The organism is Allotabrizicola aquatica (SeqCode), from assembly GCF_965194375.1.
GTDB lineage: Bacteria > Pseudomonadota > Alphaproteobacteria > Rhodobacterales > Rhodobacteraceae > Tabrizicola_A > Tabrizicola_A aquatica.
Genome location: NZ_CBDAEL010000002.1, coordinates 111,961 through 224,812, shown reverse-complemented (window position 1 = coordinate 224,812; position 112,852 = coordinate 111,961). Strand labels below are relative to the sequence as shown.

The window sequence follows — 112,852 nt, the reverse complement described above, 5'->3', positions numbered from 1 at the left end:
GCTCGCCTTCCTGTCGCCAACGTTGCTCGGTGCTGAGACCGCCAGTCTGCGCAACGGGACCGACCTATTCCTTTCCGGCACTTCGGGCCTGCCTGAGCTGAACACCACTGGCGATGTGTTCGCAGCGGGCCAGTCCGTCGTGTTGAAGGGCAAGGCTGGCGGTGACACGCATGCCGCAGGATTCGACGTGTCGGTCGAGGCACCAATTGCCGGGAACCTTTACGCTGCAGGGGCAAACGTCGCAGTTCTCGCCCCGGTCGCTCAGGACCTGACTGCCATGGGGATGAACCTGCGCACCTCGGCACAAGCAACCGTCGCGGGAAATGCCCGTCTCGCGGGCAGCAATGTGGTCATCGACGGGCCGATCATGGGTGCCCTGACGGTGACGGCGGGCGAGATTACACTGAATGCTGCTGTCACAGGCGATGTCCTGATGCTGATGGAGACGGCACGTTTCGGGCCGAACGCTCGCATTTCGGGGCGGCTCACCTACTCCGCCGCAGAACCAATTACAGTGCCCGCGAGCTTGATCCCGGCAAACCGGGTTACCTATCATAGACTGGTCCTGCCCGAGACAGTCACCAGAATCCGCCAAGGCTGGCGCGAAGGGCATCCCATGATGCCCTCGGCTCGTGCGGTGATGGGCGGAGCCGTTCTGATCCTTGCGGGTCTTGTTGCGGTCGGCGCGATCACTCTGGCGATGGCACCCGTCTGGTCCGACCGGGTGCGGCAGACCATTGATGCCAAGCCCGGGGCCTGCCTTCTCGCCGGTGTCTTGGGTCTGGCAGCCCTGCTCGGCTTGGTGCCGGTCGCGGTGATGACGATCATCGGTATCCCGCTGCTACCCCTTGTTTTTGCCACGATCCTTCTGGGATGGATGATGAGCTACCTGTTGGGCGTCTACGCCTTAAGCATGCGCGTGGCGCGCGCGTTCGGGATTAGTGAACCCGCCGGCCTTTCCGCGCAAATCCTTGTTCTGGCACTGGGGCTTTTGGGTTCGGCGCTCTTGAACTTCGTGCCGATCCTTGGCTGGCTTCTCAACTTTGTGCCGCTTCTGCTGGGGGCCGGGGCCATCGTCCTTTTGGGGTTGCGCAGTCCGGTCGCGGCCCCGGCGGCAAGCGCGTGACGACCAACCGCAGGCTCGCGGCGCGCGTGTTAGATCTTGCTCGCCTTGTGGAATAGAAAGAAAATGACGCCCTAGTCGCGTGGATCAATCGCACAACCTCACCGCCATATCGTGGCCCGGAGTTGGGCTGGATCAGCATGACCCAAACCGGTGGCGACCTGACTGGACGCGGCGTTATTCTTGGACAAGTGGTCGCGTGCCTTAACCTTTGCCCGCCCCCGATGTGTCCAAAGAGCCCGCCGAACCCGCGATTATCAGTCGTCAATGAAGCGCCGAGCAGGATGCAGTACCTACGCGAAGACGGTGATAGGAGCTCAGGCTTAGAGAGAAGTGACGAGATAATGGAGCCAGTCTTAATGCAAGGCATCGCCAGTTTCGTCGTTCTTAGCGAGGTCGGGGCATGAAGCCGGCACGAAAGTCATCTGGAAACAGGCCGCAGGTAAACGCGGCGCGCAAAGCGAAAGGAATGGCCATGCCCGAAGAGACTGCACGACCCGAGGCCGACAAACCCGTGCCCGGGGTTGACCTTGACGATCTTCGCGCAGCGGTGGCCGATCTTGCGCATAAGGTCAGGGCTTACGGCCTTGATCGCTTCGAAGCCCTGCGCGACGAAGTCGAAGAGGACGCCGACAGCCTTGTCCACGCAGGCCGCCGCCGGGCGCAGGACCTGCAAGCGCGCGTCGCAAAGGCCGAGGCCAAGGTGGAACGCCATGTTCGCGAACATCCCCTGACTTGGATCGGTGGCGTTCTGGGGGTGATCGGGTTTGGCTTGGCCTTGGGGATGGTCCTGCGCAGAAAGGACTAATTTGATGCGCCGATCTCGCAAAGCGGGGCAGGTCTTTGCGCTGGCCATGGTCATGCTGCTCTTGATCTCGACCGCCTGGGTTTGCCTAATGGGGGCGGCGGTGGTCCTTCTGGGCCAGTGGCTGGGCACGGGCCTTGCGCTGCTGGTGGTCGGCGGGGCCTTGAGTTTCATGGTCGGGTTCATCCTGCTCGTGGTCAGCGCCCTGCGCCGCAGGGATCCTCCGCCGCCCAGCCTTGCGCAGCGCGTCCTACCCAGCGCCATCGCGCAAAGCGCCGCAAGCGTCGTGGCGCATCCGCTCATCCTTCGCGCCGCCCTTTTGGTGATCGGGGTCCTCTTCGCTTTGGCAGCCGCCCTGCTGCCAAGCCCTAAACCGCCCGACCGCGACCCTCGAAGCTAAGGCGGCTCAAGGGCCAGCAACAGCCCCTAGGCCGGCCAGCCGATGGGCTGGACAAACGTCGGATGGTCCTGCGCGGTCAGGCTCAGGCCACCACGGATCGCCTCCCGGTCAAGCCCCCCGACAAGGCAGGTGCCAAGGCCACGCGCCGCCGCAAAGACATAGACGTTCTGCGCTGCGATGGCGGCATTGACCGTCGCCCAAAGACGCTTTTCATCCTCGCTCGGGGCTGCGGAAAGCTTGGTAAGGTCCGAGATGAAGATCAGGCAGGCCGGGGCCGTTGCCACGAAGGGTTGGGGCGACAAGGTCTTGCGAATATCCCCCGACAGCATCGGGCCAAGGCTGCTTGACACAGGGTCATAGGACTGCACCCCGTCGGTGGTGGCCACATAAAGGCCAACATCAGCGGCCCCATACCAAGAGGGCGCGGTGCGCAGGCCGGTTTCCGGTCGGTTAACGCCCACGGCAGCCCAAAGAATCTCGGCAATCAGCGGCGCATCAAGGCCGCGTTCGGAGAAGGCCCGGGTCGAACGACGGCTGCGCAAGGCCTCCGTCACGGAAAGCTCCGCCGACCCATTGGCTTGCACGGCACCTGCGGGCGCAAGAAAGGCTGTGGCCGAACTTGCCCCGATCAGCAATTTGCGCCGCGACACCTGCGGCATGGGAAAAGATGATGAAACGGGCATCGCGATCCTCCGGTCTGCAAGCGCCACAAGCCTGCCGCAGGCCTGATCGCGCGTCATTGACCGCCATCATCGGGGCTCGCCAACAGCTCTGCGAGCCCTTGGTCAAGCCAGCCAAGCACCCCGGTGCGGTTCAGATGATCGGCATCAAAATAGTAGTGTGGCGCGGGCAAGCTGGCCGAAAAGTCATGGACCGCAACGTTCAGCTGGGCCGCATGGTCCCGCAACCGGGCCTCAAAGCCGGGACTGTCCGGCAGGGCCGCGCGAAATGCCTCGGGCAGCGGCGGACGGACAATCACAACGCTGGCGCCGTGGGACTGGGCCTCGCGGATCAAGGCCTCAAGATCTGCCAAGCCCTGATCCAGCGCCTGCGCGTCAGGCGGGCCGGGGTAAAGAAACCCGACGCGCGCCTTCGTGGCCGCGGCATTGGGGCGCGTGGCGCTGTCGAACCGTGCCTCGGCCTCCCAGCTGTCGGGCGAAAATCGGGTGCGGTCATTGATCCGGGCAAAGCCAGAGGCATAGGCAAGCCACGTTTGCCACGAAAGCCCCCGGGGCACGGCACGCGCAAGGATCTTGACCGTCGCCCAATCCGCCGGGATCTTCGGCAGCACATCGCTGTCAGCAAGCCGCAGCGCGTTCCAGCGGGGGTCGGCAAAGCCAAAGCTGTCCAGCACGATCAAGACGCCCTTGGCACGATGATCGGTGAACCAACGCGCACCGATCACCCGCATCAGGAACGGCCCACCGCCGGTCACGGCAAGGGTCAGGGTGCGCTGCCCGGTCCTTTCGTGCAAGATCGCGGGCATGTCCGCAAAGCCCAACGGCATCGCATGCGAGGCCCCAAGGATGATCCAATCGGTTTCAGTTGGGAAATTGGCGATGCGCAAAAAGGGGTTCTGGTCGCCATGACGGCGCAAGATGACATCAGACCACCAAAACAGCCCCACATAGATCGCAAGTCCAAGGGCCAGAAAAGCCGCAATGCGACCGGGGTGCCACAGATCCTCAGAATCCGGCATAGATGAACCCCGCACCCTGCCAGCGCCCGAACACCGCCAAAAGCACCAGCGCACCATAAAGCCCCGCCCAGCGCAGCGCCAAGGGTGCGGTGACCAAGCGTTCGGCTGCGGGGCGCGAACCACAGGCAATCTCGGTCAGCAAAAGGCTTGCGACAAAGGCAAGGCCAAGCCCATGGTCGGCGGTGAACGGGTAGCGCATGATCAAGCTGGGCAAGGCCGACAGGCTTTCCCCGATGCGCGACAGGATCGTCAGCGCATCGCTCACAGAGGCTGCACGAAAAAAGACCCATGTGATCAGCACCAGATGAAAGGTCAAAACGCCCCTGAACGCCCGCGAAACCGGGCGTTTGGGCGCAGGCAAGACCGTCTCGGCCGCCACAAACGCACCGTTCAGCCCCCCCCAGACCACAAACCCCCAGCCAACCCCATAACCAAGCCCGGCGTGCCAAAGCCCAGACAGCAGGAACACGACCATGAGGTTCACGATCTGTCGCGACCTGCCCCGGCGGCTGCCACCCAGCGGGACATAGACGAAATCCCGAAACCACTGGCCCAGCGTGATGTGCCATCGAGAGGCCCAGAACTCGCTGACCGTAGGCGAAAGATAAGGCCGGTCAAAATTGCGCGACAGGCGCAGACCAACCAGGGCCGAAAGACCAATCGCCATGTCGGCATAGCCCGAGAAATCGCCATAGATCTGGAAGGCAAAGAAATAGACAGACAAAAGCAGGTCCACCGGGGCCGCATGGGCGGGGATCGCAAAGGTCGCATCCACCATCGGTGCAAGGCTGTCGGCGATGACGAATTTCTTGATGAGGCCCGAAAGCAGAAAGGCGCAGCCCAAAGCGGCAAGCCTGGGCTGCACGGAAAGCCCGGGGAACTGGGGCACCAGCGCTTGGGCACGTTCGATGGGGCCCGCAAGAAGTTTGGGAAACCACACAAGGTGAAGCACAAGCTCGCTCAGGCTCAGGCGTTCCGGTCGGCGCAGGCCTTGCGCAAGAAGTGCAATGGCCGTGAAGCTGTAGAAGGACAATCCCGGCGGCGGATGCGGGTCAGGCAGGCCCCAGGAATCGGGAAAAATGGCATCGGGAAACTTGGCCCAGACAAGGGCCAGGATCAGCGCCGCGATGACCGGCTTGCGCAGGAACGGCGCGGACAGCGCGGCAGCGCAAGCCCCGACCACCCCGCCCAACCAAAGCAGCCGCAGGGCATCGGGTGCCGCGTAAAACCACAGGCTGGCGGCAATCAACCAAAGGGGCCGCGCCTTTGACGGCAAGACCACAATTCCCAGAAGGACAAGGCCAAGAAAAAGCCAGAAGCTGACATCGGCATAAGCCATGGCCCACCCTAGTAAGAGGCGCCTCCGGCCCGAAGCTCGGGCGGGATGGCGTCGATGGGGATGCCCGCATTCACGGTCAGATAATCGGCCAGCTGATCGCGTTCCGCCTCGGTCAGCGGCACACCGACATGGCTTGGCTTGCCAAGCGTGCCAAGCCAGGCCTCCTTGGCGCGGGCTTGGGTCACGACGACGGTGATGATGTGGCAAGACTGGCAACGGTCCAACGTCATGTCACGCCCGTCCGGCAGCAGCGCGGCCGGGTCCACGGGCGCGGCATAGGCCAGGTAATCCGCCAAGGTCCGGGCCTGCCACTCGTCCAGATCCTTTGCGCCGCGCAAATCGCCCCGGCTTATGGCCCCAAGCCACTCTGCGGCGGGGCGCGTCTCGGTCAGCTCAGCGGCAAGCTCGGGATCGTCGGCAAGCAGGGTCTGCAAAAGACTGCGCCCGCCCTCGGGAATGAAGGCAAAGTAATCCATCTGAGACGAGGCCACCCCCGCCATGCCGATCATCAGCCCTGCCAACCACCGCGCTTTCATGGCCGCCCCCCGTCAGAACCGCATCTCGGGCGGCACATCCTCCACCCGCATCGGCATGTTGATTGCCGAATAATCGGCGAAAATCTCGCGTTCCGTCTGTGTCAGCGGAATGTCCTTGTGGAACGGCGAGGCAAAGATCATCAGCCATCCCGTGCGGTCACGGCGCTGCATCAGATACCCCGAGAACAGCGAATGGCAGGACTGGCACTGCGCCAGTGCAAGGTCGCGACCATCGGGCGGCAAGCTGGCCAGCCGCAACTCCTCCACCCGCAAGTCCTCCCCTGGCAAAGCGTCCCCTGGCAAAGCGTTCATTGGGCGCGGGGCAACGCGCGCAAGATAGCTGGCCAAGGTCGCGATTTCGCGCGTGCTCAGCTCTGAATTGGCCAGCACAGCCTGCCACGCTTGTAGGTTCCGGCTTTGGGACAGGGCGTCACGCTGGGCACCTGCGTCGGGGAAGGCCCGCAGAAAAGCCCCTCGGCCACCATCGGGCATGAACGCGAACGGATCGTCTCCCGCCCAGACCTGAGCCGCCACCACAAGGGCCAGACTGACCAATGTGACACGCCATTTCATCCCGATCTGCCAAAATCGAGAATCGGGACAACGATCCGGTCAAGTGTGGCCAGCCCCGCAAAGCGCTGACCGCGCAACTGATCCAGCTGAACCACCGTCAAGTCGTCGACATATTGCTCCCCACAGTCGGGGCACAGCATGGCCGGGATATTGCGCACCACGACAAGGCCTTCGGCCTGCCAAAAGGCCGTGCTGATGGCACCCAAACCCAGAACCCCGGTCTGACACCGGTCGCAGATCGCCCGGCCTTCACTTGGCAAAGCCTCAACCGGGCTCGCATTGGTGTTCACAGCGCTTTTGGTCATGGGTCACACCATCTTTTGCGCGGCGGCCACGATGCGCTCGGCGGTGACCTTCATCCAGCCGAACATCTCGGGCGAGGCGGGCGGCGGCGCATCGGGAAAGGCAAGACGGCGAAAGCGTGCCCCCTCCACATTCTCGGCGCAGCGGGCGACAACCTCGGCGGCAGGGCCAAGCGTGTAATAGGTCTGATCCACCGCCAGCAGGCGCTTGGTCTTGGCGACAGATGTCACCAGCGTTTCGGTGTCCATCTGTTTCAGCACCCGCAGATCGATCACCTCAACTGACATGCCCGCCGCCCCCAGCTGCTTGGCAGCCTCAAGCACATCGGGCATGCCCGCCCCCGACCCCACGATGGTCAGATCCGTGCCCTCCTGCCGCACCGCCGCCTTGTCGAGCGGCACCTCATAGGCCTCGTCCGGCACCTCCTCGGACAGCATTCGCAGGCCCGCCGGGTAAAGATAGACGACCGGATCGGGGCTGCGCAGCGCCGCGTGCATCATGCCCTTGGCATCATAAGGGGTTGAGGGCACCACCGTGCGCACACCGGGAATGTGCATATAGGTGGAATCGATTTCATAATCGGAATGCTGGCCCGCAAAACCGGGGGTTTGCCCGGTCATCTCCATCACGAAAACCACCGGCATCGCAGCTTTTCCACCCGTCATGTGGCGCAATTTGCCGGCATGGTTCTGGATAAGCTGGAACGGCATCCCGGCCCCCTGATAGGGGATATAGGTCGCCGCGCGTGACCCCGCGAGACCGGCCCCCAGAACCGCCGACGCCATCCAGTTCTCGTCAATGCCGGTGTTGACCACCCGCTTGCGGCCAAACTCGGTTTCCAAGTTGATCACCGGCATCCCCGCGTTCGAGGCGACCGGCGGCGTCAGCTCGAAAATCCAGACCATTGCGGGATCGGCCCGCATCTCGGCCGCGACAGCCTCAAGCACAGCATACATCCAAGTCTTGATGGTCATGGCGGGTCCTCCTCAGGCGATCTGGCGAGGAAGAACCTCACCTTCCGCGAACACATGTTTCAGCCCGTCCTCGGGCCGGCAAAGCGGCTGTTCGGCGGCCCATTCAAAGGCCGCGTTGACTTCGGCCCTAGCCTCCTCCTCCAAAGCGTCGGCAGCGGCGGCATCCAGCACACCCCAGTCGATCAGCGTCTTGCGGGCAATGTCGACCGGATCGCGCTGCATCCAGGCGCGAACCTCGCGTTCAGGGCGGAAGGAATTGATGGCCAGCGGGTCATAGCCAAAGGCACCAAGCTTGCCGACCTCGGCCCCCGGAGCGCCCCAATGGTTGTAGTAGCGGTAGGTCTTGGCCTCGATGAAGGTGGGACCACCGCCCGACCGAGCCCGATCCACCGCCTCACGCGCCGCATTGTAGACTTGGAACACATCCTGCCCGTCGACCACCCGCGCCGGAATACCATATGCGCGCGCCGCATCGGCAATGTCGGTATGCGGGCTGGAATAGGAATAATGCGCGTATTGATGGTACAGGTTGTTCTCCAGCACATAGATGAAAGGCAGGTCCAGCAATCGGGCATTGTTCAGCGCCGAATGGAAATGGGGCGTCGCATAGGTGCCGTCGCCGCCAAAGACCACGGCCACCTGATCCGACCCCCGCGCCCGGAACGCAAAGGCGGACCCGGTGGCGATCACATGTCCGGGGCCGATCATGCCATCCGCCCCCATGAAGCCCACAGAGGGGTCCGCGATATGCATCTCGGCCGCATAGCCGCCGTTCAGGCCCGTGGCGCGAAAATCCATCTCGGCCTGCATCAGCTTCATGTCCACGCCCTTGGCCAGCGCATGGCCCGAGGGGCGGTGGGTGGAATAGACAAGGTCCAGCTGGTCAAAAGACCCCTCGTTGCGCAGGGCGGCGCAGACACCGGTCGCCACGGCCTCTTGGCCTGCGTAAAAGTGGTTATAGGCCCGGTATTTCGGGTCGCTCAGCATCTTGTCGGCCATTGTGCGTTCATGCCAACGGATCCGCAGGATCATGCGCAGCATCGCCGTCAGCTTGTCATCGGACAGGTCCATGGCGTAATAGCCGATCTGGCCATCCGCCCGCGCCGCCGTGGCAGAAAACCCGGCCACCGCACCCGCGATCCCGGCCACTTGCATAAAGCCGCGCCGGGTCAGGCCGCCATCGGCTTGGTTGGAATTCTCGGCACACATTCCCGCCCCTCCTCATGGACACACGTCGAGGATCAGTATGGCGGGCCACGCTTGCGCGGCATTGACGGCTGTCAAAAGAACTGGAGGTGGAGCGAACTGACCATCTGTCGGTGTTGTAGTCGGTGACCTATGTCGCGATCAGATCGTGGACATGGTTGAGGCTGGGGAACAGCGTCTCATTTAGGAACTCCTCCCGCATCCAACCGTTGAAGCGTTCCAAGAAGCCTTTCTGCATGGGCTTGTCCAACGCGATGCAATGCCCTTTGATCTTGGTGTCGGCGCACCACTTCAGGATCACGTTCGAAGTCAGTTCGGTGACTTCGCCCAATAAGATCATCCGGGGCTTACCGCGGCGCTCGATCAGCGCAGGCAATTCACGTGCCACGCGGCAGGCAGAGATTGATGTGTCAGGCATCGCGGTAAGGCATTCGCGCGTGACAGCATCGACCACGTTCAGCCCCCACAAGCGCAATCCGCCAGTGAAATGGCCATGGGCGAACCAAAGTTCTGCGAAACCAAATTGAGCGAGCAGCGCGCATCCGCCCGAACTCCATTAGGGTCGGCGCCCTTGTGCCAATAGCCTTGCGGTGCATTTTGCGTCTAAGGACGGTTTACCCTTCCTCGCGGTGGAGCCGGTGGATGCGATTGATCCCCGACGCCTCGACTTCACGCGGCAAGGCCATGAAAAGCAGCCGGTAGCCAAAGCTGCGCCACTTACTGGTCAGATCCCGGGACCGACCGCTCAGCACGATGTCTGCCGCACGCTGCAACTGGTCGCGCTCCATCTTCTGATCTGCGCCCGCATGCCCGGCATTCCGACAGCCAGAGTGGAAAGCGGAACGATTGGTCATCAGAGGAATGTAGAGACGACTGGCTCACCGGGCAACGGAAGTTCATCTGACACTGCCCATGTGCAGCATGTAAACCGCAGATCCACTTCAGGGTCGATGAAGTCAGTGCAGTCAGTAATGCCCCAAACACTGCGAAACCCGCCCCTGCCTGTCCTTTGTCGCGATAGAAAACCCCACGCCTTCCCTGTTGTACCTTTTGGCAGCATGGGCATCAAAGTGGTCTCTAACAGCGACTGGATCGGCACAAACAAAGCCATCAGCAATCTGGGCGAGCGCAATGCCTGCTGATTGGGCGTCAGCCAGGACTGCATCTAGGAACACCTGTGCTTCTGCAACATCGGGCGGGTAATAGCATCGTTGGAAGGTCCCTGAGGGTCGATAGCCATCCCTGAAGGCGGAAACTGTCGAGATAAAGTCGACGGGTGAAACAAAGAACGCTGGTGTAAACTCTAGAGAAACCACGTCCTCCCAGTAGAGAAAACGCGTGGACATACGGTTTCGATACCAAAGCCCTGATCTGCTCACAGGGTGTGAATGGAGTGAACCATCCTCAACCGTCGAAAACGTCAATCCGAAGCGCGCCCTGAACTGCGGATTGACCGTGTACCCAGCTTTTCCCCCAGCCCATCCTAAGACCCCAGCGTCTAGCAGCGCGCCGAGCAGGTTGGGGTGGCCTGCGGATTTGTTGCTCAGAAAAAGGATGTCCTGCCGGCGGTGCGCGAGGATGAATGCTGCAATCGAGGCCTTTTGCTCTTCGCTGATGTCGAGCGAGCCATCTATCTTTCCTGCAACCAAAGCCACAGAGTCGACGGCTGCGTTGTTCGTTGGAATGACTTGATAAACCATGCCAGCAATCCTCCTCAGAAAATCCTTACGTCGAAGCAACCAAGCTTAGAGAGAGCAGTGCCAGTCAAGGACGCCCATTTTATGACCTAATTCGCACATATCACGGCCATATGTGTTAAAATAATGACACAGATCAAACTGCGTCGAACGGATATCGCGTCCGTTGAGCCACACAGTGTGCCTCACACTGTGTGTGGCCAAAATTGGCCCGATGAGGGCAGCAGGTGCTGTCAGACAAATGCGAACCAGTCTCCGTTTGCCCAACCCAACTCAGGTATCAGGCGGCAAGAAGGCCGCGCCACTCGGCGAGAGCGGCGGCGCGTGACTGTTTGAAGTGATCGCGGTTCTGGAGGTGGCGCTCCGGCGGAAAGTGGTTGTGGACCGAGGCATGGACTGAGGCGAACTTCTGTAAAGTTCGCATGCGCCGGAACCGAAGCATTGCTCGTTCGCGTCGTCGAAATGGTAAGTGCGAGTTCTCCGCTCGATTGTTCATCCATCGCCCCATCTCGCGGTCATCGCCACGGCCCAGGCCCTTCAGCGCGGCGCCGTATGAGCGCAGGCGGTCCGTCACAATGCTCTCTGGTAGGCCATGACGTTTCATCGATTGCTTCAATAACTTCGGTGCTGCTTTACGGTCCCTCGCCTTGGTGACAACGCTTTCCAGCACCTCCCCCTCTTGATCGACGGCCCGCCACAGGTAGTGCGTCACCCCGTTGATCTTCACAAACACCTCATCGAGGTGCCAGCGCAAGTGATTGCGTCCACGCATTCGGTCTAGCCGCTTGCGCCTGAGTTCCGAAGCGAAGATGGGACCAAACCGGTTCCACCAATAGCGCACCGTTTCGTGGCTGATCTCGATCCCACGCTCGTGCAGGAGGTCATCCACGTTGCGAAGCGACAGCGGAAAACGAATGTAGAGCATCACTGCCAACCGGATGATGTCTGGGCTGGTCTTGAAGTGGCGGAAAGGTGAGCGCTGGGTCATCCCGAAAGGCTACGCAGACGCCCTCACCGCTTCAAGCCAGTTTCTTCTGACAGAGCCCGTCGATCTGGAACTTGGTGGTCGTGAACGCATCGAGAGCTTTGTAATTCACGGTGGGGCGGCGGATGGTCATGGCGGTGTCTCTGGGGTGAGCTGCATCGTTATTGCGCAATCAACTTCGCTCCTCTCCGGAGATTAATCAACTGAATACAAAGCAATATAATGGCGTTTTTTGGCATAGGGCAGTCAAGCCACCGATGGCTGGATGCGAGGACGTGAGGGGATCCGAGACCGTCGATACGCCGGTCTGATCTGCATCAAGGTCACGAATGCCCGGCAGTGCTATGCTTGGTCATTCGTGCATGCAAGTTTCCGGGGCTGCCGGTCATGCCTGAAATAGCGGGATTGGGGTACCAGATGGGAAATCACGCAACGCCGCCAGAACCATCGGGACCATCGGATTTTTCCCGGATCCTGTGGCCGCTGGTCTTCATCCTGTTTGGGTTCTTCTTTCTGTTCACGCAGATGCCATCAGGAACATCGACACCCTCTGATGTCTCCTATAGCGAGATTAAAGCCCTCATCCGCAGCGGGCAGGTACGCGAAGCAACGCTGCAGGCGACGGCCATAATCGCCGATCTGCACAGCCCGACTGCCGGGGGTGCCAGCCAGGTGCGCGCGATCACCCCGCAGCAACCTGACGCCGGGTTGCTGCCGCTGCTTGAGGAAATGGGTGTTACCGTAACAGCCGAAGAGCTGCGTGCGCCGTCGGTTCTGGTCTCGTTGCTGCCGTGGATCCTGATCCTTGCGTTCTATTTCTGGCTCAGCCGCAGGATGATGGGCGGTGGAATGGGCGGCGGGCTTCCGGGTGGCATCGGCGATTTTCTGGGTGGGCGGGCGGCCAAGCCTGTCAAGCCCACCCGCAAGGTGACCTTTGCCGATGTCGCAGGTCAGGACGAAGCGAAGCGCGAGGTGTCGGAGCTGGTGGAATTCCTGCGCGATCCGGACCGGTTTTCCAAGGTCGGCGCAACCGTGCCACATGGTGTGCTGCTGATGGGTCCGCCCGGCATCGGCAAGACGCTGCTTGCCCGCGCGCTGGCAGGCGAGGCGGATGTGCCGTTCTTTTCCACCTCGGGGTCCGAGTTCATCGAGGTGTTCGTCGGCGTCGGCGCAGGCCGGGTGCGCAAGATGTTCGAAGAGGCGGGCAAGCAGTCGCCCTCGATCATCTTCATCGACGAGCTGGACAGCATCGGCCGCACGCGGGGCACCGGCCTTGGTGGTGGCCATGACGAGCGCGAACAGACGCTGAACCAGGTTCTTGCTGAACTCGACGGCTTCAGCCCGCGCGAGGCGGTGGTCGTGCTGGCCGCCACCAACCGCCCCGATGTGCTAGACCCTGCCCTGTTACGGCCTGGCCGGTTCGACCGGCATGTGACGCTGGAACTGCCCGACAAGGGCGCACGGCGGGCCATTCTGGATGTGCATGTCAAAGATCTGCCGCTGCGCCATGATGTCGATCTGGGTCAGGTCGCCGCCGGCACGCCGGGATTTTCCGGCGCCGATCTGAAGAACCTGCTGAACGAGGCGGCGATCACGGCGGCCCGTCGGTCAGCGGCGGATATCACCCCCGACGATCTGGATCAGGCCCGTGACAAGGTGATGATGGGAACGGTGCGCACGCTGGCGATCCAGCCGGACGAGCGGCACCGCCTTGCCGTGCACGAGGCCGGGCATACGGCCGTGGCCTTCTACAACCCCGGTGCCGATCCGATCTACAAGGTCACCATCATTCCGCGCGGGCGCAGTCTTGGCAGCACCCATATGCTGCCCGAACATGACCGCCACACATTGCCCGAGGCCTATCTGCGGGTGCAACTGACCACGCTTCTGGCTGGGCGTGCGGCGGAAAAGGTGCTGCTCGGGTCGGTCAGTTCGGGGGCCGATGACGATATCCGCCGCGCGACGGTTCTGGCGCGGTCGATGGTGGCGCGCTGGGGCATGGACCCCGACATCGGCCCGGTCGATCTGCGCTACAGCGAGGATCACCCGTTCCTTGGCCAGCAGATCGCCCAGCCGCGCAGTTTCTCGGACCAGACGGCCGGGCGGGTGGATCAGGCGGTAATCACCCTGTTGCACGCAGCCGAAGCGCAGGCATTGCAGATCATCGATTCGCACCGCGACCAGGTCGAACAGCTTGTCGCGCGGCTGGAAGCCGAAGAAACCCTTGATCTGCCGGCGATACGGGAATGTCTTGGCCCGAATGACACAGTCACCCCCTTCGTCAAACGCCGGGCTGGACGCAGACCGCCAACCGACAAGACCCGATAGGACTTTTGCGAACGGGAACAGCACAGAATGACGGCCGTGTCCGAGACCATCTTTCACACCAAGGACCTGACCAAGGTTTATCGCAGCGGCGCGCAGGAAGTGCATGCCCTGCGCGGGGTGGATTTTCAGGCGGCACGGGGCGAATTCATCGTCATCCTCGGCCCGTCGGGATCGGGCAAATCGACCTTCCTCAACATTGTCGGCGGGCTTGATACGGCAACGGCGGGGGAAGCGTGGTTTGAAGAGCATCAGTTGACCGCGCTGGATGAACGCGGCCTGACGCAGTACCGGCGCGATCACGTCGGCTTCGTTTTCCAGTTCTACAATCTGGTGCCCAGCCTGACCGCGCGTGAAAACGTGGCGCTGGTGACCGAAATCGCCCGTCGCCCTATGTCGCCGGATGATGCCTTGGCGCTGGTGAGCCTGACAGAGCGCCGCGACCATTTCCCCGCGCAACTGTCGGGTGGCGAGCAGCAACGGGTGGCGATTGCGCGGGCCATCGCCAAGAACCCCGAGGTGTTGCTCTGCGACGAGCCGACCGGCGCGCTGGACTCGGCCACGGGTATCAAGGTGCTGGAGGCGTTGACGCAGGTGAACCGCACAATAGGCGCGACCACGCTGGTCATCACCCACAACGCCGCGATCCGTGAAATTGCCGACCGGGTTCTGCGTTTTGCCGATGGCCGGATCGTCGAGGAAACCGTCAACACCATCAAGAAAAGCCCGGCGGAGGTGTCATGGTGATCTCGCCCCTGCGCCGCAAGGTGCTGCGCGATCTGCGCCGCCTTTGGGCGCAGGTGCTGGCGATTTCGCTGGTGCTGGCGGCCGGGGTGGCAACGCTGATCCTTGGTAACGGGGCCTATTCGTCGCTCTATGAAACGCGGGCGCGCTATTATGACGACTACCGTTTCGCCGACGTCTTCGCCGATGTGACCCGCGCCCCAAGCGCCTTGCAGGGTGATATCCGCGAGATCGACAACGTGCTTGCCGCCGAGGCCCGGATCGTGAAGTTGGCACTGCTGGACATGCCGACCATGGCGGAGCCCGGCACGATGTTCCTGGTCTCGCTGCCCGAAGACGAAGACCGTGGGCTGAACCGGTTGCACCTGCGGCAAGGTCGGGTGCCAGATTCGCAATCAGCCCGCGAAGTTGTGGTGTCGGAAGGCTTTGCCGCTGCTCACCGGCTACGGCCCGGTGCGCCGCTAACGGTGCTGATGAACGGCCAGCGGCGCGACCTGCTGGTGACCGGCATCGCCCTGTCACCCGAGTTCATCTATGCGCTAGGGCCCGGCGAGATGATGCCCGACCCGCGCCGCTTCGGCATCGCCTGGCTGCCACGCCCGGCGCTGGAAGCGGCCTTTGATCTTCATGGCGCGTTCTCGAATGTCGTGCTCAAGCTGGCTCCCGGCGCGTCGGTGGATCGCACGATCGAGGCGCTTGACCGGCTGACCGCGCCTTATGGCGGGGCCGGGGCGGTGGCGCGCAAGGATCAGATTTCGCACGCCTTTCTGGATGCCGAGCTGAAGCAACTGAGCGCCATGGTCAAGGTCCTGCCGCCGATCTTCCTTCTGGTCGCGGCGATGCTGGTCAACATCACGCTGTCGCGCCTGATCACGCTGGAGCGTGAGCAGATCGGGCTGTTGAAGGCCATCGGCTATTCTTCGCGGGCCATCGCGCAGCACTATGTCGAATTCGTGCTGGCAATCGCAGCACTTGGCATCGTCATTGGCATTTCGGCTGGGGTTTGGCTTGGGGTTGGTCTGGCGCAGCTTTATGCCCGCTTCTTTTCGTTCCCGTTTCTGATCTTTACCCGCGATCCGCAGATCTACGGGCTAGCTGCCGCTGTGACTGTGGCCGCTGCCGTGGCCGGGGCGCTTTTGGCCGTGCGTGTTGCCGTGGCCCTGCCACCCGCCGTGGCGATGTCGCCGCCTGCTCCAGCCGACTACCGGGCCCGGATATGGGCCTTCCGTCGGCTGTTCGCTCTGCGCCAGACCGGCGTGATGGTGACGCGGTATTTGTTCCGCTGGCCGCTAAGGACCGCCTCTGGCACGTTTGGCGTTGCCATGGCGGTGGCGATCCTTGTCGCCTCGCTGTGGTCCTTCGGGTCGATCAACCACATGATCGACGTCACCTTTACCCGCGCCGAACGGCATGACGCACTGGTGGCCTTCGGGGCACCCGAACCGGCGCGCGCCCTGTTTGCCGCCCGCCAGATGCCAGGCGTTCTAGCGGCAGAGCCGTTTCGCGCCGTTGCCGCCCGGATCAGCCACCGCGCCCAGTCGCGCAAGCTGTCGATCATGGGCAAGCCGGAAACGCCTCTATTGTCGCGCGTTCTGTCCCCCGATCTGCGACCGATGGCAATGCCCGAAGCGGGACTGATCCTGTCCGAAGCGCTGGCCGAAGCCTTGGCAGTTCGCCCCGGCGACCGCGTTACCGTCGAGTTTCTGGAAGGCACGCGCCGCACGGTCACCCTGCCGGTCAGCGGCTTGTCGCTGGGCTATGTCGGCCTTGGCGCGGCGATGGAGATCACCGCGCTGAACCGGGCGATGGGCGAAGGGGCATTGATCTCGGGGGTAGCCTTGCAGATCGACAAGACGGGACAGGAGGCGTTCTATGCTGCCGCAAAAACCACACCCAAGACCGGCTTCGTGGCGGTTACCGCACTGACGGTTGCGCGCTTCAAGGAAACTCTGGCGGAAAACATCACCGTCATGATCACCGTCTATGTCGGGCTTGCTGCCATCATTGCGGTTGGGGTGGTCTACAACTTTTCCCGCATTGCGCTTTCGGAACAGGGGCGGGAGCTGGCCAGCCTGCGGGTTCTCGGCTTCACCCGGGGCGAGGTCTCCGGCATCCTTTTTGGCGAACTGGCCACGGTGGTGCTGTTGGCGCAGCCCTTTGGCTGGCTGGTCGGCTATGTCATCGCGTTTGGCATGGTGGAGGCCTTTTCGTCCGATCTATACCGCGTGCCCTTCGTGATCGGGCCCGAGGTCTATGTGACGGCCAGTCTGGTCGTTTGTGCTGCCGCTCTGGCCTCGGCCTGGGCGATCCGGGGACGTATCAACCGCCTCGACATGGTCGAGGTTCTGAAAACGAGGGAGTAAGCCATGCGCCGTTTGATCTCGGTAATCGCTGTTCTGGCCCTTCTTGCCGGGATCGTCTGGGCCTTTCTGCCCCGACCGGTTGAAGTTGAGGTGGCAGAAGTGGTGCCGCGCACTATCGAGGTCGCGGTAGCCGAGGAGGGCGAGGCGCGTATCCGCGAGGTGTTTACCATCTCGGCCACGATCGGCGGCAAGCTGCGGCGGATTGGTCTGCACGCGGGCGACCCAGTTTTTGCCCAAAAGACCGTGGTGGCGGTGATCGGCCCGGCGGCTCCGGCATTGCTGGATTCGCGCGCCCGCAGTGTGGCCGAGGCGACCAGATCGGCCGCGCAATCTGCGGTCGATCTTGCGGCAGCGCAGGTGGCGCAAGCCGAAGCCGCGCTGGAGTTCAAGACCGCAGAGGCCGACCGGTCCCGCGCGCTTTTTGAAAGGTCGGCCATCTCGCAGCGGGTGCTGGACGCCGCCATTCTGGAACAGAAAACTGCTCAGGCCGCTTTGGACAGCGCCAAAGCCAACCTTGCGGTGCGTCAGCGCGAGTTGGAAAGTGCCGAAGCGGTGCTTGGAACCGGCGATCCCTACGGGGCCGAAGCCTGTTGCGTCGACATCATCGCTCCAGTCTCGGGACGAGTGCTGCGGGTGCTGATCGAAAACGAACAGGTGGTGCAACCCGGCACGCCGATCATGGAGATCGGCAATCCCGGCAACCTTGAGATCACGGTGGACCTGCTGTCGCGCGATGCTGCGCGCGCGCGCGTGGGATCCGAGGCGAAAATCACCGGATGGGGCGGCGCGCCCATATTGGCACGCGTCGAACGCATCGAGCCTTCGGCCAGAACCAGAGTCTCGGCGCTTGGCATTGATGAGCAACGGGTCAGGGTGATCCTGAACCTGCGGGGTGATCCGGCGGACTGGCAGCTACTGGGCCACGGGTTTCGCATCATCGCCCACATCAACCTGTGGAAGGGCGACGATGTGCTGTCGGTCCCGGTGGGCGCCCTGTTCCGCGACGGGTCCGACTGGGCCACCTATGTGGTACAGGAGGGGTGCGCGCGGTTGCAGATCGTCACTCTGGGTGAACGCAACGATAGCTTTGCGCAGGTCCTGTCCGGGGTGAAGGCGGGCGATCAGGTGGTCCTGCATCCGAGTGACCTTGTTGCAGACGGTACGGCTGTCAGCCATCGTTCCGAACCCTAAGTCGACAAGAGCAGAAGATGTATCTTATCTTCAACCCGATGGAAGTTGCGCTGACAGAAATGGCTGCGTCCCGTCTGTAAGCATTCGTAACGTGGCTGAAGCTTTCCAATGCGCGCGCTATTCAGGAATGGCGGCAGTGTCATTGACCAAAAGGGAAAACTCCAAAGCACGATCCGCACCATTATGATGTCGCACATGAAGCTAGAACCTGCCGTGACCGAAGCAAGCCCCGGAAAAGCAAGGTGGCGTCGTGGGACTCTCCCACATCCAGGATGGCTTACTTGGGGTCGTCGGCAACCACCAAAGCTGTGACCTCCTGACCCGCCACTGCAAGGCTTCCGATGACCTGAGACGGCACGATCCGATCAGGTTGACAGGCCTGTTTCAGCAACGACGCGAGGTTAGCTCATTCGTCTTTTCCTCAACCCTTGGGCTCGAGACAGTCTGGTGCTGTCAGACAAATGCGAACCAGTCTCCGTTTGCCCAACCCAACTCAGGTATCAGGCGGCAAGAAGGCCGCGCCACTCGGCGAGAGCGGCGGCGCGTGACTGTTTGAAGTGATCGCGGTTCTGGAGGTGGCGCTCCGGCGGAAAGTGGTTGTGGACCGAGGCATGGACTGAGGCGAACTTCTGTAAAGTTCGCATGCGCCGGAACCGAAGCATTGCTCGTTCGCGTCGTCGAAATGGTAAGTGCGAGTTCTCCGCTCGATTGTTCATCCATCGCCCCATCTCGCGGTCATCGCCACGCCCCAGGTCCTTCAGGGCCGCGCCGTAGGCGTGCATGCGGTCCGTCACGATGTTCTCAAGCCTGCCATGCCGTTTCATCGATTTCTTGAGCAATTTCAGTGCAGCTTTGCGGTCCCTCGTCTTGGTGACAACGCTTTCCAGCACCTCTCCCTCATGATCGACGGCGCGCCAAGGGTAATGCGGCACTCCAATAGTCTTTACAAAGACCTCATCGAGTCGCAAGCGCCACTGATTGCGACCGCGCTTATATCCGACCTCCTGCGCCAGCGTTCCACAGCAAACATCGGACCCAACCGGTTTCACCAGTGCGCGCAGCGTTTCGTGGCTGATCTCGATACCATGTTCATGATGCAGGCCGTCAACGTAGTGCAGCGACAGCGTGAAACCAATCTAAGACATCACTGCAAAGGGGATAATCTTTGGTCTGGTCCTGCAGTTGCGGAAAAGGGAGCGCTTGGTAACTTGAGGAGAGCAAAGGTGCCGAGATCGCTTGGCAATCGAAGTTCAATGTCACCGCCTTTCACCAAACTCGGCACAAACATCACTGAAGCGGTGGGGCATGTCTGTCAGTGGAAAAAGAAGAGCAACTTATCACCCGATTTGTACAATAAAGCCGACTTGGAAAAGCAAATGATATCGTAATGGCTCCGATCCAAGTCGATCCACAGCACCATCTTCTTTTGTCGCAGTGGAACTTCAGAAATCCGACACCGCCGCGCGCGCGAAACGACCACAAGCCTAGACGGCATACGGATCGGCACACAACACCGCCTTCACACAAAAATTCACCATATAATTCAATAATATATATGGATAATGTGGCGGAGTGGAAGGGATTCGAACCCTCGAGACGTTGCCGTCTGCACCCTTAGCAGGGGTGTGCCTTCGACCACTCGGCCACCACTCCGCCGACCCGTTTAAGGGCTGGGGCGGGCGGGGGCAAGGGGGAAGGTGAGGATCTGGAGAACTAGATTGGAAATGCCGGGCAGCTCGGATCGGCCGGGAGTTGGGCGACCTGAGCTAACTGGGCTTCAAGACCTTCTTGCCTCGGTCTGCGCAAGAACGACACACAGGTTCGATCTGCCAGAAAACGCAGACGAACCAGAACAGACCAGCACGGCCGGGCTCACACAAAACAGTCCTCAGACACACGCGCGCTATGGGTTCTTGGTGGAGCAAAGGGGGATCGAACCCCTGACCTCGTCATTGCGAACGACGCGCTCTCCCAACTGAGCTACTGCCCCAAGGAACCGGCGAAAAAAGTGTCGCATCAGTGCGGAAATGTCAAGTAAACTTGGGATATGAAGGGGCAGGCCAATTGGCCTGCCCCTCCATCTGCGATCGGCAAATCATGTCAGCGGCAGGCGGACTCCATCCGCCCCCGCCTCAACAGATCTAGCGGCACTCGGGATGTTCCAGAACATCACCAGCGTAATCGCAGCCCGAGCCGCCCTTGACGCGCTTTTTCTTGCGCTTGTCGAAATCGCCCTGCAGGGCCTCTTCGAAGGCAACGATGGTGCTGCCCTTGGTCGCGGCACTGACCGGGGCGGTCAGGGTGAAGGCGAGTGAGGCAAGGGTGGCCGTAAGGATCAGGGTTTTCATGATAGTCTCCAATCGGATCAAGGTTTCAATGCACCGATCCTGACGGATACAGCCCAAGCGCGGAACGGACCTAGGGCTTGCGAAATGCATGCCTTCGATGGGACCTTGGTCGGGGGCCTCATCGGCCTTTGGTCAATCCTTCAAATGCGCGCGCGCCAGCATCGCCGCCTCAACCCGGTTGCGGACATGGAGCTTTTGCAGGATGGCGGTCATGTAGTGTTTGACGGTCTTTTCCTGCAGGTCCAGCGACTGCCCCACCTCGCGGTTCGACAGGCCCTGCGCCACCAGCCGCAGGATGTCTTCCTCGCGCTTGGTGAGGTCGGCCAGCGGATTGGCCGCAACCGAGCCACGGCTTCGCAGCCCCACCAAAAGCCGCCCCGCAAGGCCGGGCGACACATAGGATTGTCCATCCGCCAGCCCGCGCACCACCTCAACCAGCTCACCCGCGCCCACCCCTTTCAGCACGTAGCCCAAGGCGCCAAGCTTTAGCGCCTGGATCAGATCATCATCCTCCTCCGAGGCCGTCAGCATGGCGACCTTTGGGGGCATATCAAGCTGGACGATCCGCGCCAGCGCGGGCAAACCCCCACCCCGCGGCATCGAAATGTCCAAAAGCACCAAGTCTGGCTGGGTATCGCGCACCACGGTGACAGCGCTCTCGCCATCAGCCGCCTGGCCCACCACATGGATACCCCCCGCATCCGCAAGCGTGCGCGCCACGCCCTCGCGATAGATCGGATGGTCATCCACCAGCACCACGCGAATTTCCTGCACCATCACAAACCCCTTAAATCCAATGTCATCACCAATTCCGCGCCCCCTCCGGCGCGGTTGCGCGCCGTCAGCTGCCCGCCCAGACTTTCCACCCGGTCGCCAAGCCCGGCGAGACCCAAGGTGGTGCCGTCGGCCCCCGCACCGGGTGGCGGGGCCGCAAACCCCGGCCCACGATCGGCCACCGTCAGGCGCAGATCATCACCGTCAATCACCAGATCCACCGATTGCTCTTTGCCCTCGGCATGGTGCCACCCGTTGTTCAAGCCCTCTTGGACAAAGCGGTAGATGCAGATCTTGGCCGCCTCGGGCAACTCGATCCCCGGCGGGATGCTGCAACTGACCGCCACATCGACGCCCGTCCGCGCCTTGTGCGCCTCGGCCAGTCGCTGCACCAGATCCGGCAGGGATCGGCGGTCAATGTCGGGCAAGGATAGGCCGCGCGAGATCGTGCGGATCTCGGAAATCGCATCCTTCACGGCGCGCGCCACCTCGTCCACCGACGCGCTGCCCTTCGGCCCGACCGCTTGACGCAGCGCATCAAGGCGCAAGGCCGCAAAGCCCATCTGCTGGGCGGGGCCGTCGTGCAAGTCAGCCCCGATGCGCCGCAAGGTCTGATCGTTCATCGCCGCAAAGCGCGCTGCCGCGCCCTGCACACGCAGCCGCAAGGCGACATTTCGGGCCGAAAGCTCGGTCAGGGCCGCCAGTTGACGGTCAATAGTGCGCGATCCACGCAGCACGATCGCAAAGAGGCTCGCGCCGATGACCAGCATCACCAGCGCCACAGTGGTCCAGCTGGCCAGACGCGCACGGGCGAGGTCCGCCTTCAACTGCGTGGCCACCTCATAGAACTCGGCCACGGCGATCACCCGGCCCGTTTCAACATCGCGGATGGGCGAGTAGATCTCCAGCAGGGGCACACCCAGCGCGTTCTCGTCCTTATCTTCGGGGTCGTCCGTATCCTCGAAATCGGCCCGCACCTCGCCAGCCCAGGCCAGCTTTAGATTCTCCGTCGGCGGAAAGGTGCGGCCCACCAAAGCGGTGTTCGACGCATCGGCCAAAAAGCCGCCCTGACGCCAGATCTTGAAACTGACAACGCGGCGACCCAGCGCGGTGTTTTCCAAAAGCGCACCGATCCGGGCGCGGCTCTCGTCCGACAGGTTGTCGGCATGACCAAGGTCTTGGGTTAAGGGCGCGACAAAGCTTTCCATGTAAAGCGCTGTGGCATTGGCGGTGTTACGCACCACGACCTCTTCAATCCGGCCCGCCACGAACCAGCCCACCAGCCCGGTGGCCACCAGCATCACAACCCCACCCGCCAGCGCAAACTGCCGCGCGAGCGACAGGCCGCTCCAGCCTTTGCGCCGCCAAAGATCGTCCATTGCACCCCTCACACTGGGGGCAGAGTATCAAAGGATCGTCGACGACCCTAAAGTGATTTCTGTGCGAATCTGTTCAAGCGCCAAGGCGCCCTTGCACAAAAGCCACGATCTCGGACGCGGGACGCGCGCCCGAAAGACGCGCGATCTCGCGCCCTTTGGCGTAAAGCACCAGCGCCGGAATACCTTGGATCCGGGCCCGGCTGGCAATTTCAGGGTGGTCTTCGGTGTTCAGCTTGGCCAACCGCGCTCGCCCCTTAAGGCTCATGGCCGCCTTGGCAAATTCCGGGGCCATCATGCGACAAGGCCCGCACCAAGGGGCCCAATAATCGACCAGAAGCGGCATCTCATCCGCCCGCGTGGTTTTGTCATGGGCGCGCGCATCGAGCTCAATCACCTTCCCATCGGCCAAGGGATCGCCGCAGGCACCACATTTCGGCCCCTCGGCCAGCTTGACCAAGGGAACCCGGTTCATCTGGCCACAGGTGGCACAGGCAAGCTTGACGGCATCGCTCATGGCGCATCTTCCGATCGAATTCAGTATTGGGCATATATTGTGATGCAGGCAGCTCGGATCAAGGGGGGCCGAGCGACAGCCTAGAGGAAATCCTGTTCCTCACCTGACACGTCAATCCCCAAAGCCTCAAGCCCAGCTTCAAGGTTTTCCGCCAGATGCGGCATGCCCATCAGATAGTCTGCGGTCGGCGTGGTCGCCTCAGTATACGCCGTACGAACAGCCTCTTGGTATTCCTCCGGCTCGAAGGCCCCGCGCCCGACCCAAGCAATGGCCGTCAAATGCGCCTTCTCATCCACGTTCAGCCCGGCAATGAACCCACGCAACTCCTCGGCCACCACATCGCCCTCGCGCGCTTGAACGATGAGTTGAAGCACCTTGGCGGCCGTGATTTCGGGGGTCACTCCGGGGGTATCATCTTGCATCTGAGCCTCCTGCTTACCCAAGCACTCTAGCGCGCCTGCCACAGAGGCGTGTTGACCTATGTCATCCAAACACCCAGCCCATAGCCAGCCGACCCCGCCATCGTCGCCCCGACAACAGACCGACTGACGGCATAAGTAACCAAGACCGACACGGTGCCCAGGATCAAAGGAACCGGTACGCTGCCTTGCAGATAGGGCAAGACCGATGCGGTAAAGAGTGTGGCAATCGCGGCCGGGCCGGTGGCGCTGAGAAACCGCGACAGCGGCCCCCCTTGCGGCATGGCAGACAGATCCGCGCGGGTCGGGAAATAGCGAAAGGCCCAAGTGAAGGCGCCAACAATCAGCGCGAGGGTCAAAATCTCAGCCCGCATCTCGCCCTCCTAGGCCCAGAACACCGGCCACCGCCCCCGCCACCATGCCTGCCAAGATGCCCGCCGTGCCGGACCATGCAAGGCTGACAACCACAGTGGCCACGGCTGCGACCACGATGACCGGGATCTGCGCCCGTGACAGGATTGATAGCAAGAGCGCAAGGAACAAGGCCGGCAGCATGAACCCCAACGCCGCCTCAAGGACCGGCCAGCCCGCCAAAGCCCCAGCTCCGGCATAGGCCCCCAGCGCCGTCCCCGCCAGCCAGCTGGCATAGGCGGCAAGACCCAAGCCGAACATGAAGGGCTCGGAAAACCGCCGCCCGCGCGCCAATTGGCCGAGTGCCGCGCCGAAGACTTCATCCGTCAGCCCGAAAGCCCAAGCCCAAGCGTGCCGCCGGCTCGCCGCAGGCCCGGCGCGCTTCATTAAGGCCGGCCCATAAAGCACGTGGCGCAGGTTCATGGCGACAAGCGTGAAGGCCGCCACCAGCAAAGGCGCACCGCTGGTGATCAGCGCCAAAGCCAAGAACTGCGCCGCCCCGGCATAGATGATCAGCGACAGGCCAAACGCCTCAAGCGGCGAAAGCCCCTGTCCGGTGGCGGCAACACCAAAGGCAAAGGCAATGGGGAAATAGCCCAGCACGATGGGCAATCCGGCGATCAGGCCTTGGGGGAAGCTCGTGTTTGTGTCCTGCATGGTCGCGCGAAGCTGTCCGATCCGTGCCGCCGTGACAAGCCCCCCGCGCAGGAAAAGGGGGGCGTCGCCCCCCTCGGGCCTGCGGCCCTCACCCCCCAGGATATTTGCGCCGCATTGAAGGCCTTCAACGTGGTCCAAATATCCAAATGCGACGCATAACAGAGGCGCCCTGCAGGGTCGCAAGGTGCCGCCGACGAGAAGCGCAAAGCGCGTCCGAGGAGGTCTGCGTTACTCGGCCGCCTCCATATAGCTTTCGACGGGCGGGCAGATACAGGTCAGGTTGCGGTCGCCCCAGACATTGTCGACGCGGCCCACGGGTGGCCAGTATTTATCGACACGGAAAGCCCCGGGTGGGAAGCAGCCCTGCTCGCGGCTGTAGTTCCGGTCCCATTCGGCGACAAGGTCATTCACCGTATGGGGCGCATGGCGCAAGGGGCTGTCTTCGGCAGAGGTCTCGCCGCGCTCCACCGCCCGGATTTCCTCGCGGATCGCCAGAAGGGCGGTGATAAAGCGGTCAATCTCGGCCTTGGTCTCGCTTTCCGTCGGTTCCACCATCAGGGTGCCCGCAACCGGCCATGACATCGTTGGCGCATGAAACCCATTGTCAATCAACCGCTTGGCAATATCATCCACCGTGACGCCAAATTCGGCAAAGGGGCGGGTGTCCAGAATGCATTCATGCGCCACCCTGCCCTTGTTGCCCATGAAGAGGATCGGATACTGCCCCTTCAAGCGGCTGGCGATGTAATTGGCGTTCAGGATTGCGACCCGCGTTGCCTGCGTCAGCCCTTCGCCCCCCATCATCAGGCAATAGGCCCAGGAGATCAGCAAGATGGAAGCCGAGCCATAAGGCGCGGCGCTTACCGGCCCTTCCTCGCCGCCTGTCTCGGGATGCCCTGGAAGGTAAGGCGCCAAATGCGCCCCCACCCCGATCGGCCCCATCCCCGGCCCGCCACCGCCATGCGGGATGGCAAAGGTCTTGTGCAGGTTAAGGTGGCTGACATCGCCGCCAATTTCACCCGGCTTTACCAGACCGACCAGCGCGTTCATGTTCGCCCCGTCGATATAGACTTGGCCGCCATGGTCATGGGTAATCTTGCAAACCTCTTTCACCGTCTCCTCAAACACACCATGGGTGGAAGGATAGGTGATCATGCAAGCCGCGAGACGGTGGCCCGCCGCCGCCGCCTTTTCGCGGAAGTCCTCAAGGTCAACGTCCCCATTTGGCATGGATTTCACAACCACCACCTCCATCCCGGCCATCTGGGCACTGGCCGGGTTGGTTCCATGCGCCGAAACCGGAATAAGGCACACCTTGCGGTCATGCTCCCCCCGCGACCGGTGATAGGCGAGGATGGTCAGAAGCCCCGCATATTCCCCCTGCGCGCCAGAATTGGGCTGCATCGAAAACGCGTCATAGCCGGTGATCTCGCACAGCTTTGCCGTCAGATCCTCAATCGCTTCACGATAGCCCAGCGCCTGATCGGCGGGCACAAACGGGTGCAGCGCCCCAAACTCGGGCCAGGTAATCGGCATCATCTCGGCTGCGGCATTCAGCTTCATGGTGCATGACCCCAAGGGGATCATCGCCCGGTCCAGCGCCAAATCGCGGTCAGATAGCCGGCGCATGTAGCGCATCATCTCGGATTCCGCGCGGTTCATGTGGAATACCGGATGGGTCAGGTAATCCGATGTGCGCAGCATCTCTTCAGGGAAGCCCAGTTCCGCACTCGCAGGTGGCGCATCCGAAATGCCAAAGGCGCGCAAGACACGGCGCAGCACATCCTCGTCGCTGGTCTCGTCCAGCGAAATCCCGATGTGATGGGGGCCAACCTTCCGGAAGTTCAACCCTTCCAGCCGCCCAGCCGCGAGGATCCCGGCTTGGCCCACCCCAACCTCCACCGTGATCGTGTCGAAAAACGCCTTTGGCGGCAGGGTCGCACCAGCATCGCGCAAGGCTTTGGCCAGACGGACGGTCAGGCTGTGAACCCGCTCCGCAATCGCGCGCAAGCCGAGGGGGCCGTGGAAAACGGCGTAGAAACTGGCCATGACGGCCAGCAAAGCCTGCGCCGTGCAGACGTTCGACGTGGCCTTTTCGCGCCGGATATGCTGCTCGCGGGTTTGCAACGCCAAACGGTAGGCCTTGTTGCCACGGACATCGATGGAGACGCCCACGATCCGCCCCGGCATATTGCGCTTGTGCTCGTCCTTGCAGGCGAAGAACGCGGCGTGCGGGCCGCCATAGCCCATCGGCACGCCGAACCGCTGCGAGGAGCCGATGGCGATGTCAGCCCCCATCGCGCCGGGCTCCTTGAGCATGGTCAGCGCCAGAAGATCGGTTGCCACCACCGCCACAGCCTTGGCCGCGTGCAGGGCGGCGATCTCGCCGGTCAGGTCACGCACATGGCCCCAAGTGCCGGGATACTGAAAAATCGCACCAAAGACAGTCTCGGGCTTCAGATCCTCGGGCGCACCTACGATCACCTCAATCCCCAAAGGCAAAGCGCGGGTCTGGATCACGCCAATGGTCTGCGGATGGCAGTTTTCATCCACGAAAAACGCGCGCGCCTTCGATTTTGCCACCCGCTCAGCCATGGTCATGGCTTCGGCCGCTGCCGTCGCCTCGTCCAAAAGACTGGCATTGGCAATCTCAAGGCCCGTGAGGTCGGCCACCATGGTCTGATAGTTCAGCAAAGCCTCTAGGCGACCTTGGGCAATCTCGGGCTGATAGGGGGTATAGGCCGTGTACCAAGCCGGATTTTCCAAGATATTCCGCTGGATCGCAGGCGGCGTCACCGTGCCATAATAGCCCTGCCCGATCAACGAGGTCAGCACCTTGTTGCGCCCCGCAACCCGGCGCATCCGGGCCAGCAGTTCATGTTCCGACAAGGGGGCCCAACCAAGCGGGATCGATTGGCGGATCGAGGCTGGGACGGTTTCGTCGATAAGTGCATCGAGCGAAGGCACCCCCACCACCTTCAGCATCTCGACCATTTCCGAGGGCGAGGGGCCGATGTGACGGCGGTTCGCGAAATCATAAGGATCATAAGCGGTTGGCGTGAAGGTCATGGCCTTGCCTCTTGCAATGGGACACTGCCGGGCGCCCACCGCCCAGCAAAATTCTGCGAAGAATTTTGGCCGGAGTTTGTGCCAAACTCCGGCGGTACCGGTTAGGCGATCAGATCGTTGTACTCGTCTTCGTCCATGAACTGATCCAGCACCGAGAGGTCATCCAGACGCATCTTGAAGAACCAGCCCGCGCCCAAGGGATCCTCGTTCACTAGGGCTGGGCTGTCGGTCAGCTTTTCGTTGACCGCGACAATCTCGCCATCCACCGGGGCCAGAATATCGGACGCGGCCTTGACGCTTTCGATGACGGAAACCTCGTCGCCCTCGGCGACCACAGTTTCAGGCTCTGGCAGTTCGACAAAAACCACATCGCCCAGCGCGGTGGCGGCATGTTCCGTGATGCCAACCACCACAAGATCGCCCTCAACGCGCAGCCATTCATGTTCCTTGGTGTATTTCATCGCTTGGGTCCTCAACGTTTGTAAGTTGTGGGTTGAAAAGGCAGGGCGGCCACTGTCACCGGCAGCCGCTTGCCGCGCACCTCGCCGTCCAGTTTGGTGCCGATGTCCGCGTTTGCGCGGGGCACATAGCCCATGGCGATCGGGGCCTCGACGCTGGGGCCAAAGCCGCCCGAGGTGACCGCGCCCAAAAGCCGCTCACCATCATAAAGCGCGGTCTCCTCGCGCATCGGTGCGCGCCCTTCGGGCCGCAGACCCACCCGCAGCCGCGACGGTCCTTCGGCGAGTTCGCGCAGAATGCGCGTGGCCCCCGGAAAACCACCTGCGCGCGCGCCGCCCGTCCGGCGGGCCTTTTGAATGGTCCAACTCAGCCCTGCCTCGACCGGGCTGGTTGTGCTGTCGATGTCATGACCATAGAGGCAAAGCCCCGCCTCCAGCCGCAAGCTGTCGCGTGCGCCAAGGCCGATGGGCATGACCTCGGGCATATCCAGCAAGCTGACGGCAAAGGCTTCTGCCTGCGCCATCGGTAGGGACATCTCGAACCCATCCTCGCCGGTATAGCCCGACCGGCTGACCCACAGGTCACCGAACACGCCCACATCCATGAAACGCATCGCCACCACCTCCGGCACCAGCCGCGCCAAGGCGGCCTCGGCCTGCGGCCCTTGCAGCGCCAAAAGCGCGCGGTCGGTGATCGGGATCACCTCGCAAACGCCCGTCAGATGCGTCTGCATATGGGCGATGTCGGCCGCTTTGCAGGCAGCATTGACCACCACGAACATATGGTCGCCCCGGTTGGCGAACATCAGATCATCAAGGATCCCACCTTCCGCGTTGGTGAACAGCCCATAGCGTTGCCGCCCCGGCTTTACCCCCAAAACATCCACCGGCATCAACGCCTCGAACGCGCGCGCGGTGTCCTCATAAGCGCCCTTCGGGCGTAAGATCACCTGCCCCATGTGGCTCACATCAAACAGCCCCGCCGCCGCACGGGTGTGCAGATGCTCTTTCATCACCCCCATTGGGTATTGCACGGGCATGGAATAGCCCGCGAAAGGCACCATCTTGCCACCCAGCGCGACATGCAGGTCATTCAGACCCAATAACCGCAAATCCTCGGCCAAAGCCGCCCCACTTTCCGCCGGAAAAACGCAAACCGGCACCGTTCCGGCAGTTCCCCTGCCCTCGGTGCCCCCTCTGTCCTTGCGGTTTCCCGCGCCTGAGATCGTTATCCCTTCGGCGGGCGCACATCGCGCCACTCTCCAGAGTCCAATTGCCAGAACGGTCCTTGCGCCTGAGAGTTTACCGGGGCGGTTGCTCCTTCGGCACCGGGCTTTCCCCGGATTCTCCCGAACTGACACCCTAAGCTAGCCACAGGTGGCAAAGCCTGTCCAGTGAAAAGAATGCGACGGTATGCCATCGTTTTGCGACAGGCGGAAAACCCATGACTTGAAGCCAGCACGTGCTGAGAATAGGGTCCACTCCCATAGTCTTAAGGAATTTGGCGCAATGAGCACAGCGGTCGATAACGCGATCAAGGCGGCCAAGGCCGCGCTGAAGGCGGGCGATCCTGTGGCGGCCTCGCGCGCGATCCTGCCCGAGTTGAAACGGTTTCCCGGCAACGCCCGCCTGCTCACCCAACTGGCCGAGGTGCAATCTGCCCGCACTGGCCTGTCCGCACGCCCCTTTGGCCCCGCCCATTTGCAGCGCCTGTTGCGGCTGCGCGCCCAGACCGGCCCAGGCCCCACCGCCGAAGAGGCGCAGGTGGCGATTTTGCTCAATCCGTTCAGCCCTTTGGCCAACGGGTTTCTGGGCAGCCTCATGTTGGAACTGGGCCTGCCAGAGGCCGCCCTAGCGCCCTTGCGCATCGCGCTCAAGCGTGACCCGAAAAGCCCCGAGGCGGGCACCAACCTCTCCATCGCCCTACGCCTGTCGGGCCAATCGGCCGAGGCTGTCACCCTTGCCCGCGCCACGCTGGCCCATCATCCGGCCCTGACCCCGGCTAAAGCCGCCCTCGCGCTGGCGCTGGTCGAAGATGGGCTTCCCTTGCAGGCGGTCACGCTGTTGGAAGCGATGGCCAGCGAGCAACCCAAGGCCGCCGACATCCGCTTCGAACTTGGTCGCGCCCTATTCGCCGCCCAACGCTTTGACGAAGCGCGCGCGGCCTTTGCCGCCGCCGTCACCTTGGACCCACGCCATGAACGCGCCTTGAACGAGCTTGGCAGCGCCGAGCTGACCGCCGGCGCGTTCGACCAAGCCCGCGCCATCGATGTTGCCCCCGGCGATCCGCTGATTGCGAAGATGCAGGCGCACTACGCCCGCGTACAAAGACCCGCGGACCGGATCCTGCTCACCTTTGGTCTGGTCGGGGCGCGTGAGGATGCGCGCGCGGGAATTTATCAGGGCTCAACCGGCAAATGGCGCGGCTTTGAACCCTATCTCAAACCCCTGATCGATCACTTCAGCGCGGGCTGAAGCGCCGCGCGGTCAATGCTGCGCAGCCCCACCCAGATCCCCAACAGGCCAAACACCACCCCACCGGCGGCCTGACCAATCAGCACCCCCTCGGCCCCCCAAATCCCACCAAGCCAAAGCGCAAAGGGCACCGTGCCAAGGGTATGGCGACCCCAGTTGATGGCGGTCGAGGCCAAAGGCGCGCCCAGATTGTTGCAGGCCGATGTGGCCACAAAAATAGCGCCGTTGAAAAAGAACAAAAGGCACAGCGGGCCACAGAACAGATACAGTAGGTCCCGTGTCAGCCCCTCGGCATGAAAGAGATCCGCAATCGGCGCGCGCAAAACAAAAAGGATCGCCGCCGAGATGGCGACAACAAGGGCGGCAAAAATCAGCGCATCCCAAAAGGCGCGCCGCACCCGGTCCATCCGGCCCGCCCCATAGTTCTGCCCGATGATCGGCCCGACAGCCCCCGACATGGCAAAGATCACCCCCAGCGCGACCGGCGTCAGCCGCCCCGAAATGGCCATACCCGCCACGGCGGCCTCGCCGTAACCAGCCACCATCCGGGTGACAATCGCCTGCCCAGTCGGCGTGGCAAGCTGGGTCAGGATCGCGGGTCCTGCGATGCCAAAGACCGCGCCCGCATCGGCCTGAAGGCCACTCACCGTCGGCCGATCAAAGCCGCCGTAATGCCGGATGATCGGCAACAGCGCCATAGCGGCAATCACCACCCGGCTGATGACCGAGGCAATCGCCGCCCCCGTCAACCCCAGATCCAGCGAGAAGATCAGGACCGGGTCGATCACCGCATTGACCAAGGCCCCGACAATCGTGGCCATCATCGCCCGGCGCGCATCACCATGGCTGCGCAGGATCGCCCCACCGATCATCCCCACCATCAAAAAGGGCTGCGCCGGGGTGACAATCGCCAGAAAATGCACCGCCCACTCCGCCGTGCGCCCGGTGGCCCCCAAGAGCGCCACGATCTGCGGCAAAAACACCCAGACCACCGCCGAAAACACTACCCCGATTATGATGCCAAGGATCAGCCCATTGGTCGCCTTTTGCCGCGCCAAGGCCAGATCGCGCATCCCCACCGCCCGCGCCACAAGGGCCGAGACGGCAATCGAAAGACCGATGCCAAAGGCCGTGGTGAAAAACAAAATCGCCCCGGCATAGCCCACGGCGGCGGTGATCTCTTCATCCTGCAGCCAAGAGATGAACACCATGTTCATCAGATCGACCGCGAAAATCGCCATCAATCCGACCGAGGCGGTCAGCGACATCACCGTGATATGCCGGAACAGATTTCCCTCGACGAACTTCGCCTGAGGTCTCGATTGTATGCCTGCGCCCGCCATGATTCACCCCGCAACACGCCTTGGTCTTGCGCCTTTTGAAATACTCTGCAGGGGGCCCGGGGGACGCAAAGTCCCCCGGACGGCTCAGCGCGTCACAGGCTGGGTCGCCGTGCCAAAAGCGGCATCACATCGGCCATCTCGGGGCCATTCTCGCGGCCCGTCAACGCTTTGCGCAGGGGCATGAACAGCCCCTTGCCCTTGCGGCCCGTCGCCTCTTTCACCGCTGTGGTCCAGTCGCCCCAAGTGGCTTGGCTCCAGGGCTGGGCCGGCAACATGGCCAAAGCCGCGGCGACAAACTCGCGGTCCTCATCGGCGACAAGCGGTGTCGCCCCATCGCGGAACAAGGCCCACCATTCGGCCAGATCGGCCAGCACGGTGATATTGCCCTTAGCCACCGACCAGAACAGGTCCGCCTTTTCGCCCGGCACGCCAAGTGCCGCGATCCGCGCCTTAACGGCCTCGAAGGGCAGGCTTTGCACATGCTGGCGGGTCAAGGGGAACAAATCTTCGGCATCAAACTTGGTCGGCGCGGCACCAAAGCTGCCGACATCAAACCCATCGACAAGATCCTGCATCGATGCGGCCAGTTCCACCGGCTTCGAAGACCCAAGCCGCGCCATCAGGCTGAGAAGCGCCATCGGCTCCACCCCGCGCGCGCGCAGATCGCGCAGTGACAGCGTGCCCAGCCGTTTGGACAATTCCTCGCCCCCCGGCCCGGTCAACAGGCTGTGATGTGCAAAGGTGGGCGGCGTGCCACCCAAGGCCTTCATGATCTGGATTTGTGTCGCGGTGTTGGTCACATGGTCCGCCCCGCGCACGATATGCGTGACCCCCATGTCCACATCATCGACCGACGAGGCAAAGGTATACAAAACCTGCCCATCCGCCTTGATCAAGACCGGATCGCTGACCGACCCCGCATCGATCGAGATGTCACCGATGATCCCGTCTTTCCATTCGATGCGTTCGATATCCAGACGGAACCGCCAATAGCCCTGCCGCCCCTCGGCGCGGTAAGCGGCCTTCTGATCTTCGGTCAGATGCAAGCTTGCCCGGTCATAAACCGGCGGCTTGCCCATGTTCAGCAGTTTCTTGCGCTTAAGGTCCAGTTCCACCGGCGTCTCAAAGCACTCGTAAAACCGCCCCGCAGCCTTCAGCTGCTCGGCCGCTTCGGCATAGCGCGCCATGCGCTTCGACTGCTGTTCAATCCGGTCATACTTTATGCCAAGCCAAGCCAGATCCTCGATCAACCCGTCGATGTATTCCTGCTTTGACCGCTCTTGATCGGTGTCATCCAGCCGCAAAATGAAAGTGCCGCCGGTCTGTCGGGCAATCAGATAGTTCATCAGCGCGGTGCGCAGATTGCCAACGTGGATGTATCCAGTGGGCGAGGGGGCGAAACGGGTGACGGTCATGGATGCGGCTCCTAGTGCCGCCCTTCCCTGTCACAAGGCAAAGCCATTGTCCAGTTTGGCCCAGCGCCGTTGGCCCTTCCCCTGCCCTTGCGCCGTCGCTATCTATCCCCCATGACCCTGCCCGCCCCCAATAGCATCGCCCCTCCGCTTGAGCTGATCGAGGCCCTCGCCCGTGACGCGGTTCTGGCCTTGCCGGAACCCCATCGGGCGGCCGCCTTGCAAGTGGCGCTGCAGGTGGTGGATTTCGCCCCCGACGACATGCTTGAGGCGATGGGCATCGACAGCCCCTATGACCTGACCGGCCTCTATGAAGGCATCCCCCTGACCGAAAAGTCAGTGTCGGATCAACCGCAACAGCCCGATACGGTCTGGCTTTTTCGTCGTGCCATTTTGGAAGAATGGGTGGAACGCGGCGATATCGGTCTGGCGGATCTGGTTACCCATGTGGTGGTGCATGAATTTGCCCATCACTTCGGCTGGTCCGATGAGGACATCGCCACCATTGACCCGTGGTGGGAGTAAGCCCACCACCGAGTGGATCCCCTCCACCGGCGCCCACATGGCTTGCCCCGGTTCGCGACATGCACAGCGAAAGGCCACTGGTTCCGTTCTGCCCCACTCCGCAAGCCATTCGCGCTCTTCTCAGTTGGGCAAAATGCGAAAAATGGCAACCAAGACTGCTATCTTGCGCGAAAAAGCGCAAGGGAATCTTCCCACTTGGCCGCAGCACCCCGCTGCCGCTATCATGGCCCCGCCTGACCCGGCATGTGACCAAGGACCTACTCATGACGTCTGCCCGCGCGCTGTTCACGATTGCTCTTGTCGCCCTTGCCCCACTCCCTGCCACGGCGGGGCCCCTGACCGACAAGGCGGCTGAGGTTGAGGCCCTGCTCAGCGCAGGCGACGACAAGGGCGCGATTGCTGCCGCGCGCGATCTTTTCGGCGCGGCTTGGGATGCCAGCACAGGCCTTGCGATTGGTGAGACGGTGCTTTTGGCCGAACCCGCCTCGGGATACGGCATCTACAACCCGCGTGCGACCGAGAGCTACAAGCTGGGCGAGCCAGTCTTGATCTATGCCGAACCCATGGGCTTTGGCTATGGCAGCCCCGGCCAAGGCCTGTATTCCATCGGCTTTTTCGTCGATCTCAAGGTGATGACCGAAATGGGCGAGATCTTGGCCGACCTGCAGAACCTGACCGAGTTGGACCTGGTCTCACGCTATCCGAACCGCGAGTTTCAGGCCAATCTGACCTATAACCTCGAAGGCATCGCGCCGGGGCGGTATATCTTGCAAACCACGCTGCGCGATAAGAATTCCGCCAAGATCGGCACGTTTGAAAACACCGTCGAATTCGTCGAGTGAAGGGCGCAAGCAGCCGATCCTGACGCTCAACCGCGCCTGGGATGAAGCCACCCATGTCGCGTGGTTTGCGGCGGGCGAAAAGCTGCGCTGAGCCGGGCAGCAGACGTTGACCGCCTTTTGCCGCAGGTCACCCTGTCGCCCATCTGACCTTAGGTTTCATCCCGCCAGCGCATCGCCATCGGATAGCGCCGATCCAGCCACAGCGCCTTTTTGGTCAGCCGTGTGCCGGGCGCGGATTGGAAGCGCTTGTATTCGCTGATGTAAAGCAAGTGCTCCACCTTCTTGACGATCTCCCGGTCATGGCCCTTGGCCACGATCTCAGCCACCGACAGCTCGCGTTCAATCAGCCCATCCAAGATGTCATCCAAGACCTCATAGGGCGGCAGGCTGTCTTGGTCTTTCTGGTTGTCGCGCAGTTCCGCTGAAGGTGGCTTGTCAATCACACGGGGCGGAATGACCACGCCCGAAGGCCCCTGCATCCAAGGACGGTGGTTCTCATTCCGCCAGCGGCAGGTTTCGAACACACGGGTTTTATATAGATCTTTCAGCGGGTTATAGCCGCCGTTCATGTCGCCATAGATCGTGCAATAGCCCACGGCCATTTCCGACTTGTTGCCGGTGGTCAACAGCATCTCTCCGAACTTGTTCGACAAGGCCATCAACAAGACACCGCGCAACCGGCTTTGGATGTTCTCTTCGGTGATCCCCGGCGTGGTGCCCGTGAACAACTCGGCCAAGGCGCCGCCCACCGCCTCTTGCGGGCCCGAAATCGGCACCGTGTCCAACCGCGTGCCCAAGGCCCGGGCTACTCCGGCCGCATCTTCCAAGGACCCAAGTGAGGTAAACCGCGACGGCAACATCACGCAGCGCACGTTCTCAGCGCCAATCGCATCGGCAGCAATCGCCGCCACCAGCGCGGAATCAACGCCCCCCGACAGGCCCAAAAGCACCTTCTTGAAGCCGCATTTCGCCAGATAATCCCGCGTGCCCATGACCATCGCGTGATAATCGGCCTCTACAATGCGGGGCAGCGTCTCCATCAATCCGGGCTTCGCGCGCCAGCCATCCGCCGTTTCCTCAAAATCGACATGGGTGATCGACGGCAGAAATTGCGGCATCTGCACCGCCAAAGCCCCACCGGGGTTCAGCACAAACGACGCGCCGTCAAACACCTGGTCGTCTTGGCCCCCGATCATGTTCAGGTAGACCAAGGGCAAGCCGGTCTCAATCACCCGTGCCACCATCAGGTTCGTCCGCACGCTGGGCTTGCCCCGGTGATAAGGGGAGCCATTGGGCACCAACAAGATCTCCGCCCCGCTTTCGGCCAGCGTCTCGGACACATCTGCGTGCCAAGCGTCCTCGCAAATGGGCGAGCCGATGCGCAGCGGCCCCACGCGATAGGGGCCCTGCAAGGGCGCGCTGGCGAACAGGCGCTTTTCGTCAAAGACCCCGTCATTGGGCAATTCGTGCTTCAGCACGGTTGCCGCAATCTTGCCGCCCTCAAGGATGTAATAGGCGTTGTAAAGCTGCCCATCGCGGGTCAGCGGGCCGCCAATACCCAGCGCAGGACCATCGACAATCTGCCGGGCAAGGTCCGCCACCGCCCGTTCGGCATGGGCGGCAAAGGCGGGCTTAAGGATCAGATCCTGCGTCTGATAGCCCGTGACGAACATCTCGGTCAGCGCCACCATCTGCGCGCCCGCCGCCCGGCCCTGCCCCCAAGCCTCGAGCGCCAGCGCGATGTTGGCCTCAATCGCCCCGACCGTGGGGTTCAACTGGGCAAGGGTCAGGCGAAAGGTCTGGGACATGGGGACAATCCGTTCGGGCACATCAAAGGGTTTAGCAGGTTCGCGGCCAGAGGAAAGGTCCGCCCCCCTCAGACCTTGCCCTGAAAATGCGCGGCCACCCGATCCACCTTGGCACGGCTACCAAAGACAAAGGGCACGCGCTGATGCAAGGAGGTCGGCGTCAGACCCAAGATCTCGCGCTGCCCATCGGTGGCCCCGCCGCCCGCCTGCACCGCCAGAAAGGCGATCGGCGCACATTCATACAAAAGCCTGAGCCGCCCCGCCTCATACCCCTTGCGCTGATCCGCCGGATAGAGAAACACCCCACCCCGAACAAAGATCCGATGCGCTTCGGCCACCAATGAGGCGATCCAGCGCATGTTGAAATTTTTGCCCCGCGGCCCCTCGGTGCCCGCCAGACATTCATCGACATAGGCGCGCACAGGCTCCGGCCAATGCCGATAGTTCGAGGCATTGATGGCAAACTCCGCCGCTTCAACCGGCAAGGTCGCGGCAGGGTCGGCCAATACGAACGCCCCGGCCACCGGGTCCAGCACATAGCGCTGCACCCCTGCCCCAAAGGAACAGACCAGCGCCACCTGCGGGCCGTAAATCACATAACCCGCGCCGATTTGCTCGGCCACCGGGCGCCGGAAACTGGCCTCCGGGCTGGGCGCGGCGGGATAGACCGAAAAGATCGTCCCCACCGACACATTGGTGTCAATGTTGGACGACCCATCCAAGGGATCAATCGCCAAAGCCCAGCCACCTGCGCCAAGGTCAACCACCTCCTCCTGCTCTTCCGAGGCGTAGTGGCGCACGCCCCCTGCCTGGGCGGCCTGCAAGAACAACTGGTCCGCGATCACATCCAGCGCCTTTTGCGAATCGCCATCGCTATTGGTGCCCGCCGCCGCCCCCAGATGTTCCTCCACCCCGTTGCGGGCAATCCGCGCCGCAAGGGCAATCGCCGCCTCAGCAAGAGCCTGCATCAAAGGTTGCAGCGCGAGGGGCACATGGGCCAAGGGAAAGACGGGCATCGACGGGGATCCTTTCGCAACGCCCCTAGATGCCGCGATCCTTCGGCGCTTGCCAGAGCCTTGCCGCACACCTACTGTCCGCCGGGCAGTTTTTTCGTGAAAAGGCGCAGTTATGCGGCAGCTTGGCCAGTTTATCCCCGCAGCGATGCTTGCCCTCACCCTCGCAGGCCTCCCGACCCTGATGCTCGCCCAAGCCGATGGCGAGGTGATCACCAAGCAGTATAACGATGGCTCGGTCTATGAGGGCACCTTCAAGGACGGCCTGCAGGACGGGATCGGCACCTATCGGCTGCCTTCAGGCTTTGAGTACGAAGGCGAATGGGTCAAGGGCCAGATCGAAGGCAATGGCCGCGCGCGCTATCCCAACGGCTCGGTCTATGAAGGGCGCTTTGTGGCGGGAAAGCCTGACGGGCAGGGCAAGATCACCTATGCCGATGGCGGCAGCTATGAAGGTCAGTGGACCGCGGGCGAAATCACCGGCACGGGCCGCGCCGCCTATGCCGATGGGTCGAGCTACGAGGGCGAGTTTCTCTCGGGCAAGCACCACGGCACTGGCACCTACCGCGATGGTCGCGGCCTTGTCTACGAAGGCACCTGGCTCAACGGGCTGAAAGACGGCAAAGGGCGCCTCAGCTACGCTGACGGCGCGGTCTTTACCGGCGACTTCAAGGCTGACCAGCGCGAAGGTAGCGGCACGCTGACCCTGCCCGACGGGCTGACCTATGTGGGCCAGTGGCAGGCCGGCCAGATCAACGGCACCGGCAAGCTGACCCAACCCTCGGGCGATGTCTATGAGGGCAGCTTCACCGACGGCATCCGCAACGGCGAAGGCCGGGTCACCTATGCCGACGGCTCAGTCTATGAGGGCAGCTTTACCGCCGACCAGCGGCAAGGACAGGGCAAGTTTACCGGCGCCGATGGCAGCCGCTATCAAGGGGCTTGGGTCAAGGGCCAGATGGAGGGCATCGGCCAGATGACCTATCCCAGTGGCGCGGTCTATCAAGGCAGCTTCAAGGCCGACCTGCCCGAAGGCACAGGCAAGATCACCTATCCCGATGGCGCCAGCTATGAGGGCCAGTGGAGCGCGGGGCAAATAACCGGACGCGGCGTCCTCACCCATGCCAATGGCACCAGCTACACCGGGGCCTTGCTGAAGGGCCAGCCTCAGGGTCAGGGTGTCATGACCTATGCCGATGGCTACAGCTATGACGGCGGCTGGAAAGCGGGCCAGCGTGAAGGACGCGGCAAGGCAACCTGGGCCGATGGAACCACTTATGAGGGCAGCTTCAAATCCGACCAACGCCACGGCAAGGGCATATTGACCCAGCCCGACGGCTTTATCTACGACGGCGACTGGCTTGAGGGCGAGATGCACGGCATCGGCAAAGCCACCTACCCGACCGGCGACATCTATGAAGGCGGCTTTGCCAAGGGCAAACGGCAAGGCCCGGGCAAGCTGACCTACAAAACAGGCGAAATCTCCGAAGGTATCTGGGAGAACGGCGTGCTCACCGCCCCGCTTGCCGCGCCCCCTCCCGCCGAACCCGCAGCCACAACGACACCCTAAGCGGCTTTCATCTTGGCCCCAAATACTCCCGCCGGAGGCGCCCGCCCCTGGCCAAGCGAGCTGCGCTCAAAGGCTCATCCCACCCAAACCGCCCCGATCAGCCCACGCAAGGCATTGCCCACCCACAGCCGCACATGGGGCAGGTCCTGCGCCAAAAGCACCTCTTCCGGGCACCCAAGTTCGGCGCGCAGCACCCCGGGCAACAGCCCAGAGGACAGGGGCGGTGTCCGCATCCCCTGCCCGCGGTCAAAGAACAGCGTGGTGATCGACCCGTCACACAGCTCGCCGCGCTCGTTGACGAAGACCACCTCGTCAATCCCCTCGGGTAGGGCAGCGCGGGCACTGTCATAGGCGGCGCGGTTGGTGGATTTGACGGTCAGCCACGGATCGGTGGACAAAAGCGGTGCCCCGGCCCGCGCCAAGCGCCATTCAGACCGGCTCTCCGGCAAGGCGGCTTGCGTGATATCAAACTGGCCCGCCGCATCCAGCGTCAGCCGCAGCCGCAAACCGGCGGCCGGATCGACGTCAACCGCAGCGTCAAACCCCGCCGCGTCAAACCCCCAGCCCAAGGCCGCCGCCCCGCGCGCCATGCGCGCCCGGTGCAGGACCAGCCGCGCAGGCGTCGAATCCGCCCGCAGCGTCTCGATCAGCCTTAGTCCCGGCGCACCAGCCCCTGCACGTAACGCGCTTTCCACAAGGCCTCCTCCCATTCGCCGCTTGCCGTGCTGTCTTGCACGACGCCACCGCCGACATTCAGCACAATCTCCTGCCCCGTCACCGACAAGGTGCGGATGGCCACATTGAAACTGGCCGCGCCATCCGGCGCCATCCAGCCGATCGCCCCGCAATAGGCACCGCGCGCGAAAGGCTCCACCTCGCGGATGATCTCCATCGCGCGGATCTTCGGCGCCCCGGTGATCGACCCACAGGGAAAGAGCGCCGTCATCACCCCCGCCATCGACGGGGCCTCGACGAGATCACCGACCACGGTCGAGACCATCTGATGCAAGGTGGCATAGGTCTCCACGGCAAAAAGCTTGGGCACCTTGACGCTGCCCACCTTGGCCACGCGCGAAATGTCGTTGCGCAGCAGATCCACGATCATCAGGTTTTCTGCCTGCCCCTTTTCGCTCGCGCGCAGCTCTTCAGCCAACTCGCCATCACGCACCGGATCGGCATCACGCGGCGCGGTGCCCTTCATCGGGCGCGCCTCAATCCGGCCTGCGGCCGTCACATTGATGAAAAGCTCGGGGCTGCGCGACACCAGCACCGGCCCCGCGCCCAAGTCAACAAAAGCGCCCCGCCCCACCGCTTGGCGCGCGCGCAAGGCCCCATAAAGGCCCAAAGCGCTGCCCTGCAAAAGCCGGGTCTGCATCGGAAAGGTCAGGTTGATCTGATAGCAATCGCCCGACCCGATATAGCCCATCACCCGCGCCATCGCCGCGTCATAGGCAGAGCGGCTGATCATCGGCTCGACCGGCGCAATCTGAACGCCGCGCGCCTCGGCCGCAGCCGTGTCTAGAAGGGCTGTCGCATCCTCGGGCCCGGCAAACACCCCGAACACCGCGCGCGGCCCACCGCCCTCAGGCTCTTGCGCGGCAAGCTTCGGCTCCAAGGCATAGCCTGCCTCATAAGACAGATAGCCTGCGACATAGAAGCCCTTTGACCTCGCGTCGTCCAGTGCGGCCAAGAGTGCCGGAACCTCGGCCCCCGTCTGCGCCACCAGAACGGCCTGCGCAGCCCGGAACAAGGCCGGACGGCCCCCGGGGCCGTCTTCAACCAATATCTGTTCCTGACCCTGAGGCGATCGCGTTTGCATGCCCCTTAGCTAAGCCGAAGCCCGCCCGCTGACCAGAGCCCCGCCGCCACCTTTGCCACATTTTGCGACGTGTTGGCTTGACCAAGGGCCATTCAAAGCGCCAAGCTTGATGCCATGAGCTATCTCATCCTCAAGGCCGCCATCTCGGGCATTCTGATCGCGCTGGCCTCTGAAACGGCCCGTCGCTTTCCCGGTCTTGGGGCGTTGATCGTCTCGCTGCCACTGGTGTCCGTGCTGTCGATGATCTGGCTGTGGCACGACACCCGAGATGTCGAACGTCTGGCCAGCCATTCCATCGGCACGATCTGGTTTCTGGCGCCGTCGATCCCGATGTTCTTCACCATACCTGCGATGCTGCGGGCTGGATGGGGCTTTTGGCCCTCGCTTTTGGCAGGGTGCGCGTTAACCATCGCCCTTTACCTAGCGATGGTGTGGATTGGCCCTCGTTTTGGCCTGAAACTCTAGGCGCGTCCGCCCCCAGCCTTGCGCCAAGATTTGACGATCTGTCCTGCGATCTGGATCGGCCCCGAATCCCCTTGCACACCGGCGCGCGCTGTCTATAACCCCCGACAATTTGCCAAAACCCAAGGGGGCCGCCATGCCAAAAAGAACCGACATCCAGTCGATTATGATCATTGGCGCCGGCCCCATCGTCATCGGTCAGGCCTGCGAGTTTGACTACTCGGGCGCCCAAGCCTGCAAGGCGCTGCGCGAAGAGGGGTACCGGGTTATTCTGGTGAACTCGAACCCTGCAACCATCATGACCGATCCGGGCTTGGCCGATGCCACCTACATCGAACCGATCACCCCCGAAGTCGTCGCCAAGATCATCGAAAAAGAACGCCCCGACGCTTTGCTGCCCACCATGGGCGGGCAAACCGGGTTGAACACGGCGCTGGCGCTGGCTGACATGGGTGTGCTGGAAAAGTTCAACGTCGAGCTGATCGGCGCCAAGCGCGAGGCCATTGAAATGGCCGAAGACCGCAAACTCTTCCGCGAGGCGATGGACCGCATCGGGCTTGAAAACCCCAAGGCCACCATCATCGCCGCCCCCAAACTGCCCTCAGGCAAATTCGACATTGCCGCCGGCATCCGCGAGGCGATTGCCACGCTCGACTATGTCGGCCTGCCCGCCATCATCCGCCCCGCCTTTACCATGGGCGGCACCGGCGGCGGCGTGGCCTATAACCGCGACGACTATGAGGCGATCATCAAATCAGGCCTTGAAGCCAGCCCCGTGGCGCAGGTTCTGGTCGATGAATCCCTCCTCGGCTGGAAAGAGTTCGAGATGGAGGTTGTCCGCGACAAGGCCGACAATGCCATCATCGTCTGTTCCATCGAAAACATCGACCCGATGGGCGTGCACACTGGCGACTCGATTACCGTCGCCCCGGCGCTGACCCTGACCGACAAGGAATACCAGATCATGCGCAACGGCTCGATTGCCGTGCTGCGCGAGATCGGGGTGGAAACCGGCGGCTCCAACGTGCAATGGGCGATCAACCCTGCCGATGGCCGCATGGTCGTGATCGAGATGAACCCGCGCGTCAGCCGCTCTTCGGCGCTCGCGTCGAAGGCCACGGGTTTCCCGATCGCCAAGGTCGCCGCCAAACTCGCCGTCGGCTATACGCTGGATGAGTTGGACAACGACATCACCAAGGTCACCCCGGCCAGCTTTGAGCCGTCGATTGACTACGTCGTGACCAAAATCCCGCGCTTTGCCTTTGAAAAATTCCCCGGCTCCATTCCCAATCTGACCACCGCCATGAAATCGGTGGGCGAGGCGATGGCGATTGGCCGCACCATCCACGAATCCCTGCAAAAGGCGCTGGCATCGTTGGAAACCGGCCTGACCGGCTTTGACGAAATCGCCATTCCCGGCGCGCCCGACAAGGCGTCGATCATGAAGGCGCTGGGCGATGCCACGCCCGACCGGCTGCGCGTCATCGCCCAAGCCATGCGCTTTGGCCTGACCAATGACGAAATCATCGCCGCCACCGCCTTTGACCCGTGGTTCCTGAACCGCATTCGCGAGATCATCGACACCGAGGCAGACGTGCGCAAAGCGGGCCTGCCCGTCACCGCCGCCGGTCTGCGCAAATTGAAGATGATGGGCTTTACCGATGCCCGTCTGGCCAAGCTGACCGGCCGGGAGGAGGCCCAAGTCCGCCGCGCACGGCGCAATCTGGGCGTCACGGCTGTCTTCAAACGCATCGACACTTGCGCGGCCGAGTTCGAGGCCCAGACCCCCTATATGTATTCCACCTATGAAGCCACCGCGATGGGCGATGTGGAATGTGAAGCCCGCCCGTCGAATGCCAAAAAGGTTGTCATTCTGGGCGGCGGCCCGAACCGGATTGGTCAGGGGATCGAGTTTGACTATTGCTGCTGCCATGCCTGCTATGCGCTGACCGCGGCGGGCTATGAAACGATCATGGTCAACTGCAACCCCGAGACGGTTTCGACCGACTATGACACCTCGGACCGTTTGTACTTCGAACCGCTGACGCTGGAACACGTTCTGGAAATCCTGCGGGTCGAGCAGGAGAACGGCACCCTTCACGGCGTGATCGTGCAGTTCGGCGGGCAGACGCCCCTGAAACTGGCCAATGCGCTTCATGCCGAAGGTATCCCGATCCTTGGCACCACCCCAGACGCCATTGACCTGGCCGAAGACCGCGAGCGGTTCCAGGGCCTGTTGCAATCGTTGAACCTGCGCCAGCCCCACAACGGCACCGCCCGGTCGCGGGATGAGGCTTTTGCGGTGGCCAAGGACGTGGGCTACCCCTTGGTCATCCGCCCGTCGTTCGTGCTGGGTGGCCGGGCGATGGAAATCGTGCGTGATGATGCGCAGCTGGAACGCTATATCACCACCGCCGTGCAGGTCTCGGGCGACAGCCCGGTGCTTCTGGACAGCTACCTTTCGGGCGCGGTCGAGGTGGACGTTGACGCCCTGTCGGACGGGAAAAACGTCCATGTCGCAGGCATTATGGAACATATCGAAGAGGCCGGTGTCCATTCGGGCGACAGTGCCTGCTGCCTGCCGCCGCACCAGCTCTCGGCCAAGATCGTGGAAGAGCTGAAACGCCAGACCATCGTCATGGCCCGTGCCTTGAACGTCGTTGGCCTGATGAACGTGCAATTCGCGATCAAGGACGGTGTGATCTACGTGCTGGAAGTGAACCCGCGTGCATCACGCACCGTGCCCTTCGTCGCCAAGGCCACCGACAGCGCCATTGCCTCCATCGCCGCCCGGCTGATGGCGGGTGAGCCGTTGACGAACTTCCCCAATCGCGCGCCCTACCCCGCAGGCGTTGGCCCCGACAGCGCCTTGCCGCTGGCCGATCCCCACACGCTCGCCGATCCGATCACGCCTTGGTTCAGCGTCAAAGAGGCTGTGCTGCCCTTTGCCCGTTTCCCCGGCGTTGACCCGGTGCTTGGCCCGGAAATGCGCTCCACCGGTGAGGTGATGGGCTGGGACCGCACCTTCCCCCTCGCTTTCCTCAAGGCGCAGATGGGGGCAGGCGTGGTGCTGCCGGAAACCGGCCGCGTCTTTGTGTCGATCAAGGACATGGACAAGACCCCGACCTTCGCCGCCGCCTTGCGTGATCTAATCGCGCTTGGGTTTGAACTGGTCGCCACCAAAGGCACCGCCACATGGCTGACCGCAGAAGGCATCGCCGCGACGCAGGTCAACAAGGTCTGGGAAGGCCGCCCGAACATCGTTGACCGGCTGAAGAATAACGACATCGCGCTGGTGATGAACACCACCGAAGGCACGCAAGCGGTGTCCGACAGCCGCGACATCCGCCGGGTCGCGCTGATGGACAAGATCCCCTACTTCACCACCGCCGCCGCCAGCATCGCGGTTGTCGCTGCGCTGAAGGCCCGGGGTGAGGGCTATGGGGTGAGAACGCTTCAGGGGTGAGGGACGGCCCCGGCTTGCCGGGGAGAAAACGCTCCAGTGGAGCGTTTTCAGTCCCGAACGCCCGCGAACGCTTTCGCGGGCGGGGGAAGAACTGATTGGGTATAAAGCATGTTCACAAGACTAGCTTGGATCATTGCCTGGGCATCATTTTTGTTCGGAGCCATCGGCACTGTATTGGCTTTCGGCATCGCACTCATTGATGATCCGCAAACGCGAGCCGAGTTATCCTCGCGGTATCTTGTGGGTGCGACAACCGGGCAATACATCGACAAATCTATAGCTCTGCTTGTTTTTGGAATAGTCTTGGGGGCCGCCTTAGAGGCCTTTGACAAGCTTTCTAGGGGCAATAACTAAGGTCGTCATGCTCCCCCACAGGGCCGCGCCCGACCTCGGGACGGCGCGCCAACGCTGGTTCTAAGCGCTTTATGGTGCCAGTTCTTCCCCAGAATTTCTGCTGGCAACCGTCGCAAACGCGCCCTCCCGGGGGGAGGTCGGGCGCGGCCCGGCGGCGCATTCGCGCCTTGATTCCGGGCTTTCAGGGCGCAACCGCCTAAAGTTTACGATCCAGTCCCTATTGCCCGTATCCTTTCGATGCCGCCCCTTTCTCCATCGATAATTTCAACACAGCCCAAGGCACGGCTAGGCTTGGACCAGAGGTGTCCATGTCCCGTTATAAACCCCTGATCCAGCCCGCAATCTTGCGATTTCTCATGGCGCTCGGCTGCGCCTTTTCGCTGTCAGCGTCCCCCGTCACCGCGCAAGGTCAGGTGATCTCGGGCGTTGTGATGCGGGTGACCGATGGTGACACCTTTCGCTTGTCAGGGCTGGATGTCGCCGTGCGGGTCTGGGGCTTGGACGCCCCCGAACGCAAGCAACGCGGCGGGACGGCCGCGACCAATGCGATGCGCGATCTGATTGATGGCAAGACCCTAACCTGCGTTGAGCGCGACATCGACCGCTATCGGCGCGTGGTGGGCCAGTGTTTCTTGGAAAACGGTCAGGACATTGCCGCGGCGATGATCGCGGCAGGCGTGGCGCGGGAATACTGCCGCTATTCGCGCGGCTTTTACGGCACCTGCTAAGCCCCGCAGGACGCCCTAGTAAAGCCCTGCCACACGCCCCCGCAGCGTCACCAGCGCCAGCACGGTGTCAATCGTCGGCGTCGGGGTTTCGGTGATGCGGCCCAGCTCCTGTACCGAAGCGACAAGGGCATCAATCTCCATCGGCCGCCCGGCATCCAGATCCTGCAGCATGGAGGTGCGATGCGCCCCCACCGCCGCCCCGCCTTCGATGCGGCGATCGACGTCGATCGGGAAGCTCACGCCCAGCTTTTCGGCCACCGCCTGCGCCTCAATCATCATGCGCCGCGCCACATCGCGCGTACCGGGATCGGTGCACAAGACATCCAAGGTCGCATGGGTCAGCGCCGAGATCGGGTTGAACGACAGGTTGCCCCAGAGCTTGACCCACAACTCGTCGCGCAGACGCGGGCGCACCGGGGCTTTCAGGCCCGCCGATTGCAAGACCTGTGACAGAGCGTTGGCACGGTCGGACTTCGACCCGTCCGGCTCGCCCAAGGAAAAGCGGTTGCCCTCGATGTGGCGGATCACACCCGGCTCGCTCACCTCGGCGGCGGGATAGACCACGCAGCCCAAAACCCGGTCGGGGCCAAAGCCATTCCATTGCACATCGCCGGGGTCAACGCTGCGCAGGCGCGTGCCCTCTAGTGGCCCGCCGATCTTGTGGAAATACCACCACGGCACGCCGTTCACACCGCTGACGATGGTGGTGTCCGGCCCGATCAACGGCTGCATCGCGCCCACCACGGGCGGGACCGAATGGGCTTTCAGCGTGACGATCACATAATCCTGCACGCCCAGATCGGCGGCATTGGCGCTGGCGCGGACTGGCACCGTGACCGGATCGGCGCCTTCCTCAATCAGCGTCAGCCCGCGCGACTGGATCGCGGCCAGATGCGGCCCGCGCGCGACAATGCTGACATCGACACCCGCCTGCACCAGCTTGACAGCCATATAGCCGCCAATCGCACCCGCGCCGAAAATGCAGATTTTCATATGCTGCCCCTTGTTGCCGACTTAGGCCGGTTGGCCCAGACCCAGCTTTTCAGCCAATCCGATGCGCTGCAACTTGCCAGTCGCCCCTTTGGGGATTTCCTCGAGAATGATCACCCGGCGCGGCACTTTGAAATCGGCCATCCGGCTGGCGGCAAAATCGCGGATCTCGCGTTCGGTCGCCGTCTGGCCTTCGCGCAAGACCACGGCAGCGGCCACTTCTTCGCCCAGCTTCGGATGCGGCATGGCAAAGGCCACCACCTGCTGCACCGCCGGATGATCCAAGAGCACGCCATCCACCTCCAGAGGGCTGATCTTTTCGCCGCCCCGGTTGATGATCTCTTTCAGCCGCCCGGTCAGCGACAGATAGCCCTCATCATCCAGCGCCCCCTGATCGCCGGTGCGGAACCAACGCCGACCGTCGACCTCAAAGAAGTTCTTGGCATTGGCGTCGGGGTTGCTTTCATAGCCCGGCGTGACGTTGGGCCCCGAAATCACCACCTCGCCCGTGCCTTCGATCAGGCGGTTTTCCACCTCATGCGCGATGCGCAGCAAGGGGCCTGCGGCCACGCCGACCGATCCGGGCTTTTGCGCACGCGGCGGCAGGGGGTTGCAGGCCATCTGATGGGTGGCCTCGGTCATGCCATAAGCCTCGATCACCGGGGCTTTGAAGGTGGCTTGCAACTCCAGCATCACTTGCGCCGGCAAGGACGCCGAGGACGAGCGCAGGAACCGCAACGGCTGGGCGGCAATCACATCGGCATTGCGCCCGGCGCGCGACAAGATCGCCTGATGCATGGTCGGCACCGCGGTGTACCAGGTGGGCTTTGCCTCACCCATCCAGCCAAAGAACTTCAGCGCATCAAACCCCGGCGCGCACCAGACCGAGGCGCCCGCGGCCAATGACGCGGTGACGGCGGCAATCAGCCCGTGAATGTGGAACAAGGGCATCACGTTCAGGCAGCGATCCGCAGACGTCAGCGCCAGCGAGGTGCCAATGTTGTGGGCGGATGCCACAAGGTTCGACTGCAGCAAGGGCACGATCTTGGGCCGCGATGTGGTGCCCGAGGTGTGCAGGATCAGCGCCGTCGCGTCCGGATCGGGCAGGCCAGCCGGAGCGGGCTGTTTGGCTGGGGTGCCGGTCAGGCGGAACTGCCCCGCGGGGCCACCGGCTACCGGATGCAGGCGCAAGATCGACAGGCCCAAAGGCTCTGCCGCCGCCAAGGCGGGGCCTTCATAACCTTCCAACACCACCAGCGCCTTGGCGTTGAGGTCGTCGAGATAAAAGCTGTATTCCTCGCGCTGATAGGCGGGGTTCAGGGGTGCTGTCACCGCCCCTTGGGCCATGGTCACAAAAGCCGCCGCCATCTCGGGCCCATTGGGCAGGACAATGGCCACCCGGTCCGCCGCCCCGATGCCAAAGCCGCGCAAGGAGGCCGTAACTTCAGCAGCCAGCGCGCGCAAATCGCCAAAGGTCATCCATTCACGGCCCGGAGCGCCCAGCGCTTTTGATGCCCCATCCTTATCGGCCAACAAGGCCGCAAGCGTTGCTACCATCATCAATCTCTTTTCTGTCAGTCCTGCGGCGATGTCTATACAGCGACGTTAGCGCGCCGCTGCATAGTAGGATACTTTGCGTTCGAGATAGGCCAGGAACTCCGACAAGGCAAAGGCCAGCCCGAAGAGCACGATCAAAATCGCCCAGAATTCCGCCATCAGGAACTTGCTGGCGTAAAGCTCGAACAAGGCACCAAAGCCGACGATGGAAATCAGCAGCTGACCGATGATCACCCCTTTGACCGCACGAATAACGCCAATCCGCACCCCGCCCAGAATTTCCGGCAAGGCGGCCCAGAAGTAGACCTTCACAAAGGCATCCATAGGGCTGGCGCCGAAACTGCGCGCCATCTCGATCAGTGAGCGGTTGATCTGCCGCACCCCCGCCCGCGCGTTCAAGATGATGATCCAGATCGCGAAAAGGGTGGTGGTGATGATCACCGTGCGCGCACCAAAGCCGAACAGCACCATCAGCACCGGCACCAGCGCCGTCAGCGGGGCCGAGATAAAAATATTCACCCAAGGCAGCAGCAATTCGTCCAGAACCCGGTTCTTGCCCATCAGGATCCCAACCGGAATACCGATCACGATGGCGAAAAACACGCCGGCCACAAAGGTATACGCTGTCACCCCCAACGCATTCAGGAACGCGGGCGTCGGCAAAAGAGCAAACAGCGTCACGAAGACCTCTGAGATCGGCGGGACGAAGAAGGTCAGCTCAAGCTGCCCAATCACCTCCCACAACAGCGCCCACAGGATCAGTGAGGACAGGGCAGGAAGCTTGTAACCAAGGACATGCATCGCTCAGTTACTCCACATAGCTGCGCAACGAGGCCCAGATCCGGTCCACGATGTCGAGGTATTCAGGATCCCGGCGAATGTTGTCCACGCTTTTGTCGCGGAAACTTGACGGACGAATGATCTCAGACACCCGGCTTGGCCGCGGCAAGAGAATGGCGATTTGGTCCGAGACATAGACCGCCTCTTCGATGGAATGGGTCACGAAGATGAAGGTTTTCTTCTCGTTCTTGACCAGTTCCAACAGGTCCTCTTGGAACTTGCGGCGGGTTTGTTCGTCCACCGCCGAGAAGGGCTCGTCCAGCAGCAAGACTTCGGCATTCACCGACAGCGCCCGCGCAAGGCCGACACGCTGGCGCATGCCGCCCGAAAGCTGATGCGGGAACTTCTGTTCAAACCCGGAGAGACCCACCTCGCGGATGTATTTCTCGGCAATCGCCTCACGCTCAGATTTGGCGACACCGCGCAGCTCCAGCCCGAAGGCCACGTTGCGGATCACACTGGCCCAAGGCAACAGCGCAAAGTCCTGAAACACGAAGGACCGATCCGGGCCGGGGCCTGTGACAGTCGCCCCGTTCACCTCAATCTCGCCCGACGTGGCAGGCAACAGCCCCGCGATAATTTTCAGAAGCGTTGTCTTGCCACAGCCCGACGGCCCCAAAAGCGAGGTCAATTCGCCACGCGGGAACTCAAGCGACAGGTCTTTCAGCGCTTGCACGTCGCCATAGACCTTCGACACATTCCGCACAGAGACGGCGCTGTCAGTGGTGGAGCGGGTATCAGGCTTAATCTGAGGCGTAGCCACGGTTGTTCCCTTCGAAGAGTATGTTTTCCAGCTTTTCCAGCAGGTTCAGAAAAAAGACCGCCAGCAGGATGATCGAGAAAATCGCCGCATACATGCTGGGATAATCTGCAATCGACCGGCTGTAGGTGATGATGTCGCCCACACCTGTCGGGGTGATTTTCAGCTCCGACAGAATGGCGCCGATAAAGCCCGCCGACACCCCAAGGCGCAGGCCCGAAAAGATCATCGGTGAGGCGGCGGGCAGGATGATTTTCAACAGCACATCCCGGTCACGCGCCAAGAAGGAGGTCGCCATTTCCTTCAAAGATCCGGGCGTGTTGCGCACGGCCGAGGCGGTGTTGAGAACGATCACGGGCATGGCCATGATGCACACCACAAAGACCTTGGAGGTCAGGCCAATGCCGTAGACCATCACAAGAATGGGGATCAGCGCTGCCAAGGGCGCGGCTTGAGCCACGATGAAGATGGGCGAGAACAGCCATTCAAAGCCCCGGCTCAGGCCGATCCACAGGCCCATGCCAATGCCGAACACAGCCGAAATCGTCACCCCAACCACCAAAGGCCGCAGGGTTTCGCCATAGGCGACGAACAAGGTTCCATCCAAAGCCATGGCGAGCAAGGCGCTCATGGATTCCAGAAAGGTCGGGAAGGAATAGCTGATCGGCACCCGGCCAGCGATTTCCCACGCGCCAAAGACCAGCGCGGCGGACAAGAGTTTCAGAAGAAGGGGACGGTGCTTCATCAGGTTTCGGTTCCGTCTGAATGCTGCGGCCCGAACAAGGGGGCCTGAATGCGGGGGAAAATGCTGCCGGCGCAGACTGCGCCGGCAGCGGTATCAGGTCAGGATTACTGCATCGCCGCGTCAAGCGGAGCGAAGTACCAGAAATCATCGGCGTTCAGCGTCGACGGGTCGCCATCCAGCTGGCCCGCTTCCGAATACCATTCCATGTCGGCAGCTGCGGCTTCACGACCGCCGCCGTTCGGGTCATAAAGGCCGCCCGCAACCGCTTCGGTGTAGAACCCGTCCAGCTCGGCCAGAACTTCGGCCGGAAGCTGGCCAATCGGGCCATTCGGGTCGGTCTGCTTGGAGATGATGGTCGGGTCTTTCGCCATGTCCGCCCAGGTGCTGTGCAGCGCCGCGACCAGCGTGTTCACAGCCGCTTCGTTTTCTTTGATCCAGTCGAGGTTGGCAAACAGAGCCTCGTCGCTGGCCAGCACTTCGAACATCGGCAGCGAGTTGAACTTGTCGCCTGCTTCGGCGATGATCTTGTTGCGGTTCGACAGGTCAAGGATCGTCGCGTTCGCCTGACCGGCCAGCATGGCCGCCACGCGGTTGCCCGAGCCCGGCACATAGGAGCGCTCACCAAAGGTGATGCCTTCGCGGTCTTCAATCACGTTGGCGATCGCATCGGTGCCGCCGCCACGCGAGTGCAGCATGATCGGCTGACCATCAAGGTCCTTCAAAGTGCTGAACTCTTTCGTGGTCACCGGGAAGAACACCAGACGCGACAGCTGGAAGATGATCCGAACCGGAGCCTTGGACCGCTGCATGGCGGCATAGGGCGTACCAAAGGCGATATCCATATCGCCGCTCAGAACAGCCTGAATGGCCAGTTCTTCTTCGGCGAAGGCGGTCCATTCATAGTCCACCCCGTTCGCCTTGGCGCGATCTAGCGCCACGAAGAAAGCGGCCATTTCATCCGACGGCGGCTCAGCCAACGCGATGCGGATGGTTTCGGCCTGCGCGGCCGACACAAGCACAGAGGTCGCAAGGGCGACACTGGCGAGCTTAGCAAAGAAGGTCTTCATGATTCTCCTCCCTGAGAAATCTTGTTACTTCTAGTTTTACCGGGGCAGGCTTCGTGGTGTCCGGTCCCCGGCGGTTTCGTCTGTCTCGTCGTCAAACCTCGCCAAAAAGCCGCTTGGCGACCGACCCCAGATGCCGACGCATCGCCTCATAGGCGGCGCCAGCGTCGCGGTTGGCGATTGCAGCGGCAATCTCGTCATGCTCGGCAAAGCTGGAATGGTTGGCCGAGGGCTGCACCGTTTCGCGCGTCACGCTGCCCCAAGCGACAGCCCGGCGCACGTCGTTCAGCTGGTCGAACAGCGTCAGCAGCAGCAGATTGTCGCTGGCTTCCGCCACGGCCCGGTGGAAAAGATCGTCTTGGGTTTCGTATTCATTCCACGTGGTGGCCGCCTTGGCGCGGTCAATCGCGCGCTGCATACGCTGCAATGCTTCACCCGAGGCATTGACCGCCGCCTCACGCGCAATCGCAGGCTCAATCGCCAAACGGGCACGCATCATCCGAAACGGTGTGAGTTGACGGCCAAGCTCCGACATCGCAGTGCTGGGGGCATTGGGCGCAGCGTCATCCGAGATGAAGGTGCCCTTGCCGACATGGCGCCAGATCAGACCATCGCGCTCCAGCGAATCGAGCGCCTTGCGCAGGGTGGTGCGAGTCATGCCAAGTTCTTCGGTCAAATGCCGTTCGGGCGGCAAACGGCCGCCGCGCGGATGACCTCCCTCCACGATGAACGACCGCAGCCGCGCCACCGGATCAAGATCTTGAGATGCCTGGTGTGACATCAACCATTCCTTACATTGGTCAACCAATTTTCACAGATTTACATGGATACACCCTATGATTGCCCCAATCAATCAGAAATTGGTCTGAAAAATGCGCGAAAATGCGACAGGATCAGGATTGATTTGGACCAATCGCTGCGATAGGGTCCGCTCCACCCCGTCCTGCAAGAGGTAAGACATGCCTGACTTCGTGATTCCCGCTCCGACAACGCCCTCGATTCCGGTCAGTGGCGGCGGTGCATTTCCTGTGCGCCGCGTCTATTGCATCGGTCGCAACTATGCGGCCCACGCAATCGAGATGGGGCATGACCCGGACCGTGAGGCGCCGTTCTTCTTCCAAAAGAACCCCAACAACCTCGATTCGACCGGTGAGTTCCCCTATCCGCCCCACAGCTCTGATGTGCATCACGAGGTGGAACTGGTCGTTGCGCTGAAATCCGGCGGCTCCAACATTCCGCTGGATCAGGCACTGAACCATGTCTGGGGCTATGCTGTCTCGCTCGACATGACCCGCCGCGACCTGCAGGGCGAAGCCAAAAAGCAAGGCCGTCCGTGGGAAATTGGCAAGGCATTTGAACGTTCCGGCCCGGTGGGCCCGCTGCATTCGGTCGAAAAGGTTGGCCATCAGGATCACGGCCGGATCGAGCTGAAGGTCAATGGCGCGCTCAAGCAAGAGGGCGACATGAACCAGATGATCTGGAAAGTGCCGGAAATGATCTCCTATCTGTCCGAGTACTTTGAACTTCAGGCCGGGGACGTCATCATGTCCGGCACGCCGTCGGGCGTGGGGGCCGTGGTGCGCGGCGACGTGATGGAAGCCTCGATTGAGGGCTTGGGCAACCTTGTGGTCAAGGTCGTTTAAGCGCCGTTCAGTTCTCAGACATTGCGGCGCAGCCCCTTCGCGCCGCAATGTCGCACGCGAAAGTCATACTGTCGCTTTCGGTCGGCGGCCAATCGCTTTAGGGTAGCGCTGTTCTTTCACGCCGCAATGCGGCAAAAGGCGGCGAATCCGCCCTGACAATCGCTCTTTGGACAAAGGCCTGACCATGACCAACCCGACCCAACCTGATATCATCGTCACCAAGGTTGACGAAGCTCCGCAGCTGGCTTCGGCTTCGCTTTTGCCAATCATCCGCACCTTTGCTGCGGCAGCCGGGGTTTCCATCGGGACGCGCGACATCTCACTCGCGGGACGGATCATCGCCGCTTTTTCCGACCGCCTGCCGGAAAACCTGCGCCAGTCGGACGATCTGGCCGAACTGGGCGCGCTGGTGACCACCCCGCATGCCAACGTCATCAAACTGCCCAATATCTCGGCCTCGGCCCCGCAGCTGATTGCTGCCGTCAAGGAATTGCAGTCGCAGGGCTATAACCTGCCCGACTACCCCGAAAACCCGGCGACCGACGCCGAAAAGGAAAACCGCCGCCGCTATGATGCCGTCAAGGGCTCGGCAGTGAACCCGGTTCTGCGCGAAGGCAACTCGGACCGCCGCGCCGCTGTGGCGGTGAAGAACTATGCGATGGCCAACCCCCATTCGATGGGCACGTGGTCGGCTGACAGCAAAACCCATGTCTCCACCATGTCAGCGGGTGATTTCCGCTCGAATGAAACCTCGCTCACGCTCTCCGATGCACAGGCCGGTGCGGCGCGCATCGAACATGTGGCCAAGGATGGCACGGTCACCGTGCTGAAAGACGGGATCAAATACCCCGCGGGCACCGTGGTGGATTGCACCTTCATGTCGGCCAAGGCGCTGCAGGCGTTTCTGACCGAGCAGGTCGCCGCCTCCAAGGCCAAGGGCGTTTTGTTCTCGATCCACCTGAAGGCCACGATGATGAAGGTCTCGGACCCGATCATCTTCGGCCATGCGGTCAAGGTGTTCTTGGCCCCCGTGTTTGAAAAGCACGGTGCCGCACTGGCGGCAGCCGGCGTTGATGCGAACTCGGGCCTTGGTGCCATGATGGAACGCGTGGCCGCCATGCCGAACCACGCTGCGGTTGAGGCGGACATCGCCGCCACCATCGCCGACCGCGCGCCATTGTATATGGTCAATTCCGAGAAGGGCATCAGCAACCTGCACGTGCCCTCGGATGTGATCGTCGACGCTTCGATTCCCGCGCTCATTCGGGCTGGCGGTAAGGGCTGGGGCCCGGATGGCAAGGCCGCTGACACCAATTGCGTCATCCCCGACAGCTCTTACGCAGCCGTCTATGACGAGACGATCGCGTACTTCAAAAAGACAGGCGCGCTGAATCCTGCCACTGCCGGAACGGTGCAGAACATCGGCCTGATGGCGCAAAAGGCCGAAGAGTACGGCTCGCACCCCACCACCTTTGAAATCGCCGCCGACGGCGTTGTGCGGATGATCGCGGCGAATGGCGATGTGTTGCATCAGCACAATGTGGAGAAGGGCGACATCTGGCGCGCCGCCTCCACCCGCAAGGCACCGATCGAAGATTGGGTTCGTCTGGCGATTGACCGTCAAAAGGCCGAGGGCTGTCAGGCAATCTTCTGGCTGGACGCTTCCCGCGCCCATGACGCCGAGCTTATCAAGTATGTCACCCCGATCCTTGCCGCTGCCGGGGTTGCGCACAAGTTCCAGATCCTCGCCCCGCGCGAGGCGACGCGTCTGTCGCTGGAAACCATCCGCAAGGGTGAAACTTCCATCGCCGTTACCGGCAACGTGCTGCGCGACTATCTGACCGACCTTTTCCCGATCTTGGAGCTTGGCACCTCGGCCAAGATGCTGTCGATCGTGAAGCTGATGAACGGCGGGGGCCTCTTTGAAACCGGTGCGGGCGGCTCGGCACCCAAGCACGTGCAGCAGCTGGTCGAAGAAAACCACCTGCGCTGGGATTCCTTGGGCGAGTTCTGCGCCTTGGGCGAAAGCCTGAAATTCCTGGCCGATGTCAAAGGCAACGCAAAGGCCCGCGTCTTGGGCAAGGCCGTGGATGCCGCGACCCAAGGTGTCTTGGATCACGACAAATCGCCGCAAGGCCGCGTGGGCCAGACCGACAACCGCGACAGCCATTTCTACTTTGCGCTTTACTGGGCGCAGGCTTTGGCAGCGCAAACCGAAAGCGCCGAACTGGCCGCGCATTTCGCCCCCATCGCCAAGGCGCTGGTCGCGAATGAAGCCAAGATCTTGGCCGAACTGGCCGCAGGTCAGGGCAAGCCAGTGGATCTGGGCGGCTATTACCACACCGATGAGGCCAAGACCGTCGCCGTGATGCGGCCGTCGAAAACCCTCGTCGAGATTCTGGCCTGATCACAGCCTCCGGCCCTGATGCCCCGCGCGTCAGGGCCGGAACCTGTCGGCACGGCCCGCAACGATAGGAGACGACACATGGCTTGGGGCCGCATTCAAACCGCAGATGGGCGCACTCTGTCCGGCATGTTGACCGACACCGGCCTGCAGCCGATGGCGGGCTTTGGCAGCACCACCCCAGCTGGGCCGCTGGAGGCGTTGGACGGCGCCACCCTTTTGGCCCCCTGTCAGCCCGGCAAGTTTATTGGGCTGTGGAACAACTACCATGCCGCCGCCGAAAAGAACGGTCTGGCCATCCCCGCAGCACCCCTGTGGTTCCTGAAACCCGACAGCTCGGTCGTCGGCCATGGTGCCACCGTGACCCTTCCCCCCCAAGCGGGCCGCGTGATCTTTGAGGGCGAGTTGGGCGTGGTGATCGGCACCCCCTGCCGCAACGTAAGCTTGGCCGAGGCCGAAGCCGCGATCTATGGCTACACCTGCATCAATGATCTGACATCCTTGGACATTCTGAACGCCGACCCCGCCTTTGCCCAGTGGAGCCGCGCCAAGGGCTTTGACGGCTTTGGCGTCATCGGCCCCAGCATCGCGACCGGCCTTGACTGGCGCGACCTGACGATCCGCACGCTGGTCAATGGGCGCGAGCGGCAGTCTTACCCCGCTTCGGACATGATCTTTTCCCCGGCAGAGATCGTGCAGCACCTGTCACAAGACATGACGCTGATGCCCGGCGATGTCATCGCGGTCGGCACTTCGCTCGGGGTCCGTCCGGTGAAAGCAGGGGATGTGGTCGCCGTTGAGATCGACGGTATCGGCAGCGCCGAGGTGACGCTGGCCTGACCAGCATCAAGAGAGCACCTAGGCCGTGCGGGATGGAAGCCTGCGTTCAAACCATGTGAACAAGGCCACGATCATCCCGGTGATCGCCAGATACACCAAGGCCAGCATCAGCAAGGGCTCATAGACAATCAGTGTTTCCGCCCGCACCCGGCTGGACACCGCATAGATGTCGGTGACCGTGATCATCGCGACAAGCGGTGTGGCCTTCAGCTGCAACACCGTCTCACCGCCCAAGGTGGGCAAGACCCGGTGCAGGGCTTGCGGCAACCAGATCCGGCGGAACAGCGTCAATCGCGGCATGCCCATCGCTTTTGCCGCTTCCAACTGGCCATGCGGCACGCCCTTGAAGGCGCCGCGCATCACCTCGCCCTCATAACCCGCCACCGAAAGCGACAGGCCCAGAACCGCAAAGTACCACGCATCGCGCAGGATCGGCCAAAAGATGCTTTCCCGGATGCCGGGAATACTGGGGAACAGGCTTCCCACGCCGTAATACAGCAAGAAAAGTTGCAACAAGAGCGGGGTGCCGCGCACCAATCCGCAAAAGGCTTGCGCCGGGCGGGCAAGGTACCAAGGGCCAACGGCCTGCGCCAACCCCAAAGGAATGGCCAGCGCCATGCCCAAAACCATGGTGATCACCAACAGGGACAGCGTGTTCCAAAAGCCCGTCAGCATCAGCTTTTGATATTTCGGCACCAAAAGCCAATCCCAGCGGCCGTAGACAAAGCACAGGCCCAAAAGGATCGCGGCAATCGCCATCATCGCAATGCGTCGGGGGATCAGAAGCTCTTCCAGCATCTCAGCCCTCCGTCCGCCGTTGCCCGCGCCGCGCCCATTTCTCGATGCGGGCAAACATCATGGTCGAGGCGATCGACAGGATCAGATACAGGACCCCCGCCGCCGCATAGAAGGTGAAAAAGGCCTTCGTGGTGCTTGCAGCTTGACGGGTGGCTTGGGTCAGCTCGGCAAAGCCCACCACAGCCAAAAGCGCGGTGTCCTTGGTGGCGACCAGCCACAGATTGGCAAGGCCGGGAATGGCGAAAGACAGCATAAGGGGCAAGGTGATGCGGCGCGCCAAAAGGCCCGCAGGCATGCCCATTGCCTTGGCCGCCTCAATCTGGCCGGTCGGCACCGCCAGAATGGCACCGCGCAAAACCTCGGTTGCATAGGCACCTTGCACCACGCCCAAAACGGCAATGCCCGCAACAACGCCTGAAATCTCAATGCGGTTCCCGCCAAAGGCCAGAATGATCTGGTTCACCGCATCGGTGACGGCGAAATACAAGATCAAGATCAGCACCAACTCGGGCACAGCGCGCACGACGGTTGTGTAAACCGACAGCAAATCCTTGACAAAGGGGCTGCCGTAAAGCTTGCCATAGGCCCCAGCCGTGCCGATCAAAAGGCCCAAAGCATAGGCCCCCGTGGCAATCAGAACCGAGTTCCACAGCCCGCGCAAAAGTGTCGCCCCCCAACCGGGGGGCGAATAGGCCAGAAGATCCAGCGTGGAGGCGTCAAGCACCCCGAGCACCCATCAGCCGCCGTAGATCGACGAGGCGAAATAGCCCTTGGTGATGGTGTCATAGGTGCCATCTTCCAAGATCTTGGCGATCCCTGCGTTGATCTTGGCCTTCAGATCATCCTCACCCTTGCGGATGCCAGCGCCCACGCCAGCGCCCAGGATTGCCGGATCATCGGCAACCGCACCGACCACGGCGCAGCAGGCCTTGCCCGCGTCCGAAGCAAGGAAGGCGTCCATGGCAATGCTGTCAGCCTGGGTCGCATCAATGCGGCCCGCTGCCAGATCCTGATTGGCCTCGTCTTGGGTCTGGTAGACCTTCACCTCAGCGGCAGTCTCGGCAAAATAGGCGTTCACATAGGCCTCGTGGATCGTAGCCGCCTGCACACCGATGATCTTGCCAGCCAGGCCAGCCGCGTCAGGCGTCGCAACAGCGCCGGTTGCGCCCACGATCACGGTCGGGGTGTTGTAATACATGTCCGAGAAGTCGATGGTCTGCATCCGCTCTTCGGTGATCGACATCGACGCCATGATCACATCGATCTGGCCCGAGGTCAGCGACGGAATGATGCCGTCCCACGCCACCGGCGTGATGGCGCATTCGATTTCGGCCGCCTTGCAGACAGCGCCAATGATTTCGACTTCCCAGCCAACCCAATTGCCAGCAGCATCGGGCGAAGCGAAGGGCGGATAGGCTTCGGCGGCAATCCCGATCTTGACGGGTTCGGCCATTGCGGCACCGGCGAGGGCAAAGGTGGCAAGAGCGCCTGCGATGAACTTGTTCATGGGTATCCTCATTGTTGGGTCACGTTTCGTTATGGTTTCAGCTGACAGTTTTCAAAAACTGCTTCAGCCGCTCTGACTTTGGCGCGCCAAACAATTCGTCTGGCGGGCCTTCTTCTTCGATCACCCCGTTGTGCAGGTAGATCACATGACTTGCCACTTCACGGGCAAACTTCATCTCATGGGTGACGAGGACCATAGTGCGGCCCTCGTCTGCCAAGGCGCGGATCACCTGCAGCACCTCGCCCACAAGTTCGGGGTCAAGCGCAGAGGTGGGTTCATCAAACAGCATGGCGCGCGGCTCCATGCACAAGGCGCGTGCAATCGCCGCGCGTTGCTGCTGGCCGCCGGACATAAAGGCCGGAAACGCGCCTTCCTTTTCGGACAGCCCAACGCGCGCCAAAAGCTTGCGCGCGCGCGCTTCGGCCTCGGCACGGGGGGTTTTCATCACATGGACCGGGACTTCGATCAGGTTTTCCAGAACGGTCTTGTGGGTCCAAAGATTGAAGGCCTGGAACACCATGCCAAGCGATTGCCGTAGACGTTCCAATTGCCGCCGATCCGAAGGCAGGCCGTCGGCGTGCATCTTCACCGCCTCGCCGCCGATTTCGATGGTCCCGGCCGTCGGCGTTTCGAGGAAATTGATGCAGCGCAACATGGTCGACTTGCCCGAGCCCGAACCACCGATGATTGCGACAACATCGCCTTCGTGCGCGGTCAAAGACACGCCCTTCAGCACCTCATGGGTGCCAAAGCTTTTTCGCAGATCACGCACCGCAATCGCTACCGGCGCCGAAGCACCGTCTTCCCCCAGTTTCGGCATGTTTCCCCTTGCCGTGGCTCACAACCCATAGGGAACGGAGTCGGCCGAGTTGTCAACAGAATGGACACGCCAAACTGCCGCAGCGCAGTTGGGTTAACCGGCCGTCGACACCCTCCCCGAAGGGCTTAGCCGCACTTCGAATGGCCGCAGTCGTTGCAGGTCATGCAGCCCTCTTTCATCTGCATGGCATAGCTGCCGCAAGACGGGCAAGCTGCCCCGCGCGGGCTGCCGCCCACCACCATCACCTCGGCCTTGGGATCGGATTTCAGACCCAGCCCCTCGCCCTCAATGAAGCCAATGGCGATCAGGTGGCGTTCGATCACCCCACCGATGGCGGCCAGGATCGACGGGATATAGCGCCCTTCCATCCAGGCCCCACCGCGCGGGTCGAACACGGCTTTCAGCTCTTCCACGACAAAGGAGATATCCCCCCCGCGCCGGAACACGGCTGAGATCATCCGCGTCAGGGCCACCGTCCAGGCGAAATGCTCCATGTTCTTGGAGTTGATGAACACCTCAAACGGGCGGCGGTGGCCGGAAATCACCACATCATTGACGGTGATATAAAGCGCATGTTCCGACCCCGGCCATTTCACCTTGTAGGTATGGCCTTCCAGCGCCGCCGGGCGTTCCAAGGGTTCAGAGAGATAAATCACCTCACCACCATGCGCTTGTGCCGGGGCTTCGGACGGGGTCTTGTCGCTGGACTCAGACACCGACAGAACCGAGCCTGTCACGTCATTCGGGCGATAGGTCGTGCAGCCTTTGCAGCCTTGGTCCCAAGCGGCCATATAGACCTCTTTGAAGGCGTCAAAGGAGATGTCTTCGGGGCAGTTGATGGTCTTGGAAATCGAGGAATCGACCCATTTCTGCGCCGCCGCCTGCATCCGCACATGGTCCAAGGGCGGCAGGGTTTGAGCGTTGACGAAGTAATCGGGCAAGGGCGCGTCGCCCTTCAACTCACGCCACAGCCGCACGGCGTAATCGACCACCTCTTCTTCTGTGCGGCTGCCATCTTTTTGCAGCACCTTGCGGGTGTAGGCATAGGCAAAGACCGGCTCGATCCCGGAACTGACATTGCCCGCATACAGCGAAATCGTCCCGGTCGGCGCGATCGAGGTCAACAGCGCGTTGCGGATGCCGTGGGTTGCGATGGCGTCGCGCACATCAGCGTCCATCTGCATCATGTTGCCCGAGGCCAGATAGCCCTTGGCGTCAAACAGCGGGAAGGCGCCCTTTTCTTTAGCCAGATCAACCGAGGCCATGTACGAGGCCCGCGCAATCGCATGCATCCACTTTTCGGTCTGCGCGGCGGCCTCGGGGCTGCCATAGCGCAGACCCAGCATCAACAGCGCATCGGCCAGACCCGTGACGCCAAGGCCAATGCGGCGCTTGGCGCGCGCCTCGGCCTCTTGCTGGGGCAAGGGGAAGCGGCTGGCGTCCACCACATTGTCCATCATCCGCACGGCAAGGCGCACCAGATCGGCCAGCGCCTTGGGGTCCATCTCCGCCTCAGCGGTAAACGGCGCGGTGACCAGCGTGGCCATGTTGATCGACCCGAGCAGGCAGGCACCATAGGGCGGCAGGGGCTGCTCGCCACAGGGGTTGGTCGCGGCGATGGTTTCGGCGTAGCCAAGGTTGTTGGCCTTGTTGATCCGGTCGATAAAGATCACGCCCGGCTCGGCAAAATCATAGGTGTTGCGCATGATCTTGTTCCACAGATCGCGCGCCTGAACGGTGCGATAGACGCGGCCATCGAACACCAACTCCCAAGGGCCATCGGCCTTGACCGCATCCATGAAGGGATCAGTGACCAGCACCGACAGGTTGAACATCCGCAGGCGCGCGGGGTCTTTCTTGGCCTCGATGAACGCCTCAACATCGGGGTGGTCGCAGCGCATGGTGGCCATCATAGCCCCGCGGCGCGAGCCCGCAGACATGATGGTGCGGCACATCGCGTCCCAGACATCCATGAACGACAAGGGGCCCGAAGCATCCGCCGCCACACCCTTCACCTCGGCCCCGCGCGGGCGGATGGTGGAAAAGTCATAGCCGATGCCGCCACCCTGCTGCATGGTCAGCGCGGCCTCTTTCAGCCCGTCGAAAATGCCGCCCATGCTGTCCGGGACGGTGCCCATGACAAAGCAGTTGAACAGCGTCACATTCCGCCCCGTGCCAGCGCCCGCCGTGATGCGACCTGCGGGCAGGAATTTGAACCCCGAAAGCGCGCCATAAAACCGCTCTTCCCAGACCTTCGGCTCTGCCTCGACCTCGGCCAAAGCGCGGGCGATGCGGCGCCAGCTGTCCTCCACCGTGCGGTCAATCGGGGTGCCATCCGCCTCTTTGAAGCGGTACTTCATGTCCCAGATGGCTTCGGCAATGGGGGCGGAAAACGGCGACATCTGGCAGTCCTTTGAGGATTCTATTGTGGGTGGAGACAGGCGAACCCCCAAGATACGCCCATCAGCCGGGCCGGGCAAGACTTGAGAGTCTTGCGCTGCGCCCTAATTCTGGCCGTAATGCCGACCTTGGGGGAATCGTGGATCATCTGAATATCATCAAGCTCTGCGTGGGTGCGGACTCGGTCGAAGATTTGATCGACTGGCAGGTTCGCAACGCCCCGCACTGGGCCCCCGGCACCGCCGAACATGTCACCCGTATGTGGCCCAAACGCGCCGATGAAATCCTCGCGGGCGGGTCGCTTTACTGGGTGATCAAGGGGGTCATCACGGCCCGCCAGCGGATTGTGGCGCTGGACGAACGGCGCGGGTCTGATGGCATTGCCCGATGCGCGCTGGTCTTGGATGCCGAGGTGATCCGCACCGAGGGTGCTGCGCGCCGCCCCTTTCAGGGCTGGCGCTATCTTGACCCCGCCGACAGCCCGCGCGATCTGCCCAAGGGCCGGGCGCTGGACGACAAACTGCCGCCCAGCCTTGCCCAAGCCTTGGCCGAAATCGGCCTGCGCTAAGCGGGGTTTGGCGATCAGAAGTTGTTCGCGTTCCCGGCCACGATGGTGCCGGTGCCGCCTTCAGCGCCGTCTTTGATCCAAGTCACCTGATCGGCCGCGATCTTGACGCCCCAGCAATCCTGCTCGGCGCCTTCATAGGTCCAGCACATGGTATCGCCGACGATCGCCCAGACGGCGGTGTAGCCGTCGCCCTTGACGGTGCCGTCTTCGGCATAGAACTCGGCGTAGGGGCCAGAGCTGGTCATGCTGCCCTGAATGGTGTTGCCCGAAACAGCCGCCTTGATGGCGTCGCCGGTGGCAAGGTCTTGGGCAAAGGCAGGGGCGGCAAGCAGAACGGCAGCAAGAATGGTCAGAGTGCGCATGGGTGTGTGATCCTTTGTATGGCCGTCGAGAGCTAGATCAGAACGAACCTGCGTCAAGATGGCTTGCCATTGCGGGGGCGGCGCGCCAAACAGCCGACATGACCCAGCGCCCTCTTTGGCTCATCGCCGCCCCTGTCGTCTTTCTGATCCTGTGGTCGGCGGGCTTTGCCGTGGCCAAGATCGCCGTTTCCCATGCCGCACCGCTGACGGTTCTGGCCCTGCGCTATTGCCTTGTTTTGCTATTGCTGATCCCGGTGGCATTGGTGCTGCGCCCGCCCATGCCCTCGCGGCGCGGGGTGCTGGATGTGGCGGTGGTCGGCTTTCTTATTCAGGTGGTCTATTTCGGCCTGTGCTACGTTGCCTTCAAATCCGGTGTGTCGGCAGGCGCGGTGGCGATCATCGTTTGCCTGCAACCCATTCTGGTGGCGCTGGTGGCGCCGCGTTTGGTGGGCGAACACATTGGACGCTGGGGCTGGGTGGGCCTCGCGCTTGGGCTGGCCGGGGCGGCTTTGGCGATCTTTGGACGCTCGGCTGTGGCGGTGGAAAACACCTTTGGCGTGGTGATGACCTTTCTCGCGCTGTTGGGCATCACGGCCGGCACGCTTTATGAAAAGCGCTTTGGCGTGACGCATCACCCGGTCTCGGCCAATCTCATCCAATATGCCGTGGGCGCAGGGTTCTGCCTGCCCGCCGCATGGATCAGCGAAAGCATGGCGATTGCGTGGGACGCCGAATTCATCTGGGCCATGGCCTATCTTGTGCTGGCCAATTCGCTTTTGGCGATGTCGCTTCTGCTGGCCATGATCCGCGCCGGAGAGGTCGCCCGCGTCTCGTCGCTGTTCTACCTTGTGCCCGCACTGGCGGCGCTCTGCGCATGGCCGCTGTTGGGCGAGGTGATGCCCCCCGCCGCTTGGGCTGGGATGGCGCTGGCTGGGCTCGGGGTGGCGCTGGTCAGCCGCAAGCCGGGCTAAAGCCCCTCGGGAACCGCCAGACCCAGCCGCTTGGCCAAACTGTGCAAAACGGCGCTGGCCTCAGTCCAATCCGCTGCGCGGGCGGCGTAAAGCGTCGCCTGGCTTTGGTGGATCAGCCCGTCGGACAGGATTTTCAGATGGTTCGCCCGCAGGGTCTCACCGGTTGAGGTGATATCCGCCACGGCCTCGGCGGTCAGGTTCTTGACCGTGCCTTCGGTGGCCCCTTGGCTGTCGACCAGTTGATAGTCGGCCACGCCATGGGCTGTCAGAAACTCGCGCACAAGGCGGTGATATTTGGTGGCAATCCGCAAGCGATGCCCGTACCCGGCGCGAAACGCCCCGGCGGCGGCGTCCAGATCATCCAGCGTGTCGACATCAATCCATGCATCCGGCACCGCGACGATCAGATCGGCATGGCCAAAGCCCAAAGCGGCCAGTTCCGCCACCTGCATGTTCCAATCGGCCAGCTTGTCGCGCACAAGGTCCGACCCGGTGACGCCAAGGTGAATGCGTCCCGCCGACAATTCGCGCGGAATTTCTCCGGCGGAAAGCAGGACCAGTTCCACCCCCTCAACCCCTTGAACCGCGCCGGAATACTCCCGCTCATTGCCGGTGCGCTGCATGGCAACCCCACGCGCGCCGAACCAGTCAAAGGTTTTCTCCATCAGCCGGCCCTTGGACGGCACGCCGATTTTCAACATCTTGTGGCCCCCTTTAGCGCAGCCACAAGATTTGGCCGGATGATCCCCCCCACCGCCGGGATAGACCGCCCCTGCCCCAAGACCGCCGTCAGCGCATCATAGCGCCCACCGCTGGCCAGAGGGGGCAGATCGGCGGGGCCGACGAAGGCGAAGGTGAACCCATCGTAATATTCCATCGTGGTGCGGCCAAGGCTTGCCTCAAAGGGCAGCGCGCCCGTGTCGATGCCGCGCGCCTTCAGCGCTGCCAACCGGGTGGCAAAGCGGTCCACCGCGCCCGCAATGGCGGGCAACAGAGGCGTGATGCCGCGAAGGTGGTCAAGCGCGGCCTCGGCCGGGGCTTGCAGGCCCAGAAGGTCATAGAGCAGCGCCGCTTCGGTCGCCGCAATCGGCTTGGCGCTGGCGTCTTCGATCAGCGCGGCGGCGCGGGCGGCGATCTCCTCCTCGCCGCGCAGGCCAATCAGGGGGGCCGCTGCCGCGATCAGATCGGCCGGGCTGCCCTTGGCGAGCTTCTCCAAAAGCTGAGCGCGGGCGGGCGGTGTGGGTGCACGCCCTGCAAACCGGTCCAAGAGCGCGCGAAAGCGTTTGGGCCGCCAGATGTGGCGCAAAAGCGCGGTCTTGCGGCGCGGCGTGGTGTCAAGACCCCGGACAGCGGCCATCAGAATGCCGATGTCGCCCGTGACGGCACGCAGGCCAAGGCCCTGAAGACACTGGGAAAAAAGCGCGAACACCTCGGCATCGGCGGCCTCGGGGGCGGCGCGGTCGAACACCTCAAACCCGACTTGCAAATACTCGCTGGCGCGGGTGCCCAAATGGTCCTGCTTGCGAAACACCTCGCCCATATAGGCATAGCGCGCGGGGTCGGCGCCATGCGCCATATGGGCCTGCACCACGGGTACGGTGAAGTCAGGTCGCAGCATCATCTCGCCGCGCAGGGGGTCATGGGTGACATAGGCGCGCGCGCGGATATCCTCGCCGTAAAGGTCCAGAAGCGTCTCGGCGGGCTGCAGGATGTCAGTGTCCACCGGGACGGCCCCTGCGGCCAGAAAGGCGGCGTAAAGCCGCTCCGCTTCGGCACGAATGGCGGGCTTGGTCGTCATTCGGTGTCTCCGGCAGGCGCGTTGACCCCCACCCCCAGCCCCTCCCCACAAAGGGGGAGGGGAGGCGCGACCCTTGAAGGGCAGGCGCTTCCCTCCCCCCTTGCGGGGGAGGGAGAGGGAGGGGGGGTGAACCGCAGCATCATTGCCCCAGCATTTTCCGCACTTCGGCCACCAGATCGGCGCGGGCGATTTCCACCTGCGCCGGGCGGTCTTTCCATTCTTCGAGCGTGGCATTCTGGGCAATCTGCGCGCCAAGGATCAGGTCTTTCAGAATGACCGTGCCCTTGTCGGCCTCGTTCCCGCCTTGGATCACCGCGACCGGGCTTTGCCGTTTGTCAGCGTATTTCAACTGGTTGCCGAAGTTCTTGGGGTTGCCCAAGTACACCTCGGCCCGGATGCCTGCATTGCGCAGATCGGCCACCATGGCCATGTAATCGGCCATCCGGTCGCGGTCCATCACGGTGACCACGACAGGGCCGACTGATGCGCCCGAGGTGCGACCCTTGGCACGCAGCGCGGCAAGGAGGCGATCCACACCAATGGAGACGCCTGTTGCCGGCACCGACTGCCCGGTAAAGCGCTTGACCAGATCGTCATAGCGCCCGCCCCCGGCGACCGAGCCGAACTGCCGCTTGCGGCCTTTTTCGTCAAGGATTTCAAAGGTGAGTTCGGCCTCATAGACCGGGCCGGTGTAGTAGCCGAGGCCCCGCACCACGCCCGGATCCAGCACGATCCGGTCCGCGCCATAGCCCTGACGGTCCAAGAGATCCGCGATCTGCTCCAACTCGTCCACGCCTTCGGCCCCGATGACCGAGGCGCCGACCAACTCGCGCAAACGCGCCACTGTCGCGGCCCCAGTGTCGCGCTTGGCTGAGACAAAGCCCATGACAACCTCGGCCTGCTCGGCTGACAGCCCGGCACCCTTAGTGAAATCGCCGGACTCGTCCTTGCGGCCTGCGCCCAGAAGGGCACGCACGCCCTCATCCCCCAGCCGATCAATCTTGTCGATGGCGCGCAGGACGATGCCGCGCTCGTGGGTGAAACGCTCGGGGTCGGAGGGGTCGAGCACCCCGGCCACCTCCATCACCCCGTTCAGAACCTTGCGGTTGTTGACCTTGACGACATAGTCGCCGCGCGGGATGCCGACGACCTCCAAAGCATCGGACAGCATGGCGCAAATCTCGGCGTCGGCGGCGACGGACCCTGATCCGACCGTATCGGCATCGCATTGATAAAACTGACGAAACCGCCCCGGACCGGGCTTTTCATTGCGCCAGACCGGGCCCATCGCATAGCGCCGATAGGGCGAGGGCAGATCATTGCGGAACTGGGCTGCCACCCGCGCCAAGGGGGCGGTCAGGTCATAGCGGAGTGCGAGCCAGTCGGCATCTTCATCCTGCCAGCCAAAGACGCCTTCATTCGGGCGATCCACGTCGGGCAGGAACTTGCCCAGCGCTTCGACCGTCTCAACCGCCGATGTCTCCAAGGGATCAAAGCCATAGCGATGATAGACGCCGGTGATCGCATCCAGCATCGCTTTGCGTTCGGTCACTTCTGCCCCAAAGTAATCGCGGAAGCCTTTCGGGGTTTCGGCCTTTGGACGGCGGAGTTTGCCATCCGTGTTTTTTCCATCGGACATGGTATTGCACCTTGCATCGCTTGGCACTTCCTCTAACGAAGGGGGCAAGATACGGCAAGCGGCGGATGAGAGATGGAACGACTGGTCAGCTTGGAAGAACGCGTCGCGCATCTGATCCGAACGGTCGAGGATTTGTCAGATGTGGTGGCCGCGCAAGCACGCGAGATCGACACCCTGACGCGGCGGGTGCAGATGCTGATGGAGCGCGAGGCAGAGCGTGAGTCGATGGGCATGGGGTCGGCCGAGGCCAATGTGCCGCCGCCGCATTGGTAGGTGATACGGATGATGAAAGTTGATCTGAGGGCACTAGCGCTCACTTTGGTAATTGGGACTGTGGGCGGTATCGCCGCCCAAACCGCAGGCCTGCCCTTGGGTTATCTTTTGGGCTCGATGGTGTTGGTCGGAGTGCTGGCTGCGCTTGACATTAAGCCCTTTGGCCGCCCGCTGACCCTGCCCGCCCGGCTGCGGTTTTCGTTCGTTCCGGTGATTGGCGTCGCCATCGGCGGGGCCTTTACACCAGAGGTGGCACGCGCGGCGTTAGGCTGGGGGCCGTCCCTCGCCGCCTTGTTGGTCTTCGTACCTCTGGCGCATCTGTTGGGTTTTTTCGTTTATCGCTGGGGTGGTTTGCAACGCATTGACGCGTTTTATTCCTCTATTCCCGGTGGGTTGATTGAAAGCGTGCAGATGGGCGAAGAGGCGGGAGCGGATGCTCGCGTGCTGATCACCTTGCAAACGCTGCGGTTGATTTTGACCATTATCGCTGTACCGATCATCTTCTGGGCTCTGACCGGAAATGCCGTTGGATCGGCGGCAGGAACCGCCATGGTTGGCGCATCAGCCCCCATCACATGGCAGGATGCAGCAGGCATGCTGGCGGCGGCTATCGTCGGAACGTACGTGGGCAAAGCCCTGCGCTTGCCAGGCTACATCATTACTGGTCCTTTGCTGTTTTCAGCCCTCTTGCATGTCACCGGTTTGGTGCAGGCAATTCCGCCAGCCTGGCTGATTTCGATCACACAAGTTATACTTGGCGTCGGACTGGGCGTGCGTTTTGTCGGCATGAGCCGCGCGCTCTTGGTGCGGTGTGGCGGGCTGGCACTGCTTAATGGGGCTTTGGCGCTGGTTCTCGCTTTTGGCTTTGCCGAACTTGTGCATTGGCTGGCAGGTGAACCGCTGTCCGCGGCATTTCTTGCTTTTGCGCCCGGTGGCTTGGCCGAGATGAGCTTGGTGGCGCTGAGTTTGAACGTGTCGGTGATCTATGTGACGGTCCATCATGTCTTGCGCATTGTGCTGGCGATCAGTTTTGCCAAGTTGGGTCAGCGGCTGCTGTAAGCTATTGAGAACGCATCATTCATGCCTGAGCATGGCGGCGCGCCCACGTCTTGCAAGCGTCTGGCAAGTGTATGGCACGCGTCTGGCATCTGTCCCGACACGGGGCGAGCGCGGCTTGGGTTAACCATGGCGGCGAATCGGCCGCCCTATCGGCCACCTCGTCGATGACTGCGTCACTCCTCGGTCCGGCCAGTGCCTTCGCGGTTCTTGGGGTAATGTTGGGCCAGCGGAAATTCGGGCAGCCAGCCCTCGCGGCGGACCGTCCAGAGCTCATAGGTTGGGCGGAAGGTGTCGGGGGCGTCGAAGGCACCAAGGTTGATGCCGATCTCATCGTCGAAATGGGCATAGACCGGAGAGCCGCAGGTGGGGCAGAAAAAGCGGCGCTGATAGTCGCGGGCCTCGCCCGTCACGGTGACGGCGGTTTCGGGGAAGATGGCAGATCCGTGAAACAGCGTGCCGTGGTTCTTGCGGCAGTCGAGGCAATGGCAGAGGCCGACGCGGTAAGGTTCACCCCGCGCCGTGAAGCGCAGACCGCCGCAGAGGCAGCCGCCCGTTGTCACCTTTTCGGCGGTAACGCGGGTCATGTCAGATATCCTCGACCAACACGACGCCCTGCATCGCCTTGATCGCGCCCCGGACTTGCGGTGTGACCGGATAGGCGGCGGGCAGCGTCACATCAATCTCGCGGCCCTGATCGTCAGGCAGGCAGAGCGTCACCTCGGCGCGGGTGCGGCCTTCGAGCTTGGCCAGAAGGGCGGCAAGTGAGGCCACGGCCTCGCTGCGGTTGAGATGGATGCGGATGGCCTGCGCCCCGGCGCTTTCGGCCACGACGTCGATTGGCTGCACGCCATTGGCCAGAAGCTTTACCCCATCGCCATCGGGATCGACCTTGACAGTCAAGACCACATTGCGGCCGGGTTCGAGATAATCGCGCGCCTGCTCCAGCACGTCAGAGAAGACGGTGACCTCGTATAGCCCGGTCGGATCAGACAGCTGCACAAAGGCAAAGCGGTTGCCCTTGGCGCTTTTTCGTTCCTGTTTGGAGGCGACCGACCCGGCCAGCTTGCCCACGAAGGGCCCGTTGGCGGCGCGGGCGGTGATCTCGGCCAGAGTTTTCACGTCCTTGCGTTTGAGCGCGGACATATAGTCATCCAAGGGGTGGCCGGAGAGGTAGAAGCCCACCGCCTGATGTTCATGGCCCAGCCGTTCGACCGGCAGCCAGTCATCGCGGAAGGGCAGGCGCGGTTCGGGGATGTCGGAGCCACTGTCACCAAAGAGACTGACTTGGTTCGAGGCCTTCGCCTCATGGATCGCGGCGGAATAGGCGACGAGGCCGTCGAGCGCCTCGAACACGCGGGCGCGGTTGGGTTCCAACTGGTCAAAAGCGCCTGCGCGGGCCAGCATTTCCAAGGGGCGCTTGCCCACGCGTTTGAGGTCCACCCGGCGGGCAAAGTCGAAGAGCGTGGCGAAGGGCTTGTCCGCGCCGGTTTCGGTTTTTCGGGCGGCGACGATGAGACCCATCGCATCAACGCCCACGTTTTTCAGCGCGCCCAGCGCGTAGACCAGTGCCTGATCTGTTACGGTAAAGGTCGCGGCAGAGGCGTTGACGCAAGGCGCCACCACCTTGATGCCCATCTTGTCGAGTTCGCGCTTATACACCGCCAGCTTGTCGGTCAGATGAATATCGCAATTCATCACGCCGGACATGAATTCCACCGGGTGATTGGCCTTGAGCCAGCCGGTTTGATAGCTGACCACGGCGTAAGCTGCGGCGTGGGATTTGTTGAAGCCGTAGTTGGCGAATTTTTCGAGAAGGTCGAACACCTCGCCCGATTTCTTGGCGTCGATGTTGTGGGTGACCTTGCAGCCTTCGATGAATTTGGGCCGTTCCTTGGCCATTTCCTCGGCGATCTTTTTCCCCATCGCGCGGCGCAGAAGGTCAGCCCCGCCAAGGGAATAGCCGCCCATGACCTGCGCGATCTGCATCACCTGTTCTTGGTAGACGATGATGCCTTGGGTTTCTGAGAGGATATGGTCAATCGTCGGATGGATCGACTCCAGCGGTTTCAGCCCGTGCTTGACCTCGCAATAGGTCGGGATGTTTTCCATCGGGCCGGGACGATAAAGGGCGACAAGCGCCACGATATCTTCGATGCAGGTGGGTTTCATGCGCCGAAGCGCGTCCATCATGCCTGAGCTTTCCACCTGAAACACGGCCACGGTTTTGGCGGCGGCGTAAAGGTCATAGGTCGCCTTGTCGTCCAAGGGGATATGGCCGATGTCATTTTCCGCACCTGTCGGCGGATCATAAAGGCGGCGGCCATCGGGAGCCTCATGCAAGGCGCGGCCCGAGGCGCGGATCTGCTGGATGGCGTTTTGAATGACGGTCAGGGTTTTCAGACCGAGAAAGTCGAATTTGACCAGCCCCGCCGCTTCGACCCATTTCATGTTGAACTGGGTGGCGGGCATGTCCGAGCGGGGGTCTTGGTAAAGGGGGACCAATTCGTCCAAGGGCCGGTCGCCGATCACCACACCTGCGGCATGGGTGGAGGCGTTGCGGTAGAGCCCTTCGATTTCCTGCGCATAGGTCAGAAGGCGGCCCACCACCTCTTCCTTGGCGGCCTCGCGCAGGCGGGGTTCATCGGCCAGCGCCTTGGTGATGGAAACCGGTTTCACCCCTTCGACCGGGATCATTTTCGACAGCCGGTCCACCTGCCCATAGGACATTTGTAAGACCCGGCCCACATCGCGCACGGCGGCCTTGGACAAAAGCGCGCCAAAGGTGATGATCTGGGCCACCTTGTCGCGGCCGTATTTCTCTTGCACGTATTGGATCACCTCTTCCCGGCGATCCATGCAAAAGTCGATGTCGAAGTCGGGCATCGAGACGCGTTCGGGGTTAAGGAAGCGTTCGAACAGCAGGGCATAGCGCAGGGGATCAAGGTCGGTGATGGTCAGCGCATAGGCGACAAGCGACCCTGCCCCCGAACCGCGGCCTGGCCCCACCGGAATGTCATGCTGCTTGGCCCATTTGATGAAATCGGCCACGATCAGGAAATAGCCGGGGAAGCCCATCTTTTCGATGATATCGACTTCAAAGGTCAGCCGGGCGATGTATTCTTCACGCGGGGCGGCCAGCGGGATGACGGCGAGCCGCTTTTCCAAGCCTTCAAACGCCTGACGGCGCAGTTCTTCGACCTCATCATCCGCGAATTTCGGCAAGATCGGCGCGCGTTTGTAGGCCATGAAGGCACAGCGCTGCGCGATCTCCACCGTGTTTTCTAACGCCTCGGGCAGATCGGCGAAGAGGGTCGCCATCTCGGCTTCGGTCTTGAAGTAATGCTGTGGGGTCAGGCGACGGCGCGGTTCTTGCTGGTCAACATAGGCACCCTCGGCAATGCAGATCAGCGCGTCATGCGCCTCATACATGTCAGATTTCGGGAAGTAGACGTCATTGGTCGCCACCAAGGGCAGACCCATCTCATAGGCAAATTCGATATGCCCACGTTCGGACCGCGCCTCAGCCTCGGGCAGGCGGCCGCCCTCACCGGGGTGCCGCTGCAATTCGACATACAGCCGCTGCGGATAGATCGCCGCCAACCGCTCCAAAACCGCGCGGGCCTTGGCGCCCTGCCCCGCCGCCAGCAAACGACCCAAGGGACCATCCGGCCCGCCGGTCAGGCAGATCAGCCCCTCGGCATGGTCGGCCAATTCGTCCAAAGTCACCTGCGGCAACTGCCCGCCCTTGCCGAGATATAGGCAAGAGTTCAGCTTCATCAGGTTCATGTAGCCCGCCTCGTTCTGCGCCAGAAGAACGAGCGGCGCAGGCGCACGGGGCTTTTCGCCGGGCATGGCAGGATCATGGGCAACCGAGATCTGACAGCCCACAATCGGCTGCAAGCCCGCATCCTTGGCCAGCACCGAAAACTCCAGCGCGGCAAACATGTTGTTGGTGTCGGTCACCGCCACCGCGGGCATTTCAGCGGCGGCACAGGCCTTGACCAGCTTTTTCACCGGCATCGCGCCTTCCAACAGCGAATGCTCGGTATGGACGCGCAGGTGAATGAATCGCGGGGCTGTCATGCTGGCCAGCCTAGCGAAGCGGTGGCGGCGGCGAAAGGCCCGGCAGAGGGCCCGCGCCGAATGAGATGGCATTTGATGGCCAAACCAGAAGCTGCTTTCGCCAATTCAGGAAAGTTAGCGCTTGCCAGAATCTGCCGTCCCGGGCTTCATGGCGGTTCAGAAAAAGGCAAAATGCCACATCAGGCGCGTGATCCGCTTTACGCCGCATCGGGCGGACGCGCAAAATGCCTGAACCGGGGAGAAGGCGGCGGGTTAGACCATGTCAGAGATCGCGTTTCTGTTGAACGGAACGCCGGTCCGCGTTGTGCCGCAGGCGCCGACGCAGACACTTTTGGACTATTTGCGCGAGACAAAAGGCCTGTGCGGCACCAAAGAGGGCTGCAATGAGGGCGATTGCGGCGCTTGCACCGTGATGGTGACCGATGAAAGCGGCGGCTGCGCCCTGAACGCCTGCATCCTGTTTTTGCCGCAACTCGATGGCAAAGCCGTCCGCACGGTTGAGGGGCTCTGCGGCCCCAAAGGCGAACACCACCCGGTGCAAACCGCCATGGTCGCCCATCACGGCAGCCAATGCGGGTTCTGCACGCCGGGGTTTTGCGTCTCGATGGCGGTGGGCCACCTGACGGGTCGCCAAGACCATGACACCGTGCTTGCGGGCAACCTCTGCCGCTGCACCGGCTATGCCCCAATCATCCGCGCCGCCCAAGCCGCAGAGACCGCCCCGGTGCCGGACTGGATGCAAACCGATGCCTTCAACGTGGCGCAAATATCCTCGGGGGCCCGGGGGCAGACGGCCCCCGGACATCTCAGCCCACGCGACCTTGATGCGTTTGCCGATTGGTACGCCGCCAACCCCGACGCCACCCTGATCGCCGGGGCCACGGATGTCGGGCTTTGGGTCACCAAACAGCTGCGCGATTTGCCGAAGCCCACCTTCCTTGGCCAGCTTGCTGATCTCAACCGCATCGACCGGCAGGGCGACACCTTGCGGATCGGCGCAGGGGTGACGATTGAGGCCTTGTTGCAGGCGATGATCCCCCTGCATCCGTCCTTTGCCGAGATCCTGCGCCGCTATGCCAGCCTGCAGGTCCGCAATGCGGCCACGATCGGCGGCAATATCGCCAATGGCTCGCCCATCGGCGACGGCCCGCCGCCCTTGATTGCGATGGGGGCGACCTTGCATCTTCGCCGCGGGGCGCAGCGCCGGGATCTGCCTTTGGAAGACTTCTTCCTCGAGTACCGCCGCCAAGACCGCCAGCCGGGCGAGTTCGTCGAGGCGGTTTCCATCCCTGTCAGCGCCCCGGCGCTGCGGGTCTACAAACTGTCGAAAAGGTTCGATCAAGACATCTCGGCGGTCTGTGGGGCCTTTCATGTGACCATTGAGTCCGGAAAAGTGACAAAAGCCCGCATCGCCTTTGGCGGTATGGCGGGCACACCGAAGCGCGCGCGCGCGGCTGAGGCGGCGCTGATCGGCCAGCCGTGGAGCGAGGCCACGATTGCCGCCGCGCGCGCGGCGATGGCGGCCGATTACCAGCCCATGACCGACATGCGCGCCTCGGCCGCCTATCGCCTGATCACCGCGCAGAACATGCTGACGCGCTATGCCCATGACCTTGCCGGAACCCCGGTCTCGGTGCTGGAGGTGCAGCCATGAGCATGGGAAAATCGCTGCCGCATGATAGCGCGCCTTTGCATGTGACGGGGGCCGCCCGCTATGCCGATGATGTGCCTTTGCCTGCGGGGGCGCTGCATCTGGCCTTTGGTCTGTCGAATTGCGCCCATGGCGTGATCACCGAAATGGACCTTGCCGCGGTGCGTGCCGCCCCCGGCGTGGTGGCGGTGTTTTCGGCTGCGGATTGGCCGGAGATGCCCGATTGCTCACCTTCGGTGCATGATGAGCCTTTGTTGGCCACGGGCAGGGTGCATTACATTGGTCAGCCGATTTTCCTCGTCGTGGCCGAGAGCCACTTGGCCGCGAGGAAGGCAGCACGGCTGGGCCGCGTGGCCTATGATGAACTGCCTGCGCTTTTGACGGTGGATCAGGCGTTGGCCGCCAATTCGCGCTTTGAGCAAGGCCCGGTGGTCTGGACCAAAGGCGATGCCACCAGCGCCATCGCCCGCGCGCCCCTTGTGACCGAAGGCAGTTTTGAGGTGGGCGGGCAGGAGCATTTCTATCTCGAAGGTCAGGTCGCCTTTGCCCTGCCCGGTGATGATGGGGGGGTGTCGATTGTCTCCTCCACCCAGCATCCGACCGAGATTCAGCATAAGGTGGCCCATGCGCTGCATCTGCCGATGTCGGCGGTGCGGGTCGAGACGCGTCGGATGGGCGGCGGCTTTGGCGGCAAGGAATCTCAAGGCAACGCTTTGGCCATCGCCTGCGCCATGGCGGCGCATGCCACGGGGCGCGCCTGCAAGATGCGCTATGACCGCGACGATGACATGATGATCACCGGCAAGCGGCATGATCTGCGGATCAAGTATCGCGTCGGCCATGATGGTGAAGGGCGGATCTTGGGGGTGGAGTTTACGCACCTCTTCCGCTGCGGCTGGTCTCAGGATCTGTCTTTGCCGGTGGCGGACCGCGCCATGCTGCATGCCGACAATTGCTATCACCTGAGCGATGTCCGGATCGAAAGCCACCGGCTGCGCACCAACACCCAAAGCGCCACCGCCTACCGCGGCTTTGGCGGACCGCAAGGGATGGTGGGGATGGAGCGCGTCTTGGATCACGTGGCCCAAGCCGTGGGCCGTGAGCCTTTGGATGTGCGTCTTTTGAACTTTTACCACTCCAACGGGGCAGGTGGGCCGGGGACGGGCCAGCGCTATGGCGGGCCAAATTCACCTGTCAATTCGCAACCCCAAACGACGCCCTTCCATATGGAGGTGGAGGATTTCATCGGCCATGAGCTGGTGGCGGAGTTGGAGAAAACCAGCAATTACCGCGCTCGAAAGGCCGAAATTGCGGCTTGGAATAGCAATAATCCGATCTTCAAGCGCGGCATTGCGCTGACGCCGGTGAAGTTCGGGATTTCCTTTACGCTGACATGGCTGAACCAAGCCGGAGCCTTGGTGCATGTCTATCAGGACGGGTCGATCATCCTGAACCATGGCGGCACCGAGATGGGGCAGGGTCTGAACCAGAAGGTGGCGCAGGTGGCGGCCGATGTGTTCGGGGTGGAGACTGGCGCGGTGAAGATCACCGCCACCGATACGTCGAAGGTGCCCAATACCTCGGCCACGGCGGCCTCGTCTGGGTCGGACCTGAACGGGATGGCGACACGCGCGGCCTGCGAGACGATCAAGGCGCGGATGGCGGCGTTTATCGCAGACAAGCACGGGGTGGCGGTGGGGTCGGTCAAGTTCGCGGACGGTCAGGTGCGGGTGGCAGGCGAAGAGTACGGCTTTGCCCAGGTCGCCGCCTGGGCCTATCAGGCGCGCATTTCGCTGTCGTCCACGGGCTATTACGCCACGCCGAAAATCACTTGGGACCGGGTCAAGGGCAAGGGCCGCCCGTTCCTTTACTTCGCCTATGGCGCGGCGGTGACTGAGGTGGTGATCGACACGCTGACCGGGGAAAACCGGATTTTGCGGGCGGATTTGTTGCATGACACTGGCACCAGCCTGAACCCCGATCTGGATATCGGGCAGGTTGAGGGGGCCTATGTGCAAGGCGCGGGGTGGCTCACGACCGAGGAATTGGTGTGGAACGGCAAGGGGATGCTGACGACGCACGCGCCCAGCACCTACAAGATCCCCGCCTGTTCGGACCGCCCTGATGTGTTCAACGTGGCGCTTTGGGGCAAGCCCAACCGCGAGGACACCATCGGCAAATCGAAGGCGGTGGGCGAGCCGCCGTTCATGCTGGGCATCTCGGCGCTTTTTGCGCTGTCCGATGCGATTGCGGCCTGTGGCGATGGATCGACTTATGTCGCGCTGGATGCACCGGCCACGGCGGAGCGGGTGCTGATGGCCGTCAGAAGGCAGCAGGGCCATGTTTGATCTGGACGCGCTGAGCACAGCCGTCGTCCAGCACGGGACCGTGGCTCGTGTGGTGATTGCCGATGTCAAAGGATCCTCCCCGCGTGAGGTGGGGGCGGCGATGCTGGTTTGGGCGGGGGGCCAATCGAGCACCATCGGCGGCGGCGCGCTTGAGTTTCAGGCTGCGACCCGGGCGCGGGCGATGCTGGGCGCGGGCGGCGCACGGCTGGACCATGAGGCGCTTGGCCCCTCGCTCGGCCAGTGCTGCGGTGGGGCGGTGACGCTGTTGACAGAAGTGTATGACGCGCAAAACTTGCCTGACGCGGGCGATGTGATTGCGCGGGCGGTGGACGGCAGCGCCATGCCTTTGGCGGTGAAGCGCCTGATCGACCGAGCGCGGGGCCAAGGGATGATGCCCAGCCCGCAGCTTTTGCAAGGCTGGATGTTGGAGCCCGTGGCCCGCCCGACGCGCCAACTTTGGGTCTGGGGTGCGGGCCATGTGGGCCGGGCGCTGGTGGAGGTGCTGGCCCCCCTGCCCGGTTTGGCGATCACTTGGGTCGATACCGCGCCTGACCGCTTTCCCGAAACCCTGCCCGACACGGCCCGCGCCTTGCCGGTGCCGGACACCGGCCTTGCCGTGGCCTTGGCCCCGAAAGACGCCGAGCATCTGATCCTGACCTACAGCCACGCGCTGGACCTTGATCTGTGCCACCGGCTCTTGACCCATGGCTTTTCCGCCTGCGGCTTGATCGGATCGGCCACCAAATGGGCGCGGTTTCGGGCGCGGTTGGGCGCATTGGGCCATTCGACCCAATCTATCGCGCGAATAGATTGCCCGATCGGCAATCCTTCCTTAGGGAAGCATCCTCAGGCCATTGCCATTGGCGTGGCCAGCGCCTTTCTGTCCCGCCGCCCAGACGCCCTGCTGATGGAGACCACTGGAACATGACACGTCCCATCCTTTTGCAGGTGGAGGGCATCACCAAAGCCTATCCCGGCGTGGTGGCCAATTCCGATGTCAGCTTTGCCATTCGCGAAGGTGAGGTGCATTGCCTTTTGGGCGAAAACGGCGCGGGCAAATCGACCATGGTCAAGATGATCTATGGTCTGGTGAAGCCCGATAGTGGGCAAATGACGTGGAAGGGGGCCGCCTATGCCCCCGCCGCGCCGCGCGTGGCGCGGGCCACGGGCGTGGCGATGGTGTTTCAGCATTTCAGCCTCTTTGAGGCGCTGAGTGTCGCCGAGAATGTCGCCCTTGGGATGGAAAACCCGCCGCCGATGAAGGCGCTGGCGGCGCGGATCAAATCGGTGTCGGAGGATTACGGCCTGCCTTTGGACCCTGCCCGTATGGTGGGCGATCTGTCAGCCGGGGAGCGTCAGCGGGTGGAGATCATTCGCTGCCTGTTGCAGGACCCTAAGCTGTTGATCATGGACGAGCCGACGAGCGTGCTGACGCCGCAAGAGGTGGAGATTCTGTTCAAGACCCTGCGCCAGTTGGCGGCGGAGGGGACGGCGATCTTGTATATCTCGCACAAGCTCGAGGAAATCCGGGCGCTGTGTGATGCCGCCACAATTTTGCGACGCGGCAAGGTGGTGGGGACGGCGGACCCCAAGGCCTCCACCGCGCGGGAATTGGCCGAGATGATGGTGGGCGCGACGCTGACTCCGCCGGAGCGCCCTGCGCCCAAGGATTGGGGTGGCGATCATGCGGCGCTGGAGGTGAAGGGTTTGTCGGCCCCCTCGCCCATTCCCTTTGGCACGAGCCTGAAGGATGTGACCTTTACCGTGAAGCGCGGCGAGATTTTGGGCATTGCCGGAGTGGCGGGCAATGGGCAGGACGAGCTTTTGCTGGCGCTGTCGGGCGAGATCAAATCCGGCGCGGGCCAGATCAGCGCGACGGGCGTGGCGGTGGGGAATATGGGCCCGGCCGCGCGGCGCGGGATTGGGTTTGTGATGGCGCCTGAGGACCGTTTGGGCCATGCGGCGGCACCGGATATGTCTTTGGTCGAAAACGCCTTTCTGACCGGCGGTGTCCGCAAGGGGCTGGTCAAGAACGGCTTTGTCGATTGGGATGCGTCCCGTGCCTTTGCCGATGAGATCATCAAGACTTATGACGTGCGCACCCCCGGCAGCCATGTGGCCGCACGGGCGTTGTCGGGTGGCAATTTGCAGAAATTCGTCATCGGGCGAGAGTTGATGCAAAACCCCGATGTGATTGTCATCAATCAGCCGACATGGGGCGTCGATGCCGCCGCCGCGGCGGCGATCCGGCAGGCCATTTTGGACCGTGCCGCCGAAGGGGCCGCTGTGGTGGTTATCAGCCAAGACCTTGATGAGCTTTTGGAAATTGCCGACAGCTTTGCGGTGTTGAATGAGGGGCGGCTGACCAGCCCGCGCCCGGTGAAGGGGCTGACGGTGGATCAGATTGGCCTGATGATGGGCGGCGCGCATGGCATGGAGGTGGTCCATGTCTGACGCTCGCCGCCAATTTTCTTCGAAGAAAGTTGCAAATTCCTTCGAAGGAATTTGGCTCTTCAAGGTCTTGAAAGGTGCATCATGCTGAGGCTTGAAAAACGCCCAAACCCGTCGAAGTTCTGGCTCTATGGTACGCCTGTGGTGGCGGTGATCTTGACCATGGTGTTTGGCGGTTTGTTGTTTGCCGCCATGGGCACGAACCCGATTGAGGTGATCCGCACGATCTTTTGGGACCCGATCTTTGGCGAGTTTGCGTTTTACCTGCGCGGCCAGCTTTTGGTGAAGGCCGGGCCTTTGATCCTGATCGCCATTGGACTGGCCTTGGGGTTCAAGGCGGGGATTTGGAACATCGGGGCGGAAGGCCAGTATATCATGGGCGCCATTTGTGGCGCCGCGGTGGGCCTTGCGGTCTATCCGACCGAGAGCCGCTGGATCTTTCCGGCCATGGTGCTGGCGGGGGCCTTTGGTGGCTGGGCTTGGGCGATGATCCCGGCCATTTTGAAGACCCGCTTCAACACCAATGAAATCCTTGTGTCCTTGATGCTGGTCTATGTGGCGCAAACGATCTTGGCCAAAGCCTCGACCGGGTTCTTGAAGAACCCTGAAGGCATGGGCTTTCCGGGAAGCCGCAATTTCTCGAGCTATCCGGCGGCGGCGAACCCTGAGTTCTGGCCGGGATCGGGCATTCATTGGGGCGTTGTGGTGGCGCTGGGGGTGGCGCTGGTGGCTTGGGTGCTGCTGGCGCGCCACATCATCGGCTTTCAGATCAAGCTCTCCGGCCAAGCGCCGCGCGCCGCACGCTTTCATGGGGTGAACCCGAACCGCTTGGTCGTTCTGTGCATGGGCATTTCGGGCGGTCTGGCAGGGCTTGCGGGCCTCTTTGAGGTGACGGGCCCTGCGGGCCAGATCACCATCGATTTCAACGTGGGCTATGGGTTCACCGCGATCATCGTGGCCTTCTTGGGCCGGTTGCACCCGATCGGGATCATCTTTGCCGGCATCCTGATGGCGCTGACCTATGTGGGCGGTGAGATGGCTTCGACCAATCTTGGCCTGCCCTCGGCCGCCATTCAGGTGTTTCAGGGGATGCTGTTGTTCTTCCTGTTGGGGGTTGATGTGCTGACCAACTACCGCATCCGCACCGTTCTGGGAGGGAAATGATCATGGGTGGAATTGATCCGGCAATCCTGATTGCTTCGCTCATGGCGGCCTCGGTGCCGATCCTTTTGGCCGCCTTGGGCGAGTTGGTGGTGGAGAAGGCCGGGGTTTTGAATCTGGGCGTTGAAGGGATGATGATCATGGGGGCCATTGTGGGCTTTATGGTCACCATCCACACCGAAAGCCCGGTGCTGGGCTTTGTCTGCGGCGCGCTGGGCGGGGCGGCGATTTCGCTGGTCTTTGCCTTCCTGACGCAGGTTTTGCTGGCCAATCAGGTGGCGACCGGCCTTGCGCTGACGCTGTTTGGCCTTGGGCTGTCGGCGCTTTTGGGCCAAGGCTACAACGGGCTGAAGCCGGTGCAGACCGAAGCGGTGCCGCTGGGTCCCTTGGCGGATATTCCGTTCTTTGGCCAAGTGCTCTTTAGCCATGACTGGATCGTCTATTTCTCAATCTTCATGACAGCGGCGATTTGGTATGTGCTGAAATCCACCCGGCTGGGCCTGATTATCCGCGCCGTGGGCGAAAGCCATGAGGCGGCCCATGCGCTGGGGTATAAGGTGAACCGCATCCGTCTGGGCGCCATCATGTTCGGCGGGGCCATGGCGGGGATGGGCGGGGCCTATGTGTCTTTGGTGCGCGTGCCGCAGTGGGTGGACGGAATCACCTCAGGCGCCGGTTGGATTGCCTTGGCCATCGTGGTCTTTGCCAGCTGGAAACCGTGGCGCGCGATGATCGGCGCCTATCTTTTCGGCGGGATCACCGTCTTGCAGTTGAACCTGCAAGCCGCAGGCAGCTGGATTCCGGTCGAGTACTTGTCCATGTCGCCTTATCTGATAACCATCGTGGTATTGGTCATCATGTCATCGGGAAAGGGCAAGGCGTCGCTGAACGCGCCGGCTGCCTTGGGGCAGAATTTCCACGCCTCACGCTGAGGCCTATTATCAACCGGGGCCCTGCGCGGGCTCCATCTACGGGGAGAGACTGAATGTTGAGAAGAACCCTTTTGGCCACCGCAGCCCTTGGGCTGGGCATGGCTTTTTCGGGCGGCGCGGCCATGGCTGCAGGGATGGACAAGGTCAAGGCCTGCTTCATCTACATCGGCCCCATCGGCGATGGCGGCTGGACTTTCCAGCACCATGAAGGTGCTTTGGCCGTGCAGGCCGCATACGGCGATAAGGTCGAGATCCAGTATCAGGAAAACGTGCCGGAAAGCGCCGACGCTGAGCGCGTTCTGACCCAGATGGCTTTGGGCGGCTGCAACATCATCTTCACCACCTCGTTTGGCTATATGGACCCGACCAATGCGGTCGCCGCCAAATTCCCGGATGTGAAGTTCGAGCACGCCACCGGCTACAAGCGCGACAGCGCCAACGTGTCGACCTATAACGCGCGCTTCTACGAAGGCCGCGCCGTTCAGGGCCACATTGCGGGCAAGATGACCAAGTCGAACAAGATCGGCTACATCGGCTCGTACCCGATCCCGGAAGTTGTCTCGGGCATCAACAGCTATTTCCTGCATGCCAAGAAGGCCAACCCGAATGTCGAGCTGTCGGTCGTCTGGGCCTACACTTGGTTTGATCCGGCGAAAGAAGCTGACGCTGCCAAGGCGCTGATCGATCAGGGCGTGGACGTGATTGCAGCCCACACCGATTCGACCGCACCGCTGGCCGAAGCTGCCAAGACCGAAGGCGTGATCGGTTTCGGTCAGGCCTCGGACATGTCGGCCTATAAGGACGGCCCGCGCGTGTCGTCGATCATCGACAACTGGGCGCCCTACTACGTCAAGCGCGTCGGCCAGCTCTTGGACGGCACTTACGCCCAGACCGACAGCTGGGAAGGCATTGCCGCTGGCGAAGTGGAAATCGGTGAAATTACCGACAAGGTTCCGGCTGACGTGAAGGCTGAAGCCCTGGCGCTGCGCGATGCGATCGCGGATGGCTCGTACCACCCGTTCACGGGCCCGATCAACAAGCAGGACGGCTCGGTCTGGCTGACCGAAGGTCAGACGGCTGCGGATGGCGACATTCTGGGCATGGCCTTCTATGTCGAAGGCATCACCGGCGACATCCCGCAGTGATCTGACGGTTCAGGTTTTGGGAAAGGCCCGCGCTTTGCGGGCCTTTTTCTTTTGGGCCCCTCCTCGGGCGCCTTCGGCGTCTCGTCGGAGGACCAAACGGCGAGCGTCGAAGACGACGAGGAGTGTCGCGCCAAAGCTTGCGCTTGGCAGATCGGCTGGGCATCTTGGCGCCATGACACAGCACCCCCTTGCCTTTGGCACCATGCAATGCGGCGGCCGCGCCGATGCCACGCAATCGATGGCCATGTTCCACGCCTGCTATGATGCTGGGATCCGGCATTTTGACACCGCTTGGATTTACACCGATGGGGCGTCTGAGACGCTTCTGGGGGAGTTCGCGCGGGGCCATGACATCCAGATTGCCACCAAGGTCGGCTACACGGGGGGCTCTGGCCGCGCCAATCTGACGGCGCAGTTTGACACCAGCCGCAAGCGGTTGGGCCGCGATGGGGTGGATCTTTTGTATCTGCACCGCTTTGACCCCAACACGCCTTTGGCGGAGACATTGGAGCTCTTGGCCGAGTGGCAATCGCGCGGGATGATCGCGCGCATTGGCCTGTCGAACTTTGCGGCGTGGCAGGTGATGAAGGCGCAAGCTGTGGCGGCAAGCTTTGGCACGCGGATTGAGGCCATTCAGCCGATGTATTCCCTTGTGAAACGCCAAGCTGAGGTGGAGCTTTTGCCGATGGTCGCCGATCAGGGGATCACCGCCTATACCTATTCGCCTTTGGGCGGGGGGCTTTTGACCGGCAAATACGCCGCTGGGGGCGCGGGGCGGTTGACCGAGGACAGCCGCTATGCCGCCCGCTATGGCCGCAGTGAGATGGCCGTGGCGGCGGAGGGCTTGGCGCGGCTGGCCGAGGATCTTGGCACCCATCCGGCCACGCTGGCGGTGGCTTGGGCGAAATCCCACCCGGCCCGGCCGGTGCCGCTGATTTCTGCCCGTGAAACTGGGCAGCTTGCCCCCTCGCTTGCCGCAGCTGATTATCCTATGACGGCGGAAACCTATGCCCGGATCGCCGCACTTTATCCCGCGCCGCCTCCGGCAACCGACCGAACGGAAGAAGCATGACCGATTTTCTCATCATCGGCGGGGGGATTGCGGGGATTTCCGCCGCCGCCCGCATGTCGCATCTGGGCCGCGTCACGGTGCTGGAGGCCGAGCCGCATCTGGCGCATCACGCCTCGGGCCGGTCGGCGGCGCTTTATGAGCCGAACTATGGGCTGAAGCCTGTGGTGGGGCTGTCGGTGGCGTCCGGGGATTACTTTCGGTCGCAGGACAAGGTGCTGTCGAAGCGCGGGCTGATGATCTTGGCGCGGGAGGGTGAGACGGCGGCGCTGGCCGAAGAGGCGGCGGATATGGATCTGGACCCGATCAGCATGGATGAGGCCCGCGCGATGGTGCCGATCCTGAATGACAGCATTGTTGAGGCGGCTTTTGGCGATCATGCCTGGGATATCGACACCGATCTCTTGTTGCAGAACTTTGCCCGTGAGGCGCGGGGCAATGGGGGTGAGATTGTCACCGATGCCCGCGTGACCGCGATTGCCAAGACAGCGACGGGCTGGGCGGTGACCACGGGTGTGGGGACCTATGAAGGGCGGGTTTTGGTCAATGCCGCCGGGGCTTGGGTCGATCAGATTGCAGCGATGGCCGGGGTGCAGCCTTTGGGCTTTCAGCCGTATCGTCGGTCGATGGCGCGCATTCCGGCGCCCGGCGGACATGACATCTCGGGCTGGCCGATGATGTTTGGCGTGGGTGAGTTGTGGTATGCCAAGCCCGACGCCGGGGCCTTGATCGTGTCGCCTGCCGAAGAGCATCCGATGGAGCCGCATGACGCTTGGGCCGATGATATGGTGCTGGCCGAGGGCTTGGCGCGGTATGAGGAGTTTGTCACCGAACCCGTGACGCGGTTGATTTCCAACTGGGCGGGTTTACGCACCTTTTCGCCGGATCGGTCGCTGGTCATTGGGCAGGATGTGCGGGAGCCGTCGTTCTTTTGGGTGGCGGGGCAAGGCGGCTATGGGTTTCAATCCTGCCCGGCGGCCAGCCAATTGGCGGCTGATCTGATCGGCGGGCGGGCATCTGATCTGTCAGCCGAGCTGATCGCCAGCCTGTCGCCCGCCCGGTTCGGATGACGTTGAAACTGCCGGATACCGGGGCCGAAGTGCTGGCCGATGGGCGGCGCATGGTGCCGTCGGCGGCGCGCAATGGCGAGCCGATTTTGCGGGCGCTGCAAGGGCTGGTCCTGAGGGGGCGGCTGTTGGAGATTGCCTCTGGTTCGGGGCTGCATGCGGCGCATATGGCAGGGCCTTTGGGGCTGCTCTGGCAGCCGACGGAGGTGGAGCCTGCCAATTTCGCCTCGATCCTTGCGTGGTCGGCCACCACCGATGCGGCCATTCAACCCCCGATCCATCTGGATGCGACCGAGGCGGGTTGGGCGGCGCGGTTGGGGGCGTGGGATGCTGTGCTTTTGGTCAACCTTCTGCATCTGATCCCAGAACCTGCCGCTGCCACGCTTTTGGCCGAACTGGGTGCGGCGCTTGTGCCCGGGGGCACGGCCTGCCTTTACGGGCCGTTCTTGCGGGATGGTATGGCCACCAGCCCGGGCGATGCCGCCTTTGACGCCAGCTTGCGGGCGCAGGATCCGGCGATTGGGTATAAAGATTTGGAGTGGGTTATGGGGCAATTGGGCAAGGCCGGGTTGTCTTGTGACGTTTTGCCGATGCCCGCCAACAACCTTTTGCTGGTTGTGCGGCATTCCCATGCGCATGCGCGCGTGTAGCTGATCGAGATCACGCCCCTGCCCGCGCAGCATGACGTCGTCACCCGTGCCGCATAGGCGGATTTCACGCCCGTTTCCCCTTCCCCGGTGACAAAACACCGCGACCGGGGCAGGATGGGGGGATGAAACAAGGTATTTTCTTGATCCTTTTCCTTGCGCTGACCGCCTGTGGCCCCGCGCGTGCGCCGGACCAACCCGCCACCGCCCCGCCGGTGGAGGTGACATGGCCCAACTTTTCCGACACGGACCCGCACCCTTGGGCGGGCCAAGATCCCGCGCAGCACCCGGTGCATGGGGTGGATGTGTCGCGCTTCCAAACCACGGTCGATTGGGAGGTGGCGCGGGCCAATGGGGTGAACTTTGCCTTCATCAAAGCCACCGAAGGCGGGGATCTTTTGGACCCGATGTTCAAGGATCATTGGCGCGGGGCGGGACGGGCCGGGGTGAAGCGCGGGGCCTATCATTTCTACTATCACTGCCGGGCTCCGGAAGAGCAGGCGCGCTGGTTCTTCCGCCATGTGCCGCGCGTGGCGGGCAGTTTGCCGCCGGTCTTGGACATGGAATGGACCCCGACCTCCCCCACCTGCACCATTCGGCGTGAGGCGTCGGTGATCCGCCGCGATGCGGCCAAGATCGTGGCGCTGATGACCGACCATTACGGCACCGCGCCGATCCTTTATACGACGGTCGATTTCTATGAGGACAATGAGATGTGGCGGCTGAAGGGCGTGGATTTCTGGCTGCGGTCGGTCGCCGCGCACCCGTCAGACCGCTATCCGGGGCAGCATTGGCGGTTCTGGCAATACACCTCAACCGGCCTTGTGCCGGGGATGAAGGGTGAGATTGACATCAACGCCTTTGACGGCAGCCGGGAGGATTGGGCCGAGTGGTTGGCGCGGCGGGTGGTGCCTTAGGTTTTAAAGGAAAAGGCCGCCCGAAGGGGCGGCCCAATTTTCTGTGAAGAAAATTGCGGGGGCGTTCGGTGCTGACGGGCTTCCACTGGAAGCCCGTCCGGGCGCACCTTACCCGTCGATGCGGATGCGGGCGTTCGTCGGGTCAAACGGGCTGTCTTCGACCACCACCGCGTCCCATTCCTGACGCAGCATCTTGACCTTGAGCTTGGTGCCCGGCACGGCAAGTTCGGGGCGAACGTAACCCATGCCGATTTGCTTGCCGAAGGCCACCGAATAGCCGCCCGAGGTCAGACGACCGACCTTTTCGCCGTTCAACAAAAGCGCCTCTTTGCCCCACGGATCGGCATCCGACGGGCCGTCGATCAGAAGCGTGCAGCACTTGGAGCGGACGCCGGTTTCGACCATCTTGGCCTTGCCGTTGAAGTCCTTGGACAGATCAACAAAGCGCGGCAGGTCGGCTTCAAGCGGGGTCGCATCGCGGCCCAACTCGTTGCCGAAGGCGCGGTAGGATTTTTCCTGACGCAGCCAGTTTTGCGCCCGTGCGCCAACGCCCTTCAGCCCGTGCTTTTCGCCGACCGACCAGATCAGGTCCCACAGGTAGCGGCCGAATTCGATCGGGTAGTGGAGTTCCCAGCCAAGTTCGCCCGTATAGGCCACGCGCACGGCGCGGACCGGGCACATGCCAAGTTCGATGTCGCGGTAGGAGAGCCACGGGAAGCGCTTGTTCGACAGAACCGTAGCCGGATCGGCGTCTTTGACGATGTCATTGAGGAGCGCGCGGCTGTTCGGGCCGGCCAGCGCATAGACGCCCCACTGGGTGGTGATGTCGTGGATGTCGATATGGCCGCCACCTGCTGCCATGAAGTCCTCGGCCGATTTCATCAGGAAATCAGCGTCATAGGCTGTCCATGCGCCTGCCGAGATGAGGTAATACTCATGCTCTTTCAGCCGCACGATGGTGTATTCGGTGCGGGTGGTGCCGTGGTTGGTGAGCGCGTAGGTCAGGTTGATGCGGCCCACGTTCGGCAGTTTGTTGCAGGTGAAGTGGTCAAGGAAGGCGGTCGCGCCGGGGCCGCGCACGAGGTGCTTGGTGAAGGCGGCGGCGTCGATGATGCCCACCGTGTTGCGCACGGCTTTGGCTTCTTCGACGGCATAGGGCCACCATGCGCCACGGCGGAAACTGCGGCTGTCATGGTCGAACGACGCAGGGGCATCGACCGGACCATAATAGTTCGGGCGTTCCCAGCCGTTCACCTGACCCATCTGCGCGCCCATCTTCAGCTGACGCTCATAGGCGGGGGCGGTGCGGAGCGGGCGGCAAGCCTCGCGCTCTTCGTCCGGGTGGTGCAGGATGAAGACGTGGTTGTAGCATTCCTCGTTCTTGCGGGCGGCGTATTCGGTGGTCATCCAATTGCCGTAGCGCTTGGGGTCGAGTGAGGCCATGTCGATCTCGGCCTCGCCCTGCACCATCATCTGGGCGAGGTAATAGCCGGTGCCGCCAGCGGCGGTGATGCCGAAGGAGAAGCCTTCCGCGATCCACATGTTGCGCAGGCCGGGGACCGGGCCGACCAGCGGGTTGCCGTCGGGGGTATAGCAGATCGGGCCGTTGAAATCGTCCTTCAGACCCACGGTTTCCGACGAGGGCAGGCGGTGGATCATCGACATGTATTCCGCCTCGATCCGTTCCAGATCCAAGGGGAAGAGGTCGGCGCGGAAGCTGTCGGGGACGGCATATTCGAACCGCGCCGGGGCGCCGTATTCATAGGGGCCAAGGATCCAGCCGCCGCGCTCTTCGCGGACATACCATTTGGCGTCGGCGTCGCGCAGAACCGGGTGCTCGGGGTTCGACTTGCGATAGGCCTGCAGCATCGGATCGGGTTCGGTCACAATGTACTGGTGTTCGACCGGGATGGCCGGGATCTTGATGCCCAGAAGTTTCGCCGTGCGCTGTGCGTGGTTGCCGGTGGCGGTGACGACATGTTCGGCGTGGATGTCATAGGTTTCCTCGGTCGGCACCAGCATGCCGCCCTTGTCTTCCATCCGGGTGACCGAGACGATCCATTCCGAACCGGCCCAGCGATAGCCGTTGACCTGAATCTTGCGTTCAATCGTCGCGCCGTGCTGACGCGCGCCCTTGGCCATGGCTTGGGTCACGTCGGCGGGGTTAATGTAGCCGTCCTGCGGGTGGTAAAGCGCGCCGACAAGGTCTTCGGTCCGCACCAAGGGCCAGCGGTCCTTGATCTCTTTCGGGGTCAGAAACTCGTGATAGACCCCGGCGGTTTCGGCGACCGAGGAATAGAGCATGTATTCATCCATGCGTTCCTGACGCTGGGCCATGCGCAGGTTGCCGACCACGGCAAACCCGGCGTTGAGGCCGGTTTCCGCCTCGAGCCCTTTGTAGAAATCCACCGAGTATTTGTGGATATGGGTCGTGGCGTAGGACATGTTGAAGAGCGGCAGAAGGCCCGCCGCATGCCATGTGGAGCCTGCGGTCAGCTCGTCACGTTCGACCAGCATCGTATCCCAACCCGCCTTGGCGAGGTGATAGGCAATGCCGGTGCCAACCGCACCGCCGCCAACGACAAGGGCTTTGACATGGGTTTTCATGGGGAGACTCCGAATGGTCTGAATGGGCGTTTGCCCCTATCTGCCCGAAGTCAGGGAAAATGGGCAAGAAGGCCCGACACCTAACAGCGAAAAACGACATGGGCGGCGAAAAGCGGCATTTTCAATGCGAGCAGGTTGCGCGGCCGTGTTCGGTGGAAAAGGAATAGGCGCGTTCGACCTTTGCCACGCGCACAGCATAAGTCACATACCACTCCACCCGCCCGCGCCGCTGGGCGTCGAGATGGTCAACCTTGGCCTTCCAGGCGCGGATGGCGGCCTCGTCGGTCCAATAGGAATTGGTGATGCCAAAGCCATCCGCCCCGCGCGCGCTTTCATGGCCAAGATAGCCGGGCTGAATTTCAGCCATGGCGACCATCTCATCGGCCATCGCGGCATAGCCGTGGTCGCCCTCGGTGCGTTGGCTGGAAAAGGTGACGACGTAATAGGGCGGTTTGGGCAAGCTGGTGACGGGCATGGCGGCTTTCCGGGCTGAGGACACAGGCTAGGGCCTTGGCCGCATTTCCTCAACCCCGGTGCCTTAGCCTTTCCGCATCTGGCCGATCAGCACCGAGAGCGCAAAGATCACCGCCGCTGCGGCCACGATCGACGGACCTGCATCGGTGTCTTGCCACAAGGACATTTGCAGCCCGGCAAAGGCGGCAAGCCCGCCGATGGCCACGGCGAGGACCGCCATCGCCTCGGGGGTGCGGGCCAGCGCGCGGGCGGCGGCGGCGGGGATGATGAGCATGGCGGCGATCAACAGCGCGCCAACCACCTTGAGCGAGACGGCGACCACCACGGCAAGGGCCACCGTCAGCACCAAACGCTCCCGGTCGGGGTTGAGGCCTGCGGCGTGGGCGAGTTCTTCGGAGAGGGTGGAGGTCAGAAGCGCCTGCCAGCGCCAGACAAGGAGTGCGAGCACGACCGCCGCCCCGCCCCAGATCAGGGCAAGGTCGGTGCGCGAGACGACAAGGATATCGCCGAAGAGATAGGCCGAAAGATCGGTCCGCACGCCGGGGACAAAAGAGATGGCCACAAGGCCAAAGGCCAGCGCCGAATGGGCGAGCACGCCGAGCGTGGTGTCCATCGCCCAGCCCTTGGCCGCGAGTGTGGAGACGGTCATCGCCATGGCGAGCGATACGGTCAGGACCCCGACTGTCAGCGGCAGTTGAAAGGCCAGCGCCAAGGCCACGCCGAGGATGGCGGCATGTGAGGTCGCATCGCCGAAATAGGCCATGCGCCGCCAGACAACGAAACTGCCCAAGGGCCCGGCGGCCAGCGCCACGCCAAGCCCGGCCAAAAGCGCGCGGGTGGTGAAATCATCCAGCATGGGTATGCTCATGGCGGTGGGGGTGGGCGTGGTCATGCGCGTGATCATGGCCGTGGTCATGGTCATGCCCGTTGTCATGATCATGATCGTGGTCATGCTGATACAGTGCCAAGGCGCCTTTGGTGCCAAGGCCGAAAAGCGCCCGATATTCTGGGGCGTTCGACACCACGCGCGGGGTGCCTTCGCAGCAGACATGGCCGTTGAGGCAGATCACCCGGTCCGACGCCGCCATGACCACATGCAGATCATGGCTGACCATCAGGACGGCCGCGCCGGTGTCTTGCCGCACAGCCTCTATCAGGCGGTAGAAGGCCGCTTCGCCGGGCTGGTCAAGGCCTTGGGTCGGCTCATCAAGGATGAGGAGTTGTGGGGCGGAGAGAAGGGCGCGCGCCAAAAGCACGCGCTGGAACTGACCGCCGGAGAGGGCGGCCATCTGGCGGTCAGCCACGCCCTCGACCCCGACGCGGGCCAGAACTTCGGCGGCGGCGGCATCGCTGACCCGCACCGGGAGCGACAGGAAGCGCCGGACCGTCATGGGCATTGTCCGATCCACCGCGAGCTTTTGCGGGACATAGCCCAGCCGCAGGCCGGGTGCGCGGGTGACGGCCCCATGGGCCAGCGGGACAATGCCCAAAAGCGCGCGGATCAGCGTGGATTTGCCCGAGCCGTTTGGGCCAAGAATGGTGACAATCTCAGCAGGGCGGATCGCGAGCGAGACGTCATGCAAGACCTCGGCCCCGCCAAAGCGGACGCAGATGCGGTCGGCAGAAATCAGGGGTGGGGAGATCAGGGCTGCGGTCATGCTGTCCCCGCGCAGGCCGGGCAGAGCCCCAGCGCTTCGATGTTGGCGCGTTCGATAACAAAGCCGGATTGCGTTGCGGCTTTTGTCAGTGCCGCCATGACGGGGGCGGCGGGGGCTTCGGCCACCGTGTCGCAGACCCGGCAGATCAGGAAGGCGGGGGCGTGATCTTCGCCCGGATGCATGCAGGCGGTGAAGGCGTTCAGGCGGCGGATGCGGTGGGCAAAGCCTTGATCTTCCAGAAACTCCAGCGCCCGATAGGCGACGGGTGGCTGGTTGCCAAAGCCTTCGGCGGCCAGCCGTGTCAGCACGTCATAGGCCCCCATCGCCTTGTGCTCTTCCAGAAGGATTTCCAGAACCCGGCGACGCACCGGGGTCAGCCGCACGCCGCGCGCCACGGCCAAAGCCTCGGCCCGGGCCAAGGCGTCGGTGCTGCAGTGACCGTGGTCATGCTGGGCAAAGGCCAGATCCGGCGTCTGACAACCGGGGCAGGCCTCAGCATGGGGGGTATCATGGGGCATCTTCGGGCCTTGACATGTTATAGTATTACATACATATCAGCCCTCATCCGCAAAGAGAAGGCCATTGCCATGCGTTATATCATATCGCTTCTGTTGACCAGTGTTGCCGCCCCCGCCCTCACGTTTCCTGCGATGGCCGAGGTGCCGCGTGTGGTCACCGATATTCCGCCCGTGCATTCGCTGGTGGCGCAGGTGATGGGCGATCTGGGTCAGCCGGATCTCTTGCTGGAAAAGGGCGCCAACGCCCATTCGTTCCAGTTGCGCCCGTCACAGGCGGCGGGTTTGCAAGAGGCCGGGCTGGTGGTCTGGATCGGGCCGGAGATGACGCCGTGGCTGGACCGGGCGCTGGAGGGCACCTCAACCGCCAAGGAGTTGCGGCTTTTGGCGGCGGAGGGGACGTTTCGGCAGGAGTTCGGGGCCGAGGGCGCGCATGATCATGGGGCCGAGGCGGGGCATGAAGAGGCTGGGCACGAAGGCCACGACCATGGCACCGAGGAAAAGGCCGAGGCGGGGCATGACGATCACGGCCACGACGAAGCGGGGCATGATGATCACGCAGACCACGCCCATACCGGGCTGGATCCGCATGCCTGGCTCGATCCGGCCAATGCCGGCCATTGGCTGGGCCTGATCGCAGCGGAACTTTCTGCCCAAGACCCTGAAAACGCGGCCGTTTACAGTGCAAATGCTGAAAAGGCGCAGGCTGATCTGACCGCGCTGGACGGTGAAATCGCCGCCCTTTTGGCCCCGGTCAAGGACAAGCCTTTGGTCGTGTTCCACGATGCCTATGGCTATTTTGCCGGGCATTACGGCCTGACCATCGCCGCCTCGATCGCCGAGGGGGATGCGGCCAATCCCGGTGCCAAGCACATTGCCGAGCTTGAGGCGCTGTTGCGTGAAGGGCCGGTGTGTCTCTTCCCCGAGGCGAACCATGACCCGAAACTTGTGGCGCAACTGGCCGAGGCGACCGGGCTGACGCCTGCGGGCGCGTTGGACCCGGAGGGATCGTTCATCGAACCGGGAGCCGCGCTTTACGGGCAGATGCTGCGCGCGATGGCGACGACCATCGCGGATTGCGCCAAGTAGCCTTGCCAAACCCTGCCCGCCCGGCCAGTCTGGCCGGGAAATCAGGGGGTTATCACATGGCAGGGATCGCAAGCTTTGGGCAGACCGCCGACGGGCGCGCGGTGCAGCGCATCACGCTGTCCAAGGGGGATTTGACCGTTGCCCTCCTGACATGGGGCGCGGTTTTGCACTCGGTGCGGTTGGCGGGCGTGGCACATGATCTGACGCTGGGGTCAGACCGGATGGAAGATTACCAAGGCGCGATGCTCTATCACGGCCCGGTCATCGCGCCGGTCGCCAACCGGATTGGTCATGCCCGCGCGAGGGTCGGCGGGCGCGAGGTGCAGTTGGAGGCCAATCAGGCCGGGCATTGTTTGCATTCGGGCAGCACCGGCGCGCAGGGGCAGGTTTGGGATGTGGTGAGCGTCACCGACGACAGCGCGACCTTGGGGCTGAGCCTGCCCGATGGCTTGGGCGGCTTTCCCGGCAATCGGCGGGTTGAGGCGCGGTTTTCGCTGACGGGCCGTGCCACGCTGCGGCTGGAGCTTTACGCCACCACCGAGACTGAGACGCTGTGGAATGCCACCAGCCACGGCTATTGGACGCTGGACGGCGGGGCGGATTGGGCCGGGCACAGCCTGCAGATCGCAGCCGATCACTTTCTGCCGACCGATGCCGATGCCCGCCCCACTGGCGAGATTGTCCCGGTGGCGGGCGGCCCGATGGACTTTCGCGCGCCACGCACGCCGAGCCCCGGTGACCCGGCTTTGGACCATTGCTTTTGCCTCTCCGACGGACCAAGGCCCTTGCGCGATGTGTTGATCTTGCAAGGCGCCTCTGGGCTACGGATGACGGTCGCCACCACCGAGCCGGGCGTGCAGATCTATGACGGGCGCGACGGGAAATGCCCCAGCCGTGGGCTTTATGCGGCGATTGCGATTGAGACCCAAGGCTGGTCGGACGCGCCGTCTTATCCCGATTTTCCGCCGATCACGCTGCGCCCCGGTTCGCCTGCGCGGCAGATCACCGAATGGCGGTTTGACCGCGCCTAAGGGCGCGCGGCTTAAGCCAGCCGGAAGACCTGATCGGTCGTCGCGGGCTGATAGACCAGATTGGCCAAGGCGCGCAGGACCCCCAAGGGCCGGGTGTCGAGACTGGCCATCGGGCGGCGCAAGGGGTGGAACCCGGCGCGCGTGACCGTCTCGCGCAGGGTGTGCGGGGTGAAGGCGTTTAGATGCTCGAGGGGTTGCAGGCGGTGAAAGCTGTCAAAGTCATGCGGCGCGGTCAGGCCGCTGCAATTCGGGACCGCTACAAAGAGGATGCCCCCCGGCACCATACGCTGCGCGATGGCGCGCAGAAGGCCGACGGGGTCGCTGACATGCTCCAAAACTTGGCTCAGCACCACGGCATGGACCTTGCCGCCGCCTTTGGCATCAAAGGTGGCAAGGTCGGGCAGCACCAAGGCCCCTGCCCCCCGCGCGGCATGGGCGCGCGTGGCGCTGATGTCGATGCCGATGGGGTCCATCCCCAAGACCTTGGCCGCCGCCAGCATCTCACCGTCGCCGCAGCCGAAATCCATCAGGCGGATTGGTGCGGCTTCGGGATGCTGGACCCGCACAAGGTGGCGCAGCCGCAAGAGCGTTTTGAGGCGCTGCACGCCTTGGGCAAAGGGATCGGCACGTTTTGCGGTGTGGGTGGCCTCGAACTGGGTGATCTGCGCGGGATCAATCCAGCGACCATAGAGGGTGGCCAGCCCCTCATCTGACAAGATCAGCCGGTGATAGGTGAGGCCACAGGTGCTGCAGCAGACCAGATCAAAGGGCTGATCGCCCAATTCTGCCGCCAGATCGGCGCTGTAGTGAAACTGGGCCAGATGGTTGGCCATTGAGGGGTCAGAAAACCGGCCAGACCACAGGCTTTTGGCCCCGGCTGACCCGCAGCTTGGGCAGGTGGCGCGGGTGACAAAGTCCAGCCGCCGCAGCCGTGCGCTTATGACATCCATCGGCATGCGCCGAACCCCTTTTTCAAATAATCTCGTCGTCCAATATCCGTACCCGGCCATAGGCAGGGGCGCAGGCAGAGCCTGCTTGCCTTTATCTAGGGCAGAAATCCAAAACTTGCGATGCCTTGGCATCCCATAATTTTCGTGGGGCCGCACTGCGATTGGTCATTGCAGCGCGGCCAGATCGGCCGCTTAGACCCCCAAACACCAGCGCATGATGGCCTTTTGCGCGTGGAGCCGGTTTTCGGCCTCGTCAAAGATCACCGAATGGGGGCCGTCCATGACAGCGCTTGTCGCCTCATCGTTGCGATGCGCGGGCAGGCAATGCATGAACAGGCTGTCGGGCTTGGCCCGGGCCATCAGCGCCTCGTTCACCTGATAGCCGCGCAGCTGGTTGTGGCGGCGTTCCTTGGCCGATTCGGGGTCATGCATCGAGACCCACGTGTCAGTGACCACAAGGTCGGCCCCGTCGATGGCGCGGTTCGGGTCGCGTTCGATCTGCACATTCGCCCCTTTGGCGCGGGCGAAGTCGACGAATTTCGCCTCGGGGTCCAGGGGTTCGGGGCCGGTGAAGGTGAAGTCAAAGCCGAATTGCCCGGCGGCATGCAGGAAGGAGGCGCAGACGTTGTTGCCATCCCCCGCCCAGACCACCTTTTTGCCGGCAATGGGGCCGCGGTGTTCTTCATAGGTCATCACATCGGCCATGATCTGGCAGGGATGGGTGCGGTTCGTCAGGCCGTTGATCACCGGGACTGTGGCATGTTCGGCCATTTCCAGAAGGGTGGCCTCCTCAAACGTGCGGATCATGATGAGATCGACATAGCGCGACAACACGCGGGCAGTGTCGGCGATGGTCTCGCCATGGCCAAGCTGCATTTCCTTGCCCGAAAGCACCATGGTCTGCCCGCCCATCTGGCGGACGCCGACATCAAAGGACACGCGGGTGCGGGTGGAGGGCTTTTCGAAGATCAAGGCCACCATGCGTCCGGCCAAGGGCTGGTCGTCATCGGTCATGCCCTTGGGGCGGTTGTTGCGCGCCGATTTCATCGCGTGGGCGTTGTCGATCATGGCGCGCAGTTCGGCGGCGTCGGTGGTGTGGATATCAAGGAAGTGCTTCATGTCATGGTTCTTTCTGGCAGCCCCCGGGGGTTTCACACCCCCGGACCCCCGTGGAGTATTTGGGCCAAGATGAAATGGTCAGGTCAGGGTGGCGGCAAGGTCAGTGGCGGCGCGGTCGAGACGGACCAGCGCCTCGGCGATGTCGGAATCGGGGATGTTGAGCGCGGGCAGGATGCGGATGACGTTGTCGGCCGCGGCCACGGTCAAAACATGCGCATCATAGCCCGCCTTCACCACATCGGTATTCGGGGCCACGCATTTCAGCCCCAAAAGCAGCCCTTGGCCACGCACCGCCTCGAAGACCGATGGATGGCGGGCGACGAGGGATTCGAGCCCTTGGCGGAAGAGGCCGCCCTTGCGGTTAACCTCGGCCAGAAAGCCATCTTCCGAGACGATTTCGAGCACCTTGGCCCCGACCGCGCAGCCCAAAGGGTTGCCGCCATAGGTGGAGCCGTGGGTGCCTGCCACCATGCCGGAGGCGGCTTTTTCGGTGGCCAGCACCGCGCCCAAGGGAAAGCCGCCGCCGATGCCCTTGGCCACCATCATGATGTCGGGGGCAACGCCCGCCCATTCAGAGGCGAAGAGCCGACCCGTGCGGCCCATGCCACATTGCACCTCGTCAAAAATCAAGAGCGCGCCGTGCTGGTCGCAAAGGTCGCGCAACCCCTTGAGGCAGGCATCGGGCATGGTGCGGATGCCGCCCTCGCCCTGAATGGGTTCGATGATGACCGCGCAGGTCTGATCGGTGATGGCCGCTTTCAGCGCGGCGTGGTCGCCAAAGGGCAATTGGCGAAAGCCTGGCATCAAGGGGCCGTAGCCTTTGGTCATCTTTTGCGACCCGGCCGCCGCGATGGCGCCGGTCGAGCGGCCGTGAAAGGCGCCCTCAAAGGCGATGATCTCGGCGCGGGGTGCGCCTTTTTCATAGTGATATTTGCGCGCCATCTTGATGGCGAGTTCGGCGGTTTCCGTGCCGGAATTGGTGAAAAACACCGTATCGGCAAAGGTTTTATCGACGAGCGCCTTGGCCAAGGCCTCTTGTTCGGGGATGCGGTAGACGTTGGAGACATGCCAGAGCTTCGCCGCCTGATCGGTCAGTGTTTTGACCAATGCGGGGTGGGCATGGCCGAGCGCGTTCACCGCGATGCCTGCGCCGAGATCGAGATATCGGCTGCCATCCTCGGCCGTCAGCCAAGACCCGGCGCCCGAGACAAAGGCGAGGGGGGCGCGGTTGTAGGTGGGCAGAACAGCAGAGATCATGGGTCAGTTCCTTGTGCGAAGGCCAAGAAGTGCCAAGGCCGGGACGAAAGGTCAATGCGGGAAGGGCAGGATGTGGCAGGATGGCGTTCTGCAGGGCAGATGCCGGGAGGCCACGGCAGATCGGGCGCTTACGCGAGGCTGCGTCGGCGTCGGGGCAGGTGCGAAGGGCAGCCATAAGCGATCATGCCGCTGCGTTTAGGGCAAATCGCGGCGGTTGCAAAGGGATTTGTGGGGGTGGCTGGGGAGCGGTGTTAGTTCACCCGCTGCCAGTTTTGTCTTTGGCAGATGCCAAAGACACAGCCCGCGACGATCAGCCGATTGCCCGAAAGCGCCATCTTGGAGGCGAAGGTGCGGTCATTGCGCGGGTCCCAGATTTGGCCGCCGGACCATTTTCCGGGCCCGTCGGCGACCATGTCCCAGATCATCTGTTTGCCGCTGTGCGGATAGGGTTGCTCGGCCCCGGCAAGATCGCGGGCGCGCAGGATGGTGCCGCACAGGGCTGCGCCACAGGGGGCGATCTTGACCTCGATATAGCCTTCCTCGGTCGCCTCGCTGCGCCATAGGCCGGTGGCATCTTGGGCGAGCGCAGGCAGAGGGGCCCCGATCAGGAGCGCCAAGGCGAGAGAGCGGGAGAGGCGAGGCATGGGAGCACCTTTCAACAAGAACAGCAGATCAGAACGCGGGCTGTCCGGCCAAGGCCTGCACAAAGGCAAAGGCGGTGAGTGCCGCATAGCCCAGCGCCCCGGCCCAGACCAAACCGCGCGCCACGGCGGGGTTGGAAAGCCCCATGGCCGCGACCCCGATCAGCGGCACGGCGTGCAAGGCATGCATCGCCAGAAAATGCGCGACCCTGAGATCGCCCACCTCGCGCGACCAGCCCATGATCGGCACCACGGCCCCCGTCACCGGCGTTCCGATGAAATGGCCGGGCAAGGCCGCGAGCGTGCCCGCCGCAGGCAGGGTCAGCACAAAGGTTAGGATCAGCCCCAAGGCGAGCGACAGGCGGAGCGCCTCGGGCAGGTGGCTGTCGCGGGCACTCCAGAAAGAGAGGCCCATCATCAGGCTGCCGAGGATCAGCACCGTGGCCACCCCGCCCATCGACAGATAGATCGCCGACATCACCGGATGCGGGTTGTAATGCGAGGCAGTGGCAAACATCGCCGATCCACCGACCCACAGGAGTTCGGCCAGCGTGCCAAGGGTCAGCGCAAGGCCAATCCAGCGCAGGCGGCGCGTGGTGGCGGCGTCTTTCGGCAAAAGGCTGGCAAAGACCGAAAGCGTGACGAGGTAGACCGCCAGCGCGATCTGGAATTTGATCGGCTTGACCCAGACATTCTCACCCTGAAGCATCCGCCCGTCGAGCAAGAGCGCGGGCAAGGTGAGAAGGAGGGACAGGATCACCGCCACCCCGATGCGCAACAGCATGGGGTCCGCCTCGATCCGGGTGCCGCGCGCCCGGGGCATCGCGGGGGGAAAGGCCATCCGCGCGTCAACCATGGCGCACCTCCGTATCGGTGGATGGAATGCCCCGGCGCAGCAGTTTCAGCGCGAGATAGGCCACAAACCCCGCTGGGCCGACCATAAAGACAAAGGGCAGGATCGGCAGCACAACCCAATGGGCAATGCCCTCGCGCCGGGCATCGCGCAGGATCCAGGCGCCGATGAAGAGATCAAAGGCGAGATAATGGACCCAGCCCGCCAGCGCCACATCGGCATCGGTGAAGAGCGCCTGCACATCGGCCAAGGTCTGAAACCCACCGGGCGCGTCGGCGAAATGGACCAGCATCAAGACCGCATAGCCCAACGACAAGAGCCCCGGCAGGACCCATCCGGCGAAGAGATCAATCAGCCGCGGGGCCAGCGGGGCGATGGCCAGCGCAAGCCAGCCCATAAGGGCCAGTGGATTGGCAATCATAAACAGGGTCTCCGGTGTCATCCACATCTCCGATCTTCAACTGGGACAAATCTTTCCACTGGCAAGATTGACGATGTCTTGCAATCTTTCCGCTGTCAAGTTATGATTTTCCCAATGAATATCAGGCGTTGATCGATGAGCGGTGCGACGAAGGCCTCAAGCTATCACCACGGCGACCTGCGCCGCGCGATTCTGGATGCCGGTGAGGCGGAGCTGACCGAACGCGGTCTGGCCAGCTTTTCCCTGCGCCGGGTGGCGGCGCGGGTGGGGGTCAGCCATACCGCCCCCTCGCATCATTTCGGCGACACGGCAGGCATGATCGCCGCCCTTGCCGAGCGCGGGTTCGGGCGGCTTTTGGCCTGTATGGAGGCCCGCCAAGCCAGCGCCGCTGACACGCCTTATGAGCGGCTGATGGGGTCGGGCATGGGGTATCTGGATTTTGCCTTTGCCAATCCGGCGCTCTTTCGGCTGGTCTTTGGCCTGCCCAAGGGCCCCTCGCCCCACAGCGATCTGCACCGCGCGTCAGAGGCCGCCTTTATGCACTTGGCCGGCGCGGTCGCCGACCTGCATGGCAGTGCACCGCTGGCCCACCCTTGCGCGCAAGAAGAGGTGCTGGCCTGCTGGACGCGGGTGCATGGCTTGGCCGAACTGGCGCTGTCTGGCTATATCCCGCTGCGGGCCGATGACCCGAACAGCCCCGAGGCGCGGGCCGAGCGTGACGCCCTGTTTCGCCGCCTGTTCGAAGTGAATTTGGTGCCGCGGTGAGCTGCGCCCTCGGTCCTGACCTTAGCCTGCCAGCCGCCGCGCCAGTGCGGTTTGCCGTTCGATCACGCGGGGCAGATCAATCGTCGCCATCTGGCCCGAGCGCACCACCTGCCGCCCCTCAACAAAGAGATCGCGCACGCGGGTGGGGCCGCAGAGGATCAGGCTGGCCACCGGGTCCCATGACCCGGCCGCCTCAATGCCCGAGACATCCCAGATCGCGAGATCAGCCCGCTTGCCCGGCTCAATCGACCCGCAATCGTGCCGCCCCAGTACCCGCGCGCCGCCCAGCGTGGCAATCTCCAAAGCCTCGCGCGCGCTCATCGCATCGGCGCCGAGCGTGACGCGCTGGAGGAGCATCGACTGCCGCGCCTCGAGCACCAGATTGCCCGCATCATTGCTGGCCGATCCATCGACCCCAAGACCGACCTTGACGCCCGCATCGCGCATCGCGCGCACCGGGGCCACGCCCGACCCCAGCCGACAATTGGAACAGGGGCAATGCGCCACCCCGGTGCCGGATCGCGCAAAAAGATCAATCTCGCGGCTATCGAGTTTCACGCAATGGGCGTGCCAAACATCCGCGCCCGTCCAGCCCAGATCTTCGGCATATTGGCCGGGACGGCAGCCGAACTTGGCCAGCGAATAGGCGATATCCTCATCGTTTTCGGCCAGATGGGTGTGCAGCATCACGCCCTTATCGCGCGCCAGAAGGGCGGCGTCGCGCATGAGGTCGCGGCTGACGGAGAACGGCGAACAGGGGGCGAGACCTACCCGCACCAGCGCGCCCTCGGCCGCGTCATGGTGGGCATCGACGACCCGGATGCAATCTTCCAAGATCGCCGGCTCGCGTTCTACCAGACTGTCGGGCGGCAGACCGCCATCGCTGACCCCAATGCTCATCGCGCCGCGCGTGGGGTGAAAGCGCAAGCCGACCTCATGCGCCGCCGCAATGGTGTCATCCAAGCGCGACCCGTTGGGGAAAAGATACAGATGATCCGAGGTCAGCGTGCAGCCCGAAAGCGCAAGTTCCGCCAGCCCCACCTGAGCGGAGACAAACATCTCCTCAGGCCCAAACCCCGCCCAGATCGGATATAGCGTTTTCAGCCATCCGAACAACAGCGCATCTTGGCCCCCCGGCACGGCGCGGGTCAGGGTTTGATAGAGGTGGTGATGGGTGTTGACCAAACCCGGCGTCACCACACAGCCCTTGGCCTCCAGCACCTCGGCCCCCGGCGCTTGCAACGCGCGCCCCACGGCGGCAATCACCCCGCCGCGGATCAGCACATCGCCCCCGGCAATCTCTTCGCGCGCACCGTTCATGGTGACAACGGCATCGGCATGGCGGATCAGAAGTTCAGGCATGGCGGTTCCATATCTTGCCCACCCCTTCGGTGGATCGGAACCACGGGCGCGACAGAAGGGGGAAGGACTCGGCGCCAGCTTGGGCACAATACCGGACGCTCCCGCCCTCGCCAAGAGCCGCAGGTCAGGTTTTCATCTTGGCAAAAATACTCAAATCCCACGGCTGCGCCCAGAGGAACCACCTGTCGGATGGCTCAAGCGTTCAAAAGCGCCAAGGCCTCGGCATGGATCTCGCGGTTTGCCGCCGCGAGGATCTGCCCGCCCTGAGGGGCCGGGCGTCCCTGCCAGTCGGTCACGATGCCGCCCGCCGCTTCGATCACCGCAATCGGGGCCTGCACGTCATAGGCCTGCAGCCCCGCCTCGATCACCAGATCAATCTGCCCGGCGGCGATCAGCGCATAGGCATAGCAATCGGTGCCATAGCGCACGAGCTTTGCCCGCCCCACCACCCGGCGAAAGGCGGCGCCCTCTTCGGCGGTGCCGACCTCGGGGAAGGTGGTCATCACGATGGCCTCGGACAGACCCCGGGGCGCACGCGCTTTCAGCGCGGTGCGACCCAAGGGGCCGGTGACTTCGGCCCGGCCCAAGCCGCCCTCAAACCGCTCGCCGATATAGGGTTGGTCGATGATTCCAAAGACCGGCCCCGAGGCATCGCCCACCGCGACCAGAACGCCCCATGTGGGGGTGCCACAAAGATAGCTGCGTGTGCCGTCGATCGGGTCCAAGACCCATGTCAGGCCGCTGGTGCCAGCCTTGGCGCCATATTCCTCGCCCAAGATCGCATCTTGCGGGCGGCGTTGGGCCAAGATCTCGCGCATGCGTTCTTCCGACAGCCGATCGGCCACGGTCACCGGGTCAAACCGCGCGGCCTCTTTGGTTTCCGCCGTCAGGCCGTCTTTGCGAAAATGCAGCAGTGTCGCCACCCGGGCCGCATCGGCCAAGGCATGTGCGGTGGACACCAAATCCGCCGCCTCGGTCGCGCTGATCACCCGCATTGCTGCCCCCCCAAAAAAGCAAAGCCCCCGATGCCGGGCTAGCGGCACGGGGGCTGATGGTCAAGCCGCAGATGGGCCTTAGGCGGCGTCTGACAGGACGCGGGCCAAATCGAACAGGCGGCGGCGCTGCGCCTCGGGGATGGCGTAGTAGGAGCGCACCAATTACAGCGCTTCCTTGTCAGCCATCAGATCGGCACCGGGGGCTTTCGGCACATCGCCCTCGGCCAATCCTTCGAAGAAAAAGGCAATCGTCACGCCCAGCGCATCGGCGATATCCCACAGCCGCGACGCTGAAACCCGGTTCATCCCGGTTTCATATTTCTGGATTTGCTGGAACTTGATCCCGACCTTATCCGCCAGTTGCTGCTGGGTCATCGCGATCATCCAGCGACGGTGACGGATGCGCTTGCCCACATGGGCGTCAACAGGATGCTTCATTTCTTTTCTTCCCTTTGTGCGATGCGGACATGGCGGACCACGACACAGCTTTATAAGCAAATTTTACGCCAAACTTGCGCATTGGACGCGGTAACCATGTTTTTCTGGATCGCCCGACAAGACAGCCGGAAAACCTGTCCTTTTGGATATGTCCAATTATACAGATGAAGAACTTTCGAGAGAGCGCGCACCCATTGCGCGCTAAAGGGTCATGCAATTTGATAAACTCGCGCAAGAGGTGTTTTCTATTTCGCAATGCATTTTGCAATGATCTTCGTCAATGATCGTTGCAATTTGCGAATTCTGTGGACTTGACGCCCCGAAATCCCCCCGTATTGATGCGGAGCGGCAGCCATCTGAGGACATGCAATGAAATCCTGGCGACTGGGCGAGCTTGGCGGCGACTTTGCGTTAGAGGTGATGGACAGCCCCATGCCCGGCCCGGGCGAGCTGCGGCTGCGCGTGGCCGCCGCCGCGCTGAACTTTGCCGATCTGCTGATGCGCGACGGCAAGTATCAGGAAAAGCCCCCCCTGCCCTATACGCCGGGTATGGAAGTGGCGGGCGTGGTGGAGGCGCTTGGCCCCGGCGTCAGCGGCCCGGCCCCTGGCACCCGCGTTCTGGCCTTTCTCAATCACGGCGCGCTGGCTGAACAGGCGATTGCGCCTGCCAATCGCGTGGTGGCCATCCCCGATGCCATGCCCTTTACCGATGCCGCCGCCTTTCCCATCGCCTATGGCACCTCGCATCTGGCGCTGGACCACAAGGCGCGGCTGCAACCGGGCGAGACGCTGTTGGTGCTGGGGGCGTCGGGCGGCGTTGGCCTGACGGCGGTGGAGATCGGCAAGCGCATGGGCGCGCGGGTGATTGCCTCGGCCCGTGGGGCCGAAAAGCTGGCCATCGCACGGGCTGCCGGGGCGGATGAGGCGATCGACAGCGAGACGCCTGATCTGAAGGCCGCCTTCAAGGCCTTGGGTGGGGTGGATGTGGTCTATGACGCCGTGGGCGGCCCGGGTTTTGATGCCGCCTTGTCGGCCTGCCGGCCTGAGGGGCGTCTCTTGGCCATTGGCTTTGCCAGCGGGCAGGTGCCGCAGGTGGCGGCCAACCTCTTGTTGGTCAAGAACCTTTCGGTGATGGGGCTATACTGGGGCGGCTATCTCAAATTCGCGCCGCAGGTGTTGACGGGCAGCCTGAACACGCTCTTGGGCTGGTATGCCAAAGGGGGTCTGCGCCCCCATATCAGTCACCAACTGCCCTTTGACCAATTGCCTCAAGCGCTGGAATTGCTGCGCGACCGCAAATCCACCGGGAAGATCGTGATCCGGGTTCAGGACTGAACCAGTTTCAACTCGCGCTCTTGCACCACGACGCGGCCTTTGCCTTGGGCATAGGCGCGGCGGATCATTTCGGCCATCGCCTGAATGGTGTGCGAATGGGCGGGTTGGGCAACGTAGAGATTGACCTTCATGGTGGACAGATCCGGCAGCGCCCCGCCGTGATTGATGCGTTCCACATAGGGCGGCTCGGACCCAGCCAAGACGGTGTGCACGGCCAGATCGGCCGAGACACTCGCCTCAACCGTGCGGGTGCTGTCGCTTTCCACCGCCATTTCCCACGGGATGCCCGCCCGGTCCAAGGCCGCCTGCACGCCTTGGCGGAAGATGCAGTTGTGCTCATAGGCCAGCCGCAAGGGCCGACTTTTCCATGCCGCCCCTTGTGGCGCGCCGACCCAGACCAAGGGCAATTCGGCAATCGTTTCGCCCTCGGGATCGACGCCCACCTCGGTTGTTAGGATGACGTCGCATTCGCCGCGGGCGAACTGGGCCTTGAGGACGCGAGTGAAGGAGGACAAGAGCGTCACCTTCATCTTGGGATACTCTTTGGCAAAGCGGCGCAGCACCTGCGGGATGGCCGGATAGACAATGTCATGCGGCACGCCCAGCACGATCTCGCCCTCGTGCACATCGGTGGTCAGGCGGTGAAACGCCTCGTCGTTCAGCGCCAGCATCTTGCGGGCATAGCCCAAAAGCTGCTCGCCCTCGGCCGTGAGCCCCACTTTGCGGGCGGAGCGGTCAAGCACGTCACAGCCCAAAACCTCTTCCAACCGTTTGATTTGCATCGACACCGCCGATTGCGTCAGGTTCAGGAACCCGGCGGCGCGGGTGACACCGCCCGCATCGGCGATGGCCACGAACGAGCGCAGCGAGGTCAGGTCGAGATTGCGGATCACATCACAAATCCTGATTTCAGAGTTCAATATCATTCGTTTTCGGAATGTTATCGATTCGGGTAGAACAATCAAGTGTCCTGATGGGATTTGCCCGCAGGATCACCGCTGTTAATGACCCTGAAAGGAAAGATCATGTTCGCCTCTGTCGCCACATCCACGATGACGATCCGTCGTGTCGAGATGCAGAGCACCCTTGGCCGTTTGGCCAAAACCCTTCGCCTTGGCCTTGTCGCCCACCGTCAGCGCCAAGCGCTGCGCGGGATGGATGCGGCCCGTCTGGCTGATATCGGCCTCACCGAACGCGCCGCTTTGGCCGAAGCCAACCGTCCGTTTTGGGACGTCCCGGCCAGCTGGCGCCGCTAAGGCAAAAAATTCGACATTTTTGACGTCGTATTTCGCAATGAAATCCTTGAAAACCAGAAGGTGAACCCCGATATTTTGCGCATAAGGCGGTGCATGGGCCTGTTCATGCGCCGTCCCCAGAAACATCGGAGGCTTACACATGGCACAGTATGATACGATCCGGACCGTGGGCGCCGCCCAGGCGGCCCAGATCGACGAGGGCCTTCGCGCCCATATGACAAAGGTCTACGGGCTTATGTCCGTGGCGATGGTGCTGACCGGCGGCGTGGCTTGGGCCGTTGGCACCAATGAAGCGATGCTGGCCGCGATCTTCGCAACCCCGGTCAAGTGGTTGGTAATGTTCGCGCCCTTGATCATGGTCTTTGCCTTCAGCGCGATGATCAACCGTCTGTCGGCCGCCGCAGCACAACTGTTCTTCTATGTGTTCGCCGCAGTCATGGGCCTGTCGATCAGCTATATCTTCGCCGTCTACACCGGCACGTCGATTGCGCAGACCTTCTTGGTCACCGCGATCGCCTTCGCGGGTCTGTCGCTTTACGGCTACACCACCAAGAAAGACCTGTCCGGAATGGGCACCTTCTTGATGATGGGTCTGATCGGCCTGATCGTCGCTTCGATCGTGAACATCTTCCTCGCCTCGTCGGCGATGTCCTTCGCGATCTCGGTGATCGGTGTGTTGATCTTCGCGGGTCTGACCGCGTTTGACACCCAGAACATCAAGAACACCTATATCGAGCATGCCGTTCATGCCGATCAGGAATGGCTGGGCAAGTCGGCCATCATGGGGGCGCTGAGCCTCTATATGAACTTCCTGAACATGTTCATGTTCCTGCTGCAATTCCTCGGCAACCGCGAATAAGCGCGGGGACCAAAGCGAAACAGAAGGCCGGGGGAAACCCCGGCCTTTTGCTTTGCGGGGTTGGCAGGCCTAGACCACCGCGCCGAAAAGCGCGCCAACAGCCGCCGTCACCGCCATGGCCACCGCCCCCCAGAAGGTGACCCGCGCCACCGCGCGCAGCACGGGCGCGCCGCCTGCCTTGGCGCCGATGGCCCCCAGAAGGGCCAGAAACAACAGCGACAGCGTCGTGACCCAAAGGGTGATTTGCGCGTCGGGAACCAAGGCCGCCGTGGCCAGAGGCAGGGCCGCCCCCACCGCAAAGGTCAGCGCCGATGCGCCAGCAGCGACCAAGGGCTTTGCCTCGCTGTGCTCGGAAAAGCCCAACTCGTCACGCAGATGGGCGGCCAGCGGGTCATGGGCATGCAGCGCGGTGGCGACCTGCAGGGCAAGGGCCGGCTCCAGCCCCCGGTCCTCATAGATGCTGGTCAGCGCGCGCAGCTCTTCGGCGGGGCCGGCGTCCAACTCGGCCTGTTCGCGTGCGGTGTCGGCCTTTTCGGTATCGGACTGGCTGGAGACCGAGACATATTCGCCCGCCGCCATGCTGAGCGCACCCGCGGCCAAGCCTGCCATGCCCGCCACCAGCACCTCGGCCCGCCCTGAAGCCGCCGCCACGCCGACGATCAGCGAGGCGGTGGAGACGATGCCGTCATTGGCCCCCAGCACCGCCGCGCGCAGCCAGCCGATGCGGGCGACGTAATGCTCTTCATAATGACTGCGTTCCAAAATGGCCTCCGGGTGAATGTCCCGAATTGGGCGCCTGTGGCGGGCGAAGGTCAAGGGTTGCGGTGTAAGCCTTGGCTTACGCGCCTTGCGCCTTGGCCCGAAGGGTGGCCACCAAACGAAAAGGCCGCCCAAACGGACGGCCTCTGCATCAGATTTGGATCGGCAGATCTTACTTGATCTTGCCTTCCTTGTATTCGACATGCTCGCGCTTGACGGGGTCATACTTCTTCACAACCATCTTTTCGGTCATGGTGCGCGCGTTCTTTTTGGTCACATAGAAGTGCCCGGTGCCAGCCGTCGAGTTCAGACGGATCTTGATCGTCGCCGGTTTGGCCATGGTCGTCTCTCCTGCATCGGGAAAACCTCAGTCTCCCCGGTAAAACCTTGAAGCCCGCCTTTTACCCGTGGGAGGGGCAGAGTCAACAGCAAAAGCACCGGCTCAGGCGACCGAGCGCGCGGCCTCTTCGTCCCCGCCGCCCGAGTTGCGGGCGTCGGGCTCATCGGCGGCGGCATCCACCTCATCCAGTTGCAGCAAAAGCCGCTGAAACCACGCGGCGGCGGCGGTTTCAAAGGCCGCCGGGCCTGCGCTTTGGCGCAGATCGGCCAATTGGGCGCGCAGCCAATCGAGCGCGATCTCTTCTTGGTCCGCCCGGTCGGCGGTAGCCGCGGCATCGTGATAGCGGGCCTGAAACCACGCCATCGCCGCCGCCTCATGCGCGGCGATCTGCGGCAGGCCGCGAATCTGCGTCTCGATCGGGGTGACCTGCGCGCGGAAGCGGAGGAGCGATTTGCTTTCCACCTCGTTGCGGTCGACCAGACGGTAAAAGTCCGATCCGATCACCCGTTTTTTGTTCTTGCGCCCGTTGGCATCGCCGCGGGCGTGTTTCAAGAGATGCAGATCGTCGGATTTGACATGGTGGTGATGCAGGCTGGCATGGGCCCAAGTGCACTGCGCCGCCGCGACCGGGTAGCCCGATTTGCGTTTGGACATCAGCGCATCGACCGGCATCGGCACACCGGCGGTGTTGACCACCACCGGCACCCGCTTTTTCCACGGCAGTTTCGGGCTATGCACCCCCATCATTTTAAAGCGCTGGGGGCGAAAGAGGGTCTTGAATCCGACCTGCGCCGCCGCCCCCGGCACCGGGACATCGCGTTCGCAGCGCGTGAAGGTTTCCACCACCGACCCGCCCTGCCAGCTTGCCACACCCGCGCTGCCGAAGTGCCGCCATTGGATGGCAATCGCATCGACGCCGGGATGCAGGGCAATGAGATCATCAACCCGCCGCGCGCCCAGTTCGATGTTGAGGTATTCATCTGCATCAATGTGCAAGACCCACCCCGCCTGCCGCACCTGCGGCAGTTGAAAGGCCATCTCGAGCGCCTGTTTTTGAATGCTGCCCGCCGTGTAGGGGCCGGGGTTGTCGTAATGCTCGACCGGTAGAAAGCCCGCCATGGCATCCAAAAGGCGGTCGGTGCCATCGGAGCAGGCGTTGGTATAGACGATGATGCGGTCAAACCCGAGGGCGAGATGATGCGCCACCCATTCCACCACAAAGAGCGCCTCGTCGCGCATGCAGGCGACGATCACCTTTTTGGCGACCTTCTCTGTGGGTGTGTCGGGGTAGGGCATGGGTGAAATGCAACGATTGAAAAGGAATTTGACGAAAACTATTCACCATTTTGCGCCAAACCGCCACGATATTTCACAGCTTGGGTAAATTGCGCGGAGGGCCTGTAAGCCGGATTCTGTCCCGGGGCTTACGCCCCTTGGATGACCATTCCTCTGCCGCACCCGTTACCGGGGCGGTCAAGCTGCCAACCCGGGCCTTTGGGCTGAAGTGTCCCTGTGGAGGTCTCTGACCGCCCGAAGGCAGATGGTCAGACCTTTCCACGCAAGGCCCCTATTCGGCATTGCTCCGGGTGGGGCTTGCCGTGCCAGTCCTGTTGCCAGTCCTGCGGTGGGCTCTTACCCCACCGTTTCACCCTTACCCCGCAAGCGGGGCGGTTTCTTTTCTGTGGCGCTTTCCCTGGGGTTGCCCCCGCCGGGCGTTACCCGGCACCCTTCCTTCATGGAGTCCGGACTTTCCTCGAGGCGCAAGCCCCGCGGTCATCCAGCCCTCCGCGCAAGGGGGCAGATACGGCGAATGGGGCCGCGCTTCAAGCCCTAAGGCGGTGGGAGTGGCCTTGCCAGTGGAGCGCCCCGGCCCGGCCTGAGGTGCCTCCGGCGGGAGTATTTGGGCCAAGATGAAATTGGCTCGGTCAGCGCGGATCAGGCTTGGCCGAATTCCTGCGCGAGGTGCTGGGCCAAGGCGCGGTCGGTGGCGTCTTCCGGGCCGGTCGCCCAAGGGCGAAAGCGCAGGCGGAAGGCGGCAAGGCGGATATCGGCGGGCGCATCGGGGTAGCCAAAGCGCGTGAGGCTGGTGGCAAGGGGGGCGGTGGGATCGCCGAGATCGGGCCAGACCGAAAGGCCTTGGCGCGCCAGACGCCGCCAATCGAAATGCCGCCCCGGATCGGATTTGCGCTGTGGGGCCATGTCGGAATGGCCGATCACCCGGTGGGGCGCAATGGACCAGCGTGCGAGGATGGCTGCCAGTAGGGTTTCCAGCGCCGCCATCTGCGGTTCGGCGAAGGGTTGGTTGCCGTCATTGGCGAGTTCAATGCCGATGGAATGGCTGTTGATGTCCTCAAGCCCGGCCCAAGCGCCCGCCCCGGCATGCCAGGCGCGGTGGCGTTCGTCGACCAAGGCTTCGGCCATGCCCGTCTCGGAGATCAGCCAATGGGCCGAGACTTCGGCAGCCGGATCGCAGAGCCGCGCGCGGGCTTCGTCGCAGGAGATCGCGGTGTAGTGGATCAGCACCAGCGAGGGGGATACGCCCCCCCGCCGCTCACCGAAATTCGGCGAGGGGAAAGGGGTCATTGCAGGGCGGCGCGGAAGGGCGAGGGGTCCCAGCTGCAGGCATAGCCATCGCCGTCCGGATCGACGCCGCGGCGGTCACGCTCGGGGCCACCGGCGGCCAAGAAGGCCTCTTGCGCCTGATCGGCCGAGGCGAATTGACGGCAGGCCGCATCGGCGCTTTGCAGGCGGAGCTTGCCGCGTTTGTAGATCTGCGTGCCGACGGGGTGCGAGGTGGACAGCGCAAAGGCCACAATCGGCGCGCCGCCGACGTCGCCCGAGCGTTGCGGCAGCGCGGTGGGCTGGTCCACCTGATACTGCGCGCGGTTGCGCTCGATCCGGGCCTTGTCGCTTTCGATGGATTCGCGGGCGCTGACGGCTTCAAAGTCATTCTCGTCCGAGATCGACGGATTGATGTTTGCCATCTCGCCGCTTTCTTCCTTGATCGTCAGCGGCGCGTTGCCGCGCGGGCGCTGGCCATTGGCGTCGAGTGTCACCGAGGCCATCTGTTCCGGTGCCAGCGTGGAGGCCATGGGAACGGTCGGGGTCGAGCCGATCACCGACCCGGTCAGCGGCACGCCCGTGCCGCCTGCGGGCGCAACCCCGGTGGCGCGGTCAATCGCGGCGGCGGCGGTGGCGGGCGAGAAGCCTGCGCTGGGGGCTGTGGCTGTTGCCACGCCCATCGGATCGAGCGGCGCGGTGGGGGTCACCGTTTGGGCATTGCGCACATAGGAGTTGTAGTCGTTGAACCCGACGCCCGAGGCCGAATCCGGCACCGGGGCGGCACAGGCTGCAAGTCCAAGACCGGCGGCAAGAAACAGAAGAACGCGCATGGTATCTGCCTTCATCGGAAGAACGCTTTGCCGCCCCTTACCACCATTTTTCCGGCTTGGAAACAAAGCCCGCAGCCCGTTCCAGCACATAGGCGTGATTGAGCAAGGCACCCTCTTCCCAAGGCCGGCCGATCAGTTGCAGGCCCAAGGGCAGGCCCTTGGCATCAACCCCGACCGGGACGGCCACACCGGGCAGGCCGGCGAGGTTCACCGTAATGGTGAACACATCGTTGAGATACATCTCAACCGGGTCCTTGCTGCCCATCTCGCCCAGACCAAAGGCGCTGGAGGGGGTGGTGGGGGTCAGGATGCAATCGATCCCGGCGGCGAAGGCCTGTTCGAAATCGCGCTTAATCAGTGCGCGCACTTTGCGGGCGCGGTTGTAATAGGCGTCGTAAAAGCCCGCCGACAGCACATAGGTGCCCACCATGATGCGGCGCTGCACCTCGGGGCCAAAGCCTTCGGCGCGGGTTTTCTCATACATCTCGGTGATGCCGTCACCCGCCGCCAGCTTGGCGCGGTGGCCATAGCGCACCCCGTCATAGCGCGCGAGGTTTGACGAGGCTTCGGCCGGGGCGATCACGTAATAGGCGGGCAGCGCGTATTTCGTGTGCGGCAGCGAGATGTCGACGATCTCGGCCCCCGCCGCGCGCAGCATGTCAATGCCCTTTTGCCACAGCGCATCAATCTCGGCCGGGATGCCGTCCAGACGGTATTCGCGCGGGATACCGATCTTTTTGCCGCGAATGTCGCCGGTCAGCGCAGCCTCGAAATCCGGCACCGGGATGTCGGCCGAGGTCGAGTCCTTGGCGTCATGGCCCGCCATGGCGCCTAGGAAAATCGCCGCATCGCGCACCGATTTGGTCATCGGCCCGGCCTGATCGAGGGACGAGGCATAGGCCACGATCCCCCAGCGCGAGACGCGGCCATAGGTCGGCTTGATCCCGACAATCCCGGTGAAGGCCGCAGGCTGACGGATGGAGCCGCCGGTGTCTGTGCCGGTCGCCGCAAGGCAAAGGTCCGCCGCCACAGCCGCCGCCGAGCCGCCTGAAGACCCGCCCGGCGTCAACTGCCGGTCGTCGATCTTCCACGGGCTGACCGAGGGGCCGTAGCAGGAGGATTCGTTGGACGAGCCCATGGCAAATTCGTCCATGTTCAGCTTGCCCAGCATCACTGCGCCCGCACCAAAGAGCTTGGCCGTGACAGTCGATTCATACTCGGGCTTAAAGCCCTTGAGGATGTTGGAGGCCGCCTGCGACGGCACGCCCTTGGTGCAAAAGAGATCTTTGATGCCCAAGGGGATGCCGCACATCGCCGGCGCCTCTTTGTCGGCTTTCAGCCGCGCATCGGCGGCACGGGCCTGTTCCAGGGCGATTTCGGGGGTCTTGTGGACATAGGCGTTCAGCGCATCGCCCGCGTCCATCGCCGTGAGGCAAGACATCGTCAGATCCACCGCCGTGATCTCGCCCTTGCGCAGCGCGTCACGCGCGGCGGCAATGGTCCAGCTGTTCGGGTTCGACTGCGACACGCTCATTCCACCACCTTCGGCACAGCAAAGAATCCCTCACGCGCATCGGGCGCGTTCTTCAGGACTTGCGCCTGAATATTGCCATCGGTCACCACATCGGCCCGGCGTTTCAGCCGCATCGGCGTGACCGAGGTCATCGGCTCGATCCCGTCGACGTTGACCTCGTTCAACTGCTCCATGAACCCCAGAATCCCCGACAATTCGCGGGCCAGATCCGGCAGAGCCGCCTCTTCCACCCGGATCCGGGCCAGCTTGGCCACCTTGCGGGCGGTATCAATGTCGATCGACATGGAGAACCTCTTGGAGTGTTTCGCCCCGTTTAGCCCCCCGCCTCTTTGGCTGCAAGGCTTTGGGTGGGGTTTCCTGGCGGGTGCCGTCGCCAAGGCCTTGGTGCCGGGTCAGATTGGGCAGCCGGTTGATGGGCGCGCGCAGGTTCAGTTTTGGCGAAAGCTGGAACTGCGCTAGATGAGTGTGATGGGCCTACAGCCTTTGGGGGGACGATCATGCAGATCATTTGGCTTGGCCATTCCAGCTTTCGCATCGAGATCGAAAAGGCGGTTCTGCTGATCGACCCTTGGCTCAACGGCAAC

General features: G+C 62.9%; 104 protein-coding genes, 2 tRNA genes, 1 other RNA gene, 3 pseudogenes and 1 riboswitch (2 of these 111 running past the window's edge). Of the genes and pseudogenes, 39 read left to right on the top strand and 71 right to left on the bottom strand.

The genetic code is table 11. The features are described from left to right. The 3 genes from AC72UB_RS03800 to AC72UB_RS03790 form a co-directional block, all read left to right on the top strand. Positions 1-1,126, top strand: partial view of a DUF8173 domain-containing protein gene (locus tag AC72UB_RS03800; RefSeq protein WP_505188587.1) — the 3' portion only. It extends 26 nt beyond the left edge of the window; 1,126 of the gene's 1,152 nt are visible here — the last part of the coding sequence; the start codon falls outside the window, past its left edge; the stop codon is at positions 1,124-1,126. Between the two features lie 472 nt (positions 1,127-1,598). Then, a complete protein-coding gene (locus tag AC72UB_RS03795) occupies positions 1,599-1,931 on the top strand; it encodes an ElaB/YgaM/YqjD family protein (RefSeq protein ID WP_505188586.1) in 333 nt (110 codons plus the stop codon). Positions 1,932-1,935: 4 nt separating this feature from the next. Further along, positions 1,936-2,328, top strand: a complete 393-nt coding sequence (locus tag AC72UB_RS03790; RefSeq protein WP_505188585.1) for a hypothetical protein — start codon at positions 1,936-1,938, stop codon at positions 2,326-2,328. Between the two features lie 26 nt (positions 2,329-2,354). Here AC72UB_RS03790 and AC72UB_RS03785 read toward each other — a convergent pair whose 3' ends face one another. From AC72UB_RS03785 to AC72UB_RS03735, 11 genes and pseudogenes are all read right to left on the bottom strand, one after another. Further along, a complete protein-coding gene (locus tag AC72UB_RS03785; RefSeq protein WP_505188584.1) occupies positions 2,355-3,011 on the bottom strand; it encodes a nitroreductase family protein in 657 nt (218 codons plus the stop codon). A gap of 53 nt (positions 3,012-3,064) precedes the next feature. After that, entirely contained in the window at positions 3,065-4,027 is a 963-nt protein-coding gene (locus tag AC72UB_RS03780; RefSeq protein ID WP_505188583.1) for a hypothetical protein, read from the bottom strand. Beyond that, entirely contained in the window at positions 4,014-5,366 is a 1,353-nt protein-coding gene (locus tag AC72UB_RS03775; RefSeq protein ID WP_505188582.1) for an MBOAT family O-acyltransferase, read from the bottom strand. Before AC72UB_RS03775 ends, AC72UB_RS03780 begins: the two co-directional genes overlap by 14 nt. An 8-nt stretch (positions 5,367-5,374) precedes the next feature. Next, positions 5,375-5,902, bottom strand: a complete 528-nt coding sequence (locus AC72UB_RS03770; protein ID WP_505188581.1) for a hypothetical protein — start codon at positions 5,900-5,902, stop codon at positions 5,375-5,377. 12 nt (positions 5,903-5,914) lie between these two features. Then, the gene (locus tag AC72UB_RS03765) at positions 5,915-6,475 is read right to left on the bottom strand and encodes a hypothetical protein (protein WP_505188580.1); all 561 of its coding nucleotides are present in this window, start codon (positions 6,473-6,475) and stop codon (positions 5,915-5,917) included. After that, the gene (locus AC72UB_RS03760; RefSeq protein ID WP_505188579.1) at positions 6,472-6,780 is read right to left on the bottom strand and encodes a YgiT-type zinc finger protein; all 309 of its coding nucleotides are present in this window, start codon (positions 6,778-6,780) and stop codon (positions 6,472-6,474) included. The genes AC72UB_RS03765 and AC72UB_RS03760 overlap by 4 nt, the downstream gene beginning before the upstream one ends. A gap of 3 nt (positions 6,781-6,783) precedes the next feature. Next, on the bottom strand, positions 6,784-7,752 hold the full coding sequence (locus AC72UB_RS03755) for an alpha-ketoacid dehydrogenase subunit beta (protein WP_505188578.1): 969 nt from the start codon (positions 7,750-7,752) through the stop codon (positions 6,784-6,786). A gap of 12 nt (positions 7,753-7,764) precedes the next feature. Continuing rightward, complete coding sequence (locus AC72UB_RS03750; RefSeq protein WP_505188577.1) at positions 7,765-8,961, bottom strand: thiamine pyrophosphate-dependent dehydrogenase E1 component subunit alpha; 1,197 nt, start codon at positions 8,959-8,961, stop codon at positions 7,765-7,767. 130 nt (positions 8,962-9,091) lie between these two features. Beyond that, positions 9,092-9,779: pseudogene (locus AC72UB_RS03745) on the bottom strand (integrase core domain-containing protein); the annotation flags it as partial. A gap of 144 nt (positions 9,780-9,923) precedes the next feature. Continuing rightward, positions 9,924-10,658, bottom strand: a complete 735-nt coding sequence (locus AC72UB_RS03740) for a hypothetical protein (RefSeq protein ID WP_505188576.1) — start codon at positions 10,656-10,658, stop codon at positions 9,924-9,926. 277 nt (positions 10,659-10,935) lie between these two features. Continuing rightward, positions 10,936-11,643: an IS6 family transposase gene (locus AC72UB_RS03735; protein ID WP_505188575.1), complete on the bottom strand. Its 708-nt coding sequence runs from the start codon at positions 11,641-11,643 to the stop codon at positions 10,936-10,938. Positions 11,644-12,057: 414 nt separating this feature from the next. Between AC72UB_RS03735 and ftsH the strand changes: the two genes are divergently transcribed. From ftsH to AC72UB_RS03715, 4 genes are read left to right on the top strand one after another with little or no spacing between them, the layout of a single operon-like run. Further along, positions 12,058-13,968 carry an ATP-dependent zinc metalloprotease FtsH gene (ftsH, locus tag AC72UB_RS03730; protein ID WP_505188574.1) on the top strand — a complete coding sequence of 637 codons (1,911 nt, stop codon included), beginning with the start codon at positions 12,058-12,060 and terminating at the stop codon, positions 13,966-13,968. A 36-nt stretch (positions 13,969-14,004) separates the two neighbouring features. After that, on the top strand, positions 14,005-14,712 hold the full coding sequence (locus tag AC72UB_RS03725; protein WP_505188846.1) for an ABC transporter ATP-binding protein: 708 nt from the start codon (positions 14,005-14,007) through the stop codon (positions 14,710-14,712). Further along, complete coding sequence (locus tag AC72UB_RS03720) at positions 14,706-17,072, top strand: ABC transporter permease (protein WP_505188573.1); 2,367 nt, start codon at positions 14,706-14,708, stop codon at positions 17,070-17,072. The genes AC72UB_RS03725 and AC72UB_RS03720 overlap by 7 nt, the downstream gene beginning before the upstream one ends. Before the next feature lie 3 nt (positions 17,073-17,075). Next, positions 17,076-18,263 carry an efflux RND transporter periplasmic adaptor subunit gene (locus tag AC72UB_RS03715; protein WP_505188572.1) on the top strand — a complete coding sequence of 396 codons (1,188 nt, stop codon included), beginning with the start codon at positions 17,076-17,078 and terminating at the stop codon, positions 18,261-18,263. 500 nt (positions 18,264-18,763) lie between these two features. Here AC72UB_RS03715 and AC72UB_RS03710 read toward each other — a convergent pair. From AC72UB_RS03710 to gcvT, 13 genes and pseudogenes are all read right to left on the bottom strand, one after another. After that, positions 18,764-19,507 (bottom strand): annotated as a pseudogene (locus AC72UB_RS03710) (IS6 family transposase). Positions 19,508-19,828: 321 nt separating this feature from the next. Next, positions 19,829-19,916, bottom strand: a tRNA-Ser gene (locus AC72UB_RS03705). Between the two features lie 261 nt (positions 19,917-20,177). Continuing rightward, positions 20,178-20,253 (bottom strand) — tRNA-Ala (locus AC72UB_RS03700). Positions 20,254-20,404: 151 nt separating this feature from the next. After that, positions 20,405-20,611 (bottom strand): hypothetical protein, encoded by a 207-nt coding sequence (locus tag AC72UB_RS03695; protein WP_505188571.1) that lies wholly within the window; start codon positions 20,609-20,611, stop codon positions 20,405-20,407. Positions 20,612-20,743: 132 nt separating this feature from the next. Continuing rightward, positions 20,744-21,388 (bottom strand): response regulator, encoded by a 645-nt coding sequence (locus AC72UB_RS03690; protein WP_505188570.1) that lies wholly within the window; start codon positions 21,386-21,388, stop codon positions 20,744-20,746. Next, entirely contained in the window at positions 21,388-22,764 is a 1,377-nt protein-coding gene (locus AC72UB_RS03685) for a sensor histidine kinase (protein ID WP_505188569.1), read from the bottom strand. Before AC72UB_RS03685 ends, AC72UB_RS03690 begins: the two co-directional genes overlap by 1 nt. A gap of 73 nt (positions 22,765-22,837) precedes the next feature. After that, positions 22,838-23,278: a thioredoxin TrxC gene (trxC, locus tag AC72UB_RS03680; protein WP_505188568.1), complete on the bottom strand. Its 441-nt coding sequence runs from the start codon at positions 23,276-23,278 to the stop codon at positions 22,838-22,840. Between the two features lie 80 nt (positions 23,279-23,358). Beyond that, positions 23,359-23,700, bottom strand: coding sequence for a DUF3775 domain-containing protein (locus AC72UB_RS03675; RefSeq protein WP_505188567.1), 342 nt, complete (start codon positions 23,698-23,700; stop codon positions 23,359-23,361). A gap of 56 nt (positions 23,701-23,756) precedes the next feature. Further along, the gene (locus AC72UB_RS03670; protein ID WP_505188566.1) at positions 23,757-24,071 is read right to left on the bottom strand and encodes an AzlD domain-containing protein; all 315 of its coding nucleotides are present in this window, start codon (positions 24,069-24,071) and stop codon (positions 23,757-23,759) included. Then, complete coding sequence (locus tag AC72UB_RS03665) at positions 24,061-24,765, bottom strand: AzlC family ABC transporter permease (protein WP_505188565.1); 705 nt, start codon at positions 24,763-24,765, stop codon at positions 24,061-24,063. The genes AC72UB_RS03670 and AC72UB_RS03665 overlap by 11 nt, the downstream gene beginning before the upstream one ends. A 228-nt stretch (positions 24,766-24,993) precedes the next feature. Continuing rightward, positions 24,994-27,834 (bottom strand): aminomethyl-transferring glycine dehydrogenase, encoded by a 2,841-nt coding sequence (gene gcvP, locus AC72UB_RS03660; RefSeq protein WP_505188564.1) that lies wholly within the window; start codon positions 27,832-27,834, stop codon positions 24,994-24,996. A 101-nt stretch (positions 27,835-27,935) separates the two neighbouring features. Then, positions 27,936-28,295 carry a glycine cleavage system protein GcvH gene (gene gcvH, locus AC72UB_RS03655; protein ID WP_463289388.1) on the bottom strand — a complete coding sequence of 120 codons (360 nt, stop codon included), beginning with the start codon at positions 28,293-28,295 and terminating at the stop codon, positions 27,936-27,938. An 11-nt stretch (positions 28,296-28,306) separates the two neighbouring features. Continuing rightward, complete coding sequence (gene gcvT / locus AC72UB_RS03650; RefSeq protein WP_505188563.1) at positions 28,307-29,455, bottom strand: glycine cleavage system aminomethyltransferase GcvT; 1,149 nt, start codon at positions 29,453-29,455, stop codon at positions 28,307-28,309. Positions 29,456-29,564: 109 nt separating this feature from the next. After that, positions 29,565-29,654: riboswitch (glycine riboswitch) on the bottom strand. Positions 29,655-29,801: 147 nt separating this feature from the next. Between gcvT and AC72UB_RS03645 the strand changes: the two genes are divergently transcribed. Further along, positions 29,802-30,767, top strand: coding sequence for a tetratricopeptide repeat protein (locus tag AC72UB_RS03645; protein WP_505188562.1), 966 nt, complete (start codon positions 29,802-29,804; stop codon positions 30,765-30,767). Here AC72UB_RS03645 and AC72UB_RS03640 read toward each other — a convergent pair. Together AC72UB_RS03640 and gltX are read right to left on the bottom strand one after the other, a co-directional pair. After that, positions 30,749-32,110: an MATE family efflux transporter gene (locus tag AC72UB_RS03640; RefSeq protein ID WP_505188561.1), complete on the bottom strand. Its 1,362-nt coding sequence runs from the start codon at positions 32,108-32,110 to the stop codon at positions 30,749-30,751. The genes AC72UB_RS03645 and AC72UB_RS03640 overlap by 19 nt on opposite strands. Positions 32,111-32,202: 92 nt before the next feature. Next, on the bottom strand, positions 32,203-33,525 hold the full coding sequence (gene gltX / locus AC72UB_RS03635; RefSeq protein WP_505188560.1) for a glutamate--tRNA ligase: 1,323 nt from the start codon (positions 33,523-33,525) through the stop codon (positions 32,203-32,205). Between the two features lie 111 nt (positions 33,526-33,636). On the opposite strand from gltX, the gene AC72UB_RS03630 reads away from it, so the two are divergent. Both AC72UB_RS03630 and AC72UB_RS03625 read left to right on the top strand, forming a co-directional pair. Next, entirely contained in the window at positions 33,637-34,047 is a 411-nt protein-coding gene (locus tag AC72UB_RS03630) for a metallopeptidase family protein (protein WP_505188559.1), read from the top strand. A gap of 263 nt (positions 34,048-34,310) precedes the next feature. Continuing rightward, positions 34,311-34,889: a hypothetical protein gene (locus tag AC72UB_RS03625; RefSeq protein ID WP_505188558.1), complete on the top strand. Its 579-nt coding sequence runs from the start codon at positions 34,311-34,313 to the stop codon at positions 34,887-34,889. Between the two features lie 149 nt (positions 34,890-35,038). On the opposite strand, the gene AC72UB_RS03620 is transcribed toward AC72UB_RS03625, so the two are convergent. Together AC72UB_RS03620 and AC72UB_RS03615 are read right to left on the bottom strand one after the other, a co-directional pair. Further along, entirely contained in the window at positions 35,039-36,697 is a 1,659-nt protein-coding gene (locus tag AC72UB_RS03620; RefSeq protein ID WP_505188557.1) for an NAD+ synthase, read from the bottom strand. Between the two features lie 68 nt (positions 36,698-36,765). Continuing rightward, positions 36,766-37,713, bottom strand: a complete 948-nt coding sequence (locus AC72UB_RS03615; RefSeq protein WP_505188556.1) for a class 1 fructose-bisphosphatase — start codon at positions 37,711-37,713, stop codon at positions 36,766-36,768. Between the two features lie 112 nt (positions 37,714-37,825). Here AC72UB_RS03615 and AC72UB_RS03610 point away from each other — a divergent pair, with 112 nt between their 5' ends. Next, entirely contained in the window at positions 37,826-39,280 is a 1,455-nt protein-coding gene (locus AC72UB_RS03610; protein WP_505188555.1) for an MORN repeat-containing protein, read from the top strand. A 74-nt stretch (positions 39,281-39,354) separates the two neighbouring features. On the opposite strand, the gene AC72UB_RS03605 is transcribed toward AC72UB_RS03610, so the two are convergent. Both AC72UB_RS03605 and AC72UB_RS03600 read right to left on the bottom strand, forming a co-directional pair. Then, entirely contained in the window at positions 39,355-39,975 is a 621-nt protein-coding gene (locus tag AC72UB_RS03605; protein ID WP_505188554.1) for an aminotransferase class IV, read from the bottom strand. Then, positions 39,933-41,099 (bottom strand): aminodeoxychorismate synthase component I, encoded by a 1,167-nt coding sequence (locus AC72UB_RS03600; RefSeq protein ID WP_505188553.1) that lies wholly within the window; start codon positions 41,097-41,099, stop codon positions 39,933-39,935. The genes AC72UB_RS03605 and AC72UB_RS03600 overlap by 43 nt, the downstream gene beginning before the upstream one ends. Before the next feature lie 114 nt (positions 41,100-41,213). On the opposite strand from AC72UB_RS03600, the gene AC72UB_RS03595 reads away from it, so the two are divergent. The 3 genes from AC72UB_RS03595 to AC72UB_RS03585 all read left to right on the top strand — a co-directional run bounded on the left by AC72UB_RS03595 (position 41,214) and on the right by AC72UB_RS03585 (position 46,109). Continuing rightward, positions 41,214-41,564: a DUF3147 family protein gene (locus tag AC72UB_RS03595; RefSeq protein ID WP_505188552.1), complete on the top strand. Its 351-nt coding sequence runs from the start codon at positions 41,214-41,216 to the stop codon at positions 41,562-41,564. A 133-nt stretch (positions 41,565-41,697) separates the two neighbouring features. Further along, positions 41,698-45,027 carry a carbamoyl-phosphate synthase large subunit gene (carB, locus tag AC72UB_RS03590; RefSeq protein WP_505188551.1) on the top strand — a complete coding sequence of 1,110 codons (3,330 nt, stop codon included), beginning with the start codon at positions 41,698-41,700 and terminating at the stop codon, positions 45,025-45,027. A 662-nt stretch (positions 45,028-45,689) separates the two neighbouring features. After that, positions 45,690-46,109 carry a thermonuclease family protein gene (locus tag AC72UB_RS03585; RefSeq protein ID WP_505188550.1) on the top strand — a complete coding sequence of 140 codons (420 nt, stop codon included), beginning with the start codon at positions 45,690-45,692 and terminating at the stop codon, positions 46,107-46,109. Positions 46,110-46,124: 15 nt separating this feature from the next. Here the strand turns inward: AC72UB_RS03585 and AC72UB_RS03580 are convergent, their stop codons facing one another. The 7 genes from AC72UB_RS03580 to AC72UB_RS03550 form a co-directional block, all read right to left on the bottom strand. Further along, positions 46,125-47,102, bottom strand: a complete 978-nt coding sequence (locus AC72UB_RS03580) for a 2-dehydropantoate 2-reductase (protein ID WP_505188549.1) — start codon at positions 47,100-47,102, stop codon at positions 46,125-46,127. Between the two features lie 21 nt (positions 47,103-47,123). Continuing rightward, positions 47,124-48,656 carry an acyl--CoA ligase gene (locus AC72UB_RS03575; RefSeq protein ID WP_505188548.1) on the bottom strand — a complete coding sequence of 511 codons (1,533 nt, stop codon included), beginning with the start codon at positions 48,654-48,656 and terminating at the stop codon, positions 47,124-47,126. 48 nt (positions 48,657-48,704) lie between these two features. Further along, positions 48,705-49,457 (bottom strand): ABC transporter permease, encoded by a 753-nt coding sequence (locus AC72UB_RS03570; RefSeq protein ID WP_463289405.1) that lies wholly within the window; start codon positions 49,455-49,457, stop codon positions 48,705-48,707. 7 nt (positions 49,458-49,464) lie between these two features. Next, the gene (locus tag AC72UB_RS03565) at positions 49,465-50,259 is read right to left on the bottom strand and encodes an ABC transporter ATP-binding protein (protein ID WP_505188547.1); all 795 of its coding nucleotides are present in this window, start codon (positions 50,257-50,259) and stop codon (positions 49,465-49,467) included. Further along, positions 50,240-51,001 (bottom strand): ABC transporter permease, encoded by a 762-nt coding sequence (locus tag AC72UB_RS03560; protein WP_505188546.1) that lies wholly within the window; start codon positions 50,999-51,001, stop codon positions 50,240-50,242. The genes AC72UB_RS03565 and AC72UB_RS03560 overlap by 20 nt, the downstream gene beginning before the upstream one ends. 104 nt (positions 51,002-51,105) lie before the next feature. Further along, positions 51,106-52,068, bottom strand: coding sequence for an ABC transporter substrate-binding protein (locus AC72UB_RS03555; protein WP_505188545.1), 963 nt, complete (start codon positions 52,066-52,068; stop codon positions 51,106-51,108). Between the two features lie 91 nt (positions 52,069-52,159). Then, a complete protein-coding gene (locus AC72UB_RS03550) occupies positions 52,160-52,846 on the bottom strand; it encodes a FadR/GntR family transcriptional regulator (RefSeq protein WP_505188544.1) in 687 nt (228 codons plus the stop codon). A 178-nt stretch (positions 52,847-53,024) separates the two neighbouring features. On the opposite strand from AC72UB_RS03550, the gene AC72UB_RS03545 reads away from it, so the two are divergent. The 3 genes from AC72UB_RS03545 to AC72UB_RS03535 all read left to right on the top strand — a co-directional run bounded on the left by AC72UB_RS03545 (position 53,025) and on the right by AC72UB_RS03535 (position 56,952). Beyond that, complete coding sequence (locus AC72UB_RS03545; protein WP_463289410.1) at positions 53,025-53,708, top strand: fumarylacetoacetate hydrolase family protein; 684 nt, start codon at positions 53,025-53,027, stop codon at positions 53,706-53,708. A 184-nt stretch (positions 53,709-53,892) separates the two neighbouring features. Continuing rightward, positions 53,893-56,115 (top strand): NADP-dependent isocitrate dehydrogenase, encoded by a 2,223-nt coding sequence (locus AC72UB_RS03540; RefSeq protein WP_505188543.1) that lies wholly within the window; start codon positions 53,893-53,895, stop codon positions 56,113-56,115. A 78-nt stretch (positions 56,116-56,193) separates the two neighbouring features. After that, the gene (locus tag AC72UB_RS03535) at positions 56,194-56,952 is read left to right on the top strand and encodes a fumarylacetoacetate hydrolase family protein (protein ID WP_505188542.1); all 759 of its coding nucleotides are present in this window, start codon (positions 56,194-56,196) and stop codon (positions 56,950-56,952) included. Positions 56,953-56,970: 18 nt separating this feature from the next. Here the strand turns inward: AC72UB_RS03535 and AC72UB_RS03530 are convergent, their stop codons facing one another. The 5 genes from AC72UB_RS03530 to AC72UB_RS03510 all read right to left on the bottom strand — a co-directional run bounded on the left by AC72UB_RS03530 (position 56,971) and on the right by AC72UB_RS03510 (position 62,479). After that, entirely contained in the window at positions 56,971-57,750 is a 780-nt protein-coding gene (locus AC72UB_RS03530) for an ABC transporter permease (RefSeq protein WP_505188541.1), read from the bottom strand. A 1-nt stretch (position 57,751) separates the two neighbouring features. Continuing rightward, positions 57,752-58,483 (bottom strand): ABC transporter permease, encoded by a 732-nt coding sequence (locus tag AC72UB_RS03525; RefSeq protein ID WP_505188540.1) that lies wholly within the window; start codon positions 58,481-58,483, stop codon positions 57,752-57,754. A gap of 3 nt (positions 58,484-58,486) precedes the next feature. Continuing rightward, positions 58,487-59,257, bottom strand: a complete 771-nt coding sequence (locus tag AC72UB_RS03520; protein ID WP_463289415.1) for a transporter substrate-binding domain-containing protein — start codon at positions 59,255-59,257, stop codon at positions 58,487-58,489. A 37-nt stretch (positions 59,258-59,294) separates the two neighbouring features. Then, the gene (locus AC72UB_RS03515) at positions 59,295-60,077 is read right to left on the bottom strand and encodes an ABC transporter ATP-binding protein (RefSeq protein ID WP_505188539.1); all 783 of its coding nucleotides are present in this window, start codon (positions 60,075-60,077) and stop codon (positions 59,295-59,297) included. A 125-nt stretch (positions 60,078-60,202) separates the two neighbouring features. Continuing rightward, entirely contained in the window at positions 60,203-62,479 is a 2,277-nt protein-coding gene (locus AC72UB_RS03510; RefSeq protein ID WP_505188538.1) for an adenosylcobalamin-dependent ribonucleoside-diphosphate reductase, read from the bottom strand. 134 nt (positions 62,480-62,613) lie between these two features. Here AC72UB_RS03510 and AC72UB_RS03505 point away from each other — a divergent pair, with 134 nt between their 5' ends. Next, the gene (locus tag AC72UB_RS03505; RefSeq protein WP_463289433.1) at positions 62,614-63,045 is read left to right on the top strand and encodes a DUF1489 family protein; all 432 of its coding nucleotides are present in this window, start codon (positions 62,614-62,616) and stop codon (positions 63,043-63,045) included. 14 nt (positions 63,046-63,059) lie between these two features. Here AC72UB_RS03505 and AC72UB_RS03500 read toward each other — a convergent pair whose 3' ends face one another. Continuing rightward, a complete protein-coding gene (locus tag AC72UB_RS03500; RefSeq protein WP_463289418.1) occupies positions 63,060-63,407 on the bottom strand; it encodes a hypothetical protein in 348 nt (115 codons plus the stop codon). 98 nt (positions 63,408-63,505) lie between these two features. On the opposite strand from AC72UB_RS03500, the gene AC72UB_RS03495 reads away from it, so the two are divergent. After that, on the top strand, positions 63,506-64,378 hold the full coding sequence (locus AC72UB_RS03495) for a DMT family transporter (protein ID WP_505188537.1): 873 nt from the start codon (positions 63,506-63,508) through the stop codon (positions 64,376-64,378). On the opposite strand, the gene hisG is transcribed toward AC72UB_RS03495, so the two are convergent. The 3 genes from hisG to hisS form a co-directional block, all read right to left on the bottom strand. Then, positions 64,375-65,079: an ATP phosphoribosyltransferase gene (hisG, locus tag AC72UB_RS03490; protein ID WP_505188536.1), complete on the bottom strand. Its 705-nt coding sequence runs from the start codon at positions 65,077-65,079 to the stop codon at positions 64,375-64,377. The genes AC72UB_RS03495 and hisG overlap by 4 nt on opposite strands. Then, entirely contained in the window at positions 65,073-66,176 is a 1,104-nt protein-coding gene (locus tag AC72UB_RS03485) for an ATP phosphoribosyltransferase regulatory subunit (RefSeq protein WP_505188535.1), read from the bottom strand. The genes hisG and AC72UB_RS03485 overlap by 7 nt, the downstream gene beginning before the upstream one ends. 139 nt (positions 66,177-66,315) lie before the next feature. After that, positions 66,316-67,815, bottom strand: coding sequence for a histidine--tRNA ligase (hisS, locus tag AC72UB_RS03480; RefSeq protein ID WP_505188534.1), 1,500 nt, complete (start codon positions 67,813-67,815; stop codon positions 66,316-66,318). Positions 67,816-67,896: 81 nt separating this feature from the next. Between hisS and AC72UB_RS03475 the strand changes: the two genes are divergently transcribed. Together AC72UB_RS03475 and AC72UB_RS03470 are read left to right on the top strand one after the other, a co-directional pair. Continuing rightward, entirely contained in the window at positions 67,897-68,088 is a 192-nt protein-coding gene (locus tag AC72UB_RS03475) for a SlyX family protein (RefSeq protein WP_505188845.1), read from the top strand. A gap of 9 nt (positions 68,089-68,097) precedes the next feature. After that, positions 68,098-69,147: an AbrB family transcriptional regulator gene (locus tag AC72UB_RS03470; RefSeq protein WP_505188533.1), complete on the top strand. Its 1,050-nt coding sequence runs from the start codon at positions 68,098-68,100 to the stop codon at positions 69,145-69,147. A gap of 173 nt (positions 69,148-69,320) precedes the next feature. Here the strand turns inward: AC72UB_RS03470 and AC72UB_RS03465 are convergent, their stop codons facing one another. Continuing rightward, the gene (locus tag AC72UB_RS03465; RefSeq protein ID WP_505188532.1) at positions 69,321-69,731 is read right to left on the bottom strand and encodes a GFA family protein; all 411 of its coding nucleotides are present in this window, start codon (positions 69,729-69,731) and stop codon (positions 69,321-69,323) included. A 1-nt stretch (position 69,732) separates the two neighbouring features. Beyond that, positions 69,733-73,230 (bottom strand): DNA polymerase III subunit alpha, encoded by a 3,498-nt coding sequence (gene dnaE, locus AC72UB_RS03460; protein WP_505188531.1) that lies wholly within the window; start codon positions 73,228-73,230, stop codon positions 69,733-69,735. Between the two features lie 259 nt (positions 73,231-73,489). Between dnaE and xdhA the strand changes: the two genes are divergently transcribed. The 11 genes from xdhA (at position 73,490) to AC72UB_RS03405 (ending at position 86,618) form a co-directional block, all read left to right on the top strand. Next, positions 73,490-74,884, top strand: a complete 1,395-nt coding sequence (gene xdhA, locus AC72UB_RS03455; protein ID WP_505188530.1) for a xanthine dehydrogenase small subunit — start codon at positions 73,490-73,492, stop codon at positions 74,882-74,884. Next, complete coding sequence (xdhB, locus tag AC72UB_RS03450; RefSeq protein WP_505188529.1) at positions 74,881-77,229, top strand: xanthine dehydrogenase molybdopterin binding subunit; 2,349 nt, start codon at positions 74,881-74,883, stop codon at positions 77,227-77,229. Before xdhA ends, xdhB begins: the two co-directional genes overlap by 4 nt. Further along, positions 77,222-78,157: a xanthine dehydrogenase accessory protein XdhC gene (gene xdhC / locus AC72UB_RS03445; RefSeq protein WP_505188528.1), complete on the top strand. Its 936-nt coding sequence runs from the start codon at positions 77,222-77,224 to the stop codon at positions 78,155-78,157. Before xdhB ends, xdhC begins: the two co-directional genes overlap by 8 nt. Further along, positions 78,154-79,683, top strand: coding sequence for an ABC transporter ATP-binding protein (locus tag AC72UB_RS03440; RefSeq protein ID WP_505188527.1), 1,530 nt, complete (start codon positions 78,154-78,156; stop codon positions 79,681-79,683). Before xdhC ends, AC72UB_RS03440 begins: the two co-directional genes overlap by 4 nt. An 81-nt stretch (positions 79,684-79,764) precedes the next feature. After that, positions 79,765-80,844 carry an ABC transporter permease gene (locus AC72UB_RS03435; protein ID WP_463289430.1) on the top strand — a complete coding sequence of 360 codons (1,080 nt, stop codon included), beginning with the start codon at positions 79,765-79,767 and terminating at the stop codon, positions 80,842-80,844. Further along, positions 80,841-81,773 (top strand): ABC transporter permease, encoded by a 933-nt coding sequence (locus tag AC72UB_RS03430; RefSeq protein ID WP_505188526.1) that lies wholly within the window; start codon positions 80,841-80,843, stop codon positions 81,771-81,773. The genes AC72UB_RS03435 and AC72UB_RS03430 overlap by 4 nt, the downstream gene beginning before the upstream one ends. Before the next feature lie 53 nt (positions 81,774-81,826). Further along, complete coding sequence (locus AC72UB_RS03425) at positions 81,827-82,918, top strand: BMP family ABC transporter substrate-binding protein (RefSeq protein WP_505188525.1); 1,092 nt, start codon at positions 81,827-81,829, stop codon at positions 82,916-82,918. A gap of 172 nt (positions 82,919-83,090) precedes the next feature. Next, positions 83,091-83,990 (top strand): aldo/keto reductase, encoded by a 900-nt coding sequence (locus AC72UB_RS03420; protein WP_505188524.1) that lies wholly within the window; start codon positions 83,091-83,093, stop codon positions 83,988-83,990. Then, entirely contained in the window at positions 83,987-85,057 is a 1,071-nt protein-coding gene (locus AC72UB_RS03415; RefSeq protein ID WP_505188523.1) for an NAD(P)/FAD-dependent oxidoreductase, read from the top strand. Before AC72UB_RS03420 ends, AC72UB_RS03415 begins: the two co-directional genes overlap by 4 nt. Next, positions 85,054-85,704 carry a DUF938 domain-containing protein gene (locus AC72UB_RS03410; RefSeq protein ID WP_505188522.1) on the top strand — a complete coding sequence of 217 codons (651 nt, stop codon included), beginning with the start codon at positions 85,054-85,056 and terminating at the stop codon, positions 85,702-85,704. The genes AC72UB_RS03415 and AC72UB_RS03410 overlap by 4 nt, the downstream gene beginning before the upstream one ends. A 122-nt stretch (positions 85,705-85,826) precedes the next feature. Continuing rightward, entirely contained in the window at positions 85,827-86,618 is a 792-nt protein-coding gene (locus AC72UB_RS03405; protein WP_505188521.1) for a GH25 family lysozyme, read from the top strand. A 108-nt stretch (positions 86,619-86,726) separates the two neighbouring features. Here the strand turns inward: AC72UB_RS03405 and AC72UB_RS03400 are convergent, their stop codons facing one another. From AC72UB_RS03400 to AC72UB_RS03380, 5 genes are all read right to left on the bottom strand, one after another. After that, positions 86,727-89,225, bottom strand: coding sequence for a GcvT family protein (locus tag AC72UB_RS03400; protein WP_505188520.1), 2,499 nt, complete (start codon positions 89,223-89,225; stop codon positions 86,727-86,729). Between the two features lie 121 nt (positions 89,226-89,346). Next, complete coding sequence (locus AC72UB_RS03395) at positions 89,347-89,700, bottom strand: antibiotic biosynthesis monooxygenase family protein (RefSeq protein WP_505188519.1); 354 nt, start codon at positions 89,698-89,700, stop codon at positions 89,347-89,349. Between the two features lie 63 nt (positions 89,701-89,763). Further along, the gene (locus tag AC72UB_RS03390) at positions 89,764-90,555 is read right to left on the bottom strand and encodes a metal ABC transporter permease (RefSeq protein WP_505188844.1); all 792 of its coding nucleotides are present in this window, start codon (positions 90,553-90,555) and stop codon (positions 89,764-89,766) included. After that, positions 90,545-91,357, bottom strand: a complete 813-nt coding sequence (locus AC72UB_RS03385) for a metal ABC transporter ATP-binding protein (RefSeq protein WP_505188518.1) — start codon at positions 91,355-91,357, stop codon at positions 90,545-90,547. Before AC72UB_RS03385 ends, AC72UB_RS03390 begins: the two co-directional genes overlap by 11 nt. After that, positions 91,354-91,875 (bottom strand): Fur family transcriptional regulator, encoded by a 522-nt coding sequence (locus tag AC72UB_RS03380; protein WP_505188517.1) that lies wholly within the window; start codon positions 91,873-91,875, stop codon positions 91,354-91,356. The genes AC72UB_RS03385 and AC72UB_RS03380 overlap by 4 nt, the downstream gene beginning before the upstream one ends. 69 nt (positions 91,876-91,944) lie before the next feature. Between AC72UB_RS03380 and AC72UB_RS03375 the strand changes: the two genes are divergently transcribed. Both AC72UB_RS03375 and AC72UB_RS03370 read left to right on the top strand, forming a co-directional pair. Next, positions 91,945-92,961 (top strand): zinc ABC transporter substrate-binding protein, encoded by a 1,017-nt coding sequence (locus AC72UB_RS03375; RefSeq protein ID WP_505188516.1) that lies wholly within the window; start codon positions 91,945-91,947, stop codon positions 92,959-92,961. A 56-nt stretch (positions 92,962-93,017) separates the two neighbouring features. Then, positions 93,018-93,992, top strand: a complete 975-nt coding sequence (locus AC72UB_RS03370; protein WP_505188515.1) for an aldose epimerase family protein — start codon at positions 93,018-93,020, stop codon at positions 93,990-93,992. A gap of 11 nt (positions 93,993-94,003) precedes the next feature. Here the strand turns inward: AC72UB_RS03370 and AC72UB_RS03365 are convergent, their stop codons facing one another. The 6 genes from AC72UB_RS03365 to AC72UB_RS03340 form a co-directional block, all read right to left on the bottom strand. Then, on the bottom strand, positions 94,004-94,948 hold the full coding sequence (locus AC72UB_RS03365; RefSeq protein WP_505188514.1) for a class I SAM-dependent methyltransferase: 945 nt from the start codon (positions 94,946-94,948) through the stop codon (positions 94,004-94,006). A 186-nt stretch (positions 94,949-95,134) separates the two neighbouring features. After that, positions 95,135-96,061 (bottom strand): ornithine carbamoyltransferase, encoded by a 927-nt coding sequence (gene argF, locus AC72UB_RS03360; protein ID WP_505188513.1) that lies wholly within the window; start codon positions 96,059-96,061, stop codon positions 95,135-95,137. A 78-nt stretch (positions 96,062-96,139) separates the two neighbouring features. Then, positions 96,140-97,318, bottom strand: coding sequence for an aspartate aminotransferase family protein (locus AC72UB_RS03355; protein WP_505188512.1), 1,179 nt, complete (start codon positions 97,316-97,318; stop codon positions 96,140-96,142). A 251-nt stretch (positions 97,319-97,569) separates the two neighbouring features. Then, a complete protein-coding gene (locus tag AC72UB_RS03350) occupies positions 97,570-97,962 on the bottom strand; it encodes a DUF2147 domain-containing protein (protein ID WP_505188511.1) in 393 nt (130 codons plus the stop codon). Positions 97,963-97,990: 28 nt separating this feature from the next. Then, positions 97,991-98,815 (bottom strand): hypothetical protein, encoded by an 825-nt coding sequence (locus AC72UB_RS03345; RefSeq protein ID WP_505188510.1) that lies wholly within the window; start codon positions 98,813-98,815, stop codon positions 97,991-97,993. Continuing rightward, positions 98,808-99,254 carry an ABA4-like family protein gene (locus AC72UB_RS03340; RefSeq protein WP_505188509.1) on the bottom strand — a complete coding sequence of 149 codons (447 nt, stop codon included), beginning with the start codon at positions 99,252-99,254 and terminating at the stop codon, positions 98,808-98,810. The genes AC72UB_RS03345 and AC72UB_RS03340 overlap by 8 nt, the downstream gene beginning before the upstream one ends. A gap of 114 nt (positions 99,255-99,368) precedes the next feature. Between AC72UB_RS03340 and AC72UB_RS03335 the strand changes: the two genes are divergently transcribed. After that, entirely contained in the window at positions 99,369-99,998 is a 630-nt protein-coding gene (locus tag AC72UB_RS03335) for a TetR/AcrR family transcriptional regulator (protein WP_505188508.1), read from the top strand. Positions 99,999-100,019: 21 nt separating this feature from the next. On the opposite strand, the gene AC72UB_RS03330 is transcribed toward AC72UB_RS03335, so the two are convergent. The 3 genes and pseudogenes from AC72UB_RS03330 to AC72UB_RS03320 form a co-directional block, all read right to left on the bottom strand. Continuing rightward, complete coding sequence (locus AC72UB_RS03330) at positions 100,020-101,360, bottom strand: 8-oxoguanine deaminase (protein WP_505188507.1); 1,341 nt, start codon at positions 101,358-101,360, stop codon at positions 100,020-100,022. A 194-nt stretch (positions 101,361-101,554) separates the two neighbouring features. Next, the gene (locus AC72UB_RS03325; protein WP_505188506.1) at positions 101,555-102,355 is read right to left on the bottom strand and encodes an inositol monophosphatase family protein; all 801 of its coding nucleotides are present in this window, start codon (positions 102,353-102,355) and stop codon (positions 101,555-101,557) included. Between the two features lie 78 nt (positions 102,356-102,433). After that, a pseudogene (locus AC72UB_RS03320) lies at positions 102,434-102,793 on the bottom strand (helix-turn-helix domain-containing protein). A 369-nt stretch (positions 102,794-103,162) separates the two neighbouring features. Here AC72UB_RS03320 and AC72UB_RS03315 point away from each other — a divergent pair. After that, positions 103,163-104,128: an NADPH:quinone oxidoreductase family protein gene (locus AC72UB_RS03315; RefSeq protein WP_505188505.1), complete on the top strand. Its 966-nt coding sequence runs from the start codon at positions 103,163-103,165 to the stop codon at positions 104,126-104,128. On the opposite strand, the gene AC72UB_RS03310 is transcribed toward AC72UB_RS03315, so the two are convergent. Next, positions 104,119-105,021, bottom strand: coding sequence for a LysR family transcriptional regulator (locus AC72UB_RS03310; protein ID WP_463290434.1), 903 nt, complete (start codon positions 105,019-105,021; stop codon positions 104,119-104,121). The genes AC72UB_RS03315 and AC72UB_RS03310 overlap by 10 nt on opposite strands. Positions 105,022-105,153: 132 nt before the next feature. Between AC72UB_RS03310 and AC72UB_RS03305 the strand changes: the two genes are divergently transcribed. Both AC72UB_RS03305 and AC72UB_RS03300 read left to right on the top strand, forming a co-directional pair. Beyond that, positions 105,154-105,384: a DUF1127 domain-containing protein gene (locus AC72UB_RS03305; protein ID WP_505188504.1), complete on the top strand. Its 231-nt coding sequence runs from the start codon at positions 105,154-105,156 to the stop codon at positions 105,382-105,384. Positions 105,385-105,523: 139 nt separating this feature from the next. Continuing rightward, positions 105,524-106,243, top strand: a complete 720-nt coding sequence (locus AC72UB_RS03300) for a Bax inhibitor-1/YccA family protein (protein ID WP_505188503.1) — start codon at positions 105,524-105,526, stop codon at positions 106,241-106,243. 69 nt (positions 106,244-106,312) lie between these two features. Here AC72UB_RS03300 and AC72UB_RS03295 read toward each other — a convergent pair whose 3' ends face one another. From AC72UB_RS03295 to gatC, 8 genes are all read right to left on the bottom strand, one after another. Further along, positions 106,313-107,008 (bottom strand): VIT1/CCC1 transporter family protein, encoded by a 696-nt coding sequence (locus AC72UB_RS03295; protein WP_505188843.1) that lies wholly within the window; start codon positions 107,006-107,008, stop codon positions 106,313-106,315. Between the two features lie 166 nt (positions 107,009-107,174). Continuing rightward, the gene (gene rpmG / locus AC72UB_RS03290) at positions 107,175-107,342 is read right to left on the bottom strand and encodes a 50S ribosomal protein L33 (protein WP_008027883.1); all 168 of its coding nucleotides are present in this window, start codon (positions 107,340-107,342) and stop codon (positions 107,175-107,177) included. 102 nt (positions 107,343-107,444) lie between these two features. Then, positions 107,445-108,638 (bottom strand): glycosyltransferase family 2 protein, encoded by a 1,194-nt coding sequence (locus tag AC72UB_RS03285; protein WP_505188502.1) that lies wholly within the window; start codon positions 108,636-108,638, stop codon positions 107,445-107,447. Between the two features lie 89 nt (positions 108,639-108,727). Beyond that, positions 108,728-109,131, bottom strand: an RNA gene (gene rnpB / locus AC72UB_RS03280) — RNase P RNA component class A. Positions 109,132-109,277: 146 nt separating this feature from the next. Continuing rightward, entirely contained in the window at positions 109,278-109,925 is a 648-nt protein-coding gene (locus AC72UB_RS03275) for an N-acetylmuramoyl-L-alanine amidase (RefSeq protein ID WP_505188501.1), read from the bottom strand. Beyond that, positions 109,922-110,734: a hypothetical protein gene (locus AC72UB_RS03270; RefSeq protein ID WP_505188500.1), complete on the bottom strand. Its 813-nt coding sequence runs from the start codon at positions 110,732-110,734 to the stop codon at positions 109,922-109,924. The genes AC72UB_RS03275 and AC72UB_RS03270 overlap by 4 nt, the downstream gene beginning before the upstream one ends. 37 nt (positions 110,735-110,771) lie before the next feature. Next, a complete protein-coding gene (gene gatA, locus AC72UB_RS03265) occupies positions 110,772-112,268 on the bottom strand; it encodes an Asp-tRNA(Asn)/Glu-tRNA(Gln) amidotransferase subunit GatA (RefSeq protein ID WP_505188499.1) in 1,497 nt (498 codons plus the stop codon). Beyond that, positions 112,265-112,552 carry an Asp-tRNA(Asn)/Glu-tRNA(Gln) amidotransferase subunit GatC gene (gatC, locus tag AC72UB_RS03260; RefSeq protein ID WP_430465151.1) on the bottom strand — a complete coding sequence of 96 codons (288 nt, stop codon included), beginning with the start codon at positions 112,550-112,552 and terminating at the stop codon, positions 112,265-112,267. The genes gatA and gatC overlap by 4 nt, the downstream gene beginning before the upstream one ends. A gap of 213 nt (positions 112,553-112,765) precedes the next feature. Here gatC and AC72UB_RS03255 point away from each other — a divergent pair, with 213 nt between their 5' ends. Further along, on the top strand, positions 112,766-112,852 hold the beginning of the coding sequence (locus tag AC72UB_RS03255) for a metal-dependent hydrolase (RefSeq protein ID WP_505188498.1). Its footprint extends 606 nt past the window's final position; only the first 87 of its 693 coding nucleotides appear in the window; it begins with the start codon at positions 112,766-112,768; its stop codon lies off the right edge, out of view.

Bases quoted from the DNA above. Each gene is read 5' to 3' on its own strand.
- AC72UB_RS03530 (WP_505188541.1), bottom strand. From the start codon at position 57,750: ATGCTGGAAGAGCTTCTGATCCCCCGACGCATTGCGATGATGGCGATT.
- AC72UB_RS03485 (WP_505188535.1), bottom strand. From the start codon at position 66,176: ATGACGACCAAGCCCGCCATTCGTGCCGAAGCGGAGCGGCTTTACGCC.
- AC72UB_RS03385 (WP_505188518.1), bottom strand. From the start codon at position 91,357: ATGACCGCAGCCCTGATCTCCCCACCCCTGATTTCTGCCGACCGCATC.
- AC72UB_RS03510 (WP_505188538.1), bottom strand. From the start codon at position 62,479: ATGTCGCCGTTTTCCGCCCCCATTGCCGAAGCCATCTGGGACATGAAG.
- AC72UB_RS03370 (WP_505188515.1), top strand. From the start codon at position 93,018: ATGGCAGGGATCGCAAGCTTTGGGCAGACCGCCGACGGGCGCGCGGTG.
- AC72UB_RS03355 (WP_505188512.1), bottom strand. From the start codon at position 97,318: ATGATCTCTGCTGTTCTGCCCACCTACAACCGCGCCCCCCTCGCCTTT.
- AC72UB_RS03760 (WP_505188579.1), bottom strand. From the start codon at position 6,780: ATGACCAAAAGCGCTGTGAACACCAATGCGAGCCCGGTTGAGGCTTTG.
- gcvH (WP_463289388.1), bottom strand. From the start codon at position 28,295: ATGAAATACACCAAGGAACATGAATGGCTGCGCGTTGAGGGCGATCTT.
- AC72UB_RS03715 (WP_505188572.1), top strand. From the start codon at position 17,076: ATGCGCCGTTTGATCTCGGTAATCGCTGTTCTGGCCCTTCTTGCCGGG.
- AC72UB_RS03645 (WP_505188562.1), top strand. From the start codon at position 29,802: ATGAGCACAGCGGTCGATAACGCGATCAAGGCGGCCAAGGCCGCGCTG.
- argF (WP_505188513.1), bottom strand. From the start codon at position 96,061: ATGAAGCACTTCCTTGATATCCACACCACCGACGCCGCCGAACTGCGC.
- AC72UB_RS03790 (WP_505188585.1), top strand. From the start codon at position 1,936: ATGCGCCGATCTCGCAAAGCGGGGCAGGTCTTTGCGCTGGCCATGGTC.
- AC72UB_RS03675 (WP_505188567.1), bottom strand. From the start codon at position 23,700: ATGCAAGATGATACCCCCGGAGTGACCCCCGAAATCACGGCCGCCAAG.
- AC72UB_RS03300 (WP_505188503.1), top strand. From the start codon at position 105,524: ATGGCACAGTATGATACGATCCGGACCGTGGGCGCCGCCCAGGCGGCC.
- AC72UB_RS03340 (WP_505188509.1), bottom strand. From the start codon at position 99,254: ATGACACCGGAGACCCTGTTTATGATTGCCAATCCACTGGCCCTTATG.
- AC72UB_RS03380 (WP_505188517.1), bottom strand. From the start codon at position 91,875: ATGCCCCATGATACCCCCCATGCTGAGGCCTGCCCCGGTTGTCAGACG.
- AC72UB_RS03275 (WP_505188501.1), bottom strand. From the start codon at position 109,925: ATGACCCCTTTCCCCTCGCCGAATTTCGGTGAGCGGCGGGGGGGCGTA.
- AC72UB_RS03670 (WP_505188566.1), bottom strand. From the start codon at position 24,071: ATGCGGGCTGAGATTTTGACCCTCGCGCTGATTGTTGGCGCCTTCACT.
- AC72UB_RS03405 (WP_505188521.1), top strand. From the start codon at position 85,827: ATGAAACAAGGTATTTTCTTGATCCTTTTCCTTGCGCTGACCGCCTGT.
- AC72UB_RS03640 (WP_505188561.1), bottom strand. From the start codon at position 32,110: ATGGCGGGCGCAGGCATACAATCGAGACCTCAGGCGAAGTTCGTCGAG.
- AC72UB_RS03330 (WP_505188507.1), bottom strand. From the start codon at position 101,360: ATGCCTGAACTTCTGATCCGCCATGCCGATGCCGTTGTCACCATGAAC.
- AC72UB_RS03420 (WP_505188524.1), top strand. From the start codon at position 83,091: ATGACACAGCACCCCCTTGCCTTTGGCACCATGCAATGCGGCGGCCGC.
- AC72UB_RS03415 (WP_505188523.1), top strand. From the start codon at position 83,987: ATGACCGATTTTCTCATCATCGGCGGGGGGATTGCGGGGATTTCCGCC.
- AC72UB_RS03695 (WP_505188571.1), bottom strand. From the start codon at position 20,611: ATGAAAACCCTGATCCTTACGGCCACCCTTGCCTCACTCGCCTTCACC.
- AC72UB_RS03425 (WP_505188525.1), top strand. From the start codon at position 81,827: ATGTTGAGAAGAACCCTTTTGGCCACCGCAGCCCTTGGGCTGGGCATG.
- AC72UB_RS03390 (WP_505188844.1), bottom strand. From the start codon at position 90,555: ATGCTGGATGATTTCACCACCCGCGCGCTTTTGGCCGGGCTTGGCGTG.
- AC72UB_RS03580 (WP_505188549.1), bottom strand. From the start codon at position 47,102: ATGAAAATCTGCATTTTCGGCGCGGGTGCGATTGGCGGCTATATGGCT.
- AC72UB_RS03435 (WP_463289430.1), top strand. From the start codon at position 79,765: ATGCTGAGGCTTGAAAAACGCCCAAACCCGTCGAAGTTCTGGCTCTAT.
- AC72UB_RS03305 (WP_505188504.1), top strand. From the start codon at position 105,154: ATGTTCGCCTCTGTCGCCACATCCACGATGACGATCCGTCGTGTCGAG.
- AC72UB_RS03630 (WP_505188559.1), top strand. From the start codon at position 33,637: ATGACCCTGCCCGCCCCCAATAGCATCGCCCCTCCGCTTGAGCTGATC.
- AC72UB_RS03795 (WP_505188586.1), top strand. From the start codon at position 1,599: ATGCCCGAAGAGACTGCACGACCCGAGGCCGACAAACCCGTGCCCGGG.
- AC72UB_RS03520 (WP_463289415.1), bottom strand. From the start codon at position 59,257: ATGAACAAGTTCATCGCAGGCGCTCTTGCCACCTTTGCCCTCGCCGGT.
- AC72UB_RS03610 (WP_505188555.1), top strand. From the start codon at position 37,826: ATGCGGCAGCTTGGCCAGTTTATCCCCGCAGCGATGCTTGCCCTCACC.
- ftsH (WP_505188574.1), top strand. From the start codon at position 12,058: ATGGGAAATCACGCAACGCCGCCAGAACCATCGGGACCATCGGATTTT.
- AC72UB_RS03600 (WP_505188553.1), bottom strand. From the start codon at position 41,099: ATGCAAACGCGATCGCCTCAGGGTCAGGAACAGATATTGGTTGAAGAC.
- AC72UB_RS03720 (WP_505188573.1), top strand. From the start codon at position 14,706: ATGGTGATCTCGCCCCTGCGCCGCAAGGTGCTGCGCGATCTGCGCCGC.
- AC72UB_RS03785 (WP_505188584.1), bottom strand. From the start codon at position 3,011: ATGCCCGTTTCATCATCTTTTCCCATGCCGCAGGTGTCGCGGCGCAAA.
- AC72UB_RS03685 (WP_505188569.1), bottom strand. From the start codon at position 22,764: ATGGACGATCTTTGGCGGCGCAAAGGCTGGAGCGGCCTGTCGCTCGCG.
- AC72UB_RS03345 (WP_505188510.1), bottom strand. From the start codon at position 98,815: ATGGTTGACGCGCGGATGGCCTTTCCCCCCGCGATGCCCCGGGCGCGC.
- AC72UB_RS03430 (WP_505188526.1), top strand. From the start codon at position 80,841: ATGATCATGGGTGGAATTGATCCGGCAATCCTGATTGCTTCGCTCATG.
- AC72UB_RS03560 (WP_505188546.1), bottom strand. From the start codon at position 51,001: ATGAAGCACCGTCCCCTTCTTCTGAAACTCTTGTCCGCCGCGCTGGTC.
- AC72UB_RS03620 (WP_505188557.1), bottom strand. From the start codon at position 36,697: ATGTCCCAGACCTTTCGCCTGACCCTTGCCCAGTTGAACCCCACGGTC.
- AC72UB_RS03495 (WP_505188537.1), top strand. From the start codon at position 63,506: ATGACCCAGCGCCCTCTTTGGCTCATCGCCGCCCCTGTCGTCTTTCTG.
- AC72UB_RS03595 (WP_505188552.1), top strand. From the start codon at position 41,214: ATGAGCTATCTCATCCTCAAGGCCGCCATCTCGGGCATTCTGATCGCG.
- xdhB (WP_505188529.1), top strand. From the start codon at position 74,881: ATGAGCATGGGAAAATCGCTGCCGCATGATAGCGCGCCTTTGCATGTG.
- xdhA (WP_505188530.1), top strand. From the start codon at position 73,490: ATGTCAGAGATCGCGTTTCTGTTGAACGGAACGCCGGTCCGCGTTGTG.
- gatA (WP_505188499.1), bottom strand. From the start codon at position 112,268: ATGAGCGTGTCGCAGTCGAACCCGAACAGCTGGACCATTGCCGCCGCG.
- AC72UB_RS03440 (WP_505188527.1), top strand. From the start codon at position 78,154: ATGACACGTCCCATCCTTTTGCAGGTGGAGGGCATCACCAAAGCCTAT.
- AC72UB_RS03570 (WP_463289405.1), bottom strand. From the start codon at position 49,457: ATGCATGTCCTTGGTTACAAGCTTCCTGCCCTGTCCTCACTGATCCTG.
- gatC (WP_430465151.1), bottom strand. From the start codon at position 112,552: ATGTCGATCGACATTGATACCGCCCGCAAGGTGGCCAAGCTGGCCCGG.
- AC72UB_RS03690 (WP_505188570.1), bottom strand. From the start codon at position 21,388: ATGGTGCAGGAAATTCGCGTGGTGCTGGTGGATGACCATCCGATCTAT.
- AC72UB_RS03545 (WP_463289410.1), top strand. From the start codon at position 53,025: ATGCCTGACTTCGTGATTCCCGCTCCGACAACGCCCTCGATTCCGGTC.
- AC72UB_RS03535 (WP_505188542.1), top strand. From the start codon at position 56,194: ATGGCTTGGGGCCGCATTCAAACCGCAGATGGGCGCACTCTGTCCGGC.
- AC72UB_RS03315 (WP_505188505.1), top strand. From the start codon at position 103,163: ATGAAATCCTGGCGACTGGGCGAGCTTGGCGGCGACTTTGCGTTAGAG.
- AC72UB_RS03780 (WP_505188583.1), bottom strand. From the start codon at position 4,027: ATGCCGGATTCTGAGGATCTGTGGCACCCCGGTCGCATTGCGGCTTTT.
- AC72UB_RS03765 (WP_505188580.1), bottom strand. From the start codon at position 6,475: ATGAAATGGCGTGTCACATTGGTCAGTCTGGCCCTTGTGGTGGCGGCT.
- AC72UB_RS03365 (WP_505188514.1), bottom strand. From the start codon at position 94,948: ATGCCGATGGATGTCATAAGCGCACGGCTGCGGCGGCTGGACTTTGTC.
- AC72UB_RS03400 (WP_505188520.1), bottom strand. From the start codon at position 89,225: ATGAAAACCCATGTCAAAGCCCTTGTCGTTGGCGGCGGTGCGGTTGGC.
- AC72UB_RS03270 (WP_505188500.1), bottom strand. From the start codon at position 110,734: ATGCGCGTTCTTCTGTTTCTTGCCGCCGGTCTTGGACTTGCAGCCTGT.
- AC72UB_RS03575 (WP_505188548.1), bottom strand. From the start codon at position 48,656: ATGGTAGCAACGCTTGCGGCCTTGTTGGCCGATAAGGATGGGGCATCA.
- AC72UB_RS03550 (WP_505188544.1), bottom strand. From the start codon at position 52,846: ATGTCACACCAGGCATCTCAAGATCTTGATCCGGTGGCGCGGCTGCGG.
- AC72UB_RS03750 (WP_505188577.1), bottom strand. From the start codon at position 8,961: ATGTGTGCCGAGAATTCCAACCAAGCCGATGGCGGCCTGACCCGGCGC.
- dnaE (WP_505188531.1), bottom strand. From the start codon at position 73,230: ATGACAGCCCCGCGATTCATTCACCTGCGCGTCCATACCGAGCATTCG.
- AC72UB_RS03540 (WP_505188543.1), top strand. From the start codon at position 53,893: ATGACCAACCCGACCCAACCTGATATCATCGTCACCAAGGTTGACGAA.
- AC72UB_RS03770 (WP_505188581.1), bottom strand. From the start codon at position 5,902: ATGAAAGCGCGGTGGTTGGCAGGGCTGATGATCGGCATGGCGGGGGTG.
- AC72UB_RS03350 (WP_505188511.1), bottom strand. From the start codon at position 97,962: ATGCCTCGCCTCTCCCGCTCTCTCGCCTTGGCGCTCCTGATCGGGGCC.
- trxC (WP_505188568.1), bottom strand. From the start codon at position 23,278: ATGAGCGATGCCGTCAAGCTTGCCTGTGCCACCTGTGGCCAGATGAAC.
- AC72UB_RS03500 (WP_463289418.1), bottom strand. From the start codon at position 63,407: ATGCGCACTCTGACCATTCTTGCTGCCGTTCTGCTTGCCGCCCCTGCC.
- AC72UB_RS03335 (WP_505188508.1), top strand. From the start codon at position 99,369: ATGAGCGGTGCGACGAAGGCCTCAAGCTATCACCACGGCGACCTGCGC.
- AC72UB_RS03735 (WP_505188575.1), bottom strand. From the start codon at position 11,643: ATGACCCAGCGCTCACCTTTCCGCCACTTCAAGACCAGCCCAGACATC.
- hisS (WP_505188534.1), bottom strand. From the start codon at position 67,815: ATGTCCGATGGAAAAAACACGGATGGCAAACTCCGCCGTCCAAAGGCC.
- AC72UB_RS03325 (WP_505188506.1), bottom strand. From the start codon at position 102,355: ATGCGGGTGATCAGCGCGACCGAGGCGGCGGATTTGGTGTCCACCGCA.
- AC72UB_RS03555 (WP_505188545.1), bottom strand. From the start codon at position 52,068: ATGAAGACCTTCTTTGCTAAGCTCGCCAGTGTCGCCCTTGCGACCTCT.
- gltX (WP_505188560.1), bottom strand. From the start codon at position 33,525: ATGACCGTCACCCGTTTCGCCCCCTCGCCCACTGGATACATCCACGTT.
- xdhC (WP_505188528.1), top strand. From the start codon at position 77,222: ATGTTTGATCTGGACGCGCTGAGCACAGCCGTCGTCCAGCACGGGACC.
- AC72UB_RS03410 (WP_505188522.1), top strand. From the start codon at position 85,054: ATGACGTTGAAACTGCCGGATACCGGGGCCGAAGTGCTGGCCGATGGG.
- AC72UB_RS03470 (WP_505188533.1), top strand. From the start codon at position 68,098: ATGATGAAAGTTGATCTGAGGGCACTAGCGCTCACTTTGGTAATTGGG.
- AC72UB_RS03740 (WP_505188576.1), bottom strand. From the start codon at position 10,658: ATGGTTTATCAAGTCATTCCAACGAACAACGCAGCCGTCGACTCTGTG.
- AC72UB_RS03465 (WP_505188532.1), bottom strand. From the start codon at position 69,731: ATGACCCGCGTTACCGCCGAAAAGGTGACAACGGGCGGCTGCCTCTGC.
- hisG (WP_505188536.1), bottom strand. From the start codon at position 65,079: ATGTTGAAAATCGGCGTGCCGTCCAAGGGCCGGCTGATGGAGAAAACC.
- AC72UB_RS03375 (WP_505188516.1), top strand. From the start codon at position 91,945: ATGCGTTATATCATATCGCTTCTGTTGACCAGTGTTGCCGCCCCCGCC.
- AC72UB_RS03615 (WP_505188556.1), bottom strand. From the start codon at position 37,713: ATGCCCGTCTTTCCCTTGGCCCATGTGCCCCTCGCGCTGCAACCTTTG.
- AC72UB_RS03755 (WP_505188578.1), bottom strand. From the start codon at position 7,752: ATGACCATCAAGACTTGGATGTATGCTGTGCTTGAGGCTGTCGCGGCC.
- AC72UB_RS03515 (WP_505188539.1), bottom strand. From the start codon at position 60,077: ATGCCGAAACTGGGGGAAGACGGTGCTTCGGCGCCGGTAGCGATTGCG.
- carB (WP_505188551.1), top strand. From the start codon at position 41,698: ATGCCAAAAAGAACCGACATCCAGTCGATTATGATCATTGGCGCCGGC.
- AC72UB_RS03775 (WP_505188582.1), bottom strand. From the start codon at position 5,366: ATGGCTTATGCCGATGTCAGCTTCTGGCTTTTTCTTGGCCTTGTCCTT.
- AC72UB_RS03285 (WP_505188502.1), bottom strand. From the start codon at position 108,638: ATGCCCTACCCCGACACACCCACAGAGAAGGTCGCCAAAAAGGTGATC.
- rpmG (WP_008027883.1), bottom strand. From the start codon at position 107,342: ATGGCCAAACCGGCGACGATCAAGATCCGTCTGAACTCGACGGCTGGC.
- AC72UB_RS03665 (WP_505188565.1), bottom strand. From the start codon at position 24,765: ATGCAGGACACAAACACGAGCTTCCCCCAAGGCCTGATCGCCGGATTG.
- AC72UB_RS03625 (WP_505188558.1), top strand. From the start codon at position 34,311: ATGACGTCTGCCCGCGCGCTGTTCACGATTGCTCTTGTCGCCCTTGCC.
- gcvP (WP_505188564.1), bottom strand. From the start codon at position 27,834: ATGACCTTCACGCCAACCGCTTATGATCCTTATGATTTCGCGAACCGC.
- AC72UB_RS03585 (WP_505188550.1), top strand. From the start codon at position 45,690: ATGTCCCGTTATAAACCCCTGATCCAGCCCGCAATCTTGCGATTTCTC.
- AC72UB_RS03395 (WP_505188519.1), bottom strand. From the start codon at position 89,700: ATGCCCGTCACCAGCTTGCCCAAACCGCCCTATTACGTCGTCACCTTT.